Here is a 110,519-nt window from a genome sequence, read left to right on the forward strand (position 1 = left end):
TTTTTCCGCACGTGGGCGTCTTTTTTGGTGGTGTCGTGGCGGTCCCCGGGTGCCCCCCGGCCCCCCCCCCACTTGGGGGGGCCCACTCGGCCACAGCCGTGCGCGGGGTGACGACTCAGACGGTCGTGATGACCTGGTCGATCTCGAGGCGCGGGGAGCGCGGGAACCAGGCGTCGTCGCCCGGCTTGCCGATGTTGATGACCATCACCGGGGTGTGGTCGTCGTCCAGGAACTCCTTCTGGACGCCGGCGGAGTCGAAGCCGGTCATCGGGCCAGCGGCCAGGCCGGCGGCGCGCACGCCGATGATGAAGTAGGCGGCCTGCATGGCGGCGTTGAGGTGGGCGGCACCCTCACGGACCGGGCGCTCGCTGAAGAACACGTCCTTGGCCTGCGGGAAGTGCGGGAACAGGGCCGGCAGCTCCTCGTGGAACTCGTTGTCCGCGGAGAGGATCGCGACGAGCGGGGCGGTCGCGGTCTTCGGCTGGTTGCCCTCGGCCATGTGCTTGACCAGGCGCTCGCGGGCCTCGGGGGAGCGGACGAGCGTGATGCGCAGCGAGGAGAGGTTGAAGGCCGTCGGGCCGAACTTGACCAGGTCGTAGATCGCCTGGACCTGCTCCTCGGTGACCGGCTCGTCGGTGAAGGTGTTCGCGGTGCGGGCCTCGCGGAAGAGCAGGTCCTGGGCGGCGGGGTCAAGGGCGAGAGACATGGATCAACCTTCTCGGTGCGTGCGTGGATCAGCTTGCTTGATCGAAGGTACGCCGCTGCGGTTTAAGATTCAACAAAAAGCGGGGCGTGGTGATCCGCTTCACAACTTTCCGGTTACGAGTGACCGGCCGGGAGAAATCCGCCGCGAAGAGGTGGCGGAGTCCACCCGGCCCGAACCGGGGATTCAGTCCTCGTCGCTGCCGTCGCTGCCGTCGCCGCCCTGTTCTCCAGCCAAGGCCGCGTCCAACTTCGCCCGCGCCCCGTCCAGCCACCGCCGGCACACCTTGGACAGCTCCTCGCCCCGCTCCCACAGGGTGAGCGACTCCTCCAGGGTCGTGCCGCCCGCCTCCAGGCGGCGTACGACCTCGATGAGCTCGTCCCGCGCCTGCTCATAACCGAGCGCGTCCGCCGCGCCGGTGGCCTCGTCCGTCTTGCTGGTCATGTGCCCACCCTAAATGTCGACTTATACGGTTCGTACGGTGAATTCGCCCTCGGCCACGCGCGCCCGCAACTCCTCGTCGGCTGCGACCTCGTCGGCGGCGCGGACCACGGCGCCGTCGGCCTTCTGCAGCACCGCGTACCCCCGCTGGAGGGTCGCGGCGGGGGAGAGGGCCACCACGCGCGCGTGGGTGTGCGTCAGCTCCGAACCGGCGCGGTCCAGGAGATGCCCGAGCGTGCGGCGGCCGCGGTCCACGAGGGCCGAGACCTGCTCCTCGCGCTCCTCGACCATGCGGTGCGGGTTCTCCATGGAGGGCCGGGCGAGGGCATGCGCGAGCCCACGGTCCTCGCGCTGCAGCAGGGCGTCGATGCTGCGCCGCGCCCGCTCCCGCAGCCAGCGCACGCGCTCGTGCTCCTCGCCGACGTCCGGTACGACCTTCTTGGCGGCGTCGGTGGGGGTGGAGGCGCGCAGATCGGCGACGTAGTCGAGCAGGGGCTGATCCGGCTCGTGCCCGATGGCCGAGACGACGGGCGTACGACATGAGGCGACGGCCCGCACCAGCTGCTCGTCCGAGAACGGCAGCAGATCCTCGACGCTGCCGCCACCGCGCGCCACGATGATCACGTCGACGTCATCGAGCGCGTCGAGGTCCTTCACGGCCTGCACGACCTGCGGAACGGCGTGCACGCCCTGGACGGGGACGTTGCGCACCTCGAAGCGGACGGCGGGCCAGCGGTGCCGGGCGTTCTCCAGCACGTCCCGCTCGGCGGCGGAAGCGCGCCCCGTGACGAGCCCGATGAGCTGGGGCAGAAAGGGCAGAGCCTGCTTCCGCTCGGCGGCGAACAGCCCTTCCCCGGCGAGACTCTTCTTCAACTGCTCAATGCGCGCGAGCAGTTCCCCGACACCCACAGGCTTTATCTCGGCGGCCCGAAGGGACAGCTGCCCGCGCGGCGCGTACCACTCGGGCTTGGCGTGTACGACGACGCGGGCACCTTCGGAGACGACGTCCGCAACGGCATCGAACACCTGGCGATAACAGGTGACGCTCACGGAGATGTCGTGGGACGGATCCCGCAGCGTCATAAACACGACCCCGGCACCGGGCCGCCGCGACAACTGCGTGATCTGCCCCTCGACCCACACGGCACCGAGCCGATCGATCCACCCCCCGATGAGCCGCGACACCTCACCCACGGGCAACGGAGCATCAGCAGACGTATTAAGACCCATCCCCCGAGCGTATAGGCCCCCACCGACACCCCAACCCCCCAAAACCACCCCCCCACCGACCCAACGCCCCCACCCACCTCCAACGCCCACGGACCCACTGGCCGGAAGCCCCCACCCACAGGCCCGACGCCCACCCGCCTGCCGATCCCGAAGCCCGTCCGTCGGCCCCACCCCCGCCCATCGACCGGAAGCCCACCCGCCCTTGGTCTGAGCCCGCCCACCGACCCGAAGCCCACCCACCTGCCCGACACCCGAGCCCGTCCGTCGGCCCCACACTCGCCTATCGACCGGAAGCCCACCCGCCCTTGGTCTGAGCCCGCCCACCGACCCGAAGCCCACCCACCTGCCCGACGCCCCACCCACCTGCCCGACACCCGAGCCCGTCCGTCAGCCCACCCGCTCCTGCCCCGCGTCCTGACCCGCCCGACCCGAAGCCCACCCACCTGCCCGACACACTCGAGCCAGCCCGTCAGCCCAACACCCGCTCCTGGCCCGCGTCCTGACCCACCCGGCCGACGCCCCACCCACCCTGTCCGACACCCGAGCTTGTCCGCCGCGCGGAGGCCACGCGCCCGTTCGATGCCCCTGCCGCCCAGGGCCCCGCCCACCTCAAGCCCCACCCACCCAATCCCGCATCGCAGGGCAATCGGGTGGGTGGGCGGGAAAGATCCGCCGCGAAGCGGCGGCACAGACAGGAGCCGACCCGCACATCCCGCGCAGCGGCGTCGAGGCCCGACGCCACCCCGCACACTCCAAGCAGCGGCGCCAGAACACCGCCCCCGCCCCGCGCAGCGCAGGTCAGGAATCCCCCCGCCGAGCCCCCTGAAGAAACATCACCGCAAGCCCGACAGCGAACCAGATCAGCCCCACCACCTGTGCGGACCCGGCAGCCTCGACGATCACCGCCACAGTGATCGCCGCCCCCAGCACAGGGATCAGTACATGCCGCCACCAACTCACCGCACCCCCGGCCCGCCGCACCACGAACCACCCCACCACGCTCGCGTGCAACAGCACGAACGCCGACAGCGCCCCGATGTCGACCACCGACACCAGGTGGTCCATCCCGTCGTCACGCCGCGCCGCCCACACCGCGGCCACCATCGTCACCACGGCCGCGCACAGCAGCGCGACCCGCGGCGTACCGGAGTCCGTCCGCGAGAGCGCCCGCGGCAGCCGCCGCTCCCGCGCCATGGCGAAGAGCAGCCGTCCCGCCGCCGCCTGCCCCGCGAGCGCCGCGAACGCCGCGCCGATCGCCTTGCTGACGGCCACCGTGTCGTGCAGCCAGTCACCCACCGCCGAGTCGACGGCATCGTAGAAAGCGGACCCCTGTTTGCCCGGCTCCGCCGCGAGCTCCGCGGACGACAGCGGCTCGAGGAGCGCCACCAGATAGGTCTGGGCGATGAACAGCACACCCGCGAGCGCCAGACAGAACAGCACCGCCCGCGCCACCTTCGCCGAGCCACCCGTCACCTCCTCCGCGAACGAGGCGATCGCGTCGAAGCCCAGATAGGACAGGACCGCCACCGACACCGCCCCCACCACAGCGGACAGCGCGAACGCCCCCTGCGAGCCGTCCCCGGTCAGCGGCGACAGCCAGCCCCGCTGAGCCCCGTCCTGTGCCAGCACGACGATCGCCGACACGATGAAGACGAGCAGGACCACGATCTCCATGGCGAGCACGAGGAACCCCACCCGCGCCGCCGCCCGCACGCCCCACAGGTTCAGCGCGGTCGTCACCAGGACCGCGATCGCCGTCCACACCCACCGGGACACAGAAGGCACCAGCGCCTCCATCGCGATCCCGGAGAACAGATACGCGACCGCCGGAATCAGCAGATAGTCCAGCATCGCCATCCACCCGGCGATGAACCCGGGCCCGTTGCCGAGCCCCACGCGCGCGTACGCGAAGACGGAGCCCGCCTGGGGGACCACCTTCACCATCTGGGCGTAACTGAAAGCGGTGAACGCCATGGCGATCGTGGCGATGACGTAGACGAGCGCGACGGCCCCGTGCGACTTGGCGTCGAGCGTCCCGAAGACACCGACCGGCGCCATGGGGGCGATGAACAGCAGTCCGTAGACGACGAGATCCCGGAAGCCGAGACTGCGCCGCAGTCCGTCCCCTTCGACAGCGGTGCCGATGCTGATGCCGGTACCAGTACCGGCACCCGTACCGGCCGCACTGTCTGAGTTACCGGACATCTCGCCTCCGTAAGTGAACGCGGACCCCCAGTCTCCCCAAGAAGGCGATCTTTGACGCGCTGGGCTCGGCCTTACGATGGTGGGTATGACTGCTTCGACTCCTGCCCGCCGAGTCCTGCTCGCCGCCCCCCGCGGCTACTGCGCGGGTGTGGACCGTGCCGTGATCGCCGTCGAGAAGGCCCTTGAGCAGTACGGGTCCCCGATCTATGTCCGCCACGAGATCGTGCACAACAAGTACGTGGTGCAGACCCTGGAGAAGAAGGGCGCGATCTTCGTCGAGGAGACGGCGGAGGTCCCCGAGGGCTCCATCGTCATGTTCTCCGCGCACGGCGTCGCCCCGACCGTCCACGCAGAGGCCGCCGAGCGGAAGCTCGCCACCATCGACGCCACGTGCCCCCTGGTCACGAAGGTCCACAAGGAAGCGGTCCGCTTCGCCAAGGACGACTTCGACATCCTCCTGATCGGCCACGAGGGCCACGAGGAGGTCATCGGCACGTCCGGTGAGGCGCCCGACCACATCACGCTGGTCGACGGCCCCGATGACGTCGCGAACGTCGAGGTCCGCGACCCCGACAAGGTCGTCTGGCTCTCCCAGACCACGCTCTCGGTCGACGAGACGATGGAGACCGTCGACGCCCTGAAGACGAAGTTCCCGGGCCTGATCTCCCCGCCCAGCGACGACATCTGCTACGCCACGCAGAACCGCCAGATCGCGGTGAAGAAGCTCGCCGAGGACGCCGATCTCGTCATCGTCGTCGGTTCCAAGAACTCATCGAACTCGATCCGCATGGTCGAGGTCGCCCTGGACGCCGGCGCCCCCGCATCGCACCTGGTGGACAGCGCCGACGAGATCGACGAGTCCTGGCTGGAGGGCGTGACCACGGTCGGCCTGACCTCGGGCGCGTCCGTTCCCGACGTCCTGGTGGACGGCGTCATCGAGTGGCTCGCCGAGCGGGGCTACGGCGACGTGGAGACGGTGAAGACGGCCGAGGAGTCCATCACCTTCTCGCTGCCCAAGGAGCTGCGCCGCGACCTGCGCGCGGAGGCCGCGGAGCTCTCCGCCGAGAAGTGACTGTCAGTCCGGCGTCGTAACGTGGTGTCCATGCAGATCTTCGGCGTGGACATCGGCGGATCCGGGATCAAGGGCGCTCCCGTTGACCTGGACCGCGGAGACCTGGCACAAGCGCGGCACAAGGTCCTGACCCCGCATCCGGCCACGCCCGACGGCGTGGCCGACAAGGTGCGCGAGGTCGTCGAGCACTTCGCCTGGACGGGCCCGGTCGGCGCCACGTTCCCCGGAGTGATCACCGACGGCAAGGCGCGCACGGCGGCGAACGTCGACAAGAGCTGGATCGGTACGGACATCCAGGCCCTGGCCTCCGACCGGCTCGGCGGCGTCCCCGTCACCGTCCTGAACGACGCGGACGCGGCGGGCGTCGCCGAGATGCACTTCGGCGCGGGCCGCGGCCGCACGGGCACGGTCATCCTGCTGACCTTCGGCACAGGCATCGGCAGCGCGCTCTTCACCGGCGGCCGCCTGGTCCCGAACACGGAGCTCGGCCACCTCGAACTCCACGGCCACGACGCGGAGAAGAAGGCCTCGTCCAAGGCCAAGGAGGACGAGGACCTGAGCTGGGAGCACTGGGCGCGCCGCGTCCAGAAGTACCTGACACATGTCGAGATGCTCTTCTCGCCCGAGCTCTTCATCATCGGCGGCGGCGTGAGCCGCAAGGCCGAGAAGTTCCTGCCCCTGATCAAGGGCATCAGGGCGGAGCTGGTCCCGGCGCAGCTGCAGAACAACGCGGGCATCGTGGGCGCGGCGATGGCAGCCGCAGGCGAGGCCTAAGCGCTCCGCGGGAAGTGCCGTGAGGATGCCGTCGCTCGTCTGCGGCTGTGTCGTGGCTGGCCGCGCAGTTCCCCGCGCCCCTTCGGGGCGCACCCGAACCGCACCGGACTTCGCCAAAGCCGCTTAGCCCCGGTCGGGTTACGTGGCGGGCATCCGCCGTCGCGGCGTACGCGGCCCGGCAGCGGCGGCAGCGCGCGCCCGCCGCCGCTGCCCCAGGAACCGGATCCGCCGGACGATCACGATGACCCCGGCAACCAGCGTCCCCCCGTACAACCAGCCCGCGTGCAGCGCGAGCGCGGTGACCAGCCCCATGAAGTGCGCGCCGAAGCCGCCGCTGCCCCCCGAGACCGGCAGCAGCCCGACCACGAAGGCGATCGGCACCCCGATGGGCGCGGTCACCAGGTCGACCGGCCGCACCCAGAGCGCGGTCAGCGCGCTCACGGGCACGAAGAGCACCCCGTACGTGACCAGAGACCCGTTGGAACTGCCGAAGAACAGCCACAGCAGACAAGCGAGCAGGAACATCACCGCGGCGCAGAAGAGCCCGGACCCGAGCCCGGTGAGACGCGGGTTGGGCATCCGGCGCAGCGAGCGATAGAAGCGATAGACCGGAAGCCCGCGCAGGGCACGGACGAAGGGCGGGGCGGGACGGCGGGGGCGGGACGCGGCGCGGTAGACCGCCGACGAATCGACGGGCCTGCCCTGCGGGGGCAGGGGCGCGGTGCGTCGCGGCCGGGCCGGATGCTGAGGGGGACGCGTCCTGTGTTGCTCCACCGGACCAACCTAGGTCGACCCATACTGATAATCCGGCCTGGGACACGCGCTTTGGCCGACCTTGGCCAAGCGTTCGATGCGAGAGCGGTACGCCGACGAGGGCCGGGCCCGCACGCCGTAGACTGGGGGATCGCCCCACGGTCGCTCTCCGGCCCTCAGGGCCGTCCACCCACAGCCCTCACGTACGGGAAGTCGCAACGTGTCGCTCACGATCGGAATCGTCGGTCTGCCCAATGTCGGCAAGTCGACCCTGTTCAACGCCCTGACCAAGAACGACGTGCTTGCGGCCAACTACCCGTTCGCCACGATCGAGCCCAACGTAGGCGTGGTCGGCGTCCCCGACCCCCGCCTGACGAAGCTTGCCGAGGTCTTCGGCTCGCAGAAGATCCTCCCGGCGACGGTCGACTTCGTCGACATCGCGGGCATCGTGCGCGGCGCGAGCGAGGGCGAGGGCCTGGGCAACAAGTTCCTCGCGAACATTCGCGAGTCGGACGCGATCTGCCAGGTCATCCGCGCCTTCAAGGACGAGAACGTGGTCCACGTGGACGGCAAGGTGTCCCCGAAGAACGACATCGAGACGATCAACACCGAGCTGATCCTCGCCGACCTCCAGACCATCGAGAAGGTCCTCCCCCGCCTCCAGAAGGAGTCGCGGATCAAGAAGGACATCGCCCCGAAGGTGAAGGCGGTGGAGGAGGCCCAGGCGATCCTCGAGAAGGGCGACACCCTCTTCTCGGCAGGCATCGTCCAGGGCTCGGGCAACGAGGAACTCCTCCACGACCTCCACCTCCTGACCACGAAGCCCTTCCTCTACGTCTTCAACGTGGACGAGGACGAGCTGACGGACGACGCCTTCAAGGCCGAGCAGAGCGCCCTGGTCGCCCCCGCGGAGGCGATCTTCCTCAACGCCAAGCTGGAGTCGGACCTCGCCGAGCTGGACGACGACGAGGCCCTCGAACTCCTCCAGTCGGTAGGCCAGGAAGAGCCCGGCCTGGCCACCCTGGCCCACGTCGGCTTCCGCACCCTCGGCCTCCAGACGTACCTGACGGCAGGCCCCAAGGAGTCCCGCGCCTGGACGATCCCCCAGGGCGCGACGGCCCCCGAGGCGGCCGGCGTGATCCACACGGACTTCCAGAAGGGCTTCATCAAGGCCGAGGTCATCTCCTTCGCGGACCTGATCGAAACGGGCTCGGTCGCCGACGCCCGCGCGGCCGGCAAGGCACGCATGGAGGGCAAGGAGTATGTGATGCAGGACGGGGACGTGGTGGAGTTCCGCTTCAACGTCTGACGTTCGCAGAGCATCCGCCCCCGGACGCCCCGGACGCCCCGGACGCCCCGGACGCTCACCAGCCCGTACGACGACGGCCCCGCCCCCCAAGGGCGGGGCCGTCCTCGCGCGCTACCGGACCAGGACCCCGGTCGGCACCACCGCGTACCCGGTCGGCCGGGTCGTGAACGTCCCCCGGCCCTGCGTACGGCTGCGCAAGCGCGACGCATAGCCGAACAGCTCGGCCAGTGGCACCGTTGCCGTGAGGACCGCCGTGCCGGACCGTGCGGTCGAGCCCGAGACCCGGCCGCGGCGTGCCGCCAGGTCGCCGAGCACGCTGCCGACGGCGTCGTCCGGCACGGTGGCCGTCAGTTCGACGACCGGTTCGAGCAGGGCCAGCTCGGCGGCCCGCAGCGCCTCGCGGAGCGCGAAGCGGCCCGCCGTGCGGAACGCCATCTCCGAGGAGTCCTTGGAGTGTGTCGCCCCGTCGGTCAGCGTCACTCGCAGCCCCGTCACCGGATGGCCGCCGAGCGGGCCATCGGCGAGAGCGTCACGGCAACCGGCCTCCACCGCGCGGACGTACTCCTGCGGCACCCGGCCGCCGACGACCGTGGAGCCGAACTCGAAGGAATGCGCCTCCAGTGGCTCGACGTCGATCACCACGTGCGCGAACTGGCCCGCACCGCCGTCCTGTTTGACATGCCGGTACGTCAGTCCTGACACCCCGCGTACGACCGTCTCCCGGTAGGACACCTGGGGGCGGCCGACCTCGACGTCGAAGCCGTGCGTACGGCGGATCTTCTCCACCGCGACCTCCAGATGCAGTTCACCCATGCCGGAGAGCACCGTCTGGCCGGTCTCGGGGTCGACCCGCACGGCGAGCGAGGGATCCTCCTCGACCAGGCGTGCCAACGCCGACGCAAGCCGTCCGGTGTCGACGCTCTTACGGGCCTCGACCGCCGCGGAGACCACCGATGCCGCCACCGCGGGCGGTTCGAGGACCAGCGGGGCATCGGGCGCGCACAGCGTGCTGCCGGCGCGGGCGGACTTCGGGCCGATCACGGCCACGATGTCGCCGGCGACCGCCCGTTCCAACTCCGCGTGCCGGTCGGCCCGGACGCGCAGGATCCGGCCGATGCGTTCGCCGCGGCCCGTGCCCGCGTTCATCACCGTGTCTCCCTTCGTGATCGTTCCCGAGTACACGCGCAGGTACGTCATACGTCCCGTCGCCGTCGCGTTCACCTTGAAGACGAGGCCGGCGAACGGCGCCGTCGGGTCGGCGGCGCGCTCCTGCCCGCCGTCGCCCCACGTCCCGCGCACCGCAGGCACGTCCTCCGGCGACGGCAGGTAGGACACCACGGCTTCGAGCAGCGGTTCGATGCCGCGGTTGCGGTAGGCCGAGCCGCACAGCACGACCACGCCCTCGCCGCTGAGGGTGAGATCGCGCAGCGCGGCGGCCAGCGTCGGCGTGGAGAGCGCCGACGTGGCGCAGTACTCCTCCATCGCCGCCGGATGGAGTTCGGCCACCGCCTCCTCCAGCAAGTGCCGCCGCCGGTCGGCCTGTTCACGCAGAGCCGCGGGGATCGGGACCACGTCGTACGCGTCATGTGTGTCGTACGCATCGCCGCGGGCCGCGTGCCAGACCTGGGCACGCATCCGCAGCAGGTCCACGACACCCGTGAACTCGTCCTCCTGCCCGATCGGCAGCTGCACCACCAGCGGGACCGTGTGCAGCCGCTCCCGGATCGAGTCGACCGCCGTGTCGAGATCCGCGCCCGCCCGGTCCAGCTTGTTGACGAACGCGATCCGCGGCACGTCGTACCGATCGGCCTGCCGCCACACCGACTCGCTCTGCGGTTCGACGCCCGCGACGGCGTCGAACACCGCGACCGCCCCGTCGAGCACCCGCAGCGAACGCTCCACCTCGTCGGCGAAGTCGACATGGCCCGGCGTGTCGATCAGGTTGATCCGGTGGCCGTCCCAGGCGCAGCTGACCGCAGCCGCGAAGATGGTGATCCCGCGGTCGCGTTCCTGCGCGTCGAAGTCGGTGACGGTCGTGCCGTCGTGGACCTCGCCTCTCTTGTGGGTGGCGCCGGTGAGGAACAGGATCCGTTCGGTGACGGTGGTCTTGCCGGCGTCGACGTGGGCGAGGATGCCGAGATTGCGGACGTTCGCCGATGAACGGGTGGACGGGGCAGGCAAGTTGGTGCGCATGGCCCAAGGCCTTTCGATGTGCTCAGGAGCAGGGCAGCGCGATTTCCGGACGGGACTCCAAAGGGACTCCAGCCGAAGAACCGAAGAGCCGAAGAGCGGAGTCAGCTTTTTGCGTCGCGGAGATTCAGTGACGGCCGCGCAGCCGTCACCGGGCGCACCAAGACACCGGGATCACGTCGTACCGCGACCGGGGAGCGCGGGCAGCAGTGCGGTCACACATGGCCAGGCCCCCTCACTTGAATCGCTCGACGAAAGGCGCACCGCCTTGCCGTCGCGGCGCGCGCACCGAGCTTAAGTGAGCGGGCCGGCCGCAGGCACGGGAATTATTCGGCCCGTCTCCGTGCGTCCCCCATTGAGTCCTACGCGCCTCCCATCCGTACGTGGATGCATCAGCGGTCACACCGGGACCGCAAGTCCCTCGTGTCCCCGGTGTGCCCAACACTCATGGGAGGTCAGTGACTTGAGCCATCGACGAGTCAACAAGAGGACAGGCGCGCTGATAGGGGCGGGTGCCGTCGCGATCGCCGCCGCGGCGACTCTGCTCCCGCACGCCAACGCGAGCGGCGCCAAGGACCAGCAGGACCAGGAGGCGCGCGCGTACACCCAAAGCTCGGCGGCCCGGGTCGGTACGTCGCTCGCGGCGGACCTCGGGGGCGGCGGCGCGGGCTGGTTCTACGACGGCGAGAAGCGCCAACTGGTCATGAACGTCACCGACGAGAGCTCCGCCGAGCGCGTGCGGGCCGAGGGCGCGGTGGCCAGGGTGGTGGAGAACAGCACCGCCGAGCTGAAGGCCGCGACCGGGACGCTGAGCGACAAGGCCGCGGTGCCCGGCACCTCGTGGTCGATCGACCCGAAGACCAACAAGGTGTCGGTGATCGCGGACCGGACGGTCACGCGTGGCGGCCTGGCCCAGCTGAACGCGGCCGCCGAGAGCATGGACGGAATGGTGACCGTCAAGCGGTCGGCGGGGAAGTTCAAGCCGTTCGCGGAGGGCGGGGACGCGATCTTCGGCGGCGGCTCACGCTGCTCGCTCGGGTTCAACGTCACCCTGCAAGGGGAGCCCGCCTTCCTCACCGCGGGCCACTGCGGCAACGCCTCGCAGACCTGGACCGGTGATCAGGCGGGCGCCGAACCGCTCGGCACGGTCGTCGAATCGGTCTTCCCGGAGAGCGACTTCGCCCTGGTGAAGTACGACGACCCGGCCACCGAGGCGCCCAGCTCGGTCGACCTGCAGAACGGCTCGCAGCAGGAGATCACACAGGCCGCAGAGGCGAGCGTCGGCATGCAGGTGACCCGCAGCGGAAGCACCACGGGGACCTCCGAGGGCACGGTGACCGGCCTGGATGCCACGGTGAACTACGGCAACGGCGACATCGTCAACGGCCTGATCCAGACGGATGTGTGCGCCGAGCCGGGCGACAGCGGCGGCGCCATGTTCTCCGGCGACGCGGCCGTGGGCCTGACATCCGGCGGCAGCGGCGACTGCACGTCGGGAGGCGAGACCTTCTTCCAGCCGGTGACCGACGCGCTGAGCGCCACGGGGGCCGAGCTCTGACCGGCCCGGCCCCGCACGCCAGCTACTGCACCGCGGGGACGACGCCCGTGACCGGCGCGGTCTGCTCGCTCAGCCGGCCGAGCTGACCGGCGATGGTCGGGATCTTGTCCCGGCGCTCCTCGGGAATCCCGGTCTTGGCGAGCCCGTCGATCGTGCCGATGGGGGCGATGGGGGCGGTGGCGGCGTTCGCCGTGGGGGCGGCCAGGGCCGAGGCCCCGGCGGCGAGAGCGACGGCGGCAACGATGCGTCGTGTTGAAGTCATGTTCTGCGCAACGGCTCTCCCCTGTGGTGGACACGGCCTTACGGCTGATTTCACCAATTATGTACCTATCAGTACCGTTACCTGCTGTCAGTGGTGCCGTTGAGAGGAAAGTACGGGCGCGTCCATGCGCCCGTACTCGTCAATTCAAAGGAGAACGTGATGTCTCGCATCGCGAAGGCAGCTGGCGTGGCTCTCGGCACGGGCGCCGTGGTGCTCGGTGGAGCCGGTCTGGCCGCGGCGGACGCGGGGGCCCAGGGCATGGCCGTTGACTCTCGCGGCGTCCTGTCGGGGAACCTCGTCCAGGTCCCGGCCCACGTCCCGGCCAACGTCTGCGGCAACACCGTGGACGTCATCGGGGTGCTGAACCCGGCGTTCGGGAACACCTGCGTAAACAGCGACGGTGGCAACGGCAACGGCAACGGCAAGGGCTACGGCAAGGGCAAGGGCAAGGGCTACGGCCGCTGACCCTCGGCGCGAAGCCCCCGGCGGTGACCACCGCCGGGGGCTTTTCTGTGTACAGGCGCTCATGCTTACCGGTAGATGCCCTGGTGGCTGAGCAGTTCCTCCGGCTTGCCCGCTGTTCGTGAGTCCCGTTCGGAGTGGTCCAGAAGAGGGCGGCCTGCGCCGTCACTGCGGTGACGTTCCACTTCGCGGCCCGGCGCGTGAACCGCCGAGCGATCGGGCCGCCGCCCGCTTCTGTGTTGACCACTGCTGGACTCCTCCTTACGTGAGGCCGACCACGGCTGCCGGCGTCGTCTGCAACACCGGTGCGTGCAGGGCGGCTTGGGGAAGCCTCGTCCCGGGGATGGGGTTCTCGCGCCGGGGGCGGGTCAGGGGGGCGCCGATCGTGGCCCCCGGTGTCGAGGTGTTCACGTCTGATTCCGGCGCGGTGACGTCGAGTTGTTCGAGCCCGGCATCGCCGATGGCGTCGTTCAGGGGCGCCGCCACCCGGGTCGCGGGCAGTACGGTGCCGAACGGGACCTGTGGCAGCGACGGTCCGGGAAACAGCTGGTCTTCCCCGATCTCCGGGCGGTCGGGCCTGCCCGGCCTGGGGATCGGAACGCCGGTGCTGATCTCCGGGACCTGCGTATCCAGGGCCCATTCCAGGCCGTTGAGCGGGATGGCCACGGGGACGTCCTCCGCGGCCTCGGCCGGAGCCGCCGACGCGGTCGCGGCGGCCACGCAGGTGATGAGAGCCGCAAGAGTTCCTCGAGTAGTCGTCTTCATGACCGGGAAACGACCCCGCGGGCCGCATCAGCGCAGAATTCCCCCGGTCGCAGCAATTCCCCGATATTCAGCTGGTCCAGAAGTCCCACCAGCGGGTCAGGATCAGCATCCCGATCACGCCGACGTGCAGTACCGGAAGCACCCAGGTGAATTCGCCGAGGAACGTACGCAGCCCGGAAGGCGCGGGCAGCAGGCCGTTACGGATGTTGAACGACGTCACGTACCAGAACATGACGATCGTGGCGGCCCAGGCCAGAGAGCACCACAGGCACAGCGAGTTGATCGTGTAGAGCGACTCGTACTGCAGCCAGGTGCAGAACCCCACCCCGAAGAGCGTGCCCGCGTTGAGGGACAGCCAGTACCAGCGCGGGAAGCGGGCCCGGCCCAGCAGGCCCATGCCGATACACATCACGACCGCGTACGCCGCGATGCCCAGCATCGGATTGGGGAACCCGAAGGCGGACGCCTGCTCGCTCTTCATGATGTTGCCGCACGAGACGACGGGATTGAGGCCGCAGCCCGGCGTGAAGTTCGGGTCCTCGAGCAGCTTGAACTTGTCCAGCGTGATGACCCACGCGGCAAGGAGACCCGCTGCCCCCGTGATGACCAGAAGCAGCGCGAAGGCACGGCTGCCGGCGACACCGGGTGGTGCGTCCGTCTGGCGTGCGGGTGCTTCGGACGTACGGACTTCGGGGCTGCGGGCCCCCGGCGTACGTGCTCCGGGCAGAGGCGCTTCGGTGTGCATGGGCTGCGGTCCTCACTGAATTCGGGGGCGGCGGGCTCGCTCTGAGCGGGACGGCCTGGGGCCAGGGGCGCGTGGTGAACATGAAGTAGAGGTGCGGCATGTCCTCCTGGTCCTTGGGGTGTTCGCCGCTCCGGGCGGGCGAGCGACCACACGATCGGGGCACCTCGCTCGAACGGAAGCCCCGGAAAACCCAGAGGGCCGGTTCCGCGGAATCATCCGCGGAACCGGCCCTCGCCGTCGCGCGCCGTACGGCCGCGGCGGCGCTCCTCGGGGGAGCGCGTCAGCTGTTGGCGGCCTGGTTGCCGAACGCCGGGTTCGGGGCGCCGATCAGGTTGGCGGTGTTGCCGTACCCTCGGCGCTTGCGCCGTTGCCGCCGTGCGCGAAGGCGCTGCCGGGCCTTCTTTGCCTCATGGACTTGGCCGCGGGGGCTTCCGCAGGGACACGCCCAGGTATTTGGTTCCCTCATTCGGTGCAACAAGCCGAGAGGAAGGGGTGGAGCAGAGCTCCGATTCAGCTCTACTTCGCGAGGGGAAGTCCGCCGAGAAGCTGCGACGGCGCGCCGTTGCCGCCCGAGCGCACCTTTTCCGTGGCACCCTTCACGGTGTTGACGACCGAGTTGGGGTTTCCGGTGTCGAGGGAGTTGGTGGCGACCGGGGACGAGTCGAGGGTCGACTGGGTGGTGATCGTGTCCAGTGCACCGTTCAGGCTGGTGGGCGTGAGGTCGGCGGCGAAGGCGGGTGCGGCGGCACCAGCGATGACCATGGATCCGGCAACGACAGCGGCAGCCTTCAGGGGCTTCATCGTGTTCCTTTCTTGGGCGACGGGTGGTCGCCAGAGGGGATTTTCACCGTTCACTTCGCCGTGGCTAACGAGCGCTCTGTACAGCGGAAACTCTGTGCGGCGGGAAATTCCGGGAACCCACCCGAACGAAGGCGGTGTCTCATACTCGTATGAGATGGGCGACGGAAGGGCATAGGGCGCGGACATGAAAAGGCCGCCGCGCCGGCCCGGAAGGCCGACGCGGCGGGGGAAGCTGACTCGATGTCAGAGCGCGGGCGCCGCCGGTAGCGGCACCGGGACCGCGTCCGTCGGCAGCTTCGGCAGCGCGGGCAGGCCTGGCAGGTTGGGGGCGGGCAGGCCGCCGCCGAGCAGCGTGGCGGCGACGAGGTTGACGAGGCCGGTGAGCACGGTCGGAACCGCTGCGACGACCGCCGCGACGTCGCCGCCGGTGGCCGCCTTGACCAGGGCGTCGACCGCGCTCTGAAGGGCCTTCAGAGCGTCGCCCTTCAGGTCGGCCGGCGCTGCCTTGTCGTCACTCGACATGGCCTTGGGGACCGCCGGGGCCTCCGGGACCGCGGGGGTCTTGGGGACCGCGGGGGTCTTGGGGAGTGCGGGTCCCGCCCCCGTGGCCGCCGTGATGGCGGCCTTCACCGCTTCGGCGTGCTTTGTGGCCTCCGCGGCGGGCAGTTGGCCGTTGTCGGCCTTGAGGATGTCGGTGAGCAGCTTGGTGACCGCGCCGACCACACCGCCGACGTCGCCCAGGGTCTTGACCTGAGCGAGCAGCGAGGCCGCTCCGGGTACCGGTGCGCGGGCCGCCGCCTGCGCGCTGCTGTCCGGGGAGTCGTTCTCGGCGGCGATGGCGGGACCGGCCGCCCCGAGGAGGAGTGATGCGCAAAGGACGGGGGTCGCGATACGCCGTGCGGGCAGAGCGCGCATGGATGTTCCCTTCGATGATGCGTCAGATCTTGTGTTCACCGTGAAAGCGGTGAAGGCCGACCGCAACCGAGCGACTGCCATTTGGGGCATGCGGGCCGTGCGGGTCCACGCGGGGCGAAGCGGAACGCACGACGGCCGCCCTCCCAGGGGAGGACGGCCGTCGCGGAGAGTCGGCTGCTGAGGCGTCAGCTGCCGAGGTGTCAGCGGTTGATGCAGGTGTTGCCGAAGGCCGGGTTCGCCACGCCGATGACGTTGACGGTGTTGCCACAGACGTTGACCGGAACGTGAACCGGAACCTGGACGGCGTTGCCCGAGGCGACGCCGGGGGAGTGGGCGGCGAACCCCTGGGCGCCGGCGTCGGCGGCAGCGATGCCGGCGCTGCCGGCCAGGGCGGCAGCGGCAACGGAGGTGAGGGCGAAAGCCTTCGCGGTAAGCGACATGGAGAGTTGCTCCTTGGTCAGTTGATGCATCGGCAGGGCGGGTGCCCGGCCCATGGATCAACGGGCGTCGCTCGCCGGGGTTGTGGACCCAAAGGGTGATCTGCGGCCGCGGGGTTAACGCGGCGGCCTCCGGCCGGTGTTCCCGGCGGGCCGTGGACGCGCGGTGCCTCACGAATCCGACACGCTTGTCAGCCTTCCTGGATAAATTCAGAAAGCGGCTAGTGTTGCTCTCCTCCTGAAGCCATTTGGCAGAACGAGTGCGGGAAGTTTACGAGGCTAGTGTGGCCTTCGCATTTCAATTCTCCCTCCTGGTTCGGAACCTTTCCCGAAAGGGCAACGCCGGTCATGCGTAATTCCCTGGGCCCGCTTCTGCGCCGTGTGATGCTGTGCGCCCCTTCCAACTCCAGCAGCGGCGAGGTGTGTCAGGGCGATCGGCGCGGGTCTCTACACGGTGGCGCGGGTCAACGTGGCGATGTTTCCAACGCGGCGAACCCCGATGTCGACGCGAAGCGGTAGCGCACCTCCTTCCCCCTGAGCAAGGCGCCGTGCATGCAACAGTCATCAACTCCCCTCTGGCCGCGGGTCCTTCACGTCACACAGCCCGTCGACGGCGGAGTGGCCCGGGTGGTCACCGACCTGGTGGGGTCCCAGCTGTCCGCGGGGATGCGGGTCGACGTGGCCTGCCCGGACGGCGGCCGCCTCGCGAGGGCCGTGCGGGGCCTCGGCTGCGGCATCCACCGCTGGGAGGCGACGCGCTCGCCGGGGCCGTGGCTCCCTGACGAGGTGCGCCGCATCGCCCGTATCGTCGACGAGCTCTGCCCGGACGTGGTGCACGCGCACAGCGCCAAGGCGGGGCTCGCGGCACGCATCGCCGTCCGCGGCCGGCTTCCCACGGTGTTCCAGCCGCACGCGTGGTCCTTCGAGGCGGTCGGCGGTGTCACCGCCCAACTCGCCCTGAAATGGGAGCGGTTCGGGGCGCGGTGGGCCTCGCACGTGGTCTGTGTCAGCGAGGCGGAGCGGCGTACCGGGCAGCGTTCCGGGATCGCCGCCCGCTGGTCGGTCGTCCCCAACGGGGTGGACGTCGAGCGCTTCGGGCCCGGCGACGCCGATGCGAGCCGGGCCGTGCTCGGGCTCGACGAGGTCATCGCGCCCGGGGCGCCCCTGCTGGTGTGCGTGGGGCGGCTCTGCCGGCAGAAGGGACAGGACGTACTGCTGCGGGCCTGGGCGGCGGTCGCTCGGCGGTTGCCGCACGCCCGGCTCGTGCTGGTGGGGGACGGGCCCGATGGACCCGCGCTGCGCCGCCAGGCGCCCCCGTCCGTGCTGTTCGCCGGGGACATCGAGGACGCCGCGCCCTGGTACCGGGCCGCCGACCTCGTCGTCCTGCCGTCCCGGTGGGAGGGCATGGCGCTCGTACCGCTTGAGGCCATGGCCTGCGCGCGCCCGGTCGTGGTCACCGATGTGGACGGCGCGAGCGAGAGCCTGCCGCCCGGACTCGTGCCGCACGGCCTGGTCCCCGCGGAGGACCCCGGGGCCCTCGCGCGGGCCCTCACCGGTCTGCTCGGCGACCGGCAGCTGTGCGCGGCGCTCGGCCGCCAGGCGCACTGCCACGTACGGAACACCCACGACGTGCGGCACACCGCGGACGCTGTCGCGGCCGTGTACCGGGAGCTGCTGGGCGTGGGTCCCACCGAGTGCAGGGAGTCCATCAAGCCGTGAGTGCGGAACGAAGCGTCGCCACCCCTGCCGCGCAGCCACGGGCCGCGGACCGAGCGGGCGCCGCCGCATCGATCGTCCATCCCCGCGCGGCCGGGCGAAGCCTGCGGACGACCATCGGCCCCGGCTCATCCGCGCGTCGCCCCGTGGCCTTCCCGCTGCTGGCCGCCGACTGCGCCGCGGCCCTGCTCGGCGCCCTGCTCCTCGCCGCTCCGCAGCGCCACCCCCTGCTGGTGGCCGTGCTGGTCGTCGGCGTGACCAGCCTGAACACCCGCGCCGCGCTGTACCGCAGGGTGGCCGTGCCCTCCGCCCTCGACGAACTGCCCGCGCTGGCCTGGCAGATCGCGGTGACGTGGGGCGCGGCCGGGCTTCTCGCGGCGAACTTCTCCGCGTTCGAACCGGTCTCCCTCGCCACCCTGGCGTCGGCGGCCGCCCTGCAGTGCGTGCTCAGCTGTGCCGGGCGCGGCGCCGTATACCTGCGGGCGCGCCGTGCGGTGCTCCGGCAGCCGCGACCGGCGCTCGTCGTCGGCCCCGGTGCCGTCGCGCGCCGGGTGGCCGACGCGGTGCTTCGCCATCCGCAGGCCGGGGTGCGGCCCGTGGGCATCGTGGGGGATGCGCAGTGCGAGCGTCCTGAAGCGGCGGAGGGTGCCGAACTGCCGGTGCTGCGCACGCTGGAGGAGCTGCGCCGCGCGGTCATCCAGAACAGCGTGCGGACCGTGCTGGTCGTCGGGCCCGACCCAGGCCCGGAGCAGATCGGCTGGCTGCGGTCGCTGAGCGCGTCGGGCTGTGATGTCTGGGCGGTCGACGCGACACAGCCGCCGGGGTACGACGCGCCGGGCCGCCGGTACCGCTCGGGGCGCATCGCCGGGTTCCCCTGCCGCCCGCTCGCACCGGCCGGGCAGCGGCACCACAGCGTCAGCAAACGCGGCCTCGACCTGGTGACGTCCGGGATCCTGCTGTTCCTGCTCAGCCCCGTCCTGCTGACCTGCGCCGCCGTCCTGCGGTCCAGCGAAGGACCCGGAGTGATCTTCCGTCAGGAGCGCATCGGCAGGGACGGGCGGCCCTTCACCCTGCTGAAGTTCCGCACCCACCGTCCCGCCGATCCGCACGAGGCGGCCACCCGGTGGACCGTCGCGGGCGAGCAGCACATGAGCGGGTTCTGCCAGTTCCTGCGCCGTACCTCGCTCGACGAGCTGCCGCAGCTGTGGAACGTCCTGCGGGGCGACATGAGCCTGGTCGGTCCGCGCCCCGAACGCCCCTATTTTGTGGCCAAGTTCAGCCAGATGTATCCCGGCTACGCGGAACGCCACCGCATGCCGACCGGCATCACGGGCCTCGCGCAGATCCAGGGTCTTCGGGGCGACACCTCGATCGAGGACCGGTGCCGCTTCGACAACGCCTACATCGACAGCTGGTCGTTCTGGCAGGACCTGTGCATCCTGCTCCGGACCGCGGCCTCCCTCGTACGCCCGTCAGGGAGTTGACCCGGTGAACAGCGCGTCGATCAGCATCTTCCCGCCCGGCTCACCGGCCGCCGCGATCTCGGCGGCACTGCGCTGGGCGGCGCCCGTGCTGCCGGTCGTGCTGCCGGTCATGCTGCTCGCGCTGCCCGTGCCGTCGAGCGGCGCCGAATCCGGGGGCGGCGCGATCGCCGACGCCGCGTCCGGTCTCGTGGTGCTCTGGTGCGTGGCCCACGCCGTGCGCACGGCGCGGCGGCCGCTGACCCGGACCGCCGCCGTCGTGCTCGGCCTTCCCGTGCTCGGCATCGCGGCCGCCGCAGTCGGCGCGGGCACCGTGTCCGCCGGGACGACCGGCCTGGTGCGCTACCTCCAGATCTTCGTCCTGGTGCCCGCTGCCGTCCTCGTACTCGTCAGGGACCGCCGCGACTTCCGCCTGGTGGCCTGGTCCCTCATCGGCCTTGCCCTGTGGCAGGGCGCGCTGGGCGTGTACCAGTACGTCACGGGCACGGGCGCCACCTACATGGGCTCGGACATCCGGGCCGTGGGCACCTTCGGCTCTTCCGACGTCATGGGGATGGCGACCGTCGTGTCGTACGGAGTGGTGTGCGCCCTCGCCCTGGCGCTCGGCCCGGCGCCCTTGAAGCAGCGGCGGGCGGCGGCGATCTGCGCGCTGCTCCTGATCGTCCCCCTCGCGCTGTCCTTCAGCCGCGGCGCGTGGATCGCCACGGCCGTGGCGTGCGGCGCGCAGCTGGCGTTCGCGGGAGTGCGGCGGGCACTGCGGGTGCTCACCGCCGTCACTGCCGCAGCGGTCGTACTCGTCGGCGGGTTCGGGATCGGCACCGCGATGCTGCAGGAGCGGATCACCAGCATCACGCAGGTGACCGACGCCCCCGACCAGTCGGTCACCGACCGGTACACGATGTGGGCGGCGGCCGTGGACATGTGGCGCGACAAGCCGCTGACCGGCGTCGGGCTCAAGGCGTTCCCCGACCACCGCGACAGCCACGCGTCTCTGGCCCTCTCCTCGGGCAGCGACACCGGCGGCGCGGGCGGGGAGTTCCGCCGCCAGCCGCTGCTCTCCCCGCACAACATGTATCTCCTCGTCCTCAGCGAGCAGGGGCTGCTCGGCCTGTGCGCCCTTGCCGGCAGCTGGCTCGCCTGTCTCGTGCTCGGGCTGCGACGCCTGGCGCAGGTGCGCGGCGGCCCTGGCGGCGGCCTGGACTGCGCCCTGGTCGCGTGCGGGCTGCTCGTGTGGCAGCTGGTGGACTTCGCGTACGCCGACATCGGCGGCCCGTCGACGGTCCTGATGGCGGTCGTCCTCGGGCTCGTCGTCTGGTGGGCGCTGTCCCGGCGGGCGTTGGCCGGTGAGGTCCCGCGATGACGTCGACCGCCCGCTCCGTGGATGCCGCCCCGGCGGGCAAGCTGCCCGCCCCTGCCGCCGAGGCGGCGCCTCCCAAGGGCTCCGACCCCTCCAACGGCTTTCTCGCCAAGGCGGCCCTTGTCACCGCCGTGCTCACCGTGGCCGGGGCGGTGCTCGGGCTCGGGCGCGACCAGGCGCTTGCGCACTTCTTCGGCGCGGGCTCCGAGACCGACGCCTTCCTGGTCGCGTGGACCGTGCCCGAGGTGGCCACCACGCTGCTCATCGAGGACGGCCTCGCGTTCGCCCTCGTACCGGCCTTCAGCATGGCCCTGGCCCGCCGCCGCAGCGTGCGGGAGGACCCGGTGCGGGCGCTCGTGGCCGCCACGCTGCCCCGTCTCTCGCTGGCGTTCGCGGGCGTCGGTCTCGTCCTGATGGCGAAGGCGCCGCACCTGGTGGCGCTGCTCGCACCGGGCCTGCCCGACCCGCGGCTCGCCGTGGACTGCACCCGCCTCACCGCCACCTGCGCCCTTAGCTTCGGCCTCGCCGGCTACTGCAGCGCGGTGCTGCGGGCGCACCGCAGGTTCGTGGCGCCCGCCGCCATCTACGTCGCCTACAACGTGGGCATCATCGGCACCGTGCTCGTCCTCGACGGGCGCGGCGGCGTCCGGTCCGCCGCCCTTGGTGTCGCGGTCGGCGGCGTACTGATGGTCGCCGTGCAGGCGCCCTCGCTCTGGTGGCAGCTGCGGCGGCGTCCGGCGCTCACGCCGGGCGGTACGGCGAGCGGTACGGCGACGGGCGACGCGGCGGCCGCGCGGCTGATGAGCGGCGCGCTCATCGCCACCGTGCTGCTGTTCGCGCTGTGCCGGCAGTCGCAGGTCCTCATCGAGCGCTTCCTCGCGTCGTCCCTGCCCGCCGGGGCCATCTCGCACCTCAACTACGCGCAAAAAGTCGCCCAGGTGCCGATGATCCTCTCCCTGATGCTGTGCACGGTCACGCTCCCGGTCGTCGCGCAGGCCCTGGCCGAGGGCGACGTCAAGCGGGCCAGATCCCGCGTCGAACGCGATCTGGGCCTCGCCTCGTGCGTCGTGCTGCTCGGCACCGCCGTGGTGATCGCGTGCGCGCCGCAGATCATCCAACTCCTGTTCCAGCGCGGGGCGTTCACCCCGGCCGACACCACGGCCACGGCGGCCGTCATGCGCGTGTACGCCCTGGGGCTCATCGGCCACACGCTGGTGGGGGCGCTGGTCCGCTCGTACTTCTCCGGCCATCGGGTCACGTGGTACCCGCTGGGCGCGATGGCGGTGGGGGTCGCCGCGACGGCCGCCATCGGCAGCCGGGCCGTGGACCTGTGGGGCGTACGCGGCATCGCGCTCGCCAACGCGACAGGCATCAGCCTCACGGCGATCGTGCTGCTGTGCGGGATGGGGCCGAGCAATGTGCCGATCCGGGTCCGCCGGGTCCTCGCCGAACTGGTCAAGCCGGCGGCCGCGATGGCGTGCGCCACCGGATTCGGCGCGGCCGTGTCGCTGCGCGTCGCGTCCCCGCCGGTCGGTGTCGCGGCCGGGAGCCTGACTGTCGCAGGTGTCTTCGCGCTGGTGCTCTGGGTGCTGCGGGCCAAGTCCTTCAAACCCGTCGCCCGTTCCATCCGTTCCGTCATCCGTTCCGTCGTCCGTTCCGTCACACGAAAGCGCTCGCATGTCCGCTGACGCAGCACTGGGTGAGACGCCCCGGACACCCCGCCCGCGTCGCGTGCGGCTGCTGCCCGAGGCGCCGATGTGGGTGGCCATGTACCACTCCGTGGACGACTGCGTGGACGATCCCTACGAGATCACCGTCCCCACCGAGCGCCTGGCGGCCCAACTGCACTGGCTGCGGCGGCAGGGCCTGCGCGGCGTGAGCATGACGCGGCTCCTCGACGCGCGCGCCCGCGGCGAGGGAAGGGGCTTGGTCGGCCTCACCTTCGACGACGGGTACACCGACTTCGTCGACCACGCGCTGCCGCTGCTTCACCGGTACGGCTTCGACGCCACCGTCTTCGTCCTGCCGCGCAGGCTGGCCGGCGAGAACGCCTGGGACCCGCTCGGCCCGCGCAAGCCGCTGCTCGACGCCGACGGCATCCGGCTCGCGGCCGCCGAGGGGATGGAGGTCGCCTCGCACGGCCTGACCCACGTCGACCTCACGCTGGCCGACGACCGGGTGCTGCGGCAGGAGACCAGCGGCAGCCGGGAGGCCCTCGCCGAGCTCGTGGGCCGCGAGGTGGAGGGCTTCTGCTATCCGTACGGAACGGTCGACGCGAGGGTCGTCAACGCCGTGCGCGAGGCGGGCTACCGCTACGCGTGCGCGATCTCCCCCGGCCCGCTGACCGGGATCCACGCCCTGCCGCGTGTCCACGTCGGCCGGCGGGACACCGCGCTGCGGCTGCACCTGAAGCTGCGCCTCAACCGGTTCCGCCGCCGCGCGGTCCGAGAACCGGCGGTGACCGAGTGAAGGCCCTGCACATCATCACCGGCCTCGGCGTGGGCGGCGCGGAGCAGCAACTGAGGCTGCTGCTACGGCACTTGCCCGCCTCCTGTGACGTCGTGACCCTCACCAACCCCGGCCCGGTCGCCGACGGCTTGACGGCCGACGGAGTGCGCGTCATCCACCTGGGCATGTCCGGCAACCGTGATGTGGGCGCGCTGCCCCGCCTCGTGCAGCTGATCCGGGGCGGCGGCTACGACCTGGTGCACACCCACCTCTACCGCGCCTGTCTGTACGGGCGGATCGCCGCGCGCCTGGCGGGGACCCGGGCGGTCGTGGCCACCGAGCACTCCCTGGGCAACTCCCAGATGGAGGGCCGCCCCCTGACCGCCGGTGTCCGCGCCCTGTACCTGACCGGTGAGCGCCTCGGGCGGGCCACCGTGGCGGTCTCGCCGTCCGTCGCCGAGCGGCTCAGCCGGTGGGGCGTGCCCCGGCGGCGCATCCATGTCGTACCGAACGGCATCGACGTCGAGCGCTTCCGCTTCGACCCGCGGGCCCGGATCGCCGTCCGCCGCCAACTGGGCCTGCCGGACGACGTGTTCGTGGTCGGCGGGGTGGGGCGGCTCGCGGCGGGCAAACGCTTCGACGTCCTGCTGCACGCCCTGGCCGCGCTGCCCGGTGACGTACGCCTGCTGCTCGTCGGCGGCGGCACTGACGAGGCCAGGCTGCGCGCGACGGCGCATGAACTGGGCGTCGCAGAAAGGGTGTTGTTCGCCGGGGAGCGCCCGCACCTGGCCACGGGCACGGCCACGGGCACGGGCGCTGACGTGGAGGGCGCCGACCTGCCCGCGCTCCTCGCCGCGATGGACGTTCTCGCATCGCCCTCGCCGGAGGAGGCCTTCGGCCTCGCCGTGGTGGAGGGCCTCGCCGCCGGTCTACCGGTGCTCTACGTCAGGTGCCCGGCCGTCGAGGACCTGCCGCCGGGCGCGTCCTGCGGGGCGCTGCGTGTCCAGGGGGACCCGGATACGTTCGCCCGGGCGCTCATGCGGGCCCGGGACGCGGGGCCGCGGACGCGGCTGCCGCTGGACGCCGCGCACCACTACAGCATCACGCGCAGCGCCGATCAGCTGATGCGTGTGTACGAGACAGCTGCCTCTGGCCCGACCCCGAGACGCCCGACCTCGAGACGCCCGACCCGTGACGCCCGACCCCGAGAGTGAGTTCCCGATGACCGAAACCCTCAAGAGAAGGCACCGCCCGGCAGGACCGCCCGCCACGGTGCTCGGCCGCGTCAAGCGCCTTCCCGCGTGGTGGTTGCTGCCGGTGGGCGCGCTGGCCGGCGTCATCGCCGGTGGCGCGTACGGTGTGGTGAAGACACCGACGTACACGGCCACGAGTTACGTGATCGCCGTGCCGCAGGAGAAGTCCGACCCCACCGCGGCACTCGGCTTCGCCCAGGCGTACGGCCGCGTCGCCACCCAGCTCGCGGTGCTCGGCGACGCCCAGGTCGAGTCGGGGGTCTCGCCGCAGACGCTGCGCGACAGCGTGCAGGCGGCCACCTCGCCCGACGCGCCGATGATCTCCATCTCGGCGACCGCCGCCAAGCCAGGCAAGGCGCGCGACATCGCCAACGCGGTGTCCCGGTCCCTGACCAACAACGCCAACCACACCAAGGACAGCACGCAGGTACGGCTGCTCCAGCTCTCCCGGGCGATCAAGCCGGCGGCCCCCGCGTCGGCGGCACCGCCCATGACGGCCCTGGTGGGCGCAAGCGCGGGCGGCCTGCTCGGCGGCCTCGCCCTACTCGTACGGCCCCGGCGCACCGAGGACCCGGTGGCGGCGCCCGTGCCAGGACCCGCGCAGGCCGGCGATCTCGACCGGGAGCGGTGATGGCCCCGCACGGCCCCGCCCTGACCGTCGAAGTCTGCGCGGACCAGGAGGAGTTCGGTGGGCTCGCGGCGGCCTGGGCGCGGCTGCACCGCCGGTGCCGGACGGCGACGCCCTTCCAGAGCCATGCGTGGCTGCACTCGTGGTGGCTCTCCTACGGCAGGCGCGGACGGCTGCGGGTGGTGCTCGTGCGCAGGGACGGCGAGCTCGTCGCCGCCGCGCCGCTGATGCGGACGTATCTGCCGCTCCCGGCGCTCGTGCCGCTGGGCGGTGCCATCTCCGACTTCACCGATGTGCTCCTCGACGACGAGTTCGTGGACGAGGCCTCGGAGGCGCTCGCCGGCGGTCTGTCGAGGCTGGCCCGCGGCGCGCTGATCGACTTCCGCGAGGTCAGGTCGGGGGCAGCCGTGGAGCGGATCTACGAACGGTGGCGAGGGCCCCGGCTGCGCCTGACGGACTCGCTCTGCCTGGAGCTGCCCGCGGCTTCCATGGATGAACTGCTCGGCCGGCTGCCCACCCCACGGGCCCAGCGGGCGCGCGCCAAGATCCGCAAGATGGACGCACTGGGCGTCGAGTGGCGGATCGTACACCATGACGAGGTGGACGCCTCGGTGCGGACGCTCCTTCATCTGCACCAACTCCAGTGGCAGGGACGGAAGGTGACGTCCGAGCACCTCCAGTCGCGGTTCTCCGAGCACCTGATCAGGTCGGTGGGCCTCATGGTCAGGGCGGGCGACGCGGTCGTCACCGAGTTCCGGCTCGACGACGCCGTGGTCGCGGCCGATCTGACCCTGCTCTCGCCCGGCCTGGTCGGCGGCTATCTCTACGGCGCGCATCCGCAGCTGCGGGAGCGGAAGGTCGACGTGGCGACGATGCTCCTGAACGCCTGCACGGAGCACGCGGAAGGCGACCGCGCCCGGGTGCTCAGCCTGCTGCGCGGCAACGAGCCGTACAAGCACCACTGGCGGCCCGAGACGGTCACCAACCACCGTTTCCTGCTGGCCCGCCGCCGCACCGTCCCCGTGCTGCGGGCGGCCGCCTGCGACGCGGCCGCCCGCAGCCGCTGCAAGGAGTACCTGCGCCGGCGGGAGGAGCGCGGTGGTGGCGGTTCCTGAGCCGCGCCGCCACCGCGCGATGCCCGATCAGCGGCGGCTCCACCAGTCGAGGCGCATGCACAGCTTGCCGCCGAGCCAGTACTCGACCCAGTCGCCCAGCTCCAGCGGGGAACAGTTGGGCGGATGCGTCGGCGCGACCGGCTGCGTCGGCTGCGGGGCCGGCCCGGTGTCCTTGCGGCCGAAGAGCAGGGACCGGTAGGCCTTGGACGCCTTGGGGTTGTCCTCGCACTGCCACACGCCGTGCGGGCAGTAGTCGGTGACGGTGTTGTAGAGCGGTTTGTGCTTGTCCATCCAGACGAGCATTTTCCGCATGTACTCCTCGTTGTCGCCGTTGCGGAAGAGACCCCACTCGGGATACGAGATCGGCTTGTTGCGGGCAGCGGCGAATTCCACGTGCTCCTGCAGCCCGTACGGCTCACTCACCTGCTCGGCGAAGGACTGGCCCGCCGGCTGGTCGTAGGAGTCCATGCCGATGATGTCCACGACATCGTCGCCGGGATAGCACTGCGTCCACGGAATGGCGTCGCGGCCCCGGCTCGGGGTGAAGTCGAACTTGAACTTCTGGCCCGGCACCGAACGCATCGTGGTGATGATGCGTTTCCAGTACTGCTTCCAGGACTCCGGGTCGGGACCGCATCGGTGGGTGTACGTGGTGCCGTTCATCTCCCAGCCCAGCACGATGACCGTGTCGGGAACCTTCAGCTTCACGAGGCGTTCGGCCAGGGTGCGGAAATGCTCGTCGAAATCGCCCGCGGCGCCCTTGCGGAGCTGCGAGCGTACTTCCCAGTCACCGACATTTTCCTCGTTGCGCTCCAGCATGGGGACATTGAGCACGAAGAGCCGGTCGTCCTTCTCCAGGCGCCACTGCGCCCAGTTCTCCAGGAAGTTCGGAGCACCCTCGATATTGCTCCACACGTCACCCGGCAGATAGGTGTGGCCGACGCGCAACTCCGCGCCGCCCAGCCAGGTGCTGAGCTCCGCGATCCGCTCTACGCCCTCGGGGCCGTAGTCGAGATAGGCGCCGAACGCCGGGCTCCGCTCCGCCGGGTCGGGTGCGGTGGGGCTCGGCGGGACGGGCGGCGTGGGGGCGGCGGGCGTCGAGGTGGGCAGCACGGCCGGGGACGGCGACGCGGGCGGTGCGGGCAGTGCGGGCGGGGACGGTGCGGGCATCGTCGTCGGCAGCACGGGGCGGAGGACCGGCGGATCGGGCTCCTGCCCGGCTCCCCACGCGTATCCCGGGCCGATCGCGAGCGCCGCCGACATGACGATTCCGGTGGCGATGAATACCGGCCGTTTCCTACTGGGCCGGTGTCTTTGCGGGTTCATGGCGGCTCCTCATGACGCTCCTCCATCCACTGACACTCAGTCATATGTATTTCTATTACGCCAATCGGGCCGTTAATCCTCCGGGCGTGCCCATCGCCCGCATGGGGGATCGAATTGAGAGGATTTGGCGGTGCTGACTCTCGACACCCGGGTCCCCGCGGTTCTGCTGCGGATCGACCGGAATCCCTTTCATCACGGCACGCTCGGCGCTGTTCGGTCACTGGGCCGTGCGGGAGTGGAGGTGCACGTGGCCGCCGCCGATTCCGGGCGGAGCCCCGTCAGCAGATCCCGCTATCTGCATCAGACCCACCCTGCGCCGCCGCCGGACGCATCGCTCAGGGAGATCTCCGCGGAATTGCGCCGCGTTTCCCGTCGCGTCGCGCGCCCCGCCGTGCTCATTCCGATGGACGACGCGGGCGCCCTCGCCATCGGGCATCTGCAGCAGGAACTCGCCGATTTCTATCTCCTGCCCGACCAGGCGAGCGGACTCGCGGAGCGGGTCGCCGACAAGGCGACGCTGGCCGAGATGTGCGAGACCGTCGGCATCCCGCACCCGGTGACGCTCCTGCCGCAATCCGCCGCACAAACGGCCGCCGCCGTACGGCAATTGGGTCTCCCCGTGGTGGCCAAGTGGAGCCGACCGTGGCGTGTCCCCAGCGGGGCGGGGCTGCGCAGCACCGTCCTGGTGCGCTCGGTGGGGGAGGCGCAGGAGCTGTACCGGCGCAGCGAGGAGGCGGGCAGCCGGCTGCTGCTCCAGGCCTTCCTGCCGAACGGGCCGGGACGCGACTGGTTCGTACACGGATACGTCGACCGGACGGGCGTCGTGCGCGGCGGCGGCTCGGGCCGCAAGCATCGCTCCTGGCCGCGGAGCGCGGGCCTGACGGCGGTGGGGCAGTGGACGCCGGACCCGGACCTCAAGGCCGACACGGAGCGGCTGATCGGCACGCTGGGCTACCGGGGCATCTTCGACCTCGACTTCCGGGTGGACGCCGCGACGGGCGAGCACTGCCTGCTCGACTTCAACCCGCGGCCCGGCGCCCAGTTCCGGCTCTTCGCCGACGGCGCCGACCTGGACGTCGTACGCGCCCTGCACCTGGACATGACGCACCGCCCGCTGCCGTCCGCCGCCGTCCTTCCGGGGCGCTCGTTCGTGGTGGAGAACTACGCGCCGCTGTCCGCGCTGCGGGCCCTGCTGCGGGCGGGCCCCGCGGCCACCGCGACGTACCGCCGCGAGCTTGCCTGGCTCGCCCGCGACGACCTGGCGCCCGCGTTCGCCATGGGGGTGCTGTGGTGCCGCCATGTCACGCGGCGCGTGCTCGGCCGGCTGCGGCGGGCGGTAGGCCCCGAGGCCCCGCCCAGGCAGCCGGAAGGCACCTGCGCCGAGGAGGCCCGGAGCGAGGACGCCCGGACCGACCATGCCCGGACCGACGACGAGAGAGCGAGCAGTTGCTGATGTATGACCTGTTGGTTGTCGGGGCGGGGCCCTACGGCCTGTCCATGGCCACGCCACCGGATTCAGGGCGACGAGCGGCCGCCTCGGGCTCTTCCTCGCAGGGCTGGTGACGGCTGCGAGTTTCGGCCCTGCCATGAGGTTCGTGCACGGCGCCTCGTGTACCGCGGACCGACTTGTCCGGGGCGTACGGCGTCGGCTGCGGGGCGGTCTTGCAGGTGGCGGCGTCGCTGAGCGGCCCCGTCGTCCTCGTGTACGGGAAGAACCCGTACAGGTGATGCGGTCGGCGAACGGGTGAATCGGTTCTTCGGCGGCGGTGGTCAGGTGGTGGACTGTGCCTTCATGGGACGGGCCAGGTTGTCCTCCGCCAGCCGTCGGCGTTTCCGCCGTGGGTGGGCAACACCCCTGACCGGGCGGGCCCTTTCCCCTTCTGGCAGGGAAGAGAACTCAGGGCGTCTCTTCCCTGCCAGTCGGCATGCCCGGCCGCACTAGCGGCGGGACGCCGCGCCTACCCGGCGGTACAGGATTCCGCCGCCGATCAGGAGCGCCGCGCTCCCCGCGGCAGCCGCTGCCAGCAGGTTCTCGTCGCTGCCGGTCGCCGCGAGCACGCCACGCACCTGCGGACCCGGCGCACTGGCGGGCGACAGCTCCGGGGCGTCCGGGGACGACGACGTGTGCCGCATCGCCCTGTCCTGGCCGTCCGTCTGTCCGGGCACGCGCGCGTTCGGAGGCAGGTGTGGCGTCTCCTGTTTCGTGACGGCCGGGGACGACGACGTGTGCCGCATCGCCCTGTCCTGGCCGTCCGTCTGTCCGGGCACGCGCGCGTTCGGAGGCAGGTGCCGCTTCTCCTGCTCCGGGATGGCCGTCGGAGAGGGCGCGAGCGCCGCGTCGGCGCAGCTGTCGCCGGTGGTCGGGGTGAGGGCGCCGACCGTGTCCCCGGTGGTGCCGCAGACCAGAACCTCCAGGAGGTCCTGCACGCTGTTGCCGGCCAGGACGCCGGGCGACTTCTTGGCCTCGCCCGGGGCGGCTGTGGGCCTGGCATCGGCCGTCGGCTCGGTCTTGTCGGGCCGCTCGCGCGGCGCCGTCGAATCCCCGTAGTTCGCACAGGAGTTGTCGGTGGCCGGGTTTTCGGCACCGACCGCGTCCACGCTGTTGCCACACGCGTTCGCCGGTACTTCCACGGGAGCCTGCACGCTGTTGCCCGACAAGATTCCGGGCGAATCCGACGCCGCGCCGTCCGCGTCCGCGGCGAACGCGTTCGCACCGGACAGGGAGAGGATGCTGGTCGCGGCCGCGGCCGTGAGCATTCCCTTATTAATGGCCTGTCGCACTCTGGTTGTCTTCCTCTGAGCAGTGGAAAGCCAGCCTTGGAGTCGAGGTGACGGTCCAAGGCCGGCCATGAACAGCCTGGTGGCTGCGTTACATCACTTGTTGACGCAGGTGTTGCCGAACGCCGGGTTCAGCACGCCGATCACGTTGACGGTGTTGCCGCACACGTTGACCGGGACATGGGCCGGAACCTGGACGAGGTTGCCGGAGAGGACGCCCGGGGAGTGGGCGGCGACGCCCTTGGCGCCGGCGTCGGCGAACGCCGGAGCCGCCATGCCCATCGCCATCACGGCACCGGCGATGATCGTCGCGCTCTTCTTGTGCTTCACGGATCTTCCCTTCACCGCGGTCATGCCCATATGGCAGTCGAAACCGAGCGGGCACATCATTTACGACCCGCGCCATGACCGGCAGTCTGCAAACGAGTTAAACGTGTGAAAGAAACCGTCGGATTTTCTCTGCCCGAAAAATTCACCCGAATTACCGCAAGGGGGGAAACCGCAGGTCAGCCGTTGAAGTCGCCGGTCCTCTCCGGGAACGGCGAGGCCAACCACTGATCTGCCCCTCAGTGTCGGCCCCGTGGTTTCCTTCCGCGTCAGCCCCGTGGCCAGTGGTCGCGCGCCATGAGGGCGAGCCACTCCTGGTCGGGGCGCCCCGGCACGGTCTTGCCCTGCCGCTCCCAGGAGTCCTGAAGGGCGGTGTAGATGGGCTCCGGAACTCGGCGTTCCGGGGAATTCCTGCTCGCTGGAATCAGGCCTTGACGATTCCATCGCATCGTGAAGTCAGCCATATCCCCTCGCCATCGACGGGCGTGTGTCGAGCAATCTGTTCCAACTGTTCCAGTTTCGGAAACCGGCGAAACCGCGGTGCTTAGGGCGAACGAGTTGTTCTTCGCACCCTGTCCAACGCGTCGATGTTTTCGGCGACATGAGGAATCGTCCGAATGAGGGACGGGGTACGAATATCCTGCTGATGGGGACGGACGGCCGCGAGACGCCATCACGCGGCGGGAGAAGCGCGAATTCCGCGCGGGCGGCGTCGCCGCGCGCCGCTCACCCGGCGGCAGATCGACTGCACGCAGCGGCGACTCAAGGACCGGACAAGGCCGCCGACTTCGGGCGGGTGCAGCGCCAACAACGCTTTCTCGTCGCCGCGTTGAGCAGTCTGGGAGTTGCTGTCCCTCGCCTCGGAGAAGGCCCTGCATCGGCCTGCCGCCGTGAGCCCCGGCCTCCGTGTGGGGGCGACACGCCGGGGGTAGGTGCTCGGCGTGATTGAACTCGCCGAGATGATCGCGCAGTTACGTGGGGAACTCGCCACGGCCATGGCGGCGGCCGAGCACGAGGAACTGCGCTTCGAACTGGGGGCCGTGGAGCTGGAGGCGGAGTTCGCCGTCCAGCGGACCGGTACGGCGGACGGCAGGATCCGCTTCTGGGTCGTCGAGGCAGGCGCCTCCGGCCAGCAGACGGCAAGCAATACCCACCGGGTCCATCTCACCCTGCGGCCGCGCGTCCGCGCCACGGGAGAACAGCCGTACGTCGCGGGTGACCAGACCCCGCGCGAGCGCTGAGCCGGGCAGCCATGCCGCCACCAGAGGGTCTGGAACCGGAGCGCGTCGCCGAAGTGCTGGTGAGCAGGCCGGGCGGGCAGCCCGGAAGGCGCGGGTCCGGATACCGCGTGGGGAACGGATGCGTACTGACCGCCGCGCATGTGGTCGCCGGTCCCGTGACGTCGGTGCGGGTGCGCTTCGACGCCGATCTGCCGGGGGAGTGGAGCGCCGACGTACGCGTCGTGCTCATCGCCGAAGCCGTGGACATCGCGCTCCTCGAGATCATGGGCGCACCGGAGGGGGCCACGGTCGAACACCCGCGATACGAAGGTGTTCCCAAGGCCGATGTGGTGCTGAGCTTCAGCGCGCTCGGCTTCCCCCGCTTCAAGTTGCGCAACGACAGCATGCGGCTCCTCGACGACGGCTCGCCGAGCCAGTACCGCGACTCCTGCCACCTCACGGGGAACATCTCCGTCCTCTCCAACCGCCGCGAGGGCACACTCGAACTGGCCGTCGTCGCGCCGGGCACCGACCCCGAACCTGACCACTCCCCCTGGGAGGGGATGTCCGGCGCGGTGGTGTGGTGCGAAGGCGCGATCATCGGTGTGGTCAGCGCCCATCACCGCCGGGAGGCGCAGGGCCGCCTCGCGGCGAGCCGGGTCGAGCGTTGGTACGACATGCTGTCGTCCGGCGATCTCGCGCAGCTCCACCGCTACGCGGGGCTGCCCCTCCGCGAGACGGCCGGGTCCACCGCGGTGCAGGGGCCACCGGCGCCCATGAGCCTCGTCGGGCTTCCCGCCGATCTGCCCCTACAGGAACTCATGGGCCTAGTCGACGCGTTGGTGGAAATTCCGGCACTGCGTGACACCAATGGTCTGAATCTGGTGCTCGCCGGCATCAGCCCGGTGATCGCCGCCAACCGGCCACGTGACACGCGGCTCAGAATGGACATCTACGGCATCGTGCACACCTGTCTGCGTTACCGGGGCACGCTCGATCAGCTCCTGGAGGCCGTGCGTCTGGTGGAAGGGCCGTCGTCGGAAGTGGACCGGATGGACCGTGTGGCGGCTCAACTGGCCGAGCAATACTGCTGACTTGATGTCGGGGGCGGCTCGGATGCGGGGTTTCGCGGCGTGCCGTGCTGGGTCATCATGAGGGTGAAAGGGACAGCGCATGCACGGAATCGCGGGAGGGGACTTGGCAGCCGTGGAGCAATCGATGCCTGCCGTCGAGTCCGATCTCGTAGATCTCTCGGGGGTTTCTCTTGAAGCGCTGCGTTCCATGGACGGCAGTGCCATCGCGGAGTCGCTCGACTCCTTGCTGCATCACATCGATGAGGCACGGGCCATCACGATGTCGTACGGAGGGCCTTCCCGTTTCGACTGACGGGCCCTTCGCCGTGCCATGGCGGACGGCTCATGCCGGTTAGGCCTGCGGGATCGGCGCGGCTGCCGGTCCACCGGCTTTCGGCCGCCGGGTTCCACGCCCTCGCGCGGGGTGGCGGCGGCAAGGCGGTGGTCGAGGAGCTCCTCGCCGCCGAGCGCAGCCGCCGCATGCTGCTGCTGCGGGCGCTCCACGACGGTCTTTCCGGGGGCGGCGCTTCGCCCGCCGCGGGTGGCGACGCGATCTCGTACGGCGAGGCATGGTCCCTGCTTGAGCGTGCGCAGGGGCGTGCGCCGGACGTCTTCGAGGACATCCTGATGTCTCCGCATACGGGGATGTGGCTGTCCCTGGCGTTGCGCAGGCTCAGGGGTGTGCCCTCCGAGGACGCGCCGCTGTGGGCGGTGGTGGGGCATCTGTCGGCGCTGGCCGCCGCCGCGGGAGCGCGGGCCGGACTCGACTTCTCGATCACCGTGCCGGTCCGCCGTGGCGTCGCGTTTCTGCCGACGCTGGGGTGTGCGGAACTTGAGGGCGCGGAGCCGTGGGGCACGGCTCAAGTCGTCGTGCGGGACGGGCAGGTGCGGATCTCCGGGGCGCCGGGGGGTGCCGTGGTGGTCTCGACGGGCGCTGCTCGGGGCGGGCCGGGGTGGCACTCAGTGCGCCGGCTGGAGCTCGGGGTGACGGGACCTCAGAAGTGTGTGGCTCTTGAGGAGTTGGATCCCTATCGGACGTTTCCCCGCCCCAGCGACCCTGTGCTGCTGTCCCCTGCCGACGCGCGGACGTGGGAGGGCGTGCTCGCCGACGCCTGGGAGGTGCTGCTTCAAGACGAGCCGGAGACAGCGGAGGCCATGCGTGTCGGGCTGAAGTCGGTGACACCGACACCGGCGAGAGAAAGGTTCCGGCCGCACAGCGTGACCGCCGGGGACGCCTTCGGGGGCGTGATGGCGTCACTTCCGGACGATGCCGCGCAGCTCGCAGCGACGCTGGTGCACGAGTTCCAGCACATCAAGCTGGGCGGCCTCATGCGGCTGCGGCCGCTGAACCTGAACGGGCCCGAGTCGGCCGAGGAGCTCTTCTACGCTCCATGGCGTGACGATCCGCGCCCGCTGGGCGGACTGCTGCAGGGGATCTACGCCTTCGCGGGAGTCACGCGCTTCTGGCGGGCCCATCGGCACTCCGCCGATGCCGGACGAGCCCCGCTCGCCCACTTCGAGTTCGCGCTGTGGCGCACCCAAGTGACGTCCACAGTAAGCCTCGTGGCTCCGCATGAAGGGCTGACCCCGCTGGGGCGCCGCGTGCTGGAAGTCCTCGGTGAGCGCTGCGCGCAGTGGATGGGCGATGGCGTGCCCGCCGCCGAATTGGAGCTCGCCCAGGAGGTGGCCGCTGACCACCGGGCCCGCTGGCGGGCGCACCATCTGCGGCCGCCCGCATCGGCCGTGGAGGAAGCGGTACTTGCCTGGCAGCGCGGGGACGAGGGGCCTCCGGCGGGTCTCGCGGGCGAGCCCGTCCTCGTACCGGACACGGAGAGCCGTTTCCTGGACACCGCGGCCGTCCTGGCCAGGCACCGGCTCAGCGGCGCCGACCGGGACATGTACGGAGTCGAGGGGGCCGACGAAGCCGACGTACTCCTGTGCCGCGGCGAACGGGCAGCGGCGCGGGACGCCTTCGCCGCCCGCCTGACGGGCAAGGGAGCCCCGCCGGGCGCCTGGGCCGGTCTGGGGCGGGCCCTTGCCGGTGCGGAGGCCCACAAGGACGCTTCGCGGCTGCTGCGGCACTTCCCGGAGCGGGCCTGCGCCGTGCAGAGCGCGCTGGAGAACGCCACCGGGCAGGGTGCCGATCCGGTGCGGCTCGCGGGGTGGTTGGGGCGTGCGGGTCTCTAGCCCCTGAAGGGACTGCGGGGCGGGTGGTGCCCGCCCCGCTCATGGCCTCCGGCGTCGCTACAGCGGTACCGGGTCGATGTCGCAATTGGCGCGCTGACCCGCCTTGGCCTGCAAGGTGGCCGGGTGCGGAGTGGCCGGCTCCGAGAGCAGCCGGGGCGCGTCGAGCACGCGCTCCATCCGCGCCAGGGTGTCGGCCCGCAGCGGGGTGCCTTCGGCCTCCTCGCCCAGCTCGATGAGGTCCATCGCGAGGTTCCCCGCACACGCCAGCGTGGTCGGGTGGTCGTCGCCCAGGACGGTCCGGCAGAGGTCCAGCGTCTGTCGGCCGATCGCGAGGGCCTCGCGGTGGTTGCCCAGCGCCGCCAGGTCGCTCGCCAGGTTGATGGCGGTGGCCAGGACGATCGGGTGGGACTGGCCGAGCCGCTCGGTGAGCGAGGACAGCGCCGCCTCGTCGAGCCGGCGGGCCTCCTCGGGCTGGCCGAGAAGCCGCAGCGTGACGGCGAGGTCGACGTCCGCGGCCAGTACGTGCGGATGCTGCGGGGCGAAGACGTTGCGGTACTCCTGGCAGGCCTTCACGCCGCGCTCGCGTGCCGCGTTCAGGTCGCCGTTCTGACGCAGTGCCACCGACAGGGTCAGGGCGGCGATCAGCGACGAGGGGTGGGTGTCGCCGTAGCGCCGGGTGAACTTCGAGTACGCCTCGGTGGCGAGCTCGAGCGCCTGGGTGTGATCGCCCGCCTTGCGGCACGCCTCGCTGAGCTGGCGCACCGTACCGATGGTCGCGGGATTGCCGCGGCCGAATACGTCGCGGTAGGCGTCGAGCACGGCCTGCTGGCGTGCGCGTGCTCCTACGTAGTCGCCTGTTTCGCGTACGTCGATGGCGACATTGCTCTCCGTCATCAGTGTCCGCTGGTGGTCCTGGCCCAGGACACGCAGGCGCAGCGCCAGGGTGTGCTCGTCCAGTTCGAGAGCCTTACGGAACTCGCCGGCCTGGCGCAGGCTCGTGCCGAGGTTGTGGGCGGCTTCGAGCGTGGTGGGGTCCTCCTCGCCGAAGGCGACCCGGGCCCGCTCGTACACCGTGGCGTCCAGTTGGGCTCCGGCGGCGAACTCGCCCTCTACGCGGCGCACGGCCGCTTCCAGGTTGATCGCGGCGAGGGCGTCCTCGCGGGTGTCCTCGCGGCCTTCGGGGGCGGTGCGCTCGTAGATCTCCTTGAGCTTGGCCACCAGGTCGACGGCTTCGCGGTGGCGGCCGAGGACCCAGTAGATGTAGCAGAGCCACTGCCCCATGAGGAGCGTCTGCTGGTCCTCCTCGCCGAAGACGGTCTGCCAGGTCTCCCAGGCCTGCTCGGAGAAGTCGAGCGACACCTCGTGATCGCCCCAGTAGTAGAGATACCGGGCGATGTTCATGACGAGCTGACGCACCCAGGGCTGATCGGACTTGATGGCGTCAGAGGCGATGACGTGACCGTAGAGCTCCGCGTAACGCGGCCAGTTGGCGGCCGCGTTGGGCGCCTTCGGGTCAGCGGCGGCCAGCAGAGTGTGGGCGCCATGGCGCATGCGGGACTGCTCCTCGGGGGTCATGCGGTTGTTAAGGACCAGCTGAACGAGGCGGTGCATTTCGATCGAGTTCGTACGGTGGTCGATGCGGGCGAGGGAGTAGCGGTTCACCTCCCTTATGGCTCGCGCAAGGCGCATCGGGTCGTTCAGTGTCGCGTCGAGCTCGGGGAAAATGCTGCTGTTTCCGAGCCCGGAGAAAATGGAACGTGAAATCGGGTCCGGCGCGAAGTAGGAGCACAGCTGCAGCAGTCGCAGGGCGGACGGGCTGCGGGTCTCCAAGTGGTCCAGGGAAACGTTCCAGGCGGCGGCGACCGGCAGTTGGTAGTCCGGCGGCGGGGCGACCTCGAGAAGTTCCGTGCGCTTGTTCTCGAAGAGCCGCAGATACTCGGACGCGGGCATTCCCGTCTCGGCGCGCCAGGCCGCCGCCTGTTCCAGGGCGAGCGGCAGGTCTCCAAGCGCTTCGGCCAGCTGATCGGCCTCTTCGTCCTGGAGCGGCGGTCCCGAATGGCGCAGGAGTTCCTTGCTCTCCTCGCGGGTGAAGACATCCACTTCGAGAGAACCGCCGACAAGCCCCCACCGCCTGTTGCGGGAGGTGACCAGGATCGTGCCATTGCCTCCAGTGGGGAAGTAATGGCGTACCTGCTCGGGGTTGTCGGCATTGTCGAAGATGAGCAGCCAGCGCGAGAAGGGACGGCCCTCGCGCAGTGCCTCACGCACCGCCGGACCGGCGATGTTCGCCTCCGTGCTGGTCTCGAGGCCGAGCCGTCCGGCCAGTTCCACCAGCGCCTGGCCGATCTGTCCGGGCCGTTCGGAGGGAATCCACCAAACGATGTCGTACTCACCCTGATGGCGATATGCGTACTCGATGGCCAGCTGGGTCTTGCCCACTCCGCCCATGCCGTGAATCGCCTCGGGAAGCACGGTCGTCGTGCCTTCCCGCAAACGCTCGCCGAGCAGTTCGAGCAGCTCTGTGCGGCCGGTGAAATTGGGGTTGCGTGGCGGTAGATTTCCCCAGACGCGCGGCTGTGATGTGCGGTCCCCCTCCACCGTTTGCTGGGGCGTAGTCGACATCACCGATGCTCCTTCGGAATCGGGCCGAGAGACAGGGGTTCCACCGCTTTTCTCCAGGCTGACTGCGTAGCGACGATCGTGCCAGCCAAGTACCCCTGCGAGCAGGGCGGCGCGCTGCATGAAACGTCCGGAGAGTGCCCTCAGCGCGGCTAATTCGACGCGGAGGAAACCAATATTGCGGCTGTTCACCCGAGGCATGGCCAAGGTGTCCAGGGGTTCTGCGGGTGAGGGGAGGAGGGAGGCCGCTGCTGTGCCGTCCCCTGCCAATAACGCGCGTACGTCGTGCAGAATCCGTGCCGTGTCACTGCGGCGGCCCAGTGCGAGCAGCTCTTCGCGAATGTTGGGGGCGAAGGAGAACGTCACATCCGTCACTTCGTCGCCCCGTGCCCCGCTGGGCCGGACGAGTCCGCTCATCAGCAGTTCCGACGCGTGCACGGGGCCCGCTCCCGGTGTGGTCTCCAGGACTTTGCGGATGAGCGGAAGGCTGAGAGGCACTGCGGATAAGCGGGTGGCGAGGGTGAAGGCCGTGGGAGACGCTCCGGCCCGGAAGTCCGATACGCGCTCCGACGCCGGCACCGTGCTGTGCGGATCGGGAACGTCGTACGTCCACGGCAGAGCGCGCGCGGCGTCGGGCCTGCGCTTCCACTCCCGCGCACGGACGGCGGTCATTTCCAGCCATTGCGGCTCGGGGCCCATGACGAGGTGCGTCCAGGCCTCCGCCCAGCGGTTGGTCAGTGCCAGGACCGGTACGAGGACCGCGTCCGACTCGACGTCCGGCTCGTCCGGGTCGTGTGACTCCACCGGGGCCTCGCGCAGTTCCCATTCCAGCTCGCTGTTGGCGGCCCAGGGGCGGGCGGCGCGCAGCCGGACCCGGCAGACGTCGAGCCCTGTGCGGTACCAGAGCTGCTGGGGGAGCACATGGACCACGGCGGCCGGGCACATGCGCCCCCAGGCGCGCAGCAGGGGCATGACGGCGCCCGACCGCCATGCGGCGCCGAGCCCGTCGGTCACCACGAGGATCACTCGGCGCGGGTCGTCCGTGGCGCCCCCGAGCGGTTCCTCGGGGCGCAGCCGGGCCGGTGCGGTCTCGTCGGTGCCGAGCAGTCGCAGTACGCGTACGCGCGAGAAGTCCCCCGCGCGGTTCAGCTCACCGATCAGTTCGTCGACCGCCTGGTCCCACACGCGCATCGTCACATGGGTGTCGATCACGAGGATCGCTTCCGCGCGCTCCTGTCTGCCCGACCGGCCGGGGTCCGACTGCCCGAGCCTGCCGAGGACGGACGCGGCTTCACGACGTGCCCGCGTAGCCGGTCCTTGCCGCTGCCCATCGTCATCGTGCCGCATATGCGCCCTCAAGGCGTCGTGGTGACGCTGACAGTTGTGCGGAGTCCCGCAGAGCGCGGGCGTGCGTGACATCCACACGCGAAGCGTGGCAGTGCGCCCGCACTGCAAGCAAGGGGGTACGGCGGCATGGGCCGGGGCGCACGCAAAACATGCTAGGAGACGTGCTTCCGGGGCTTCCGGTGCTTCCGGCGTGAAACAGCCGCACGGCAGCGGAGGCTGGCTGGTTCACGGCGCGACACCCCCTCTCGCCGGGTGCGGGAGGTTCATGGACATGTGGCCGGTGATCCCGTTCAAGTCGTCACCGGCGCACGGTCGGGGCCGGGCGGCCCGGGTCTGCGTTCCGGATCGTCGAGCAGGATCGCCAGGTGGCGTCCCACGTGGTTGTCCCAGCCCTCGGGGCCGAGCGCCAGAGCCTCCTTGCGCCAATTTCCCGCGCGGTTGAGGAGCCCGGAGAGCCCTCGGTCCTGGACCAGGTCGGCGACCGCTTCCTTGAAGGCCGGATCGCCGCAGTCGCCCCGGTGCCAGATCATCGCGGGGACTCCCGCCCGCAGGCCTGCCATGAACTCCTGGTGACTGGAACGGGAGTCGGTGCCCGGTGGCTGGCTCAGGACCAGACAGACCGCGTGGTCGTCCTCCTTCAGTTCGCGCTCCAGGTGGAAGTGCGACTGCTCGGGCTGCTTCCAGTAGGGGTGGCTCTCGGCGGGCCGCTCCTTGAGCTGCCGCCATTTGTTGTGCCAGGGGCGGTGCCAGGCCGCCTTGCGCAGGCGCTCGAAACTGCGCACGAGTACGGCGTAGTCCATCACCAGCGGGGTCGGGGACAGGGTGGAGGACTCCTTGTGCCACCACTCCACCGGCTCCCCGAGCAATTCCCACGGGAGGATGAATTCCAGGACGACGGGCTGTCTCAGGTCCGCCCAGCGCTCCTCGGTCTGCTCGATGAGCGTCTCCACTTCGGCGGGCAGGTCGTCGCGGTGCAGATGCAGGGTCTCGCCGGGAACCGGATGCCAGCCTTCCGCGTCGGACTGCCGCCAGTGGGAGAGGAAATAGCGGTCCGGGTCCACTCCGTCGGGCTCGAACTGGATCATCAGATACGCGGGCACCATAGGAGGCTGTGGCGCGTGCTGGTCGACGACACCGAGCTGCCAGTCGGCCATCTTCTCCTCGAGGCCCCAGGCGCGGGCCTGCTGGCGGTTCCAGCGACGCAGGTCCTCGGCTGCCTCCATGTTCCCTTCCTCCACGAGCCGGTCGGCGGCCAGGGCCAGGAACGCCATGCTCACGGGGAGTTCCTTCGCGGCGGAGTTGCCGCCGGCCAGTCGTAGGAAGACTGCCCATCCCGTGTCGCACCACGCGGGCAGCTCCTGGGTGCGTGAGCGGCTCGCGCGCCGGGCCAGGGTGGCCAGAGCGGACGAGGAGCGGATCTCCCGCAGGGTCGGCTGCAGCGGGTGCAGGTCGGCACCGTCGAAGAAGTCCACGGCCTCCCATTCGTCCACCAGGCGCAGCAGCGACGAAATGGCGGAAGAACGCTGCTCCAGATATCTCAGGCAGCGGACGAGGCACGGCAGCCCGTCGGGGATCTCCGCGCAGTGCTCCACCAGGCGCAGCAGCCAGGGCCGCAGCGCTTCACTGCGCAGGGGTTCAACCGGTGAGCTCAGTTCCTTGTTGAGCATGCTCACCCAGAGATCCGCGCTGTTCCCCTGCCGTACCGTGCTCGATTCCTGCAGTACGTCGACGATGTCGGCGACCAATTCATTGCGAACCCTCGCAGGGCTGCGTTTCACCCCCGTGACCTCCCGATCGCCACCAGCAGCCAGCGCTGTCGTATCGATGGTGCCGACAAGCGTACGACCACAGTTACGCGCATGGCAGGTCTCCGGCCATCACCGGGGCGAACCGTTGGTCATTTGTTGTCCGCCGCCGGCTTCATTCGTCAGATGCCGTCAACTGCCGCCACAGTGAACGGAGTTGTCGGAGTGCCGGGACCCATCGGGCCGCCCTTGTCGAACTGTGAGCGGACCACCAGCGTGCGTCCGTGCGACCGGGCCAGGGTGGTCGGGATCTGGAGTGCCTCGTCCGTGACGCGGCGTTCCAGGCGGGCCGTTGCCCCGTCGTCCGTCAGGCGCCAGCGGGTGATGGAGTTGGTCGTGTTGTGCACGGCCCACAGGGTGCTGCCGCGCAGTTCCAGGCCGTCGCCGTTGGTCAAGTCCCCGCCGTGCAGGGCGACTTTGCGGATGCTGCCGGACGCCGTGTCGATGCGGTAGAGGTCGCCGCCGGTCATGTCGACGGTGAACAGGCGTCGGCCCGAGGGGTCGGTGGGGTCGGCCACGAGGCCGTTGAGGGTGAAGGTGCCGGCCGGTTGCGGCTCCAGGGCGTCGCTCAGGTCGAAGCGCGCGGTGAGCTCGCCGCGTCGTCCGTCGTGTCGGGCGGCTTTCTCCAACTGGGCAGGTGTCACGCGGTAGATGACGGCGCGGAAGCTGTCGGTCAGATAGGCCGTGCCGTCCGTCGCGATGGTCACGTCATTGACCATCCGGGGCTGGTCGCCAGGCGTGCCGGGGACGTCGAAGCGGGCGATGAGGGCGCGGCTGCGCAGGTCGTACACCGCGACTCCGGTCGTCGAGTCGGTCACCCACAGCCGCCCGGAGCGGTCCACCTTCAGGCCGTTGGCGGTCTTGCGGCCGTCGGTTCCTGCGGGCAGGAACACGTCGGCCGCTCGCTTGCCCGGGCTTGCCTTGTAGACGGCTCCCGTCGCGTACGAGCCGACGTAGACGTCGCCGGTGCGGGGGTCGGCGGCGATGCCCTCGGGATAGGCGCGGTCGCCGGGCAGCTCGTAGGCCGTGGAGATACGCGCTTGGTGCTGGTGCTGGTGCTGGTGCTGGGAGTTGGGTGTGCGCGGTGGCGGTCCTGGCTGTGCGGTGGCCGTGGGCAGGAGTGGGGCGGCGGCCAGGGCGGTCAGTGTCGCGGCGATGGTCAGGGAGCTGCGGTACCTCTTCGCGTTAGGCATGAACACGAAGGTAAGTTAGAGCTCTAATGCTCGTCAAGGTTCGAATTTCTATGGGGGGTATTGCTTTTCGTATGGCCGTTACGATGCGGGGATGACCACCTTGCCCGCGTCCGAGCGCCTCGGCTCCCACATCAAGCGGGCCGAGCAGGCCCTCAACGCGGCCAAGCACGCGGCGCTGAAACCGGCGGGGCTGACCGTCCCGCAGTACGCGGCGCTGCTCTACCTCAGTGAGAAGCCCGGCATCTCCGCGGCCGCCCTTGCCCGGCTGTGCGGGGTGACGCCGCCGACCATGAACACGGTCCTGAAGAACCTCCAGGAGCGCGGCCTCATCGAGCGAACCCCCCACGAGTGGCACCGCAACATCCTGGAGACCCGCATCACCGAGGAGGGCGAGGCCGTCATGGCGCAGGCGGACGGCGCGGCGGTGCGTGTCGAGCGGGCGCTGGCCGCCGAGTTCACCGAGGAGGAGCGGGCTGCGCTTGTCGGCCTGCTCGGCCGGTGCGCCGCCCTGCTCGACTCGGTGCGGGCTGCCGGTCAGTGAACCGGCCGGGGCTTTGTTCGGCCCGATCGGTGGGCTCGACCGGGTCTCTCAGTCGGTGACGGTCAGTTCGCTCAGCTCCGGCGCCTTCTTGGCCGCCTGGACCGTGAGGCGTACGTAGCGGACCGGTTCTGCGGATGGGGAGCGCCACGTGTTGCCGTTCGCCGATGTCTCGACCCGGTGGCGGGCCGGTTTGACCGCCCACTTCGGAGTGACGGTGCCGACCTCGGTCCTTCGCTCCAGGTCCACCGTCAGGGATGACTTGTCCGCGGTGGGCGACCAGGCGGTGACGGGGCTGCCGTCCACGGCGGCGGCCGCGTACAACCCGGGGTCTTCGGAGGTGGCCTTCGCGGGGCGGCAGCGGGCCAGATCGGCCGTCGGCGTCAGGTCGGGGCGGCGGGTCTCCAGGACGGCGGGGGTGTTCTCGGCGACCGTGACGCGGCCCTTCGGGGTGTCGATGGTGAAGGGGCGCCCCGAAGTGAGCCGGACCGTCGTCTTCTCGGGGCCGATCGCGATGTCGTACGTGCGTCTGCGCCAGTGCGCGCCGCGCACTGTCACACCGCTCTTGAGCTGCGGGGGAAGCATCGGATCGAGCTCTACGGAGTCCTCGCGCAGACGCAGCCCCGTCAGGCCGTGCGTGAAGACCTGCAGGAAGCCGCCCTTCCCGGTGAGGAAGTCCTGTGCGGGGGAGCCCGCGAGCGCGTCGCCCGCGCCCGCCTTCTCGCCGCGCGACTCCGAGAACAGGGCGAACGGGCCGCGCATGAAGGGGCGTACGGACCGCTGGAGGAAGGTGTACGCCGAGCAGCCCGGCGCACCGATGGAGGCCGCGTCGATCGCGTGCACGGAGTCCGTCATGGCGGGACCGTCGGGATCGGTGCGCGCGCTGTAGTAGTCGAGGGTCGCGGCCGCGGCGCCCTTGGGCATCGGCCAGTCCAGCGGGTACGTCAGGAGCACGGTGTCGGCCTGCTTGATGGTCGACCCCTTGTAGCCCGCGTACTGGAGATAGATCTTGCGCTTCGGGTCGTACGGGATCCGGATGCGGTCGGCGGTCCTGGTCCAGGCGGACGGGGCGGTCTCGCCGAGCACGCGGGCCGCGCGGGCGGCGGAGCGCAGGGCGGTGGCGGCGACCGCGTTCGTGTAGACGCCGTCCGTCACGCCGTTGCTGTACTCGTCCGGACCCGCGACGTTCTGGATTGAATAACTGCCGTCTTCATTGGAAGTGGTGCGCGACGTCCAGTACGCCGCGATGCCCTTCAGGAGCGGCCAGCCGCGCGAGCGGAGCCAGGCGCGGTCGCCGGTCGCGAGGTAGTACTGCCAGGCGGCCAGCGCGATGTCGCCCTGGAGGTGGTTCTGCTGGACGCAGTGCGGCGGGTACCAGCTCTGGCACTCCGACCACAGGGCGCCGCGGCTCGCGCTCGTCCACGGGTAGAAGAGGCCCTTCACGGCGGTCTTCGCCGCGTTGTCGCGGGCGGCCTCCATGGTGGCGTTGCGGTACTCCAGGACGGGGCGGGCGAGTTCGGGGCGGAACGCGAGCAGCGCCGGGTACATCCAGGTCTCGGCGTCCCAGAAGAGCATGCCCGCGTAGTTGTCGCTGGTCAGACCGGCGGGCGCGATGCTGTCGCGGGCGCCGGGGCGGGTGGAGGACAGGAGGCCGTACTGGGCGGAGCGGACCCAGAGTTGGAGTCCGCGCCGCCCGGCGACGTCGATGCCGGACGACCACAGCTGCCGCCAGGCCGCGCTGTGTGCGGCGAACAACGCGGGCCAGCCCTGCTCGGCCGCGCGCAGGGACGCGGCGCGGGCGTCGCTGTGCGGGGCGCGTGAGGTGAGGACGGTGTCGATGCCGACGTACTTGGTGACGTCGTAGGTGGCGCCGTCGTGGACGGGGAAGGCGGCGGACTGGCTGACGCTCAACTTCCTTGCCGGGCGCCCCTGGCGGGCCTGGTGGGCCTCTCCAGGGGCCACGAGGGTGGACGCCACCGCGCCGTCCGTGCGGGTGCCGTCCGTGCGGAAGGTGACGTCCATGGTGCGCTCACCGCTCGCGCCGCCGCCCGTCTGCGTCATGCGGCGGGCACCACGTCCGTCGATGCGGTCGGTGACCTGCGCGTCCCCGGTCCAGTGCGGGGTGAGGCGCAGGCGTACGGCGCCGGTGTGGGCGTGCCCGCGGTCGGCCAGGACGTCGTACGTCAGGTCGGTGCGGCGGCCGTCGGCGGTGGTCCAGGTGAGCGAGGTCCGGACGAAACCGCAGCGCAGGTGCAGGGTCTGCCGGTAGTCCGATACGCGGCTGCGCGGGCCGTACGTCTCGCCGCCCACGGTGACGTCGAGCGCCGTCCAGGCAGGCAGGGCGGCGATGGCCTCGCGTCCCGCGGTGTTGCGTGGCCCGCGCGCGTAGAGGCCCGCCGCGAAGGCGCCGTCGTACCGGGGCGTGTAGAGGGGCCAGCCGGTCTTCTGGTCCTTGACAGGTGCGGAGTAGCCGGCTCCGGCGGGCGGGACGCGGGTGCCGAGGTAGCCGTTGCCCACGTAGGGGGCGTACGTGTCCTTCGGAGAGGTGCGTTTCGTGGTGGAGGGCGCCCAGCCGGGTGCGGGCGCGCAGTCACGCGGAGGGCGTGGCTGGTCGGCCTGCGCGGCCGGTGCGGGAGCGGACGCGGCGACGAGGGCGGCGGCCAGGAGCGTGGCGGTGCGGAGGGTCACGGGGCGACGATGCGCGGGCGCGCCGCCGGAAGTGGGGCGGCGCGCCTCTGGGTCCCACGGGTGGGCGCCTGGCGGGGCGGGGTTTGTGGGTCCGGATTTCCAACTTGGGTGAGTTGGGTTCTCCGACTCGGGTCGGTCGCGCCCTTCGAATTGCCGGGGGGAGTCCAGTCTTCAAACCTGGGCGAGTCCCGATTTCAAACCCGCCCCGCACAGCGGAACCACGGCCGTCCGCTCACCGAGTGCCCCGGACCGTACGGCGGCCCAGCACGCCACCCCGGTCGATTCGACGTACAACCCCCTCCCCGACAAGTCGAGTTGGGCATGCCTGATCTGGTCCTCCGTCACCGTCAGGAACGCGCCGCCGGATCCGCGGACCGTCCGCAGGATCTGCCGTGCGCGGGGCGGCCGCGGAATCGCGATGCCCTCGGCGAACGTGGGCACCATCGGAGTGTTGCCCAGAGGCTCGTCGGCGCCCGCGCGCCACGCCTCGGCCAGCGGGGCGACCGCCGCGGCCTGCACGGCGTACAGCGTGGGCGCCTTCGCGATCAGCCCCGCGGAGTGCAGCTCCCGCACCGCGAGCGCGGCCCCCAGGAGCAGCGTGCCGTTGCCCACGGGCACGACCAGGGCGTCCGGCAGCCGGCCGCCCAGGTCCTCCCACAGCTCGAGGACGTACGTCTTGGTGCCGTGCAGGAAGTACGGGTTGTGCACGTGGGAGGCGTAGAACGTGCCGGGCTCATCGGCCGCCTCGCGGGCCGCCAGGGCCGTCTGCTCGCGGCCCCCGTGGACGATTTCGAGCCGCGCCCCGTGCGCGCCGATCTGCTCCAGCTTCTTCGGTGACGTGTCGGCCGGGACGTACACCGTGCAGGGCAGTCCGGCCCGCGCGCAGTAGGCGGCGATCGCCGTGCCCGCGTTGCCGCTGCTGTCGGCGATGACCCGGTCCGGGCCGAGCCGCGCCGCGAGCGCGGCGAGCATGACCGCGCCGCGGTCCTTGAAGGAGAGCGTCGGCATCAGGAAGTCGAGCTTGGCCGAAATCCCGCCATCCAGCGGTACGAGCGGTGTGCGGCCCTCGCCGAGCGAGAAGTCGGGGGCGGGCAGCGGCAGCGATTCCGCGTACCGCCACAGTGAATTGACCCTTCCGGCAAGGGACTTCAGCGAGCCGGGATTGGGGGAGAAGTCCAGGTCCAGGGGGCCGCGGCAGACGGGGCAGCACCAGGCGAGGGTGCCCGGGGGGACGCGTGTGCCGTCGGTGGGACAGAAGTAGTCCGGCAATGCTGTCATGTGGGCAGGCTAGTTGTGGCAGTTGGGGCCGTTGTGTCATGGCGGGTGCGTGGCGGTCGTGTTACGTCCGGTCCTGACCCTTGTGGGATTCCTATGGATCCGCCAATCTTTCGTCCCGACGAAGGCGAGAGCGGGCGCGTCGATCCATTGACTTGACATGTTCCTGCCGTACGCCTCCGTGTGTGTGGGCACCACCAGCACCAATCCCCCACCAGCGCACCACCTATTGAGGAGGACCCCTCAGATGGCAGTGATGCGTCATACCCGCCGAAGACTGGCCGGGATCAGCGCGACAGCGGTCGCGGCCCTCGCCCTCGGCGTCGTCTCCGCCCTCCCCGCGACCGCTCAGCCGGGCCAGGCGGAAGGCAAGATCGAGAACGCCGGCGCGCCCGGCACGATATCGGGCAGCTACATCGTCAGCCTCGACGAGGACGCCGCGAAGGCGGACTCCAAGGCGGGCAAGGCACTGGCCAAGGAGTACGGCGCCGACATCAAGCGCACGTACAAGGAGGCCCTCAACGGCTACGCGGTCGAGCTCTCCGCCGCCCAGGCCAAGAAGTTCGCCGCGGACCCGGCGGTCGAATCCGTCGTGCAGAACCGGACGTTCACGGTCGACGGCACCCAGCCCAACCCGCCGTCCTGGGGCCTGGACCGCATCGACCAGAAGACGCTCCCGCTGAACAACTCCTACACCTACCCGGACACCGCGGGCGAGGGCGTCACCGCGTACGTCATCGACACCGGAGTCCGCATCAGTCACAGCGACTTCGGCGGCCGTGCCTCGTACGGCTACGACGCGATCGACAACGACAACACCGCACAGGACGGCCACGGCCACGGCACGCATGTCGCGGGCACGGTCGCGGGCGGCGCCTACGGAGTCGCCAAGAAGGCGAAGGTCGTCGGCGTCCGCGTCCTGAACAACCAGGGCTCCGGCACCACCGCGCAGGTCGTCGCGGGCATCGACTGGGTCACGCGGAACGCGGTCAAGCCGGCCGTCGCGAACATGTCTCTCGGTGGCGGTGCCGACAGCGCCCTGGACACGGCCGTACGCAACGCCGTCGCGTCCGGCATCACCTTCGCCGTCGCGGCGGGCAACGAGAGTGTCGACGCCTCGACCCGCTCTCCCGCGCGCGTGGCCGAGGCCATCACGGTCGGCGCCACCACGAGCACGGACGCCAAGGCGAGCTACTCCAACTACGGCAGCATCCTCGACCTGTTCGCGCCCGGCTCGTCCATCACCTCGGCGTGGAACACCAGCGACACGGCGACGAACACCATCTCCGGTACGTCGATGGCGTCTCCGCACACCGCGGGTGCCGCGGCGCTCTACCTCGCGGACAACCGCACGGCGACCCCGGCGCAGGTGTCCGCGGCACTGGTCGCCGCGTCCTCCACGGGCGTCGTCACCAGCCCCGGATCGGGCTCGCCGAACCGCCTCCTGAATGTGGGCGCCGGCTCGACGAACCCTCCGGGACCCAAGTTTGAAAACACGACCGACTTCGCGATCAGTGACAACACCACCGTCGAGTCGCCGGTCACCGTGAGCGGCGTCGCGGGCAGGGCTCCCGCAGCCCTGAGCGTGCCGGTCGCCATCAAGCACACCTACGTGGGCGACCTCCAGGTACAGCTGATCGCACCCGACGGCACCGCGTACACCCTGAAGGGCTACGGCACCGGCGGCAGCTCGGACGACATCAACACCACCTACACGGTGGACGCGTCGTCCGAGACGGCCAACGGCACCTGGAAGCTGCGCGTGAGCGACAACGCGGCGCTGGACGTCGGGAAGATCGACTCCTGGGCACTGCAGTTCTAGGCCTGAGGCCCTGAACTGACCTGCTCCTGCTGATCCTTGCCCTCTTGATCCTCGTCCTCGCGGTACGGCTCCGGGTCGGTGACCCAGCCGGCCGCGAGGACGAGGCGAGCAACTGCCGTGCCGCGCCCGCTGCCTGATCGGCGGGGAGGCCGACCGCGTGGGCCAGTTCGGACCGCGCCGCGCCGTCAGCCCGTTGACCGCCCGCACTATTGCGCCGGATGTTCCCATTTCATCCCCCGTCCGTGTCCCGCATACGATGCGAAGCTCCCGCACCGACCGACCCGCCCGAACCAGGAGCACGGTACTCGTGGACATACCCCCGCCGCCCGACCTCGGCGGTCGCCCTCCGCAGCAGCATGGGCAGGGGCCCTACGGGCCGCCTCCGCAGGTCCCGTACCCGGGCGGGCCCCAGGTCCCGTATCAGCGGTGGCCGGGCGCGTACTCGCCGTACTCGCGGCCGCCGGTCAATGGCTTCGCGATCGCCTCGCTCGTGCTCGGCATCCTCTGCTTCCTGCCCGCCGTCGGCCTGATCCTCGGTCTGATCGCGCTCGCGCAGATCTCGAAGAAGGGCGAGCGCGGCAAGGGGATGGCGATCGCGGGCAGTGTCCTTTCCGTAATCGGCGTCGTGCTTCTGGTGCTCGCCGTCGTCACCGGGGGCGCGCGGGACTTCGTGGACGGCTTCAAGGAGGCCGCGCGCGAGTCCCGGAACTCCTCCGCGTTCCCCATCGACAAGGGCGAGTGCTTCAACGTTCCCGACAGCGATCTCGAAGGAGCGCAGTACGTCTACGAGATCGACGAGGTGCCCTGTTCCGCGCGGCACGACGGCGAGGTCCTCGCCTCGGTCCGGGTGAACCACGAGACCTTCCCGGGCGACGCGGCGCTCACCTCGCTCGCCGAGCGGAAGTGCGTCGACCTGGACGCCTCCTACGTACTCGACTCCTGGGTCGACATCGGGGACGCCGAACTCACGTACTACATGCCCGACCGGGAGACCTGGGGCCAGGGGGACCGCCACATCACCTGCCTCTACGGCGACGCGGAGGAGAAGCGCGGCCTGAAGGGCTCGTTCCGGCGGGACGCGACGAACCTCGACGCCGACCAGCTCGCCTACCTGAAGGCGGACAAGGCCCTCTACGAGGCGTACGAGTCGGAGCCTGTCGAGGAGAACGTCGAGGACGACCTGAAGGGCCACAAGGAGTGGGCGGGCCGCGTCGACAAGGGCCTCGCCGAGCAGGCCAGGCTGCTGCGCGGGCACGACTGGCCCGCGAAGGCGGACGCCGATGTCACCGCCCTGGTCGGCGCGATCGAGCGCAACCGCGAGCAGTGGGCGAAGGCGTCCACCGCCAAGGACGCGGACGCCTTCTACGAGTACTACGTACCGGCTCAGAAGCACATCAGCGGCAAGGCGGAGGCCGCGGCCCGCAAGCGTCTTGGCCTGGCCACCACCTCACCCAGGGACGCGAATCCCGGGGGTGATGGCGGGGATCACGAGGGCGGTGAGGGTGCGGCTGTCTGAGGTCAGGGGGGCCTCGGCCACGGGGCCGTCTGAGGTCGGGCGGGGTGCCTCCGCCGCCCGTATCCCGCTCACCTTAAGGGCCTTTTGTCCGCTTCTGTGATAGTTCTTCGGCGTGACGTGCGCCAAGACGCCAACCACCCCGCCCCGCCCCCGGGTTCCCGCCCCCCTCTCCCGCGTCCTCCTCGTCACCGCCGCCCTCCTGAACGCCGCGCTCGCGGTCCTCGTGGCCGCCCCGATGCCCCGCATCTCCCTCCTGGTGCTCGTCGCGGCGGCGGTCACCTCCTGGGGACTCGTCCTCGCGCTGCCCGCGGCGCTCGGCCTCGCGGCCGCCATGGCCGGAGGGCGGCGGCACCCCTGGTGCGCCGGTTTCGCCGCACTCGGCGCGTTCGCGGCACTCGTCTACGGAGTGATGCCCTACGCCGCCGCGCACGGCACCGCCGATGACTACGGGCAACCCCTGGACCCCACCGCCTACTTCGAAGGCGTCAACTACGCCAAGGCCCCCGACGGGGACCGCACCCGCTCTTACGCCCGCACCGGCAAGCGGCGCGGAAAGCTGGACCTCTGGACCCTGCCGAAGCGGGACGGCGTGCGGCATCCGGCCGTGGTCTGGGTGCACGGCGGCGGCTGGAACAAGGGCCACCGCGGCCAGACCCCCGAGTGGAACCGCTGGTTCAACGAGCGCGGCTGGTCGGTCTTCGACATCGACTACCGGCTCGCGCCGCGCGTGACCCAGCTCGACCAGATCGGCGACGTGAAGTGCGCGGTGGGCTGGGTGCGGCGCCGCGCGCGCGTGTACGGCATCGATCCCGACCGCCTTGTCCTGGCGGGCAGTTCGGCGGGCGGCAACCTCGCGCTCGCGGCCGCCTACACGGAGGGTGACGACCGCGTCCCTGCGTCCTGTGCGGTGCGTGACAGCTCGGTCTCCGGGGTGATCTCCCTCTACGGGCCGACCGACATGCGCCGCCTCATCGCCGGCACCGCGCTGCGCCGCGACCCCATGATCCCCCGCCTGATGGGCGGTTCGGCGAAGAAGCACGGCGGCGTGACCGTCCCCGCCCGCTACCGCCTGGGCTCGCCAGCGAAGCTCGTACGCACCGATGTGCCGCCCACCCTGCTCCTGCACGGCAGCGCGGACCGTGCGGTGCCGGTGGCGCAGGCGCGGGAGCTCGCGCGGCGCCTGAAGGCGGCGGGCGCTCCTGCGACGTATGTCGAACTGCCGTGGGCGGACCACTGTTTCGACGTGAACTGGGGCGGCTGGGGAAGCCAGATCGCCAGAGCGGCGATCTCCCGCTTCCTGTCCGTCCGGGGCGTGGGTTCCGTCCGGGGTGAGGGTGCGGAAAACGATCGCCATAGCCCCGGAAAGGCCCCTGCGTAAAGACCTGCAGGCCCAGAAATCATCACTTCGGGTGATTCCTTGGCCTTGGGTTGCGGTCAACAACCCACGGTTGCCAGGCTGTTGCTGTCTGTCAACCTGATGGGAGTGGCCAGTGACTTTCGGTGAGCAGCCGGCGTATCTGCGCGTCGCGGGTGATCTCCGCAAGAAGATCGTCGACGGTTCGCTGCCGCCGCACACCCGGCTCCCCTCGCAGGCCAGAATCCGCGAGGAGTACGGCGTTTCGGACACGGTCGCCCTGGAGGCCCGCAAGGTCCTGATGGCCGAAGGCCTGGTCGAGGGACGCTCCGGCTCCGGCACGTATGTGCGCGAGCGACCGGTGCCCCGCCGTGTCGCCCGCACCGGCTATCGGGCCTCCGGCGGCTCGACGCCCTTCCGCCAGGAGCAGGCGGAGGACAGCGCGCGCGGCACCTGGGAGTCCCGCAGCGACCAGGTGGAGGCGAGCAGCGCGATCGCCGAGCGGCTCGGCATCCGCGCGGGCGACCGCGTGATGTGCACCAAGTACGTCTACCGGGACGCCGGCGAGGCGATGATGCTCTCCACGTCCTGGGAGCCCCTCGCCGTCACCGGGCGCACGCCCGTGATGCTCCCCGAAGAAGGTCCGCTCGGCGGCTGCGGAGTCGTCGAACGCATGGCGGCCATCGACGTGATCGTGGACAACGTGGCGGAGGAGGTCGGCGCGCGCCCGGGGCTTGCGGAGGAGCTCATGGCACTCGGCGGCGTCCCCGGACATGTGGTGATCGTCGTGGAGCGGACGTACTACGCGTCGGGGCGCCCGGTCGAGACGGCCGACGTCGTCGTGCCCGCCGACCGCTATCGGATCGCATACCGCCTGCCGGTGAGATGACCGAGTGCTCCGGCGCACGCCCGGAATCCGGACGGGCCCGTCCGCCCGCCGTGATCGCGAGTTAACGCACGCTCAACTTCCGTAACGCCGGAGCAATCGCGCCTTGCAACAAATTGTCATGCACGGCTCCTAACTTCCTCGTCCGTACCCGCAATCCGGTCGGACGACAGGAACCCACATGACGGATACGGCCACCCGCGACACCAGCGCCGCCGCAGGCCCGCCGCCCAAGCGCAGTTACGCCAAGATGGCTGCCGACGAGAGCCGCGAGGACTACTCGCTGCGCTACGCACCGCACTCCTTCAGGCGCTGGTCCCCGACGATGGTGGCCTCCACGGCACTGGGCGGCATCGCCTATCTCGCGGACTTCGCCATCGGCGCGTCCATCGTCTTCACCTACGGCTTCACCAGCGGGCTCGCCTCGATCCTCTGTGCCGCGACGATCATCTTCGTCACCGGCATCCCGATCGCGCGGGCATGTGCCAAGTACGGCCTGGACATGGACCTGGTGACCCGCGGCGCCGGCTTCGGCTACTTCGGGTCGACCCTGACGTCCCTCATCTACGCCTCGTTCACGTTCATCTTCTTCGCGCTCGAAGGCTCGATCATGGCGCAGGCCATGCATCAGGCCGTCGGACTCCCGGTGGAGATCGGCTACTTGATCACGACGCTCATCGTGATCCCGATCGTCTTCCGCGGCATGGGCGCGCTGGCCAAGGTGCAGGCCTGGACGCAGCCGATCTGGCTCATCGGCATGGTGCTGCCCTTCGTGGTGCTCGCCTTCGAGGCTCCCGACGCCTGGGGCGCGTTCGGCTCCTTCGGGGGCACCGAGGGGGCGGGCAGCGGCTTCTCCTGGCTCTCCTTCGGGCTCGGCACGGGCGTCGCGCTCTCCCTCATCGCCCAGATCGGCGAGCAGGCCGACTATCTGCGCTTCATGCCCGCCAAGACCGAGCAGAACAAGAAGCGTTGGAATCTGGCCGTTCTCGCGGCAGGGCCCGGCTGGGTCATCATCGGCGCGGCCAAGCAGCTGGGCGGCGCCTTCCTGGCGTTCGTGGCCCTGGAGGCTGTCGGCAAGACGCACGCCCTGGAGCCGATCGCCCCGCAGATCGAGGCCCTGAAGCCGTGGCTCGGCTCCTTCGCGCTGCCCGCGGCCGCCCTCTTCGTGATCGTCTCCCAGGTCAAGATCAACGTGACCAACGCCTACAGCGGTTCGCTGTCCTGGTCGAACTTCTTCTCCCGTGTGACGCACAAGCACCCGGGCCGGGTCTGGTACATCTTCCTCAACCTCGCCATCGCGCTGACGCTGATGGAGATGAACATGTTCGCGGCCCTCAACAAGCTGCTCGGCTTCTACTCGAACGTGGGCATCGCCTGGATCGCGGCCGTCGCCGCCGACCTCGTCATCAACAAGCGGATGGGCTGGAGCCCGCCCTACATCGAGTTCAAGAGGGCGTACCTGTACGCGGTGAACCCCGCGGGCTTCGGCTCGATGGTGATCGCGTCGGTGGTGTCGATCCTGGCCTTCTTCGGCCTCTTCGGAGAGTACGCGGAAGCCTTCTCGACCTTCATCGCGGCCGGACTGGCCATTGTCCTCTGCCCGTTGATCGCCTGGGCGACGAAGGGCAAGTACTACCTGGCGCGGCCCAACCCGGTGAACGGTCCGCACGTCGACGTCCCCGACGTGACGGCCACGCACGCGTGCAGCGTCTGTGAGACGGCGTACGAACTCCCGGACATCGCGGACTGCCCCGTCCAGGCGGGACCGATCTGCTCGCTGTGCTGCTCCCTTGACGCCGAGTGCGGCGATGTCTGCCGTACGTCGCCGTCGAGCGAGCCGGTGCTCATGCCGATGCCGACGATGCCCGCGATGCCCGTGGCGCACGACGGCTGACACGGGCTCGCACCGGTCGAGCCGGTGCCGTCAAGGGGCGCATCCGGTGGGATGCGCCCCTCGGTCATGGCCAATTGCGTACCTCTTTGTGCAAAGTCGTATCCGCTGAGTGAAGGTCGGGCGTAGGCTCGGGCATATGCGGAATGGGGTTTCCTTACTGATCGAGGCGTGGCGCGCGCCGGGGGCGGCGAGCGGAGGGGCGCGATGAATGACGGGACGGTCGTACTTCCCTGGCAGGTGATCCGGCAGGACGACAACGGCAACCGCTATCGCGTGGGCAGGTACGCGACGAAGGCGGAGGCCGAGAAGATCGCCGACAGCCTCGACGACCGCGGGCACAAGCAGCTCTACTGGGTGGAGAAGCTGAGCCAGAACGGCAGTGCGCACTGACCGCATAGGCTCCGGCGCATGACGGATCGGATCGTGGTGGGCGCCGCCCTGTACGACGACGGACGCCTCCTCGCCGCGCGGCGCAGCGCGCCGCCGGAGCTCGCGGGCCGCTGGGAGCTGCCGGGCGGCAAGGTCGAGCCCGGGGAGCACCCCGAAGAAGCCCTGGTGCGCGAGGTGCGCGAGGAGCTCGGCGTCGCCGCCGAGCCGGTGGCCCGGGTGCCCGGCCAGTGGCCGCTCAAGCCCGGCTACGTCCTGTGGGTGTGGACCGCGAAGCTCCTGTCGGGGGACCCGGAGCCGCTGGAGGACCACGATGAGCTGCGATGGCTCGCGCCGGACGAGATCTGGTCGGTGGACTGGCTGGACGCGGATGTGCCCGCCGTCACCGCCCTTGTCGCCCTCGTTGACGGAGTTCGATGACGGGCGTGCACGCTCACATCGCAAGGACCTTGAGACTCACGTACGCCGTTCGTGCCACAGTGCGCCCCAGTAAGCGGTAATTCCTCCGGGATATCGGGTATGTGCCCATTAACCCCATGAAACCGGACAGGGGCCCGCTGCTGCTGGTCTGGAAGTGATCGGCGTGATCGACACCGAAGGCGACTGCGCCGAGTGGGATTTTCCCGCGGACCCCGGCGCCGTGCGCAAGGCCCGTGCCGTCGTCCGCGAACAGCTCCGCGACTGGGGCCTCGCCTCCCTCGGGGACATCACCGTCCTGCTCGTGAGCGAACTGGTCACCAATTCCCTGCGCCATGCCTCGGGCCCCATCGGCGTACGCCTCGTACGCCCCGCCGACCCCGTGGGCGCCCTCCTCGTAGAGGTCTCCGATCCGCTCCCCGACCCGCCTCGGGAACGTGCCGCCGCCCTTGATGACGAGGGTGGCCGGGGTATCCAATTGGTGGCCCTCTCGTCGCGCCGCTGGGGGACACGGCCGGGCAGGACGGGGAAGACGGGGAAGACGGTGTGGTTCGAGCTGGTGCTGCCGGGTTAGAAGACTGGCAGCGTGGCACGGACACAAGACGGTCGTGGGACGGACACAAGACGGTGACGGGCCAAAAAGAGTTGAGTCCGTGCTGTGATCGTGAACGCCATGTGGCATGGCGCCGTAGTGCTGGATACTGCGGGCAGCCGCATCCGGTGACCGGTGCCGGACGTGGTGAGCTGGAGGGGACGGTTCGCGTGAGCGAGATACCAGCGAAGGCGACGGAGCAGGACGGGCCGTCGGATGACGCTAGGGGCGAAGCTGCGGATGACGTGATGTGGCAGAGCAGTCCACCCGGTTCGATCTACGACTACATCAAGGTGGCCGCCTTCTCGATCGGCCCCGACGGACTGGTCGACCAGTGGAGCCGGCGCGCTGAGCAGCTGTTCGGTGTGCGTGCCGATGACGCCGTCGGCAAGGACCCGATCGAGGCGTTCGTCCCGCCCGAGCTGCGCAGCAGCGGACACCGGAAGATGGCGGAGATCCTGGACGGCAGAGAGTGGACGGGATCCGTCCGCTTCCGGGTGCCGGAGGAGGGCGGTGATTCCGGTACGCGGGCCGCTGTCTCCGAAGGGATCGCCGAGGTCTATGTGATGCCGACCGCCACGGAGGACGGCGAACGGGCCGCCGTCTGCATCGTCGTCGACGTTCGGGCGCTGCGGCAGATCGAGACCGACCTCGCCGCTTCGCAGGCCATTTTCGGCCAATCTCCCTTCGGCTTCCTGCTGTTCGGCACGGACCTGAAGGTGCAGCGCGCCAACCGCCGCTTCGCCGCGGTCTTCGGAGGCGGCGTCGACGACCACCGCGGCCGCACCGTCCACGACTATCTGCCACGCCACGAGGCCGACCGCATGGCCGCCGCGCTCCGGCGCGTCCTGGAGACCGGCGACGCCGTGACCGACATGCAGATCGTCGGCCCCGCCCCCGGCAGCAACGACCGCCGCCACTGGTCGATCAACCTCTACCGCGTGCACAGCGGTTCGGGCCGCCCCATCGGCATCGCGGGCCTCGGCACCGACGTCACCCGGCGGCACGCCGCCGCCCGCGAGGCCGCCCACGCCCGCCGCAACCTCGCTCTTCTTAATGAAGCGGGCGCCCGCATCGGCAACTCCCTGGACCTGGAGACCACCGCCCGGGAACTGCTCGACGTCACCGTCCCCGGCTTCTGCGACCTCGCCTCCGTAGACCTCTATCAGGGGCTGCTCGACGGCGACGAAACCCCGCCCGGCCTCGCCGACGGAAGCGCCGAACTGCGCCGCGTGGCCTTCGCCAGTGCCGTCGCCGACGCGCCCTTCCCGGACGGCGGGCACCCCGTGGACGTGGGCGCCGTCCACCGCTTCGCCTTCACATCGCCCTGCGCCGACGCCCTGCGCACCGCACGGCCGCGCCTCGTGTCCGCCGCCGACGACGGCTCCGCGAGCAGGCTCACCGGCGGGCTCGTCCAGTGGACGCTCGCCGTGCCGATGGTCGCCCACGACACCGTCGTCGGCCTCGCCCAGTTCTCCCGTACGAAGGGCAGCGAGCCCTTCGGGGAACGCGACCGCTCCCTGGCCGTCGAACTCGCCGCACGCGCCGCCGTCTGCATCGACAACGCCCGCCTCTACCGGCGCGAACACGAGCGCGCGCTGATACTGCAGCGCTCCTTGCTGCCGCCCGGCGACCCGGAGGCGTCAGGCCTGGACATCGCCTGCCGCTATCTGCCCGGCAACGCGGCGACCGAGGTCGGTGGCGACTGGTTCGACGTCATCGAACTGCCGGGGCACCGCACCGCCCTGGTCGTCGGCGACGTCATGGGCCGTGGGCTGCGCGCCGCCGTCGCCATGGGCGAACTGCGCACCGCCGTGCGCACCTTGGCGCTGCTGGACCTGGAGCCCGCCGAGGTGCTCTCCGCGCTCGACGAGATCGCCCGCGGCCTCGGCGACCCCTCGGGCACCCAGCAGGCCACCCGAGCGGCCCGTCAGACGCGTTCAGCGGCCGAGACGGACCTTTCCGAGGTCTACCTCGCCACGTGCGTGTACGCGGTCTACGACTCCGTCACACGCCGCTGTACGTTCGCCAACGCGGGCCACCTGCCGCCCGTCCTCGTCGAGCCCGACGAGTCGCCGCTCATGCTCGACGTGCCGCCCGGCATGCCGCTGGGCGTCGGCGGCGAGCCCTTCGAAGAGGTCGAGGTCGAACTCCCCGAGGGCTCCCTGCTGGCGCTCTACACGGACGGCCTCGTCGAATCCCGCGACCACCCGCTCGACGAGGGCCTCAACGCCTTCGTACGCGCCCTGGACACTCCTCTTTCGGCTCTCGAGGACGTCTGCGACCACGTCCTGAACACCCTCGACACCCACCACGGAGAGGACGACATCGCGCTCCTGATGGCGCGCGTCCAGGGTCTGCCCGCCGAAGCCGTCGGCGACTGGACGCTGCCGCGCGACCCCAAGTCGGTGGGCAGGGCCCGCGAACTGGCCTGCGCACAGCTGCGCACCTGGGACCTCGAACCGCTCTGCGACACCACGGAACTCCTGGTCAGCGAGCTGGTCACGAACGCTCTGCGGTACGGCGAAGGCGACATCAGGCTGCGTCTGCTTCTCGACCGCACCCTGGTGTGCGAGGTGTGGGACGCGGGCCTCGTCCAGCCGCGCCGCCGGCGCGCGCGGGACACGGACGAGGGCGGCCGCGGGCTGCAGCTGGTCGGGCTGCTGAGCGCCGCATGGGGCTCGCGCAGGACGCCGCGCGGCAAGACCGTGTGGTTCGAGCTGCCGCTGCCGGACGGCGGGGTGGAGCCGATGGACGCGGCGGAGGCGCTGCTCAGTCTGTTCTGAGGGCTGCCTCTTCTGGGGAGCCTCCTGTGCCGTCGCCCTACTACGTAGTGGCCTTCAACGCGGCGAGCCGCGCCTCGACCTCCGCCTCGTCGCTCAGGCTGTCCAACTGCTCGAACTGCGCGTCCAGGGACGACGCGGCGAGCTCCTGCTTGCCCAGCGCCCTCGCCTCCTCGCGGCGCACCTTGTCCTCGAAGCGGGCCAACTCGCTGGTCGGGTCGAGAACGTCGATGTTCTGGGCGGCGTCCAGCATCTGGTTCTGCGCCTGCGCCGTCTTGGCGCGGGCGACCAGCTGATCGCGCTTCGACTGGAGCTGGGTCAGCTTGATCTTCATCTCGTCGAGGCCGGACTTCAGCTTGTCGACGACTTCGGTCTGCGAGGCGATCACCGGCTCGGCGTCCTTGGTCTCCCGCTCCGACTGCAGCTGCCGTTCCAGCGCGACCTTGGCCAGCGTGTCGAACCTGTCGGCCTCCACGGCGCTCCCGCCGGACCGCAGGTCGTCCGCCTTTTTGCTCGCGGCGATGGCCTTGGCGCCCCACTCGTCGGCCGCGTCCTGGTCCTCCTTGCAGTCGAGTTCCAGCATCCGCAGATTGCCGATGGTGGTCGCCACCGCCTCCTCGGCCTCCCTGATGTTGTTCGTGTAGTCACGGATCAGCTGGTCGAGCATCTTCTGCGGATCCTCCGCCTGATCGAGGAGGGAGTTGATGTTGGCCTTCGCGAGCTGGGCGACGCGGCCGAGGATCGTCTGCTTGGTCATTTCACAGGTCCTTCTATGCGGGTGGGTAGGACTGATGGGCGCTAGGAGACGTACGAAAAGGCTTTCGCGACGGGGCTTTGTCCGACGGCTCAGAACCGGCCGCCCCTGCCCATCCGCCCCCGTGTCCCCCCGCCGCCGAAGCTCCCGGGGTGGCCGCCGCCGAAACCGCCCTCTCCGAAGCCACCGCCCGCGCTGCCCGCCCCGCGGCCCATGCCTCCGAAGAGCTCGCCGAGGATGATGCCGCCGAGCACAGCGCCGCCCATGCCGCCACCCCTCCCGCCGCCGCCTCCGTAGGGGTTGCCGAAGCCGCGTACGTCGCCCTCGGCGAGCTGCTGTGACTGCCTGGCCAGGGCGTCGGCCTCCTGTGCCTCGGCGAGCGCGGCCGCGGCGTCGGAGTCACGGGCGGCCTCCGCGCCCGCCAGATGCCGCTGAGCCTCCGCCAGGCGGGTCCTGGCCTCGCTTCCCACCGCGCCCCGGTGCGTGCCGATGAAGTCGGCCGCCGCTCCCACGGCGCTGCGCGCGGTGAGCATCGCCTGGCCGAGGAGTGCGACGGTTCGCCGGTCGGTGACCTCGCGTTCGCGGGCGTCCGCCAGGGACGCGTCGAGGGCGGCGTCGGCCTCCTCGACGCGGCGCAGGGCGTCGATCGGGTCGAGGGGGCCCGCCGCCACCTGTTTGCGGACCCCGGCGACGACCGCTTCCGCGCGGGCGATGCGACCGTGCAGGTCAGCCGTCGGGACGCCCTCCAGGGTGCCCTCGAGGAGGCCGCGCGCGTCGGCGAGGTCGGTCTCCGCCTCGGTGAGCGCCGCGGGGAGCTTCTCCGCGGCCAGCGTGAGTTCGTCCGCTAGACGGTCGACCGCGTCCACGAAGGTGCCCGCCTGGTCGACGGCTCCCTCGGCGGCCCGCAGATGGACGGCGGCTCTGCCGTTGTCGCCCGCGTCGATCGCCTGCCGTGCCTGGTTCAGATGCGTCGTGGTGAAGACCAGACGGTCCTTGGCCTGCTCCACATGCCCGACGACCTGCGCGGACGCGGACGGCGCGTACTTCTCGCGCAAGGCGGCGAGGGTGCTTTCGGCGGCGGTCGTACGCCCGCTGACCTGCCGGAACACCGTCTCGGCGTGCTCCAGGGCCTGCGCCGCGTCGCGTTCGAGCGCGCGCAGCTGGTCGAAGCCCGCGGCCTCCGCGTCGAGACGGCGGCCCGCCTCCGTGCAGCGCGTGACGATCTCTTCGAGCATGGCCCGCCTGGTCGCGTCGTCCTCGGGATACGCGTCGTCAAGGCGCTGGCGCACCCGGAAGGCCGTCGTCAGCTCGTCACGGGCGTACGCGAGCGCGTCGGTGAAGGGCCGCACCGCCTCGTCACCGAACTGGGCGGTGGCGAAGCCGAGTTCCTCGGCGCTGGTGCGGATCGCGTCATCGGTCTCCACCAGGAGCCGCTTGGACTGCTTGTCGAGCTCGGGGAGCGAGGCGAGCTGCTCTCCCTTGCCTCCGCCGCCCCCGGGCGTCGTACGCGTGGTGGCGCGCCGTTTGCGGCGGGTGTAGGCGACCGCGGCGACGGCGACCGCGCCGACGGCCGCCACGATGGGCAGGGCCAGGTCGCCGGTCGACGTGTCGTTGTCGCCGCCGGCTCCGCCGCCCGGATCGGGGTCCCCCGGAGTGATCGTCGGGGTGGGCACGCGGCTGCCCGCAAGGACCGCGCTGTAGCCGTTCGCGGCGCCGATGGCCGCGCCCGCCCAGTCGTTCTCGCGCAGCGCGGGCCTGATCGCGGTGGTGGCGACGTCCCGCAGCTGATCCTCGGTGAGTCGCGAACCGCGCTCTACGGAGTAGGCGTACTGGCGGTCGTGCGTGGCCACGGCGAGCAGCACGTCGTCCAGGCCGAGGCCGTTGCGCTCGGCCGTGGTGTCCGCCCAGTCCTGTGCCGAACGGCCGGAGAAGTCGCGTACGTAGACGACGAAGAGCTGCATGCCACGGTCGTCGTAGAGCCGGTCGAGTGCCTGCTCGGCGGCGTCCTCACGGTCGCCGAGTGCGCCTGCCTTGTCGGTGGTCTGGCCGTCGCGGGAGAGCGTGACCGGGTCTTCGGCCGGTACGGCGAGTGCCGTGGGGGCGGGCAGGAGCAGCAGGCACCATGTGAGCAGTGCGGCGGCTGCCGCTGTCGCCCGCACGGCTATGTGCGAGGGCGGCGTCACATTTGGGAGCGTATGGCCGTCTTCGGGGGTGCGCGACCGGGGGCCGGGGTGATGGCCGGGCCCCCGGGTCGCCGCGTTCAGATGCTGAACCGCTCCTTGGCCATGAGCGGCCGGACACGCGAGGTGAAGCCGCCGGACCGCTCGGTGGCGTCGTCCACCGTGGGGTTGGCCACTGCTTGGGGTTAAGGGCGGTTGAGTGCGCGCGGGAGCCTCTGAGTGAGTGTCGTGGTGTTCCTTCCGGAGGGGGCGGGGGGATGTCTTCGGGGTCGGAGTCGGGGTGGGGCTCAAGGGCCTGTCCGGCCGGGACGTGGGGGTCCTCGAGGCGGTCGGCGCGCATCTGGGTGGTCTGGCCGCCAGGAATCTCAAGCCACGCTGTGCGCAGGGCCTGGGGCATGATGCCGCATCATGGGCGGGGCGGAAGAAGGCGCTGAGCGCGTTGTCGTCGTCGCGGTGGGCCGGGAGTATCACCAAGGCCACCCACGAGCAGTGGGCAAGGCCGGGTCTGCTTCGGGCGTCGGGCGTAAGAGGGAGGAGCGCGGGTGGGCGGGATCTGGACCGGGGTACGGGAACGCGTGCTCGCCCTCCGCGAGGCGCCGAACCGGCGGTTGGTGTTCGGCGCGGACGCCGGGAGACACGGCCATGGGTTCGAGCTGAGCCCGGTCCTGACCGAGGAGCAGGTGCGGGCGGTGGAGCGGCGGCTCGGCTTCGGCTTCCCGCCGGAGTACCGGAGCTTTCTCTTCGAGGTCGGCGCGGGTGGGGCGGGACCGGACTACGGGCTGTTCCCCGTGAGGCCGATTGGACCAGCCGCGGCCGAGCCAGCCGCGCCACAGGGCACCGCTCCCGAGGGCACGGTGCCGGAAGGTGCCCCTGCCGAGGACACCGCGCCGGAGGCCCGGCGCCACGAGCCGCCCTTCCGCCCTGAGCTCACCCAGGAACTGGACGCGCACGAATCCACTGAACCTCAGCGAGCGGCCTATGCCGACACGACGGAGGGCGAGGCGAGGTTCGTGCGCGACTACCGCGCCTGGGACGCGCGCCACGACGAGCTCCACGACGAGCTGACCGAGGGCACCCTCTGCGTGAGCGAGCAGGGCTGCGCCTACTACACGCTGCTCGCCGTCACCGGCCCCGAGCGCGGCACGATGTGGGACGACGTGCGGGCGGTCGGCGAGGGAGTGGTTCCGATCCGGCACAAGGGCAAGGACAAGGAGCGGGTGACGTTCGCGGAGTGGTACCTGCACTGGCTGGCCTACGCGGAACGCCGGGCCCTGGGGGAACAGCCCGACTAGCCCAGCTCCACCACAGCGTCCACCGCCTCGCCGAGGCGCCGCACCTCGGCGGCGCTCAGCGTGGGATTGGTGGCCCGTCTGGCGCGGGCCGCCGCGAGGTGGCCGTCGGCCGTCAGCCGCAGGCCGGCCGGGATGTCCGAGAGGAGCCCGGCCAGGGCGGCACGGACCATGCCCGACTCGGCCCTGTCGCCCACCGCCACCTCCGCGAGGATCAGAGCCGACATGGCCCAGTCCAGGCCGGGCGGCCCCTCCTCCGTGTTGGACCAATCGATCACCATCGGGCCGCTGGGTGCCAGGATCACGTTCTCCGGGTGGAGGTCGAGGTGCAGCACACGGTGGTCGGCGGCGACGGCCGACGCGCGCGCGGGAATCGCGTGGAGGTCGCGCAGCAGCCGGGCGAGCAACAGCCCCGCGTCCTCCGGCGTGATCGAGCCCCGCATCCCCGCCTCCGCCAAGGTCGGCCCGGAGAGGCGCTGCATCACCAGATCGCTGCGAGTGGCCCCCTCCTCCCGCACCTGCGGCACGGGATACCCCTTCTCATGGAGGTACGCCATGACGACGGCCTCGCGCGCGGCGTCACCCCAGCCTCGGTACCGCCGCAGCACCCAGGCGTCGTCCAGTGCGAAGACATCGGCGGTGCGGCCGGAACCGATCAACGGACCAGTTATCCCCATCCCGGGAGCGTAAGCCGAACCAGCGGCCCGAACCGCGTCAACCGGCGAACTCCACCTCCGGATACCTCCCCGAAGGCCCGTCCAGCAGATGATCGTCATCGCCCCGCAGCCAGCGGTCGAAGAACGAGCTCACATAGGCCCGTTGGGCCGCTACCGCGCGGGCCGGGGCGACCCTGCCTATGTTCTTCTCGATCACCTTCTGGCTCACCCCGGCCTGCGGCAGGAGCGAGGCCAGGTCCGTGTACGTCTGGTGCTGGGAGCCGCGCAGGGTCAGGTTTCGTTTCCAGGCGTTGGTGTGGGACCAGAACTCCCGCCAGGACGGCTCCGTCGTGCGGTCGCTGCCCTGCCTGCCCATCAGGAGGAACGGGCGGTCGAGGCCGTGCCGGGCCACCGGCATGAGGTTCGTGCCGTTCGGTTCGGGGTTGTACTCCAAGGTGCCGTCCAGGTCTATGCCTGCCTTCACACGACGGTCCTCGTACATCGTCTCGGCGGCCGCTATGCCGCCCGCCGACTGGCCGAACATGCCCACACGCCGGGTGTCGACGACCTTGGAGAGGCCGTGCGGCAGGGCGTCGATCCGGTCCACGACGAACTTGGAGTCGGCCACGCGGATGTCGAGGACCTTCTTCAGCAGGGCCGGCATCGCGTTGTTCTGCTGTGCCTCCTTCAGCGCCTTGCGCAGCGGGGCGTCGTCCTTGACCGAGCCGTCGGGGAACTGCACCGCCGGGGCCTCGTAGGTGTGGTCGATCGTGAGCACCACATAGCCGCGACTCGCCAGCTCCTCGACAGCCGAAGTGCCCCACGTACGCGGGTCGTTGGCGCCCGAGGCGTAGATCACCACCGGGCGGCGGCCGTCGCTCATGTCCACCGGGGCTCCTTCGCGGGCGTGTGTGCGCATCGCCGCGAAGTCGATCGCGCCCTTGGGGATGCCGTGCGGTGCCATCGCGTCCCAGCGCTCGGCCGCTCCCGGAGCCATGTACGGCGCCAGGCGGTGGTCGCCGTCCGACGTCCGCGCCGCCGGGTACCAGACGCTGACCATCAGCTCGCGGTACCGCTGCGAGGTCACCCACGGGTCGTGCCGCGAGCGGTCGACGAGCCGCGTCGAGAACGTGCCGATCGGGTGTGGGCCCGTGGGCGCGGGCAGTTGCGCATCGACCCCCGAGGAGGTGGCCGCGGGCGTGGTCCGTGCCTGCGCGGGGGCCGGGGCGACCACCACGGCCGCCGCCAGGCCGACCGCCGCGAGCCCCATCATCGAGCGTCGAGTTGAAGCCGATTGCGTCGCGCCAGTCGCCGAAAAGTTCATGACTCCATGCTGATCTCGGACCGCGCCCCTGACCATGTGGGAAATCCCGAGACTTCGCCGTGGGGGATTACCCCCACGGCGCACCCCAGCCACCCCCAGCCACGCCCGGTCAACCGCCCGGTCAACCGCCCGCGGGACGCTACTCCCCCCGCCGCCGAATCTTGCTCCCCAGCCACACCAGCGGATCGTACTTGCGGTCAACCGCCCGTTCCTTCAAGGGAATCAGCGCATTGTCCGTGATCTTGATGCCCTCGGGGCAGACCTCCGTACAGCACTTGGTGATGTTGCAGTAGCCGAGCCCGTGCTCGTCCTGGGCGGTCTGCTTGCGGTCGAGGCCGGTGTCCGCCGCCGCGTCCAGCGGGTGCATGTCCAGTTCGGCGACCCGCATCAGGAAGCGCGGCCCCGCGAACGCCGCCTTGTTCTCCTCGTGGTCGCGCACCACATGGCAGGTGTCCTGGCACAGGAAGCACTCGATGCACTTGCGGAACTCCTGGGAGCGGTCCACGTCCTCCTGCATCATGCGGTACTCGCCGGGACCGAGGTCGGCGGGGGGCACGAAGGCCGGGACCTCGCGCGCCTTCGTGTAGTTGAAGCCCACGTCCGTCACCAGGTCCCGCACCACGGGGAACGCCCGCAGCGGGGTCACCGTGATGACGTCTTCGGGGTCGAACACCGACATCCGCGTCATGCACATCAGCCGCGGCCGCCCGTTGATCTCCGCCGAGCACGAACCGCACTTGCCCGCCTTGCAGTTCCAGCGCACCGCCAGGTCGGGTGCCTGGGTGGCCTGGAGGCGGTGGATGATGTCGAGGACGACCTCGCCCTCGTTGACCTCGACCTTGAAGTCCTCCAGGCCGCCGCCGCCGACGTCCCCCCGCCAGACCCTGAATTGAGCTTCGTACGCGGTGCCCGAAGCGTTCGCCGTACTCGTACTCACTCGAAGAGCTCCTCTTCAGCCAGGTACTTGACCAGCTCCTCCTTCTCGAAGAGAGCGAGCAAGTCGGGACGGATGGGCTCGGTCGTGACCCGCACCAGGTCGATCTGGCCGCGCACGGGATCCGTCGCCGCCAACCCGCCCGTCGGATCGGCCAGTTGGCAGAGCAGATTCGCGCGGCGCCACTCGCGGTTCATCGCCGGATGGTCCTCGCGGGTGTGCCCGCCCCGGCTCTCCGTACGCTCCAGAGCGGCCCGCGCCACGCACTCGCTGACCAGGAGCATGTTGCGCAGGTCGAGCGCGAGGTGCCAGCCGGGGTTGAACTGGCGGTGACCTTCGACGCCTGCCCGGCGCGCCCGCACCCGCAGTTCGGCGAGCTTCTCCAGGGCCTGCTCCATCTCGGACTCCCGGCGGATGATGCCGACCAGGTCGTTCATCGTCTGCTGGAGCTCCTGGTGGAGGGTGTACGGATTCTCCGGCGTCGCCCCGTCCTCGGGGCCCTCGGCGCTGAACGGCCGCAGCGCCTCGGCCGCCGCCGCGTCCACCTGCGCCTCGTCCACCAGGGGCCTGGCCCCGGAGAGTTCGGACGCGTGCCGAGCCGCGTACAGTCCCGCGCGCCGCCCGAATACCAGCAGGTCGGAGAGGGAGTTGCCGCCGAGCCGGTTGGAGCCGTGCATGCCGCCGGCCACCTCACCGGCCGCGTACAGGCCCGGCACGCGCCGCGCCGACGCCGTGTCCGAGTCGACCGCGATGCCGCCCATCACGTAGTGACAGGTCGGCCCGACCTCCATCGCCTCGGCCGTGATGTCGACGTCCGCGAGCTCTTTGAACTGGTGGTACATGGACGGGAGTCGGCGCCGGATGACCTCGGCGGGCATCCGCGTCGACACGTCGAGGAAGACCCCGCCGTGCGGTGATCCGCGGCCCGCCTTCACCTCGGAGTTGATGGCGCGCGCCACTTCGTCGCGCGGCAGCAGCTCAGGGGGACGGCGGTTGTTGTCCGGATCCTCGTACCAGCGGTCGCCCTCCTCCTCCGACTGCGCGTACTTCTCCTTGAAGACGTCGGGTACGTAGTCGAACATGAACCGCTTGCCTTCGGAGTTGCGCAGTACGCCTCCGTCGCCCCGCACCGACTCGGTGACGAGGATGCCCTTCACCGAGGGCGGCCAGACCATCCCCGTGGGGTGGAACTGCACGAACTCCATGTTCAGGAGAGGCGCCCCGGCGAGCAGGGCGAGCGCGTGCCCGTCGCCCGTGTACTCCCAGGAATTCGACGTCACCTTGAAGGACTTGCCGATGCCGCCGGTCGCCAGGACCACGCTCGGAGCCTCGAGCACGAAGAAGCGGCCGGACTCACGGTCGTAGCAGAAGGTGCCGCTGACCCGTCCTTCCTCGCCGAAGACGCCGCTCTCCTCCTTCAGGACGCGGGTGACGGTGCACTCCTGGAAGACCTTCAACCGCGCTTCGTAGTCGCCGAATTCGCGCTCGTCCTCCTGTTGAAGGGAGACGATTTTCTGCTGGAGCGTACGGATCAGCTCAAGACCCGTACGGTCGCCGACGTGCGCGAGGCGCGGATACTCATGACCGCCGAAGTTGCGCTGGGAGATCCGCCCGTCCGCCGTGCGGTCGAACAGGGCGCCCCAGGTCTCCAACTCCCAGACCCGGTCCGGTGCTTCACGCGCGTGCAGCTCCGCCATCCGCCACTGGTTGAGGAACTTGCCGCCGCGCAGGGTGTCGCGGAAGTGGACCTGCCAGTTGTCTCCGGAGTTCACATTGCCCATGGAGGCCGCGATGCCGCCCTCGGCCATCACCGTATGGGCCTTGCCGAACAGCGACTTGCAGATCACTGCGGTACGGGCGCCCTGCTCACGTGCCTCGATCGCGGCCCGCAGGCCCGCTCCTCCGGCCCCCACGACGACAACGTCCCACTGCTGCCGCTCCACTTGAGACATCAGAACAACCTCGGATCGTCGAAGGCGCCGGACGCGACCAGGTACACGTAGAAGTCGGCGAGCGCCACGCTCACCAGGGAGGCCCAGGCGAGCAGCATGTGGCGTGCGTTCAGTTTTCCAACCCACTGCCACATGCGGTACCGCACGGGATGCTTGGAGAAGTGCTTGAGCTTGCCGCCGACGATGTGCCGGCAGGAGTGGCAGGAGAGCGTGTACGCCCAGATCAGCGTGATGTTGACCAGGAACACGAGGGTGCCGAGGCCCATGTGGCCCCACTCGTAGTGCTCGTCGCGGAACGCGAGCACGGTGTCGTACGTGAGGATGCCCGCCACCGGAACCGCCGCGTAGAAGAAGTAGCGGTGGATGTTCTGCAGGATCAGCGGGAAGCGGGTCTCTCCGGAGTACTTCTTGTGCGGCTCGGCGACCGCGCAGGCGGGCGGTGAGGCCCAGAAGCCGCGGTAGTAGGCCTTGCGGTAGTAGTAGCAGGTCAGCCGGAAGCCGAGTGGGAAGATCAGGATCAGCAGGGCGGGGGACAGGCCCCACCAGCTGCCGAAGATCTCCCAGTTGGGCCCGCCCCGCATCGGCTCGCAGTTCTCGGCGAGGCACGGGGAGTAGAACGGGGAGACGTAGGGCGCCGCGTAGTAGTCGGCGTTCGCGAAGGCCCGCCACGTCGAGTAGACGACGAAGGCGAAGAGCCCGGCGGCCGTCGCTGCGGGCGCGAGCCACCAGCGGTCGGTCCGCAGATGGGCAGCGCTGATCGCGGCGCGCGTCTTCCCTCGTACGCCGCCGGGCTCCTGTTCGCTTTTCAGGTGGGGTTCTGTGCCAGTGGCCAACGAGGCTCGACTCCTTCGTCCGTCCTCCGGAGGTGGTGGGCAGGGAACTCAGGGGGCAGGGGACTCAGGGGGCGTGGCGGTCCTTGGCCCCCAGGCCCTCGTCGTCCGAGTCCGTCCACAGCGAGTTGTCGTAGGGCTTATCGGGGATGCGGACGAGGTCGGGCCGCTCCTGCGGCTGCCCGGGCGGCGCGCCCGGCGTCGTGGCGCGGAGCAGGGCGAAGCTCTCGCGCAGATGGTCGGTGTCGGTGCGGACCCGGCGTACGTCGATGCCTTGCATCTCGGCACCGGCATGCTGCGTCAGCTTGTCGACGGTGCGGACCAGCTCGTCGACGCATCGCTGTACGGCCGTCAGGTCATCCTGCAGAGCCATAACTTGCCCTCACTTCAGGTGTGCGGTGGCAACGCTCATGCGCCTGCGAGTGTTGCGCGTCACATCCGGCTTGGGAAGAGATCTGCATCGATTCGCGGCGCATACGCAACGAATGCGCCGGGTCACGCGCTGATACGGGCCGACGCGCCGGACCAGGTGTCCGGATTGGGCCGCATGGGTGGCGTCCGGGTGTCGCCGCGCCGTGTCGCCGCTACCCGTCGTGCCGCGTCGCCTTGAGTGGAGCGATAGATGTGATCAACTCCATATCCCAACATACAGGAACAAACCCGGCGCGGTCCTGGTAGTGGGCGGCCGGGCGAGCCTCGGAGGTAGCCGTCATGTCCCCAGACCGCGTCAGGCTGAGATCTGCCGTGTTCCTCGCCACGGGCGTGCTGGCGCTGCCCGCCCTCGCCGCCTGCAGCTCCGAGGACGAGGCCGGCGCCCCGACCGCGGCCCAGGACGTCGCACCCGCCGCACGGGATCTCGTCGCCGACGGGGGGACCATGAACTGGGCCGTCGACGCGGTGCCGGAAACCCTCAACTCCTTCCAGTCGGACGCCGATGCGGGCACCACCCGGGTCGCGGCGGCGGTCCTGCCGTCGATGTACCGCATGGACGCGCAGGGCAGGGCGCAGCGCAACGAGGACTTCCTGGAGTCCGCGGAGGTCGTCGAGCGCGAGCCGAAGCAGGTCGTGCTCTACAAGCTGAACCAGCAGGCGGTGTGGAGCGACGGCCGGGAGATCGGCGCCGACGACTTCGCGGCGCAGCAGCGGGCGCTCTCCGGCAAGGACAGCGCGTACTGGACGGCTCGTAACGCGGGCTACGACCGCATCGAGAGGATCGAGCGCGGCGCGAACAACCTGGAGGTGCGCGTCACCTTCAACAAGCCCTACGCGGACTGGCGTTCGCTCTTCTCGCCGCTGTACCCGAAGGAGGTCATGGGCACCCCTGACACCTTCAACGACGGGGCGCGCCGCAAGCTCAAGGTGAGCGCGGGTCCCTTCGCCGTCCAGGACATCGACCGCAAGGCGGGCGATGTCACGCTGACCCGCAATCCGCGCTGGTGGGGCAGGCCCGCCAAGCTCTCGAAGGTGGTCCTGCGCGAGGTGCCGCGCGGCAAGCGGGCCGCCGCGCTCGCCACCGGGCAGGTCGACCTCGCCGAGATCGACGCTCCGGAGGCGGCGCGCATCGCGAACGCCGCCCGTGACAAGGGCGTCCAGGGCCCGCTCGGCCACGGCCCCCAGGCGCAGCTCACCCCCGGCAAGGCGCTGCGCTCCTGGGCGATCGCCAACGGCTCCGACGAGAAGGCGGCCGAGACCGAGCAGCTGGCCCGCGAGAAGACCGGCAAGGCGATCGAGAAGTACGCCGACGACCAGTCGGGCCTGCGGGGCTACACCGTCCGCAAGTCCCTCGAACCGGCCTACACGCAGCTCGCCCTCAACGGCACCGAGGGCCCGCTCGCCGACGACCGGGTACGGCGGGCGGTGGCCCGCGCCCTCGACCGCGACGCGATCGCCAAGGCGGTCCTGACCCCGCTCGGCCTGCCCGCCGAGCCGGTCGGCAGCCACCTGGCCCTCGCAGGACAGCAGGCGTACGCCGACAACAGTGGCGCCCTGGGGGACCAGGACACCACCGAGGCGCGGGCGCTGCTTGCCGACGCGGGGTGGGTGCCGGGCGGTCCCGTGGAGAAGAAGGAGAAGGACAAGGGGAAGGGGAAGACGGCGGGCGGCGAGGCGGCCGCCAAGAAGGCAGGGTCCGGTTCCTCCGGTTCCTCCGACTCCTCCGAGTCCGGCGACGGCACCTACATCGTCGGCCAGGACGACCAGAAGCCCGGCGACGGCGGCACCTCCGTGCTCGCGCCCGCCCCGGCCGCGGCGTACCAAGAGGCGGCGCTGACCCGCCAGGCGGCGTCCCTCACCTCCCGGCGCGAGGCGGACAAGGAGAAGAAGAAGGACCCCGGCGAGCACGCCAGGCAGCACGCCGACAAGAAGGCGAAGAAGGGCGGCGCTCCCGGTGCGTACGCCCCGAAGGGCACCGCGGCGCCGGCCGCGCCCGCGGCTGCGCCGGGCGGCCTCATGGCCAAGGACGGCAAGCCGCTCACCCTCCGGTTCGTCCTGCCTTCGGGCGAGGGCTCGGAGTCGCTGCGCACGGTGGCGGAACGTATCTCCAGGATGCTGGAGAAGATCGGCGTCCGTACGGAGACGGCGAAGGTCGCCGACGACAGCTACTTCAAGGACCACATCGCGTCAGGACAGTACGACCTCGCCCTCTACTCCTGGCCCGCGTCGGCCTTCCCGGCCACGGACGCGCGCCCGATCTTCGCCAAGCCGGTACCGGCAGCGGACGGCTCGCTCAACGTCGAGCAGAACTACACGCGGGTCGGCACGGACCACATCGACCAGCTCTTCGACCAGGCGCTGGGTGAGCTGGACGAGGACGAGAACCGCGCCCTGGTCAGGAAGGCCGACGCCCGCATCTGGGCCGAGGCGGGCTCCATTCCCCTCTACCAGCGCCCCCAACTGGTGGCGGCCCGCCCAAACCTGGCGAACGCCGGAGCCTTCGGCTTCCAGTCCCCGAACTACGAGGACATCGGCTTCCTGAAGCCGGGCGCGACGCCGTCGGCCAAGCCGTCCCCGAAGTAGCTCGCTCAGATTCCCCTCAACTCCCTTGCCCGCCGGCCACCCCGGCGGGCAAGGTCGTTTTCATCCACTGACCCGGGACACCTGCCCCTTCCCCACGATCGGGTGACGGTTCGACGACCCCATCCCGCGCGTGCGTCGCGATCCATAGCGTTGATGCTATGAACAGCGCGGAGTCCTCCTCGACGAGCCGTACACGCGCCAGCTCGACGGCAAGCTCAGAGAGCTGCGCTTCTACTGCGGAGGCGAGCGGATCCGTGTCACCTACTGGATCGCCCCGGGCCGCCGCATGATCATGCTCACGGTGTTCCCCAAGACGCGCATGCGTGAGTTCGCCGAGGTCGAGCGGGCGCGTCAGGCGATGAAGCGCTGTCAGGCAGAGGGGCACACCGTGGACGAGGAGGAGTCGTGACTCAGACCAGGCGCACCAGCCTCGCCGACGCGCGTGCGGCGCGGGCCCTCACACCCGAGATCGAGGAGGAGTACGCCGCCGCGCGACTCCGCTTCGCGCTCGCGGAAGCCGTCCGTAAGCAGCGGCAGGACCTGGGGCTCTCGCAGAGCGAGCTCGGGCGCAGGGCGGGCATGACGCAGTCGGCAGTGGCGCGCTTCGAGGGCGGAGGCACGGTGCCGACGATCCCGGTGCTCGACCGGCTGGCCCGCGCGCTCGACCTCCAGCTGCGCGTGGAGCTGGCGCCGCACGCCGAGAGCGCCTAGTCCGGCCGTAAAACCCCTGGTCAAGCCCCCTGCAAGGGTCCCGCGCAGGCCATCCCCGCGTGGGCCACGTAGACTGGGGTGAGGCCGTGGCGTGTTCTGCCCGGCAGGGCACGCGTACCGGACCGTACGCGCCGCCGTCCACTCTTCCCGGGAGAAGCGCAGCTCGTATGCCCACGCGCCATGACATTCGTAATGTTGCCATCGTCGCCCACGTCGACCACGGCAAGACCACGCTGGTCGACGCCATGCTCAAGCAGGCCGGCTCCTTCGCCGCGCACGCAGCCGAGTCGCTCGACGACCGCATGATGGACTCGAACGACCTGGAGCGTGAGAAGGGCATCACGATCCTGGCCAAGAACACGGCCGTCAAGTACCACCCCAAGGATGGCGGCGACGTCATCACCATCAACATCATCGACACCCCCGGCCACGCCGACTTCGGTGGTGAGGTCGAGCGCGGCCTGTCGATGGTCGACGCGGTCGTCCTCCTGGTCGACGCCTCCGAGGGTCCGCTTCCGCAGACCCGCTTCGTGCTGCGCAAGGCCCTCGCCGCGCGCATGCCGGTGATCCTCTGCATCAACAAGACGGACCGCCCGGACTCGCGCATCGCCGAGGTCGTCGACGAGACGTACGACCTGTTCCTCGACCTGGACGCCGACGAGGACCAGATCGAGTTCCCGATCGTCTACGCCTGTGCCCGTGACGGCGTCGCCTCGCTGACCAAGCCGGAGGACGGCACCGTCCCGGCCGACAGCGAGAACCTGGAGCCGTTCTTCTCGACGATCCTGGAGCACGTCCCCGCTCCGGAGTACGACGAGGACGCCCCCCTCCAGGCCCACGTCACCAACCTCGACGCCGACAACTTCCTCGGCCGTATCGCGCTGTGCCGCGTCGAGCAGGGCGAGCTGAAGAAGGGCCAGACCGTCACGTGGATCAAGCGTGACGGCACGATGTCCAACGTCCGCATCACCGAGCTGATGATGACGGAGGCGCTGACCCGCAAGCCGGCCGAGAAGGCGGGCCCCGGCGACATCTGCGCCATCGCCGGTATCCCGGAGATCATGATCGGTGAGACCCTCGCCGACCCCGAGAACCCGATCGCGCTCCCGCTGATCACGGTCGACGAGCCCGCGATCTCCATGACCATCGGTACGAACACCTCGCCGCTCGTCGGCAAGGGCGGCAAGGGCCACAAGGTCACCGCCCGTCAGGTGAAGGACCGTCTGGACAAGGAGCTCATCGGTAACGTCTCGCTCCGTGTCCTGGACACCGAGCGCCCGGACGCCTGGGAGGTCCAGGGTCGTGGTGAGCTCGCGCTCGCCATCCTGGTCGAGCAGATGCGCCGCGAGGGCTTCGAGCTCACCGTCGGCAAGCCCGAGGTCGTCACCAAGCAGATCGACGGCAAGACGTACGAGCCGATCGAGCGCATGACGATCGACTCGCCCGAGGAGCACCTCGGCGCCATCACGCAGCTGATGGCGACCCGCAAGGGCCGCATGGAGACGATGACCAACCACGGCTCCGGCTGGATCCGCATGGAGTGGATCGTTCCGTCGCGTGGCCTCATCGGCTTCCGTACGGAGTTCCTGACCCAGACCCGCGGCACCGGCATCGCGCACTCGATCTTCGAGGGCCACGAGCCGTGGTTCGGCGAGCTGCGCACCCGTCACAACGGCTCGCTGGTCGCGGACCGTTCGGGTTCGGTCACGCCGTTCGCGATGGTCAACCTCCAGGAGCGCGGTGTCATCTTCACCGAGGCCGGCACCGAGGTGTACGAGGGCATGATCGTCGGTGAGAACTCGCGCGCCGACGACATGGACGTGAACATCACCAAGGAGAAGAAGCTCACCAACATGCGTGCGGCTTCCGCGGACACGACCGAGAACGTCGTGCCCGCCCGCAAGCTCTCGCTCGAGCAGTCCCTGGAGTTCTGCCGCGACGACGAGTGCATCGAGGTGACCCCGGAGACCGTGCGTATCCGCAAGGTCGTCCTGGACCAGAAGCAGCGCGGGCGCACGGCTTCGCGCGCCAAGCACGGCTAAGGCCGTGACAAAGTCTGGCTAAAGCTTTGAGCCGCGCCAGGCTCATGCACAACTGCCGCTGACGCTCGGCGAATTCGGCAACCGAGGCCGGTTTCCGCCCCTCTGGAAGGAGGGACGGGAGCCGGCCTCTCGCGTATCTGCCGCAGTTCCCCCCTTGCGCGGTCCGTCAGGCCGCTACGCTGGCGCACACCTCCGTGGGTCTACGCGTGTCCACCGGACTGCCTCCGAAGGGACCCGCCGGGCGTCTCCAACTTGCCCGGCCGCAACCGGTTTTCCTGGACGCTCCGTCCGGAATGCGGACTCCGTTGACCGTTAGATGTGTAACACGTCCGTTTCGCAACCATCTATCTCGGATCGGTTTGTCCGGATTTTGGAAGTTGTACGCACCAGGTGTGATTGAACCGAGACCAAAAGACTGTGGTCGACCGGTACCTCATGGCTAATAGTTGACCGCGTATAGCTCGGGTCAATGGGTCACGCGCTGTGGGGAGCGCCGACTCACGAGCACACTGGGGTACGTCGATCTTCGCGCCGTCAGGGGTGTCGGCGCGGTTTCTTGTACCCCCTCTTGTAGTGAACAAGTGGACTCATGAGGAGGAACCCCATGCGTGGTGCCAAGAGCGCCAAGTGGGTCGCGATAGCGGGTGTCGTGGCGCTGACGGCAACGGCCTGTGGTGGCGGCGACAGCGACAGCGGCAAGAGTGGCAAGGTCGACCCCAAGGGGATCGTCAGCTATGCCAACGGCGAGCCGCAGAACGCCCTGCAGCCTTCCAACACCATGGAGGCATACGGAAGCGTCGTCATCGACTCGCTCTTCACGGGCCTGGTCCACTACGACAAGCAGGGCAACATCACCTACGAGAACGCCGAGTCGGTCACCCCCGACAAGGACTCCAAGGTGTGGACCGTCAAGCTGAAGCCGGGCTGGAAGTTCCACAACGGCGAGGCCGTCACCGCCAAGTCGTACGTGGACGCCTGGAACTGGGCCGCGAACCCGGCCAACGGCCAGCAGAACAGCGCCTGGTACCGCGACATCGTCGGCTACGACAAGGTCCACCCCGAGAAGGGTGACGCCAAGGCCAAGGCGATGGAGGGTCTGAAGGTCGTCGACGACAACACCTTCACCATCACGCTGAACAACGGCATCCCGTACTACGCGTACAAGCTCGTCTACGCGCCCTTCTACCCGCTGCCTTCGGAGGCCCTCAAGGACCCGAAGAAGTACGGCGAGGCGCCGGTCGGCAACGGCCCGTACAAGTTCTCGAAGTGGGACCACAAGAAGCTCATCTCGGTCCGCGCCTGGGACGGCTACAAGGGTGACAAGCCGAAGAACGGCGGCGTCGACTTCAAGGCCTACACCAAGGACACGGCGGCCTACGCGGACCTGAAGTCGGACAACGTCGACTCGATGCCGATCGTGCCGAACAGCGAGACCGCCAACTTCAAGCAGGACTTCGGCGACCGCGCCATCGAGCAGGACTTCTCGGCGATCAACACGATCAACCCGGCCTTCTACACGAAGCAGTGGAAGGACATCGACGTCAAGGTCCTTCAGGGCCTGTCCATGGCGATCGACCGCGAGACCATCGCCAAGACCGTCTTCTACGGCACGCGTGAGTCCGCCACCGGCTGGGTCGCCAAGGGTGTCAAGGGGTACCAGAAGGACGCCTGCGGCGAGTACTGCAAGTTCGACGCCAAGAAGGCCAAGTCCCTCATCAAGGAGGGCGGCGGTGTTCCCGGCAACAAGATCTCCATCCAGTACAACGCCGACCAGCCGCACAAGGACTGGGTCGTCGCGGTCTGCAACAGCATCACCAAGTCGACCGGCGTCAAGTGCGTCGGCGACGCGGTGACCGACTTCGCGGCCGACACGGAGATCCGTGACCAGAAGAAGGTCAAGTCGATCTACCGCTCCGGATGGGTGCTCGACTACCCGTTCAACGGCAACTTCCTCGCCGACCTCTACGGCACCGGCGTCGACGGCAACAAGGGCGGCTTCTCGGACAAGAAGTTCGACGAGCTGACCAAGAAGGCCGACGCGGCGAAGACCATCGAAGAGTCCGCCAAGCTGTACGGAGAGGCCGAGAAGTCTCTGCAGAACAGCTTCCCGGGCATTCCGCTCTGGTACAACAAGACGCTCTCCGCGTACTCGAACAACGTGAAGGGCATGGAGTTCGACCAGGCCGGCGACCCTGTCCTCACCGAGGTCGAGGTCTTCGAGAAGTAGTAGTCGTCGGAGTCCGTTCCCGGAAGCGACGCCCGGCGATCCCGGGCGTCGCTTCCGGGTGGCTCCGCAATGGACGGAGGCACCACCATGGGGCGCTACGTCGCGAGGCGACTGCTCCAGATGATCCCGGTCTTCATCGGGACAACCCTGCTGATCTTCCTGATGGTCAATGTGCTCCCCGGCGACCCCGTACGGGCGCTGTGGGGCGACAAGCCGCCGGACCCGGCGCAGGTCGCGCAGATCAGGCACGACCGCGGGCTCGACCTGCCGCTCTGGCAGCAATACCTGCATTACATGGGCGGATTGCTGCAGGGTGACTTCGGCAAGACCATTGCCGGCAACAGGCCCATTCTTGACGAGATCAAGCAGGCTTTCCCGATTTCGATGAGACTCGCCGCCATGGCGTGGTCGTTCGAACTCGTCGTTGGTATCGCTCTGGGCGTACTGGCCGGCGTGCGGCGCAGCCGGTTCGTGGACAACACCGTGACGCTCTTCACGCTCCTCGTGATCTCCGTCCCGATCTTCGTGTTCGGCCTGTTCCTCCAGCTGATCTTCGGCAACGAGCTCGGCTGGGTGAAACCGACGGTCCAGGACTCGACGGACTTCCAGCAGTTGCTGATGCCGGCACTCGTGCTCGGCCTCGTCGGTCTCGCCTATGTGGCACGCCTGAGCCGTACCTCCATCGCGGAGAACCGGCAGGCGGACTACATACGCACCGCGGTCGCCAAGGGCCTGCCGCGCCGCCGGATCATCACCCGGCACCTGCTGCGCAACTCCCTTATCCCGGTGGTCACTTACCTGGGCACCGACATCGGCACCCTGATGGGCGGCGCCGTCATCACCGAGGGCATCTTCAACGTCACCGGTGTCGGCAACCTGCTGTTCGATGCGCTGGGCAACCGAGAGGGCGCCGTCATCGTCGGCATCGTGACGGTTCTGGTGCTCGTGTATCTCCTCGCGAGTCTGATCGTCGACCTTCTCTACGCCGTTCTGGACCCGAGGATCCGTTATGCCTGACCTCACCAAGTCCCAGGCCACGGACGAGGCACACGCCGTGGCCATCGTCGAGGCCGACGCGAAATCCGTCGACGCCGCGGACACGACGGGCAAGCCGCGCAGCCTTTGGGGCGACGCCTGGCGGGACCTGCGCCGCAGGCCGCTCTTCGTCGTCTCCGCACTGCTGATCGTCGTGGTGCTCCTTGTCGCTGCCTTCCCTGGCATGTTCACCAGCGCCGACCCCCGGTCCGGCGACCTGACCAATCACTTCCTGGAGAAGCCGAGCCTCGGCCACTTCTTCCAACCCGACTGGTTCGGCTACGACCGCCAGGGCCGCAGCGTCTACGCCCGCGTGGTCTACGGTGCCCGCAACTCGATCATGGTCGGCTTCGGTGTGACCATCCTGGTCACCCTGTTCGGCGGCCTGATCGGCATGCTGGCCGGCTACTTCGGCGGCATCTGGGACAGCATCCTTTCGCGGCTCACCGACGTGTTCTTCGGTGTCCCGTTCCTGCTCGGCGCGATGGTCGTCCTGAACGCCTTCACCGAGCGCAACGTCTGGGTCATCACCGGCGCCCTCGCCTTCCTCGGCTGGACGCAGATCGCCCGCGTGATGCGCGGCGCGGTGATCACCACCCGGCACGCGGACTACGTCGTGGCGGCAAAGGCACTCGGCGCGGGCACTAAGCGGATCCTGTTCCGGCACATTCTGCCGAACGCCGTCGCCCCGGTGATTGTGATCGCGACCATCGCGCTCGGCACGTACATCGTCGCCGAGTCGACGCTGTCCTTCCTGGGCCTGGGCTTCGGTGGTGACGCGCTCTCCTGGGGCGGTGACATCTCCGACGCCCTGAACGACATCCGCAACAACCCGCACACACTGATCTTCCCGGCAGGAATGCTGAGTCTCACGGTGCTTGCGTTCATCATGATGGGCGACGCCGTACGCGAAGCCCTCGACCCGAAGCTGCGCTGAGGGAGGCGTAAATGACCAGCATCGACATCAAGGAAGACTCGGTTCCTGCCCCCCGCTCGGGCGAGGAAAAGAGCGGCAGACTGCTGGACGTCAAGGACCTGCACGTCGAGTTCCACACCCGCGACGGTGTGGTCAAGGCAGTGAACGGCGTCAACTACAGCGTGGACGCGGGCGAGACGCTCGCCGTCCTCGGTGAGTCGGGCTCCGGCAAGTCCGTGACGGCGCAAGCCATCATGGGCATCCTCGACATGCCGCCCGGCAAGATCCCGCACGGCGAGATCCTCTTCCGCGGCCAGGACATGCTCAAGATGTCCAACGAGGAGCGCAGGAAGATCCGCGGCCGCAAGATCGCGATGATCTTCCAGGACGCTCTGTCGTCGCTCAACCCAGTGCTCTCCGTGGGCTATCAGCTCGGCGAGATGTTCAGGGTGCACGACGGTGTCAGCCGCAAGCAGGCCAAGGCCAAGGCCATCGAGCTGATGGAGCGGGTGAAGATCCCGGCCGCCAAGGAGCGGGTGAACGACTACCCGCACCAGTTCTCCGGCGGTATGCGCCAGCGCATCATGATCGCGATGGCGCTCGCCCTGGAGCCGGACCTGATCATCGCGGACGAGCCGACGACGGCGCTCGACGTCACCGTCCAGGCTCAGGTCATGGATCTGCTCGCCGAGTTGCAGCGCGAGTACAACATGGGCCTGATCCTCATCACCCACGACCTGGGTGTGGTCGCGGACGTCGCCGACAAGATCGCGGTGATGTACGCGGGCCGGATCGTCGAGACGGCCCCGGTCCACGAGCTCTACAAGCGCCCCGCGCACCCGTACACGCGCGGTCTGCTCGATTCGATTCCCCGTCTCGACCAGAAGGGCCAGGAGCTTTTCGCGATCAAGGGCCTGCCGCCCAACCTGCTCCACATCCCCTCCGGTTGCGCCTTCAACCCGCGTTGCCTCAAGGCGCAGGACATCTGCCGTACGGACATCCCGGCCCTCGTGCCGGTGACCGAGCAGGACGGCTTGGAACTGCCGGGCCGCGGCAGCGCGTGCCACTTCTGGAAGGAGACGATCCATGGCTGAGCTCAAGAAGACTGACGAGCCTCAGGACACGACCCCGAACGTCTCCGAGGTGGAAACGGTCGACGCGTCCACCGCTGAAGAGGCCGTGGCGGCGATCGAGGCGCCGGTCGAGCGAGGCGAGCCGATCCTCCAGGTCCGCAACCTGGTCAAGCACTTCCCTCTGACCCAGGGAATCCTGATCAAGAAGCAGATCGGTGCGGTCAAGGCCGTCGACGGCATCTCCTTCGACCTCTACCAGGGCGAGACGCTGGGCATCGTGGGCGAGTCGGGCTGTGGCAAGTCCACGGTCGCCAAGCTCCTGATGACGCTCGAACGCGCCACGGCCGGCGAGGTCTTCTACAAGGGCCAGGACATCACCAAGCTTTCGGGGCGTGCCCTGAAGGCGGTGCGCCGCAACATCCAGATGGTGTTCCAGGACCCGTACACGTCGCTCAACCCCCGTATGACGGTGGGCGACATCATCGGGGAGCCCTTCGAGATCCACCCCGAGGTGGCTCCCAAGGGCTCGCGCCGCCAGAAGGTCCAGGACCTCCTGGACGTGGTGGGCCTGAACCCGGAGTACATCAACCGCTACCCGCACCAGTTCTCGGGCGGCCAGCGCCAGCGCATCGGCATCGCGCGCGGTCTGGCCCTGAACCCCGAGATCATCATCTGCGACGAGCCGGTCTCGGCCCTGGACGTCTCCGTCCAGGCCCAGGTCATCAACCTGATGGGGAAGCTGCAGGACGAGTTCAACCTCTCCTACCTCTTCATCGCGCACGACCTGTCGATCGTCCGGCACATCTCGGACCGCGTGGGCGTGATGTACCTCGGCAAGATGGCGGAGATCGGCTCGGACGAGCAGATCTACGAGCACCCGACGCACCCGTACACGCAGGCGCTGCTCTCCGCGGTGCCGGTGCCGGACCCGGAGGCGCGCGAGGGCCGCGAGCGGATCATCCTCACCGGAGACGTCCCGTCCCCGGCCAATCCTCCCTCCGGCTGCCGCTTCCGCACCCGCTGCTGGAAGGCGGAGGCGAAGTGCGCGGAGGAGATCCCGCTGCTCGCGATCCCGCAGCGGTTCGCGGGCCAGGACACTCCGGCGGCACATGAGTCGGCGTGCCACTTCGCGGAGGAGAAGGACGTCGTGCACGCGGCGTGAATCTCCACGGACGTACCTGATGTGTACGTGAACGGGGGCGCCCCGAGCCTGAGTTGGCTTGGGGCGCCCCCGCATGTTTGTGCGGGGGCGGGTCAGATTCCGGCCTCCACCACGCCTTCGCGCAGCAGTGCGTGGTGGCGGTTCTCGCCGAAGATTTCGGCGATCGTCATGCCGGGGAACTCCAGCGGTTCTTGCCTGCCTTCGAGTTGTACGCGGACCCGCCATGTCGTGTCCTTGTGTTCCACCAGGACGTCGGCGTACTGCCGTGTCGGCGATTCGACGCCCAGAACGGTGGGGCCGACGTGGGGTCCGTACTCGCGGAACGAGGCGATGAACGGCAGTTCCTCCAGGAGGTGGGCCAGGTGCGCCCAGGCCGGTGAGCCGGGTTGCGGGGTCCACATGATTGCGGCTCGCTCCTGGTCGTCCACGGGTACCTTGCCGGACTCGCCTGTCAGTGGCCGCGGGTCGGGTTCAGCCAGGTGACGGAAGGTGAACGTACGTTCTACCAGGTCGAGTTGGGACAGTTCCGCTCCCAACGGGCCGCCTTTGAAGGCCATGTCGGCCACGTCTTGGAGGAGCGCGGCGGTTGCCGTGTCCTGCTCGGTGTCCTGCGGTGGATTCCCGCCCGGGGGTTCGTACGAGCCCACCGTGTACGTCTGGTGCGGTCGTCGCTTGCCGCGTCCCATCGGCGGAGCCTCCCGTCATGTGCGGATGCCGCCACGGGCTGCTTGCCCGCGGCGGCATCCACGCTACTCAATGGGGTGCGCTTGTGATCAGGAGGCGAGGGCCAGGCGGCCCTTCTTCTCGACCAGCGGCTTGTAGGTGAAGACGGTCAGCTCGCCGCTTGCCGTCGCGTTCAGCGCCGCCGTGTTCAGCGGCGCGGTGGACGTCCTGGGCTTGAACTTGGTGTTGACCCAGGTCGGGCACTTGACGCTGCCCTTGCAGAAGGCCGTCACCGCGCCGAAGTACGCGAATCGGGGGCCTCCGCCGCCGTCATCGTCTCGTCCGTGGCCATAGCGGTAGTACTGCCCCAGACGCAACGGCAGTTGATGCTGCTTCGAGCGGGAGTAGTCGAACTGCTTGAGGACCTTGTACTTCGACGAAGCCTGCGCCGCGACGTCCTGCGCCGACTGCGCCGAAGCGGCCGTGACGCGGTCGTCCTTCGTGCTGCTCTGCGCGGCTTGCGCCGGGGCAACTCCCGCCAGCAGCGCCGCCGTTCCCTCATTGTCTTTTGGGGCACTGCCCGTTCGGGCAACCAGCGGTGAGTGCTGGAAGACCGCGGTGCGCCTGGACGTTGCCTCCAGGTATGAACTGACCCCTCGAGCCGCTCGACCTCAGATGTTCCTCAAATCGGTCACAACTTCCACACAGTTGTCGCTGCGTAGCCATATGATCACCGAGCAGCATCTTGATCATCGCGTGAGGGCCACTTGGTGTGACCAACCACAGGTCCAAGAATCTCGGAGGGGAACATGAACAGGAAGCGCAAGATAGCCTCGATCGCCGCAGGGGCTGTAGCCATCGCAGGGCTTGGGATCGGACCGGCCTTTGCTGAGGGGGGCTTTGGCAGCGAAATTAAGGCGTGGGCGACTGGTAAGGACTCGCGCCACTGGAATGACAACAATCGCGACGGCGTCTCCACGACCGTCAAGTTCTCCCGCTGCAAGGCCCACAACGGGGGTTCGGGCGAGAACCGCTTCAAGTACGCATCCCTACAGCTGAAGAAGGAGCGCTCGGCCCTTCCGGACCCGGTGGTTGCTCGGGACAAGAACTACTGCGACACATCCAGCTTCGGTGACCGTTCCAAGGGTGGCTACTACTTCAACTACTCCAACCTGAATGGGTATGACCAGACCGGCTACAAGCTCTGGGTCAAGAAGGTCGCTGTCAAGTACTGATCCATTCGACAGGGTGCCCGGTTCAGGATCAGGCAGACCGGGCGCTCTGCCTCCGCTCGTCACGTTCCACCCACGCTGACCTCTGGAAGCACCGTGCCGCTTCGCTTCACCGATTGTTCCTTCGCCTACCGTGCGGGAGTCACCGTCCTTGACGGCTTGACCTTGGAGTTCCCCACGGGGTGCACCGTCCTCTTGGGGCCCAACGGCGCTGGAAAGTCCACCCTGTTGTCTCTGGGGGCCTCTGTTCTCGCTCCCGCATCCGGGCGTGTGCAACTGGGCAGATTGACCAGTACGGAAAGACGTCACCGCAGTGAATACCGGTGCAGAGTTGGGTGGTTGCCGCAGCACGTGAAGCCCGTGCCGTCGCTGACCGTACGGGAACAGGCTGCCTACGCTGGTTGGTTGAAGGGTTTGTCGAAGTCCGAGGCGTGGGAACGCTCCGCGAAGGCCCTGGACCGGGTCCGCCTCACCGAGCTGGCGAAGCGCCGCAGTCACGAACTGTCCGGCGGCCAGATGCGACGGCTCGGTATCGCGCAGTCGCTGATCCACGATGCGCAGGTCGTGTTGCTCGACGAGCCGACGGCAGGCCTCGACCCCATACAGCGCGGCGTCTTCCGCGACCTGGTGGCCGAACTGTCAGAATCCGTCAGCTTCGTGGTGTCCACCCACCAGACGGAAGATCTGGCCGACATATACGAGAGCGTCATCGTCTTCGACCAAGGACAGGTGGCCTTTCAGGGGACGGTCCCGGACTTCTTCGCTCTGGCTCCTGGAGATCTGCCGGTCGAGCGGCGCGCGGAGAGCGCGTATCGCGGTCTGGTCCGTGGGGAGGTCTGAGGTATGCGTCTGGGAACTCTGCTCCGGTCGGGGCCGGCTGCCTGGGTCGCTCTCGTCATGCTCCCGGTCCTGTTCTGGTTCGGTGCGCAGAACACCGACTCGGTGATCGAGTACTGGGAGTCCGCGACCGCGCAGTCGCTGATCGTGCTTGGCTTTGTGAGTGCGGGGTGCGGCGCCTGCGCTGCTTGGGAATCCGCGAGGGTTCACCGCGCGGAGGTCTACGGCTGGGCTCCCGCCCGCAGCCGCCTTCGTATCGCTTGGCTGCATCTCGCCCCTGTCACGGTGCTGGGGCTGCTCGGCGTGCTCACGAGTCTCGTGGCCTATTCTTCCATCGCTCTCGGGGCGCCCGGCTTCCCGAGCCTGGGAATACTGTTCACCGCTTACGCGGTGGTGGTGTCCCATATCGCACTCGGCTGGCTCGTCGGACCCTGGATGCCGCGTGTCCTGGGCGCCGCAGTGATGCTCATCTTCGGCTATCTGTGGGGGTTCTGGCCCGCCGCGCTCGGCGAGCTGCCCTGGCTGCGGCACCTCAACGGGCAGGGTCTTGTGGAGTGCTGTGGCATCGACCAAACCGCCTCGGTTCGCAGCATGGCCGCCACTATTGTCTTCTCTGCAGGGCTCGTGGCCGCGGCTCTGATTGCCGCCGCCCTGGGCGCGAAGCCGAGGAACCGACAGCATCAGGCGTACGCCGTGTCTGCGGCTGCTCTTGGCACCGTCGGTGCCCTCATCCTGGCTGTGCCGCTCGAGTTCGAGGGAGTGCAGGCCCGGGATCCCGCGCTTCGCAAGTGCGCAGGCGGGCGTGTCCAGGTATGCGTATGGCCGGAGCAGTACGACAGGCAGGACGACATGGTCCGCTGGGCACAGGACGCTGGGCAGCGGCTGAGCAAAGTGGGAGTCACCCCGGCGTCGCACGTCGAGTTCGGCGAGCCGCGCCCCAGCGAGAGCGCTGTCCGCGCGGCTACAGCCACGAGCGTGCTGCCGGGCGCCCCACCGGACTGTGCGACAAAGCCGGGGGCCGAGTACCCGGGGGATGCCGCGCATAGCGCGATCTATGCCTGGCTGTCGCTGACTTCAGGGGAACCCAAGGATGAGCTGGTGAGGCACTGGCAGCCCGAAGTGGTTGATCTTGCCGACCAGGTACGCAAGCTGCCTCCTGCCCAGCAACGCGACTGGTACAAGCGCAACATGCGATCTGTTCTGGACTGCTCAGTGAAGCCGGAACTCCGTCCTGCTTCCTTCAGGCAGGCAGGGGACAAGCAGTCATGACCTGGTGGCTTCGCGTGCACATGGTGCATGCCTCCTGGGCCTCTGTGTTGGCTTGCTTCATCCTCGCACCGCTACTCGCCGGGTCAGCACTCCCCATTCCCTCACTGATGGGCGGATTCGGGACAGGAATCCCACTGCCTCTGGTCCTCCCGGTGGCCCCCGCCTGCGTCCTCCTGCACGCCATGAGCAGAGCGCCCCAGGAGACCGATGTCACCGCCGTCCGCCCCGTCCGCACCTACCGGACCTTCCTGTTCGGATGTGCCGCTATCGGAGCAGTGGTTCTGGGAGCGTGCGAAGCGCAGTGGCTCGACTTCGGTCTGGGCCTCGGCGTCGCGCGGAATCTCGTGGGGTACCTCGGGGTGGGCTTGACCGTCCAGTACTTCGTCGGCTCGATGTACGGCCCGCTGGCAGTCGCCGCCGTCCCTGTGGGCTGCGCACTCATCGGCCTGGGGCCCGGCCAGAGGCCGTACTCCTGGGCCTGGCCACTGCATGAGAGCGCTTCTCTCCTGGCCGCGGCTGCGGCGCTCGGCCTCTTCGCTGCGGGAGTGACCATGGGGTTGAGACGAGCCGTGGAGTCCCGTCCATAACAACTTTCTACTGGAGAGCGCGCTTCACAGACAACCAGCCCGAGAGCTCGAGATCGTCTGCCGTTCCGGCGAACGCGGATCTGCGGGGTCCCCGCGCCATTCCTCGACGTCACTCACGCGGGCACTTCACCTCGCTCGATCCCGGCCTCGGCGCACGCGACGTCGAGGATGCCCCCGATCTCGGCCGCGATGGCGCGGGCCTCGTCGAGGCTCTCGGTGGTGGCGGCGCGCGGTTCCAGGGCGCGCAGGCGCGCGGCCCGCTCGGGATGACGCTCCACCGCCACGTAGACAGCCCACTGGCCGACGAAGCGGCGCATTGGCGCCGCGCTGACCTGCTCGCGGGACTGTCGCAGTGCGGCGGCGCGCTCGGCCTCGAACGTGGGCAGCGCGTCGGGAGTGAGCTGGGCGAGGGCGGCTCTCAGGTCTTCCGGGGCACTGGCGGGCTGCGGCTCGGCCTGAGCCTGTGGATAACTCACGCGTCCCCTTTCGGGGCGAGGTGGAACCACACCGCCTTGCCGTGCGGATAGTCGCGGACACCCCACTCGTCCGCGCAGGCGTCGACGAGGGGCAGCCCGCGCCCGGACTCGGCGTACGCGTCGGGCGGGGCTTCGGCCCGAGCGAGTCCGGGGACGGTGGGGCCGTGGTCCCAGACTGTGACCCGGAAGTCGTCCGGAGTGCGCTCCATGGTGACGTAGGTGTCGGTGGGGGAGTTGCGATACGCGTTCGTCACGATCTCCGAGGCGAGCAACTCCACCGTGTCGACGATGCAGTTGAGTCGGGCGGCACGGAGGATGCTGCGGATCGTGGCGCGGACTACGCCTACGGCGCGGGGGTCGTGGGGGATGAGGAGCCCGTAGGACCAGGTGCGGCTCGGGGCTTCCGGGGGTTTGGGCATGCTCATGTGGCAGCCTCCAGTTGTGTGCCTATTGTGACTGGCCTCATACACACCGTAGCGATAAGAGTTGCCACCTCTCAACCTCCTTGCGGAAGATGGGAGTTGATGGATACTTCCCGGGGCGAGGAGGATGCATGGGACTCAGGGCGAATCCGACGTATCGGCAGCGGCGGTACGGTGCCGAGATTCGCGGCATCCGCGAGAGTGCCGGATTCACGGCTGCGAGCGCGGCCGAGGTGATGGGGATGAACGCCTCGCATATCACCACGGTTGAGTCGGGGCGAACGGGGCTGTCTGAGGAGCGACTTCGGCGACTCGCAGGAGCTGCTGCTGTGGGCAGTGGCGAGGGGGCAACTTACCTGGATGCTCTCGTCGAGCTGGGGCAGGAGTCGGGCAAGGGGTGGTGGACCGAGTACCGCCGCTCCCTGCGTCCGTCGCTGCTGGATCTGGCCGAGCTGGAGGCGGGTTCGCAGCGGATCGTCTGCTACGAGCCGATGTTCGTGCCCGGGCTGCTCCAGACCTTGGATTACGCGACAGTTATCCACCGGGACGGTTACGTGGACGCGTCCACGGCCGAGCACGACCGGGCTGTCGAGTTCCGGATGCGGCGACGCGGGGCCCTGACGAGGGAGCGCCCTCCGCGTCTCCATGCTGTGGTGCACGAAGCAGCGCTCCACACCTCGTTCGGCAGGCCTGACGTCATGCGAGATCAGCTGCGGCATCTGATCGAGATGTCGCGGCTGCCGAACGTGACGGTGCAGGTTGTCCCGTTCGACGGTCCGGTCCCCTACGGCACGTCCTTCACGCTGATCGAGCCGCACCAGCCTCGACTGGGAACGGTCATCGTGGCCCATGTGGTGCAGTCGCTGTACCTCGGGGATGCCAACTCCCTTGATACGTACAACAACCGGTTCGATAGGCTGAGCGAACAGGCACTGCCTCCGGTTGACGCCGAGGTGACACCGGAAGGGCATGCGCGCAAGGACTCGCTGGGACTCATTCAGCGGCTCCTGTATCCCCTGCTCTAGGAAGGCGTGAATGTCGGAGCTCCGGTGGCGGAAGTCCAGCTTCAGCGAAGGTGGGGCGGACACGTGCGTCGAACTCGCCCTTGACGGTGCAGGCTCCGCCCACCTCCGCGAGAGCGAAACCCCTGCGACGGTCATCGCCACCACCCCCGCCGCCCTGCGCGTACTGCTCGACAGCATCAAGTCAGCCGGCGGCCCCGCACCCCGTGCGTGACACGGCCGACGCTGGCGCCAGGCTGTTCCTCCGGCCCTGGACGGAGCCGGATGCCACCGCCGTACTGGCTGCCTTCTCTGCCCCGGAAATGGCACGGCAGGCCGACGAGCCGGTCAACTCGACTCAAGCGGCGACCCGTTGGATCGCGCGCCGCGAGCAGGAGGGGAGGGTCGGCTCCGCGTACGCCTTCGACGTATGACGGTGACGACACCCCACTCGGGAACGTCGCCGTCGGGGCGGTGAACCGAATCCACGCCACCGGATGGGTGTCGTACTGGACGGCCCCCGCCGCGCGGGTGCGAGGTGTGGCGACGTACGGGTGCGAGGCGTTGAGTCGGTGGGCCTTCGGCGAACTGGGGCTGTTCCGGCTTGAGTTGGGGCATCGAGTCAACAACCCGGCGTCCTGCCGGGTGGCCCACGCCGCAGGCTTCGCGGCAGAGGGCGTGCAGCGCCAGAAGCTCGCGTACGACGGGGCCCGCTACGACGTGGAGCTGCACGCGCGGCTGGCTTCCGATCTGGTGTGACGCCACGGTTTGCAAGGAAGTCCCGCAATCCACGCTCTCGAGGAGACCAGCACCTACCTTCGTCACGGCGCGTTACGCATCGCGTGCGCCCCTCTTCTGCCGGAACGCAACTTTGCCGAAGTAGGTGCCGGACCCCAGCCCGCAATCACATCCCGCCAGGCTCCTTCTCCCGTGACGGTCACGCCGGGAGATCCGGTTGGCAGACGCTTGACGAAGCCGGAACCCATCCCCGAACCGGCCGCGCGCCCCTCCACCTCGGGGCGCTGAAACGAACTGGTCCGCACCCGGCAGGAAAGCCGAACACCCCACCCGGCAGTCCCCGTGAGCCCCGTTTCGTGGCCGCCCGGTCATCTCGCTTCTCGCGGTGGAGGGCTGGGTGTCAAGGGTGGAGCGAAGCGCAATCGGCGCAGCCGACGCGCAGCGCAGCGGAGCGCCCTTGACTCCTAGCCCGGAACCGCCACACTCCGGACAACCGGGCGGCCCCGGCAACATGACCGTCGCCGGGTCACCGAATCCCCGCCACAGCACAGCACAGCACAGCACCGCCCCCCCCGCCATCCGGACGTATCCCCGTCGTACTAGCCCCGGAAAGCCGCCTCAAAGATGCGGTGCATCACCGTTTGGGGTGTATTTGGGCCTAAGTATCTAAATGGGCATCTAGGGACTCAGGCCCGAAAGGGAGGCACTCCATGCGTGGAGCCACGCACGCCAAGTGGGCCGCATGTGCGGTGACCGTCGCTCTCGCGGCGACTGCCTGCGGTGGAGGCGGCGACAGCGGCGGCGGCGGTGGCGACGGCTCCGGGATCGTGGGGTCCTCATGGGGCGATCCGCAGAATCCGCTGGAGCCCGCGAACACCAATGAGGTGCAGGGCGGCAAGGTCCTCGACATGATCTTCCGGGGTCTGGTGCGGTACGACCCGAAGACCGGCGAGGCCAAGAACATGGTCGCCGAGAGCATCGACACCTCGGACTCGCAGAATTTCACCGTGAAGATCAAGACAGGGTGGAAGTTCAGCAATGGAGAGGCCGTCACCGCGAAGTCGTTCGTCGATGCCTGGAACTACGGCGCGCATCTGAAGAACAACCAGAAGAACGCCTACTTCTTCGGCTATATCGAGGGGTACGACAAGGTCCATCCGGAGAAGGGCGACGCCAGCGCCGACACGCTCTCCGGGCTGAAGGTCGTCGACGACACCTCCTTCACCGTCAAGCTCACGCAGAAGTTCTCCACCTGGCCCAAGACCCTCGGATATCCGGCGTTCGCGCCACTGCCCAAGGCGTTCTACGACGACCACGACGCCTGGCTCTCCAAGCCCGTCGGCAATGGTCCGTACACCGTGGACTCGTACGCCAAGGGCTCGAAGATGGCCCTGCGGAAGTGGGACGGGTACACCGGTCCCGACAAGGCGGAGAACGGCGGCGTCGATCTCAAGGTCTACACCGACAACAACACCGCCTATACGGACTTGATGGCGGGCAATCTCGATCTCGTCGATGATGTTCCTGCTTCGCAGCTCAAGAACGCCAAGAGTGACCTCGGTGATCGGTACATCAACACACCCGCGGGCATCATCCAGACCCTCGCCTTCCCCTTCTACGACGAGAAGTGGGCGACGCCGGAGGCGGCGAAGGTCCGCCAGGGGCTCTCCATGGCGATCAACCGCGAGCAGATCACCGACACCATTTTCCAGAAGACTCGTACGCCCGCCACCGACTGGACATCGCCCGTGCTCGGCGAAGCCGGCGGCTACAAGTCCGGGCTCTGCGGCGACCCCTGCAAGTACGACGCCGACGAGGCGAAGAAGCTGATCAGCGAGGGCGGCGGCATCCCCGGCGGCCAGCTGAAGATCACGTACAACGCGGACACCGGCTCACACAAGGAATGGGTCGATGCGGTCTGCAACTCCATCAACAAGGCTCTCGGCAATGACAAGTCCTGTGTCGGGAATCCCGTCGGAACGTTTGCCGACTTCCGTAGTCAGGCCTCTCAGCAGAAGCTCGACGGTGCCTGGCGCGCGGGGTGGCAGATGGACTACCCGCTGATCCAGAACTTCCTGCAGCCGCTGTACTACACGGACGCCCCGTCCAACGACGGAAAGTACTCGAACGAGGAATTCGACAAACTCGTCGACGAGGCCAACGCCGAGACCGACACCGCGAAGGCCGTCTCCACGTTCCAGGACGCCGAGAAGGTCCTGGCCAAGGACATGGGCGTCATTCCGCTCTGGTACCAGAACGGCAGCGCCGGCTACTCGGACAGGGTCTCCGATGTCGCGCTGAACCAGTTCAGCGTCCCGGTCTACAACGAGATCAAGGTCAGCTGAGGCATCGGAAGCGGCCGTCCGGCGAGAGCGAGAACCGCGCCGGACGGTCGCTTCCACTACTTCCGGAGCCCTCATGGGACGTTATGTGATCCGGCGTCTGCTGCAGATGATCCCGGTCTTCTTCGGCGCCACGCTGCTGATCTTCCTGATGGTGAACGTGATGGGCGACCCCATCGCGGGCCTGTGCGGGGATCGTAAATGCGATCCCGCGACCGCCGCTCAGCTGAAGAAGGAATTCGGCCTCGATAAGCCCGTGTGGCAGCAGTACGTGACGTACATGGGCAATGTCTTCACCGGCGACTTCGGTACCGCCTTCAACGGGCAGAAGGTCACCGAGCTGATGGGGACCGCCTTCCCGCTGACGATTCGGCTGACCGTCGTCGCCATTCTCTTCGAGATCATCATCGGGATCACGCTCGGTGTCATCACCGGGCTGCGGCGCGGGCGTCCCATCGACACGGTCGTCCTGCTGCTCACGCTCGTCGTCATCGCGATCCCCACCTTCGTCACCGGCCTGCTGCTCCAACTGCTGCTCGGTGTCGAGTGGGGGATCATCAAACCCTCCGTCTCGTCGGAGGCGCCCTTCGACGAGCTGATCGTGCCGGGATTCGTCCTTGCCTCGGTGTCCCTGGCGTACGTCACCCGCCTCACCCGGACGAGCATCGCCGAGAACCGCCGGGCGGATTACGTGCGGACCGCCATCGCCAAGGGACTGCCAAGGCGCCGCGTCATCACCCGGCACCTGCTGCGCAATTCACTCATCCCGGTGGTCACCTTCATCGGCACCGACATCGGCGCGCTGATGGGCGGCGCGATCGTCACCGAGCGGATCTTCAATATCCATGGCGTCGGATTCCAGCTTTATCAAGGGATTCTGCGGCAGAGCACGCAGACCGTCGTCGGATTCGTGACCGTACTCGTCCTTGTCTTCCTGGTGGCCAACCTGGTCGTCGACCTCCTGTACGCCGTACTCGACCCGAGGATCCGTTATGCCTGAACCCAAGGAGCCAGACGGAGCCATCGCCTCGACCGGTGCCGGGGGCGCGATGGACCTCGCGGCGACCGAGGGCTCGACGCTCGAGAAGACACCGGGAGGGCCCGAAGGCACCGGCCCATCGGCGCCCGCCCGCAGTCTGTGGTCCGACGCCTGGCGCGAGCTGCGGCGCAACCCGGTCTTCATCATCTCGGGCCTCATCATCATCTTCCTCGTCTTCATCTCGCTCTGGCCGTCCCTGATCGCCTCCGGCAATCCGCTCGACTGCGATCTCGCCAACGCCCAGAAGAGCTCCACGTCCGGGCACCCCTTCGGCTTCGACGGGCAGGGCTGCGACGTCTACACGCGGACCGTGTACGGGGCCCGTGCCTCGGTCACCGTCGGTGTGTGCGCCACGCTCGGCGTCGCGATTCTCGGCAGCGTGCTCGGTGGGCTCGCGGGTTTCTTCGGCGGATTCTGGGACGCGGTCCTCTCCCGGATCACCGACGTCTTCTTCGCCATCCCGGTCGTGCTCGGCGGCCTGGTGCTCCTGTCGGTGGTCACCAGCAACACCGTCTGGCCGGTGATCGGCTTCATGGTGCTGCTCGGCTGGCCGCAGCTCTCGCGCATCGCCCGCGGCTCGGTGATCACCGCCAAGCAGAACGACTACGTGCAGGCGGCGCGGGCCCTCGGCGCCTCCAACTCGCGGCTGCTGCTTCGGCACATCGCGCCGAACGCGGTCGCCCCGGTGATCGTCGTCGCCACCATCGCGCTCGGTACGTACATCGCCCTGGAGGCGACCCTCTCGTACCTGGGTGTCGGTCTGAAGCCGCCGACCGTCTCCTGGGGCATCGACATCTCGGCCGCCTCCCAGTACATCCGCAACGCCCCGCACATGCTGCTCTGGCCCGCGGGAGCCCTGGCGATCACCGTGCTCGCGTTCATCATGCTCGGCGACGCGGTGCGCGACGCCCTCGACCCCAAGCTGAGGTAGCCGCCCATGTCACCCACATCGCCCACGCTGCTCGAAGTGCGCGATCTGCACGTGGAGTTCAGGACCAGGGACGGCGTCGCGAAGGCCGTCAACGGCGTCGACTACAGCGTCAGGGAGGGCGAGACGCTCGCCGTGCTCGGCGAGTCGGGATCCGGCAAGTCGGTGACCGCCCAGGCCATCATGGGCATCCTCGACATTCCGCCGGGGAAGATCACCGGCGGCGAGATCATCTTCCAGGGCAAGGACCTCCTCAAGCTCAAGGAGGAGGAGCGGCGCAAGACGCGCGGCGCCGGGATGGCGATGATCTTCCAGGACGCGCTGTCGTCGCTCAACCCGGTGCTCAGCGTCGGCCAGCAGCTCGGCGAGATGTACATCGTCCACCAGGGGATGTCGAAGAAGGACGCCAAGGCCAAGGCCATCGAACTGATGGACCGCGTCCGCATCCCGGCCGCGAAGGAACGGGTCGGGCAGTATCCGCACCAGTTCAGCGGCGGCATGCGCCAACGCATCATGATCGCCATGGCGTTGGCGCTCGAACCCTCCCTCATCATCGCCGACGAGCCGACGACCGCCCTCGACGTGACCGTCCAGGCCCAGGTGATGGATCTCCTCGCCGAGCTCCAGCGCGAGCTGCACATGGGCCTGATCCTCATCACCCACGACCTCGGCGTCGTGGCGGACGTCGCCGACAACATCGCCGTCATGTACGCGGGCCGCATCGTCGAGAAGGCCCCGGTCCACGAGATCTACAAGGCGCCTGCCCACCCCTACACGCGCGGCCTGCTGGAATCCATCCCCCGCCTCGACCAGAAGGGCCAGGAGCTCTACGCGATCAAGGGTCTGCCGCCCAACCTCATGAACATCCCGCCCGGCTGCGCCTTCAACCCCCGCTGCCCGATGGCCCAGGACATCTGCAGGACCGACGTACCGCCGCTCTTCGAAGTGACGTACGAGGGCCTGACCGCCGACCGCCGGAGCGCCTGCTACTTCTGGAAGGAGACGCTCGATGCCGACGCCGATGCCGAACGGTGAGCACGTCAGCGAGAAGCAGTCGGAGGGCGAGCCGATCCTCCAGGTGCGCGGCCTGGTCAAGCACTACCCGCTCACCCAGGGCATCGTCATCCGCAAGCAGGTGGGCGCGGTCAAGGCCGTCGATGGCGTCGACTTCGACCTCCGCCAGGGCGAAACGCTCGGCATCGTCGGGGAGTCGGGCTGCGGCAAGTCGACGGTCGCGAAGATGCTGGTGAACCTGGAGCGGCCGACCGCAGGGGAGATCCGCTACAAGGGCGAGGACGTCAGCAAGCTGTCCGGGCGCGCGCTGAAGGCGGTGCGCCGCAACATCCAGATGGTCTTCCAGGACCCCTACACGTCGCTGAACCCGCGCATGACGGTCGGCGACATCATCGGGGAGCCGTACGAGATCCATCCCGAGGTCGCGCCGAAGGGGTCGCGGCGTGGGAAGGTCCAGGATCTCCTCGACGTCGTCGGTCTCAACCCGGAGTACATCAACCGCTATCCGCACCAGTTCTCCGGCGGGCAGCGCCAACGCATCGGGATCGCGCGGGGGTTGGCGCTGCGGCCCGAGATCATCGTGGCCGACGAGCCGGTCTCCGCCCTTGACGTCTCGGTGCAGGCGCAGGTCGTGAACCTCCTGGACCAGCTGCAGAACGAGTTCAACCTGTCGTACGTGTTCATCGCGCACGACCTGTCGATCGTGCGGCACATCTCCGACCGGGTGGGGGTGATGTACCTGGGCCGGATCGTCGAGATCGGCTCCGACGAGGAAATCTACGAGCACCCGACGCACCCGTACACGCAGGCGCTGCTCTCGGCGGTGCCGGTCCCGGATCCCGAGGCCCGGGAGCATCGGGAGCGGATCATTCTCTACGGGGATGTGCCGTCGCCGGCGAACATCCCGTCGGGCTGCCGCTTCCGCACCCGCTGCTGGAAGGCGCAGGAGCGGTGCGCCCTCGAGGTCCCGGCGCTGGCCGTCCCGGCGGAGTTCCGCGGTGTCGAGGGGCCTGAGGCGCACGACTCGGCGTGCCATTTCGCGGAGGAGAAGCAAGTGGTGCCGTAGGGCAGCTCGTGGCTTAACACGTGGGCAATCGTGGCGTCGCGTACGCGATATACGTGCGCGGCAGGCTGACGGATGTACGGCCGTGCGGGTGCCGTAGACCGGCCGGGGCAAGCCATGTCGCCCCGGCCGGTCGCCGTTTGCCGGGGGCTAGGGCAGGGCCAACGCGCGCTTCAGGAAGTCGACCTGGAGCAGGAGCAAGTTCTCCGCGACCTGTTCCTGGGGAGTCATGTGCGTCACCCCGGAGAGGGGGAGCACCTCGTGGGGGCGGCCCGCTGCCAGCAGGGCGGAGGAGAGGCGCAGGGCGTGTGCCACCACCACGTTGTCGTCCGCGAGGCCGTGCACGATCATCAGCGGGCGGTGCGGGTCCTCCGGGGACACCAGGCCCTCCTCGGTGACGAGGGAGCTGAGGGTGTACGGGGCCGGGTCCACTCCGGGGTTGCCCAGGTACCGCTCCGTGTAGTGGGTGTCGTACAGGCGCCAGTCCGTCACCGGGGCGCCCGCCACCCCCGCGTGGAAGACGTCGGGGCGGCGAAGCACCGCGAGCCCCGCGAGGTAACCGCCGTAGGACCAGCCCCGGATGGCGACCCGGTCCAGGTCCAGGGGGAAGGAAGAAGCCAGGGCCTGGAGCGCGTCCACCTGGTCGTCCAGAGTGAGCGTGAAGTCCTTGCGGACCGCCTTCTCCCACGCGGGGGAGCGCCCCGGAGTGCCACGCCCGTCCGCGACGATCACGGCGAAGCCCTGGTCGGCGAACCACTGCGACGTGAGGTACGGATTGTGCGCCGCGACCACCCGCTGGCCGTGCGGGCCGCCGTACGGGTCGAGGAGCACCGGCAGCGGACCCGAGCCCTCCTGGTAATCCGTGGGGAGCAGGACGGCGCACGGGATCTTGCGTGCGCCCCCTTCGGTGAGAGTCACGCGCGGCGTGAGCCCCGGACGCTGGGCGTATGAGGCGACGGTCGCCACCTGCTTGCCGTCGCGCAGTACCTGGACGCGAGTGCCCGGCTGGTCCAGGGTGGCCGACACGAGGACCGTGAGGCCCCCCGAGCGCACCGCAGAGTGGACCCCGGCTTCCTGTGAGACGCGCTCGACGCCGAGTTCGTTGACGCGGTAGACGTGCACCTCGCCGGTCTCGGGGGATGCGGCCGCGCTGCCCGCCGACGCCGAGATCAGTACGTCGTCGTCCGCCACGTCGAGCACCGCGCGGACGTGCAACTGCGGCCCCGTAAGCGGGCGTTCACCCACCGCGAGGACCCGCGCGCCGCCCTCGTCGACGATCCGCACCAGCTTGCCGCTCGGCGACCAGGACGGGGCGCCGGGGAAGAGTTCGAGCCATGCTGTCTCGTCGGCATCCTCTTCCGCGTGCACCATCCGCGTCGAGCCGTCGTCCGGGTTCACCGCCAGGTAGAGCTGGCTGAGCTGGTCCCTGGACTGGACGAGGAGCAGCGGTGCGCCCGCCGACGACCAGTGCACCCGCGCCAGGTACGGGTAGCGGGCGCGGTCCCACGTCACCTCGGTGCGCGCGCCGTCCAGCGTCAGGACGAAGAGGCGCACGTCCGCGTTGGCCGTGCCCGCCGCCGGGTAAGCGACCTTCGTCGGCTCGCTCTCCGGGTGCGCGGGATCGGCGATCCACCAGCGCCGTACGGGGGCGTCGTCGGCGCGCGCGACGAGCAGCCGGTCCGAGCCCGGCGACCACCAGAAACCACGCGAGCGGCTCATCTCCTCGGCCGCGATGAACTCCGCGAGGCCGTACGTGACGGTCCCTTCGCCCTCGCCCTCGGGCTCCGCCAGCGCCCGGTCGTCCTCGCCGTCGGCGCCCATCACCCGCAGGGCGCCCCCTGCGACGTACGCGATGTGGCGGCCGTCGGGGGAGGGGCGGGGGTCGATCACCGGGGCCGGGCTGCGCAGTTCGCGTGCCGTGCCCGCGCGCAGCTCCGCGGCGAAGAGCCGGCCGGAGAGCGCGAAGGCGGCGAGCTCCACCGCCGTGTCCGTCGCATAGCCCACGATGCCCGCGCCGCCCTCGCGGCTGCGCTCGCGCCGGGCCCGCTCCTCGGCGGAGAGCCGCTCGGCGGCGCCGTTCAACAGCGCCTGGGGATCGGCCGCGACGCGTTCGACGGCACCGTCCGCCAGGTCCAGGACCCAGAGTTGATTCGCGCGGTCGGTGCCGGACGAGGAGCGCAGGAAGGCGACACGGGACCCGTCGGGCGCCACCGTGAACGCGCGGGGCGCACCGAGCGTGAAGCGCTGCGTGCGGGCGTGCTGACGCGGGAAGGAGAGCCGCTGCGCGGGAGTCTCGGAGGGCCCGGTGGATCCATGGGTCTCGATGGTCATTCTCCGAGCCTATGGGGCATGCGCCCCCTTGTGCTGCCGTGCTCCGAGTCATGCGGACCCACGGATAGTTATGATCCGTAGCGCTTAGTGGGTATGAACCTGCTGGCGTCCGCACTGGTGCAGGGTCTTGGACTTGGAGGTGAGCCGCCGTGGCACTCTCGATTTCGGCGGTGGTGCTGCTGGCGATCATCGTCTTCTTGCTGGTCAAGAAGTCAGGACTGAAGGCGGGGCACGCAGTCGTCTGTACGCTGCTCGGCTTCTACCTGGCGAGCTCGTCCGTCGCCCCGACCATCAACGAGCTGACGACGAACGTGGCGGGGATGATCGGCGACATCAAGTTCTGACCTGCCGTCGGGGTGCTCGTAGGGTGGTCCCATGACGGAACTGCCCGCCCGGCGTCTGCTGCTCGTGCACGCGCACCCCGACGACGAGTCGATCAACAATGGCGCGACCATGGCCAAGTACGCGGCCGAAGGCGCCCATGTCACGTTGGTGACCTGCACGCTCGGCGAGGAGGGCGAGGTCATCCCGCCCGAGCTCGCCCACCTGGCGCCCGACCGCGAGGACGCGCTCGGCGCGCAGCGCATCGGGGAGCTGGCCGCCGCGATGAAGGAAGTGGGGGTCACCGACCACCGTTTCCTCGGCGGCACCGGGCGCTACCGCGACTCCGGGATGATGGGCGTCGAGCAGAACCACCGTCCCGGCGCCTTCTGGTCCGCCGATCTCGACGCCGCCGCCGCGCATCTGGTCGAGGTGATCCGCGAGGTGCGTCCCCAGGTGCTCGTGACGTACGACCCGGACGGGGGGTACGGCCACCCCGACCACATCCAGGCCCACCGCGTCGCGATGCGCGCCGCGGACCTCGCGGCCGAGGGAGCCTTCCGCTCGGATCTCGGCGAACCGCACACCATCGGCAAGATCTACTGGAACCGTGCGCCCCGCTCGGTCGTCGAAGAGCGGTTCCGGTGGATGACGGGCGCCCTGCGGCACTCGCCGTTCACGACCGCCGCCGTGGTCGCCGACGTGCCGGGTGTGACGGACGACGAGCGGATCACGACGGAGATCGACGGGACCGCGTTCCGGCAGGAGAAGGCGGCGGCGATGAGCGCGCACGCCACCCAGATCGAGGTGCAGGGGCCGCTGTTCGTCCTCTCGAACGGGCTCGCGCAGCCGATCTTCGACGTGGAGTACTACGAGTTGGTGCGAGGAGAGGCCGGTGCTGTGGACGGTGAGCGCGAGAACGATCTGTTCGCGGGGCTCGAAGCCGCGGGGCACGAAGGGGTGAAGGCGCAGTGAGTACCCGTTCGCGCGCTTCGTCCGCCGGCCGCCCGAAGGGTTCCGGTTCGGCCTCCGCTTCGGCCGTCGCCCCGCCGGGCGGCAGCGGCATCGCCCGGCCGGTCAACGCCGGGCGGATCGCGGCGTATGTCCTGTTCTTCGCGCTCGGCGCGGTGATCGGCGCCGCCGGTGCGCTCGTCCAAGGGGGCTGGTTCCCGGGCGGGTTGCTGCTCGCGCTGCTCGGAGCCGCGGGGCTGTTCTACGGAGGGTCGCGCGCGACCGGCACCAGAGCCGGGGCCGTGGCGCCCGCGGCGGGCTGGCTCGTCGCCGTCATGCTGCTCACGGCCACCCGCCCCGAAGGCGACTTCCTCTTGGGCGCGGGAGTCGGCTCGTACGCCTTCCTGCTCGGCGGAATGGTGGTCGCTGTGATGTGCGCCACCCTCGGCCAGCGGCCGCAACCAGGCGGGCCCACCGCCCGACTTGGCAAGTGACGTACCACTTCAGCCCGTGCCCCGTACGGGATTGACGGCGGTCACAGGATGACTGCCGACGGCGGCCAGTATGGTGGTGCGCGCCGCCGAGCCGCCCGCGTTAGGACGAGACGGGCGGCGGAGCCAACCGGGAGAACCTGCCTTGAGTCGTGAAACTGACAGTTCGTCCTCCGGGCCCCAGGGGCGCGGTGGAGCCGCTTACCCCTCGGGGACGCCGCCGTACGGCTCCCCCGCGCAGGGCACCGCGTCGGACGGCGCCGTGGACGGCGCGCAGCGGCAGACCGCCGAAGAGCGGCCCGACGATCGCAAGACCGAGACCACGCTGACCACGCGCGTCCGGATCAACATCCCTGGCTCGCGCCCCATCCCGCCGGTCGTCATGCGTACGCCCGTCGGCGACGGCGACGCGGCCCCCGGGCGCCCGGAGGACGCGGGCAACGCGAGGGACGGCTCCGCCGCCGGAAACGGCGCGGGTGCCTCCGCTTCTGCTTCCGCGTCCGCTCCGGGCGGCTCCGCGGGCGGCCAGGCCACCGGGGGCTCCGCGCCCGCCGCGGGTGCTTCCGCCGCCGCGCAGCCGGAGGAGAAGACGAGCGACTGGTTTGCGCCGCGCAAGAGCAGCAGCGCGACGAGCGGTGGCGCGGGCGGTGGCGCGAGCGGCCCGGTTGCCGGTTCCCCCGGCAGCGGCTCCGGAGGCAACAACGGCTCCGCGCCCGCCGGTTCGGGCGGCAGTGGCTCCGGTACGGGAGCCTTCGACGTGTCCGGCGCCGTGGCGTCGGGCCCCCTCGGCGCGGGCGCCCCGCAGAACGGCGACCGGCAGCGCGGGGATCTGCCGTACTTCACCTCAGGCGCCGCGGGCGACGGCGGGCGCGGGCCCGCAGGCCCGACGAGCGGCCCGGTGACCGGCGAAGGGCCGCTGACGCCCCCCGCACGCCCGACGCCCCCGTCGAACCCGGCAGCCCGCCCCAACCCGGCGGCCCCCGGCGCCCGTCCGGGCGCGGGCACGGGCACCGGCATGAGCGATGACACCGCCATCCTCACGCCCCAGAAGGCGGGCCCCGTCACGGGCCCCGGCGGCGCCCCGCGGCCCCCCGCAGGCGGCCAGGGCGGCCCCGTCTCCATCCCGGGCGGCCCCACCGCGCCCGCCCCCGGAGCCAATGTCTCCGGCGACACGCTCACCAGCGGCATCCCCGTCGTCCCCCCGGCCCAGAACTCGCCGTTCGCCACGGGCCCGCACCCCGAAGCACCCGTGCCGCACACGCCGCCGAAGCTCCCCGAGCCGGTGCAGCCGAACGTGCCCGCTGCGGCGCCCGCGCCCAAGAAGAAGGGGCGCAACAAGCTCGTCCTGGTCGGCGGTGCCGTGTTCGTCGTGGCCTGCGGGGCGTACGGCGCCGGACTGCTGATGAACCACGCCGACGTGCCGAAGGGCACCACCGTGCTCGGCGTCGACATCGGCGGTGGCACCCGTGACGAGGCCGTCAAGAAGCTCGACGCGGCGATCGGCGAGCGCGTCACCAAGCCCCTGAAGCTGTCGGTCGACGGCGAAGAGGTCACCCTCGAGCCGGAGCAGTCGGGCCTGACGGTGGACAGTCAGGCCACGGTCCGCAACGCCGCGGGCAGCGACTACAACCCCGTGTCGGTGATCGGCTCGCTCTTCGGCGGCGAGCGCGTCGCCGAGGCCGAGATTCCCGTCGACGAGGAGAAGCTGGCCGCTGCCCTGGAGCGCGCCGCGGGCGCGTCCGGCTCGGCCAAGGAGGGCTCGGTCAAGTTCGTGCCCGGCAAGGCCGTCCCCGTGTACGGCAAGGAGGGCAAGGGCATCGACGTCGACGCCGCGACCACGGCGGTGTCCGAGGCGTACAAGAAGCAGGTCGAGACCGGCAGCGCGGGCACCGTCGAGCTGCCCGTCACCACGCGCAAGCCGACGGTCTCGAACGCCGAGGTCGACAAGTTCATGACCCGGTTCGCCGAGCCCGCGATGTCCGCCAACGTCACGATCAAGGCGGGCACGAAGTCGATCCCGTTCGGTCCGGCGAAGTCGCTCCCGAAGGTCCTTCAGACACAGGTCCTCAAGAACGGCACGCTGCAGCCGCACTACGACCTCGTCGAGCTCAAGAAGCTCTACGGCAACGTCTTCGACGGTGTACTGATCCAGCGCGGCAACGGCGACAAGACGCCGGTCCAGCCGACGGACGTGGCCAACGCGATGAACAAGGCGCTGATCGGCAAGACGCCCGCCGAGCGGATCGGTGTGATCGAGACCAACGCGAGCTGAGCGCTTCGCTGTCATTGTGCGTGGGGAACTGCGGGCCGGTTGTGGCTGGTCGCGCAGTTCCCCGCGCCCCTTCGGGGCGCTTTCCGCATGACATCTGTCATCCCGGACCCGCAACACACGACACTGCCGCCGTCCATCGCCCCTGGCGACGATGGAACGCATGACAGCAGTGAGCTTTGACCGCGTGACCAAGAACTACGGGGACGTCCGTGCCGTGGACGGTCTCACGCTCGACCTTCTCCCCGGTGAGACCGTCGCGCTCCTCGGGCCCAACGGGGCCGGCAAGTCGTCCACCCTCGACCTGCTGCTCGGCCTGCGGCAGCCCGACAGCGGCACCGTGCGGGTCTTCGGCACGAGTCCGCGCGATGCGATCACCGCGGGCCGGGTCGGCGCGATGCTGCAGAGCGGCGGCCTGATGGGCGAGGTCACGGTCCGCGAACTGGTGCGGCTCGCCTGCGAGCTGCATCCGAGGCCGCACCGCGTGAACGACGTGCTCGCCCAGGCGGGTGTCACCCAGCTCGCCGACCGCAAGGTCGACAAGCTCTCCGGAGGCCAGGAACAGCGCGTCCGCTTCGCGCTCGCGACCGCCGGGGCGAACGACCTGATCGTTCTGGACGAGCCGACCACCGGCATGGACGTCACCGTCCGCCAGGCCTTCTGGTCCACCATGCGCGAGCAGGCGGACCAGGGCCGCGCCGTCCTGTTCGCCACGCACTACCTGGAGGAGGCCGACGCGATCGCGGACCGCGTCCTCGTGCTGCACGGGGGCCGGCTCGTCGCGGACGGCACGGCAGCGGAGATCAAGGCGAGGGCCGGGGCCCGCAAGGTCTCCTTCGACCTGGAGACCATCGACGGGACCGGCGCCCGCGAGCTGCGTGCGCTGCCCTTCGTCAGCACCGTCGACGTGTCGGGTCGCACCGTCCGGCTCCGGACCAGGGACGCCGACGCGACCGTGCACGCGCTCTACGGACTCGGTCTGTACCCCCGGAACCTGGAGGTCACGGGCCTCGGCCTGGAGCAGGCCTTCGTGGCGATCACCGAGGCCGAGGAGGCCAAGACATGCTGATCAAGCTGGAGATCACCCGCGCCCTGCGCAACAAGAAGTTCCTGTTCTTCTCGGTGCTCTATCCCGCGATGCTCTTCCTGCTCATCGCGGGCGGCCAGGACGCCACTGTCATGGTCGGTGACACGGGCCTGGGCGTGCCCGCCTTCATGATGGTCTCGATGGCGTCCTTCGGCGCCCTGACCGCCGTACTGATGGGCAACAGCGAGCGCATCGCCAAGGAGCGCCAGAGCGGCTGGGTGCGGCAGTTGCGCCTGACCAGCCTGCCGGGGCGCGGCTATGTGCTGGCGAAGACGGCGAGCGCGGCGGTGGTCAGCCTGCCGTCGATCCTCGTGGTGTTCGCGGTCGCCGCCGCTGTCAAGGACGTCCGCCTGGAGGCCTGGCAGTGGCTGGCGCTGACCGCGTCGATCTGGGCGGGCAGCCTCTGCTTCGCGGCGCTCGGCGTGGCCATCGGGTATCTCGCGACCGGCGACGCCGTCCGTCCGATCACGATGATCGTCTACTTCGGTCTGTCCGTGCTCGGCGGCCTGTGGATGCCCACGACCACCTTCCCCGCGTGGCTGCGCGACATCGCGTCCTGGCTGCCGACCCACGCATACGCTGCCCTCGGACAGGCCATCGAACTGGGCGACGCCCCGCACGCGAAGGACATCGCGCTCCTCGCCGGGTACTTCGTCCTCTTCGCGGGCGGCGCGGCGTGGCTGTACCGGAAGGACACCTTGAAGGCGTGAGCGACACCGACCGCACGGAGCGGAACCACCCGCTGCACACCTTCGGGCGTCCGGCCGGGGACCGCAGGCAGGCGCTGACGAAGGCGCTGTGGATCGGCATCTGGCTGGTCTTCCTGGCCAGTCCGGTGCGGGACCTGGTGGAGAGCGACCGGAGCGGTGCGGCCACCGCACTCGGCTGTCTCGGCCTCGCCGCCTTCGTCGCCTGCTATCTGACCGTGGTGTTCCGGTACACCTCCAAGGTCTTCGACTGGAGTGTGGTGCGCTGGTCGCTCGCGGCGCTCCTCGCGCTCGCCGTGGTCCTCTCGTTCGCCTTCGGCACGGCCTGGCTCGGGCTCTTCGTGTACGTCGCCGTGTCCGCGGGCGCTGTGCTGCCGATGCGGCAGGCGATGTGGGCCATCCCGGCCGTCACCGGCGTGATGGTGGCGATCGGCCTGCGCACCGACAGCCTCGGGGACCTGCTCGGCAGCCTCGCCGTGCTGACCGTCCTGGTCGGCTTCGCGATGACCGGGGTGCGGCAGTTGGTCCGTACGACGATCCAGTTGCGGCAGGCGAGGGCGACCGTCGCCCAACTGGCCGCCAACGAGGAGCGGTTGCGGCTCGCGAGGGATCTGCACGACCTTCTCGGGCACTCGCTGTCTCTGATCACTTTGAAGAGCGAGCTGGCCGGGCGGATGCTCCCGGACCACCCCGACAAGGCGGCGCAGCAGGTGGCCGACATCGAGCAGGTCAGCCGCCAGGCCCTGGTGGACGTCCGCGAGGCGGTCTCCGGCTACCGCAGGCGCACCCTCGCCGGGGAACTGGCGGGCGCCCGCACGGCGCTCGCCGCCGCCGGTGTCGAGGCCGACGTCCCGCTGGAGGCGCCCGCCGAACTGCCGGGCGAGGAGGGGGAGGCGGCGCTTGCCTGGGCCCTGCGCGAGGCCGTGACGAACGTCGTGCGGCACAGCGGGGCGCGGCGCTGCACGGTGGAGTTCACCTCGCGGCACACCCTCGAAGGGCCGGTCGTCGATCTTTCGGTCGAGGACGACGGCGCGGGCGGCTCGGGTGCCGCGCCGGGCAACGGTCTGACGGGCCTCGCGGAACGTCTGGAGGCGGTCGGCGGCGTACTCGAAACGGGTCCCGCCGCGCGCCGTGGCTTCCGGCTCACGGCCCGGGTGCCGCGGGGGCAGGAAGCGGCCGGGACCCGCGACGCCTCGGCCATAGGATCTCCCACATGAGCGGCGCGAACAGCGAGAAGGCCCAGGGCGGCGGCACGGACATCAGAGTGCTGCTCGCCGAGGACCAGTCGATGGTCCGCGAGGCACTCGCCGCGCTGCTCGGCCTGGAACCGGACATCGACGTCGTAGCCCAGGTGGCCCGCGGCGACGAGGTACTCGCGGCGGCCCGCGCCCACGCGGTGGACGTGGCGCTGCTCGACATCGAGATGCCGGGCCGCACCGGCATCGAGGCGGCCGCCGAACTGCGCGCTGAACTCCCGGAGTTGAAGATCGTGGTCCTCACGACCTTCGGCCGCCCCGGCTATCTGCGCAGCGCCATGGAGGCCGGCGCCGACGCCTTCCTGGTCAAGGACGCGCCCGCGGCGCAGCTCGCCGCAGCGGTCCGCAAGGTCCTCGCGGGGGAGCGGGTCATCGACCCCACGCTCGCCGCGGCCGCGCTCGCCGAGGGCGCGAACCCGCTGACGGACCGCGAGCGCGAGGTCCTTCGCGCGGCGGCCGACGGCTCGACCAACGCCGAACTGGCCACGGCCCTGCACCTCTCCCCGGGCACGGTCCGCAACTACCTCTCCACGGCAATCCAGAAACTGGCGGCCCGCAACCGCGCCGATGCGGTGCGCATCGCGCGGGACAAGGGGTGGCTCTGAGGGGCCCCGGCGGCGGCCTCAGTTCAGCATCGCTAGTGCCGCCGTGGCCTCCTGGCGCAGTGTGTTGGCGGTGGTTTGGTCGGTGGCGGCCGCGACCGGTGATCCAGGATCTGGCGGCCCGTAACCGCGCCGGTGCGGTGCGCGTCGCGCGGGACAAGGGGTGGCTCTGAGAGGCCCCGGCGGCGGCCTCAGTTCAGCATCGCCCGTGCGGCCTTGGCCTCCCGGCGTAGTGCGTCGGCGGTGGCCTCGTCGGTGACGGCCACGACATCGGCGTACGTCTCGATCTCCGCGGCACCGGTGCGGAACTCGCCGCGCTGTACGAGGAGTCGGGCCCGTTCGTAGTGCAGCCGGTGCTGCGGCGACGGCAGCAGGAGGGAGAGTTCGACCGCCCACAGTGCGACGTCGGTGCGCTCGGGGCGGGCCGCGGCCCAGGCGCGGATGTTGTTGAGGATGCGCAGCACGATCTCGACCGGCTCCGCGGGGCTCAGCATCGCCGGCTGGGGTGGCGCGCCCGTGGCCCCCACCACGAGCAGCTCCACATCCGCCCGCGTAAGGACCCGGCCCCCGTCGAACGGGTTGGCGAGCACCCGCTGGTCGCCGGTGCCGAAGCCGACAACGAAGTGGCCGGGCAGCGCGACCCCGTGGACGGGCGCGCCCGCGCGGCGCGCGACCTCGATCCACACCACCGAGAGCAGGATCGGCAGGCCGCGGCCGCGCCGCAGGACCTCGTGCAGGAGCGCGGACTCGAGGCGCTGGTAGTCGCCGGGCCTGCCGGTGAACCCGCAGCGCCCGCCGAGGAGTTCAGCGAGCTCCGTGGCCCACAGCAGGGGGTCGCAGGGCGGCGCGGGCAGCAGCTCCGCGAGCCGGTCCAGCTTCCGGCACGCCGCGTCCATGCCCGCGTCGTCGAGCTCCGCGTCCGCCTCCGCGCCGATCAGCAGGCAAAGACGCGCGAGATCGGGCCGCGCGGACCGTGCCTGATCGGCGAAGAGGCGTCGCCGCTCCGGGGATCGGGGGTGCATACGTGCCTCGTGCCCGGCCGGGCCGATCGCTAGCGCTCCGATCTCCGCTCAGGGGTGCTCAGGGGTGCATCTTCGCCCCCTTCAGGACCTTGTCCACGCCATTGCGCGGCCCGTACACCAGGAGCCCGACCAGATCGAGCTGGTCCGTCGGCACCGCCCGCACCGCCGCCCGGTTGTCCCGGTCGTTGCCGGTGCCGAACAGGTCCGACGTGAAGACGGCCCTGGGCAGCGAGCGGGACAGCGCACGGCCGTGCGCGGCGGTCAGCGTCTCCTTCGTCCCCTCGAAGACCAGGACGGGCTGGCGGAACATCGGCAGGTAGGGGGTGCCGTCGGCGTCCTCGTACGGCTCTCCGATCACCTCGGGAGCCGCCGTACCGAGCCCGCTGACCAGGAACGCGGTCACGTTCAGACGCTGCCAGGGCTCCAGGTCCTCGCGGAGCAGGACGGCGATCTTGGTGTCGAAGCGGATGGGAGCCGTGTCAGCGGTGTCTGTCCCAGCGGCGTCTGTCTCAGGGGTGTTTCTCATGCTTCGAGACTGCCGAGTGGCCCGCGCGCACGTCTTGTACGTTCCTTGCATGGTGGCCCGGCAGGAGATCTCCGCATGGCGCCCGCCGGTCGCGGGCATCGTGGAGGTCTTCCACGCCCACTTCACCGAGCACACGTACCCGATGCACGTCCACGACGCGTGGACCCTGCTGATCGTGGACGACGGAGCGGTCCGCTACGACCTGGAACGCCATGAGCACGGCACGCCGGGCGACACCGTCTCGCTGCTCCCTCCGCAGGTCCCGCACAACGGCTCGCCCGCCACCCCCGACGGCTTCCGCAAGCGCGTGCTCTACCTGGACATGACGCAGCTCGACGCGAGCTTCATCGGCCCGGCGGTGGACGGCCCCGACCTGGTGGACCCCGTCCTGCGCCGACGCGTGGGGCAGCTGCACGCGGCCCTCGCGCGCCGGGGCGACGAACTGGAGGCCGAGAGCCGTCTCGCCCTGATCGCCGAGCGGCTGCGCGGCCATCTGCGCCCCAGACTCACCACGGGCACCACGGGCACCACGGGCACCACGGGCACCACGGGCACCACCGGCCCCACGCGTCGCGGCGTCGCCCACACCCTGCGTGAACTCCTCGACGAGCGGCTCCTGGACGGCGTGACCCTGGCGGAGGCAGCACACCTGGTGCACGCCCACCCCACCCATCTCGTACGCGCCTTCAGCGGGGCCTTCGGCATCGCACCGCACCAGTACGTGATGTCCCGCCGCGTCGACCGCGCCCGGAATCTCCTCCTGGCAGGACAGCCGCCGGGCGAGGTGGCGACCGCCGCCGGTTTCTACGACCAGTCGCATCTCACCCGGCACTTCAAGCGGGTGGTGGGCATCGCGCCGGGACGGTACGCCCGCACCGCGACAACCGCCGAACAGCCATCCGCAGACGTCAGTTGAGCATCGCGCGGGCCGCCCGCGCCTGGTCACGCACCCGGTCCGCCGTGGTCGGCTCCACCGCCGTCACCACATCGGCGTACGCCTCCAACTCCGCCGCGCCGCCGAGGAAGTCACCCCGCTGGACGAGGAGCTGGGCCCGTTCGTAGCGCAGCCGCGCCGGGTGCGCGGGCAGCAGCAGGGAGAGCTCGACCGCCCACAGCGCCACGTCCGAGCGCTCGGGGCGGGCCGCGGCCCAGGCGCGGATGTTGTTGAGGATGCGCAGGACGATGTTGAGCGGGTCGGCGGGCCTGAGCATCGAGGGGTTCATCGTGCCGCCCGAAGAACCGGCGACGAGCAGTTCCGCGTCCGAGCCGCTCAGCAGCCGCCCGCCCGCGAACGGGTCGGTGAGCACCTGCTCCTCGCGCGGCCCGAAGCCGACGACGAAGTGGCCGGGCAGCGCGACGCCGTAGACGGGCGCGCCCGCGCGGCGCGCGACCTCGATCCACACCACCGAGAGCAGGATCGGCAGGCCGCGGCGCCGCCGAAGCACCTCGTGCAGGAGGGAGGACTCCAGGCGCTGGTAGTCGGCGGGCGTCCCCAGGAAACCGCAGCGCGCGCCGAGGAGTTCGGCAAGCGCGGCCGCCCACTCCCGGGCGCCGCCGGGCCGGAAGGGCAGCTGCCCGGCGAGGTCGTCCAGCTCGATCTGTGCGGCGTCGATGCCGTCGTCGTCGAGTTCCGGATCGGCCTCCGCACTCACCAGGAGGCACAGCAGGGACAGGTCGGGCCGCTCGGACCTGGCCTCCTCGGCGAACCTCCGCCGCGTCGCGGACGTCCTTGACTCCTCGTGCATGCGTGCCTCGTGCCTTACTTACCGAGCCGGCCCCGGCGGGAACCTACCGAGCCGACGGGTATCGATAGTGGTGGTACGTGTGGTGCGCGGCGAAGCCAAGACCGCCGTACAGCGCCCGCGCACCCTCGTTGTCGTCCTCGACCTGCAACCAGGCCGCCGAAGCGCCCTCGGTGAGCGCCTGCCGGGACAGCGCGGCCATCACCGCGGTCGCGAGTCCCTGGCGCCGGTGCGCCGGATCGACCTCGACCGCCATGAAACCCGCCCAGCGCCCGTCCACCACGCACCGGCCGATCGCCGCGGGACCCGCGTCGGGAGAGGCCCCGGGCACGGAAGCGAACCACACCGAGGGGCCGCTCGCCAGCACCTTGAGCACATGAGGTCCCGGCACCCCGAATCGCTTGTAGCGGCGCAGCCACGCGTCGTCGTAGGAGCGCGAGAGCCGCACCCGTTCCGCTTCCGCTTCCAGATCGCCGAGCGGCGCGAGGGCGCCGATGTGCAGCTGCGCGCTCGCCTCGCGCTCCCAGCCCCGCTCTTCGAGCTCGGCGCAGAGCATCTCCTGGGTGCCATCGGCCCCGGTCGCGGTCTGGATGTACGCGGGCAGCTCCCGCTCCGCGTACCACCGGCGCACGTGATCGAGTGCCTCGTCAAGGGGCAGGCCGGGATCGCCGAGCGGCAGCACGGAGTTGGCCCGCCGGGTGAAGCCGCCCGCCGCCCGCAGCTCCCACTCGCCGAGCAGCTCGCTCTCGACCGGCTGCCAGGCGCGCGCGGACACTCGGGCCAGCTCCGGGTAGGACGCCGCGGGGCCACGCCTGCGGGCCGGGGCGGGGGGTACGACCTTGCCCGCGACCAGGGAGCTTTCCACGATGCGGACACGCTGGCCGTCGCGGCGTGTGATCAGCACCACACCCTCGTTCCACGATGTGAGAACACCCACCGTGTCGGTGAACTTACCGCCCGTCCCGGACCCCGTGTTCAACTGCCGCACGGAGACCCTCCGGCCCACGTCAGCAGGGGTAATCCGCACCTCAAGCCGTCCGCCCGCAGTGAATTCCACAGCTCTGTACGCCCCTCCTGTTCGGATCATGCTCGGGAACGGAGATACTAGAGGTGGGCATCGACGACGCCGCGCTCCCGCGCGCCAGGCGAGCGGAGCCTGAGGACGGCCCGCCAACGCCCGTATCGAGGAGGAACGACAGCGTGACCTACGTCATCGCGCAGCCTTGTGTCGACGTCAAGGACAAGGCGTGCATCGAGGAGTGCCCGGTCGACTGCATTTACGAGGGCTCCCGGTCCTTGTACATCCACCCGGACGAATGCGTCGACTGTGGAGCCTGCGAACCGGTCTGCCCGGTCGAGGCGATCTTCTACGAGGACGACACTCCGGAAGAGTGGAAGGACTACTACAAGGCGAACGTCGAGTTCTTCGACGAGCTCGGCTCGCCCGGTGGTGCCAGCAAGCTCGGCCTGATCGAGCGCGACCACGCCTTCATCGCCGCATTGCCGCCGCAGAACCAGTAACGGCTGCTTGAAGCGCCGCCCCGGTCCCGTACGGCACGTCCTGCCGCACGGGACCGAGGCATATGTCCACCCACGTACTTACGGGAGTCAGCACGTGTCCGTAGTCTCCGGTCCCTCTGGTCGCCTTCCCGCCTTCCCCTGGGACAAGCTCGAGCCCTACAAGGCCACGGCCGCCGCGCACGCCGGCGGAATCGTCGACCTGTCGGTGGGCACGCCGGTCGACCCGGTGCCCGAGGTGATCCAGAAAGCGCTGATCGCGGCTGCGGACTCGCCGGGCTATCCGACGGTGTGGGGCACGCCCGAGCTGCGCGACGCGATCACGGGCTGGTGCGAGCGGCGCCTCGGGGCGCGCGGCATCACGCACCGGAACGTGCTGCCGGTCGTCGGCTCCAAGGAACTGGTGGCCTGGCTGCCGACGCAGCTGGGCCTCGGCCCGGGGGACGTCGTCGCCTACCCGCGGCTCGCCTACCCGACGTACGAAGTGGGCGCCCGTCTCGCGCGTGCCGACTACGTCGCGTACGACACTGAGACATTTGCGGCTGCCGCCGCGGGTATGGAGCTCGACCCCACGAACCTGAAGCTCCTGTGGCTCAACTCGCCCTCGAACCCCACCGGTCGCGTCCTGTCCAAGGACGAGCTGACCCGCACGGTCGCCTGGGCGCGCGAGCACGGCGTGCTGCTCTTCAGCGACGAGTGCTACCTGGAACTGGGCTGGGAGGCGGAGCCGGTCTCGGTGCTTCACCCGGACGTGTGCGGCGGTTCGTACGAGGGGATCGTCGCCGTCCACTCGCTCTCCAAGAGGTCGAACCTGGCGGGCTACCGCGCGGCGTTCATCGCCGGTGACGAGAGCGTCCTGGGCGACCTGCTCCAGATCCGCAAGCACGGCGGCATGATGACGTCCGCGCCGACGCAGGCCGCCGTCGTCGCAGCGCTCGGCGACGACCAGCACGTGCGCGAGCAGCGCGAGCGGTACGCCGCCCGCCGCACCGCCCTGCGCGACGCCCTCCTGAAGCACGGCTTCCGCATCGAGCACAGCGAGGCGAGCCTCTACCTCTGGGCGACCCGCGACGAGTCCTGCTGGGACACGGTCGGGCACCTCGCGCAGCTCGGCATCCTCGTCGCGCCCGGCGACTTCTACGGCCCCGCGGGTGACCGCTTCGTCCGTGTGGCGCTGACCGCGAGCGACGAGCGGGTGGCCGCGGCGGTCGAGCGACTGGCCTGAGGCATGGGGGTGGGGGGGGGGGGCCCCGCGGCCCGCCCCCCCACCCCCCGCCGCCCGGGCGAGCCCCCGCCGGGCCGCGATTGTTCTCACACCCACACCCAGCCCAGCAACGC

The 110,519-nt window shown here is 70.0% G+C and carries 97 protein-coding genes and 4 pseudogenes; 63 read left to right on the top strand and 38 right to left on the bottom strand.

All coding sequences use genetic code 11. The features are described 5' to 3' along the window. Positions 1 to 115 precede the first annotated feature (115 nt). The 4 genes from AB0O76_RS07235 to AB0O76_RS07250 all read right to left on the bottom strand — a co-directional run bounded on the left by AB0O76_RS07235 (position 116) and on the right by AB0O76_RS07250 (position 4,579). Entirely contained in the window at positions 116 to 706 is a 591-nt protein-coding gene (locus AB0O76_RS07235; RefSeq protein ID WP_365486365.1) for a malonic semialdehyde reductase, read from the bottom strand. 183 nt (positions 707 to 889) lie between these two features. After that, the gene (locus AB0O76_RS07240) at positions 890 to 1,147 is read right to left on the bottom strand and encodes an exodeoxyribonuclease VII small subunit (RefSeq protein ID WP_365486367.1); all 258 of its coding nucleotides are present in this window, start codon (positions 1,145 to 1,147) and stop codon (positions 890 to 892) included. A 21-nt stretch (positions 1,148 to 1,168) separates the two neighbouring features. Next, a complete protein-coding gene (gene xseA / locus AB0O76_RS07245) occupies positions 1,169 to 2,374 on the bottom strand; it encodes an exodeoxyribonuclease VII large subunit (RefSeq protein WP_365486369.1) in 1,206 nt (401 codons plus the stop codon). Positions 2,375 to 3,172: 798 nt separating this feature from the next. After that, positions 3,173 to 4,579 (bottom strand): APC family permease, encoded by a 1,407-nt coding sequence (locus tag AB0O76_RS07250; protein WP_365486371.1) that lies wholly within the window; start codon positions 4,577 to 4,579, stop codon positions 3,173 to 3,175. A gap of 85 nt (positions 4,580 to 4,664) precedes the next feature. On the opposite strand from AB0O76_RS07250, the gene AB0O76_RS07255 reads away from it, so the two are divergent. Together AB0O76_RS07255 and ppgK are read left to right on the top strand one after the other, a co-directional pair. Next, the gene (locus AB0O76_RS07255) at positions 4,665 to 5,651 is read left to right on the top strand and encodes a 4-hydroxy-3-methylbut-2-enyl diphosphate reductase (RefSeq protein WP_365486373.1); all 987 of its coding nucleotides are present in this window, start codon (positions 4,665 to 4,667) and stop codon (positions 5,649 to 5,651) included. Between the two features lie 30 nt (positions 5,652 to 5,681). Continuing rightward, complete coding sequence (gene ppgK, locus AB0O76_RS07260; protein WP_365486375.1) at positions 5,682 to 6,425, top strand: polyphosphate--glucose phosphotransferase; 744 nt, start codon at positions 5,682 to 5,684, stop codon at positions 6,423 to 6,425. A gap of 138 nt (positions 6,426 to 6,563) precedes the next feature. On the opposite strand, the gene AB0O76_RS07265 is transcribed toward ppgK, so the two are convergent. Beyond that, a complete protein-coding gene (locus AB0O76_RS07265) occupies positions 6,564 to 7,199 on the bottom strand; it encodes a DUF6542 domain-containing protein (RefSeq protein ID WP_365486377.1) in 636 nt (211 codons plus the stop codon). A 199-nt stretch (positions 7,200 to 7,398) separates the two neighbouring features. Between AB0O76_RS07265 and ychF the strand changes: the two genes are divergently transcribed. Next, positions 7,399 to 8,487: a redox-regulated ATPase YchF gene (gene ychF, locus AB0O76_RS07270; protein WP_365486379.1), complete on the top strand. Its 1,089-nt coding sequence runs from the start codon at positions 7,399 to 7,401 to the stop codon at positions 8,485 to 8,487. 111 nt (positions 8,488 to 8,598) lie between these two features. On the opposite strand, the gene fusA is transcribed toward ychF, so the two are convergent. Next, positions 8,599 to 10,680 (bottom strand): elongation factor G, encoded by a 2,082-nt coding sequence (fusA, locus tag AB0O76_RS07275; RefSeq protein ID WP_365486381.1) that lies wholly within the window; start codon positions 10,678 to 10,680, stop codon positions 8,599 to 8,601. Positions 10,681 to 11,140: 460 nt separating this feature from the next. Between fusA and AB0O76_RS07280 the strand changes: the two genes are divergently transcribed. After that, a complete protein-coding gene (locus AB0O76_RS07280; protein WP_365486383.1) occupies positions 11,141 to 12,235 on the top strand; it encodes a S1 family peptidase in 1,095 nt (364 codons plus the stop codon). Between the two features lie 22 nt (positions 12,236 to 12,257). On the opposite strand, the gene AB0O76_RS07285 is transcribed toward AB0O76_RS07280, so the two are convergent. After that, entirely contained in the window at positions 12,258 to 12,497 is a 240-nt protein-coding gene (locus AB0O76_RS07285) for a hypothetical protein (protein ID WP_365486385.1), read from the bottom strand. A gap of 159 nt (positions 12,498 to 12,656) precedes the next feature. Between AB0O76_RS07285 and AB0O76_RS07290 the strand changes: the two genes are divergently transcribed. Next, complete coding sequence (locus tag AB0O76_RS07290; protein ID WP_365486387.1) at positions 12,657 to 12,962, top strand: chaplin; 306 nt, start codon at positions 12,657 to 12,659, stop codon at positions 12,960 to 12,962. Between the two features lie 258 nt (positions 12,963 to 13,220). Here the strand turns inward: AB0O76_RS07290 and AB0O76_RS07295 are convergent, their stop codons facing one another. From AB0O76_RS07295 to AB0O76_RS07315, 5 genes are all read right to left on the bottom strand, one after another. Beyond that, positions 13,221 to 13,679: a hypothetical protein gene (locus AB0O76_RS07295; protein ID WP_365486389.1), complete on the bottom strand. Its 459-nt coding sequence runs from the start codon at positions 13,677 to 13,679 to the stop codon at positions 13,221 to 13,223. A 112-nt stretch (positions 13,680 to 13,791) separates the two neighbouring features. Further along, positions 13,792 to 14,469, bottom strand: a complete 678-nt coding sequence (locus AB0O76_RS07300) for a vitamin K epoxide reductase family protein (protein ID WP_365486391.1) — start codon at positions 14,467 to 14,469, stop codon at positions 13,792 to 13,794. 516 nt (positions 14,470 to 14,985) lie between these two features. After that, entirely contained in the window at positions 14,986 to 15,270 is a 285-nt protein-coding gene (locus AB0O76_RS07305; RefSeq protein ID WP_365486392.1) for a hypothetical protein, read from the bottom strand. A gap of 243 nt (positions 15,271 to 15,513) precedes the next feature. Further along, positions 15,514 to 16,185 (bottom strand): hypothetical protein, encoded by a 672-nt coding sequence (locus AB0O76_RS07310; RefSeq protein ID WP_365486393.1) that lies wholly within the window; start codon positions 16,183 to 16,185, stop codon positions 15,514 to 15,516. Positions 16,186 to 16,385: 200 nt separating this feature from the next. Further along, positions 16,386 to 16,625, bottom strand: coding sequence for a chaplin (locus tag AB0O76_RS07315; RefSeq protein ID WP_365486395.1), 240 nt, complete (start codon positions 16,623 to 16,625; stop codon positions 16,386 to 16,388). A gap of 549 nt (positions 16,626 to 17,174) precedes the next feature. Here AB0O76_RS07315 and AB0O76_RS07320 point away from each other — a divergent pair. From AB0O76_RS07320 to AB0O76_RS07355, 8 genes are all read left to right on the top strand, one after another. After that, positions 17,175 to 18,341, top strand: a complete 1,167-nt coding sequence (locus AB0O76_RS07320; protein ID WP_365486397.1) for a glycosyltransferase — start codon at positions 17,175 to 17,177, stop codon at positions 18,339 to 18,341. Beyond that, complete coding sequence (locus tag AB0O76_RS07325) at positions 18,338 to 19,822, top strand: sugar transferase (RefSeq protein ID WP_365486399.1); 1,485 nt, start codon at positions 18,338 to 18,340, stop codon at positions 19,820 to 19,822. Before AB0O76_RS07320 ends, AB0O76_RS07325 begins: the two co-directional genes overlap by 4 nt. A gap of 25 nt (positions 19,823 to 19,847) precedes the next feature. Continuing rightward, positions 19,848 to 21,179 carry an O-antigen ligase family protein gene (locus tag AB0O76_RS07330; protein ID WP_365487073.1) on the top strand — a complete coding sequence of 444 codons (1,332 nt, stop codon included), beginning with the start codon at positions 19,848 to 19,850 and terminating at the stop codon, positions 21,177 to 21,179. Continuing rightward, positions 21,176 to 22,864, top strand: coding sequence for a lipid II flippase MurJ (locus AB0O76_RS07335; protein WP_365486401.1), 1,689 nt, complete (start codon positions 21,176 to 21,178; stop codon positions 22,862 to 22,864). The genes AB0O76_RS07330 and AB0O76_RS07335 overlap by 4 nt, the downstream gene beginning before the upstream one ends. Before the next feature lie 67 nt (positions 22,865 to 22,931). Further along, positions 22,932 to 23,645 (top strand): polysaccharide deacetylase family protein, encoded by a 714-nt coding sequence (locus tag AB0O76_RS07340; protein ID WP_365487075.1) that lies wholly within the window; start codon positions 22,932 to 22,934, stop codon positions 23,643 to 23,645. Further along, on the top strand, positions 23,642 to 24,838 hold the full coding sequence (locus tag AB0O76_RS07345) for a glycosyltransferase (RefSeq protein ID WP_365486403.1): 1,197 nt from the start codon (positions 23,642 to 23,644) through the stop codon (positions 24,836 to 24,838). The genes AB0O76_RS07340 and AB0O76_RS07345 overlap by 4 nt, the downstream gene beginning before the upstream one ends. A gap of 7 nt (positions 24,839 to 24,845) precedes the next feature. Next, entirely contained in the window at positions 24,846 to 25,508 is a 663-nt protein-coding gene (locus tag AB0O76_RS07350) for a lipopolysaccharide biosynthesis protein (protein ID WP_365486405.1), read from the top strand. Beyond that, entirely contained in the window at positions 25,508 to 26,620 is a 1,113-nt protein-coding gene (locus AB0O76_RS07355) for a GNAT family N-acetyltransferase (protein ID WP_365486407.1), read from the top strand. The genes AB0O76_RS07350 and AB0O76_RS07355 overlap by 1 nt, the downstream gene beginning before the upstream one ends. A 27-nt stretch (positions 26,621 to 26,647) precedes the next feature. Here AB0O76_RS07355 and AB0O76_RS07360 read toward each other — a convergent pair whose 3' ends face one another. After that, positions 26,648 to 27,946 (bottom strand): glycosyl hydrolase, encoded by a 1,299-nt coding sequence (locus AB0O76_RS07360; RefSeq protein WP_365486409.1) that lies wholly within the window; start codon positions 27,944 to 27,946, stop codon positions 26,648 to 26,650. Between the two features lie 130 nt (positions 27,947 to 28,076). Between AB0O76_RS07360 and AB0O76_RS07365 the strand changes: the two genes are divergently transcribed. Further along, positions 28,077 to 29,399, top strand: coding sequence for an ATP-grasp domain-containing protein (locus tag AB0O76_RS07365; protein ID WP_365486411.1), 1,323 nt, complete (start codon positions 28,077 to 28,079; stop codon positions 29,397 to 29,399). A gap of 85 nt (positions 29,400 to 29,484) precedes the next feature. Then, positions 29,485 to 29,694, top strand: a pseudogene (locus tag AB0O76_RS07370) (dimethylaniline monooxygenase); the annotation flags it as partial. Positions 29,695 to 29,884: 190 nt separating this feature from the next. Here the strand turns inward: AB0O76_RS07370 and AB0O76_RS07375 are convergent. The 3 genes from AB0O76_RS07375 to AB0O76_RS07385 form a co-directional block, all read right to left on the bottom strand. Continuing rightward, positions 29,885 to 30,703, bottom strand: a complete 819-nt coding sequence (locus AB0O76_RS07375) for a chaplin family protein (RefSeq protein ID WP_365486413.1) — start codon at positions 30,701 to 30,703, stop codon at positions 29,885 to 29,887. 117 nt (positions 30,704 to 30,820) lie between these two features. Continuing rightward, positions 30,821 to 31,078, bottom strand: a complete 258-nt coding sequence (locus tag AB0O76_RS07380; protein WP_365486415.1) for a chaplin — start codon at positions 31,076 to 31,078, stop codon at positions 30,821 to 30,823. Positions 31,079 to 31,320: 242 nt separating this feature from the next. Next, on the bottom strand, positions 31,321 to 31,515 hold the full coding sequence (locus AB0O76_RS07385) for a hypothetical protein (protein ID WP_365486417.1): 195 nt from the start codon (positions 31,513 to 31,515) through the stop codon (positions 31,321 to 31,323). A gap of 477 nt (positions 31,516 to 31,992) precedes the next feature. Here AB0O76_RS07385 and AB0O76_RS07390 point away from each other — a divergent pair, with 477 nt between their 5' ends. The 4 genes from AB0O76_RS07390 to AB0O76_RS07405 all read left to right on the top strand — a co-directional run bounded on the left by AB0O76_RS07390 (position 31,993) and on the right by AB0O76_RS07405 (position 35,531). Beyond that, positions 31,993 to 32,292, top strand: a complete 300-nt coding sequence (locus tag AB0O76_RS07390; protein ID WP_365486419.1) for a trypco2 family protein — start codon at positions 31,993 to 31,995, stop codon at positions 32,290 to 32,292. Positions 32,293 to 32,303: 11 nt separating this feature from the next. Then, complete coding sequence (locus tag AB0O76_RS07395; RefSeq protein WP_365486421.1) at positions 32,304 to 33,365, top strand: trypsin-like peptidase domain-containing protein; 1,062 nt, start codon at positions 32,304 to 32,306, stop codon at positions 33,363 to 33,365. A gap of 124 nt (positions 33,366 to 33,489) precedes the next feature. Then, positions 33,490 to 33,657, top strand: a complete 168-nt coding sequence (locus tag AB0O76_RS07400; protein ID WP_266870481.1) for a hypothetical protein — start codon at positions 33,490 to 33,492, stop codon at positions 33,655 to 33,657. A 32-nt stretch (positions 33,658 to 33,689) separates the two neighbouring features. After that, the gene (locus AB0O76_RS07405) at positions 33,690 to 35,531 is read left to right on the top strand and encodes an HEXXH motif domain-containing protein (RefSeq protein ID WP_365486423.1); all 1,842 of its coding nucleotides are present in this window, start codon (positions 33,690 to 33,692) and stop codon (positions 35,529 to 35,531) included. A 57-nt stretch (positions 35,532 to 35,588) separates the two neighbouring features. Here the strand turns inward: AB0O76_RS07405 and fxsT are convergent, their stop codons facing one another. The 3 genes from fxsT to AB0O76_RS07420 all read right to left on the bottom strand — a co-directional run bounded on the left by fxsT (position 35,589) and on the right by AB0O76_RS07420 (position 42,495). Then, positions 35,589 to 39,569 carry an FxSxx-COOH system tetratricopeptide repeat protein gene (fxsT, locus tag AB0O76_RS07410; protein ID WP_365486425.1) on the bottom strand — a complete coding sequence of 1,327 codons (3,981 nt, stop codon included), beginning with the start codon at positions 39,567 to 39,569 and terminating at the stop codon, positions 35,589 to 35,591. Between the two features lie 218 nt (positions 39,570 to 39,787). Next, positions 39,788 to 41,275, bottom strand: coding sequence for a hypothetical protein (locus tag AB0O76_RS07415; protein ID WP_365486427.1), 1,488 nt, complete (start codon positions 41,273 to 41,275; stop codon positions 39,788 to 39,790). Positions 41,276 to 41,424: 149 nt separating this feature from the next. Beyond that, positions 41,425 to 42,495 carry a superoxide dismutase gene (locus AB0O76_RS07420; protein WP_365486429.1) on the bottom strand — a complete coding sequence of 357 codons (1,071 nt, stop codon included), beginning with the start codon at positions 42,493 to 42,495 and terminating at the stop codon, positions 41,425 to 41,427. A 91-nt stretch (positions 42,496 to 42,586) separates the two neighbouring features. Between AB0O76_RS07420 and AB0O76_RS07425 the strand changes: the two genes are divergently transcribed. Continuing rightward, on the top strand, positions 42,587 to 43,036 hold the full coding sequence (locus AB0O76_RS07425; protein ID WP_365486431.1) for a MarR family transcriptional regulator: 450 nt from the start codon (positions 42,587 to 42,589) through the stop codon (positions 43,034 to 43,036). 48 nt (positions 43,037 to 43,084) lie between these two features. Here the strand turns inward: AB0O76_RS07425 and AB0O76_RS07430 are convergent, their stop codons facing one another. Beyond that, complete coding sequence (locus tag AB0O76_RS07430) at positions 43,085 to 45,721, bottom strand: glycosyl hydrolase family 65 protein (protein ID WP_365486433.1); 2,637 nt, start codon at positions 45,719 to 45,721, stop codon at positions 43,085 to 43,087. 171 nt (positions 45,722 to 45,892) lie between these two features. Continuing rightward, a complete protein-coding gene (locus AB0O76_RS07435) occupies positions 45,893 to 46,999 on the bottom strand; it encodes a threonine synthase (RefSeq protein WP_365486435.1) in 1,107 nt (368 codons plus the stop codon). A 244-nt stretch (positions 47,000 to 47,243) separates the two neighbouring features. Here AB0O76_RS07435 and AB0O76_RS07440 point away from each other — a divergent pair, with 244 nt between their 5' ends. The 9 genes from AB0O76_RS07440 (at position 47,244) to AB0O76_RS07480 (ending at position 58,650) form a co-directional block, all read left to right on the top strand. Next, positions 47,244 to 48,818: a S8 family serine peptidase gene (locus AB0O76_RS07440; protein ID WP_365486437.1), complete on the top strand. Its 1,575-nt coding sequence runs from the start codon at positions 47,244 to 47,246 to the stop codon at positions 48,816 to 48,818. Between the two features lie 307 nt (positions 48,819 to 49,125). After that, positions 49,126 to 50,334: a DUF4190 domain-containing protein gene (locus AB0O76_RS07445; protein ID WP_365486439.1), complete on the top strand. Its 1,209-nt coding sequence runs from the start codon at positions 49,126 to 49,128 to the stop codon at positions 50,332 to 50,334. A gap of 112 nt (positions 50,335 to 50,446) precedes the next feature. Then, the gene (locus AB0O76_RS07450) at positions 50,447 to 51,712 is read left to right on the top strand and encodes an alpha/beta hydrolase (RefSeq protein WP_365486441.1); all 1,266 of its coding nucleotides are present in this window, start codon (positions 50,447 to 50,449) and stop codon (positions 51,710 to 51,712) included. A 112-nt stretch (positions 51,713 to 51,824) separates the two neighbouring features. Next, entirely contained in the window at positions 51,825 to 52,577 is a 753-nt protein-coding gene (locus tag AB0O76_RS07455; RefSeq protein WP_365486443.1) for a GntR family transcriptional regulator, read from the top strand. Positions 52,578 to 52,755: 178 nt separating this feature from the next. After that, positions 52,756 to 54,468: a hypothetical protein gene (locus tag AB0O76_RS07460; protein ID WP_365486445.1), complete on the top strand. Its 1,713-nt coding sequence runs from the start codon at positions 52,756 to 52,758 to the stop codon at positions 54,466 to 54,468. Positions 54,469 to 54,672: 204 nt separating this feature from the next. Continuing rightward, positions 54,673 to 54,858, top strand: a complete 186-nt coding sequence (locus AB0O76_RS07465) for an SPOR domain-containing protein (protein ID WP_361811489.1) — start codon at positions 54,673 to 54,675, stop codon at positions 54,856 to 54,858. 18 nt (positions 54,859 to 54,876) lie between these two features. Continuing rightward, positions 54,877 to 55,275 carry a (deoxy)nucleoside triphosphate pyrophosphohydrolase gene (locus tag AB0O76_RS07470; RefSeq protein ID WP_365486448.1) on the top strand — a complete coding sequence of 133 codons (399 nt, stop codon included), beginning with the start codon at positions 54,877 to 54,879 and terminating at the stop codon, positions 55,273 to 55,275. Between the two features lie 154 nt (positions 55,276 to 55,429). Next, entirely contained in the window at positions 55,430 to 55,846 is a 417-nt protein-coding gene (locus AB0O76_RS07475; RefSeq protein ID WP_365486450.1) for an ATP-binding protein, read from the top strand. Between the two features lie 188 nt (positions 55,847 to 56,034). After that, positions 56,035 to 58,650 carry a SpoIIE family protein phosphatase gene (locus tag AB0O76_RS07480; protein WP_365486452.1) on the top strand — a complete coding sequence of 872 codons (2,616 nt, stop codon included), beginning with the start codon at positions 56,035 to 56,037 and terminating at the stop codon, positions 58,648 to 58,650. Between the two features lie 40 nt (positions 58,651 to 58,690). Here the strand turns inward: AB0O76_RS07480 and AB0O76_RS07485 are convergent, their stop codons facing one another. Together AB0O76_RS07485 and AB0O76_RS07490 are read right to left on the bottom strand one after the other, a co-directional pair. Next, positions 58,691 to 59,404: a PspA/IM30 family protein gene (locus AB0O76_RS07485; RefSeq protein ID WP_365486454.1), complete on the bottom strand. Its 714-nt coding sequence runs from the start codon at positions 59,402 to 59,404 to the stop codon at positions 58,691 to 58,693. 89 nt (positions 59,405 to 59,493) lie between these two features. Continuing rightward, positions 59,494 to 61,584 carry a TPM domain-containing protein gene (locus AB0O76_RS07490; RefSeq protein ID WP_365486456.1) on the bottom strand — a complete coding sequence of 697 codons (2,091 nt, stop codon included), beginning with the start codon at positions 61,582 to 61,584 and terminating at the stop codon, positions 59,494 to 59,496. Between the two features lie 283 nt (positions 61,585 to 61,867). Between AB0O76_RS07490 and AB0O76_RS07495 the strand changes: the two are divergent. Both AB0O76_RS07495 and AB0O76_RS07500 read left to right on the top strand, forming a co-directional pair. After that, positions 61,868 to 62,077: pseudogene (locus tag AB0O76_RS07495) on the top strand (IS200/IS605 family accessory protein TnpB-related protein); the annotation flags it as partial. Positions 62,078 to 62,123: 46 nt separating this feature from the next. Beyond that, entirely contained in the window at positions 62,124 to 62,873 is a 750-nt protein-coding gene (locus AB0O76_RS07500) for an SMI1/KNR4 family protein (RefSeq protein WP_365487115.1), read from the top strand. On the opposite strand, the gene AB0O76_RS07505 is transcribed toward AB0O76_RS07500, so the two are convergent. From AB0O76_RS07505 to AB0O76_RS07530, 6 genes are all read right to left on the bottom strand, one after another. Beyond that, positions 62,870 to 63,547: a phosphotransferase gene (locus AB0O76_RS07505; RefSeq protein ID WP_365486458.1), complete on the bottom strand. Its 678-nt coding sequence runs from the start codon at positions 63,545 to 63,547 to the stop codon at positions 62,870 to 62,872. The two genes, AB0O76_RS07500 and AB0O76_RS07505, sit on opposite strands and share 4 nt — an antisense overlap. Before the next feature lie 37 nt (positions 63,548 to 63,584). Further along, positions 63,585 to 64,850, bottom strand: coding sequence for a hydrolase (locus AB0O76_RS07510; protein WP_365486460.1), 1,266 nt, complete (start codon positions 64,848 to 64,850; stop codon positions 63,585 to 63,587). Between the two features lie 139 nt (positions 64,851 to 64,989). Beyond that, the gene (locus AB0O76_RS07515; RefSeq protein ID WP_365486462.1) at positions 64,990 to 65,787 is read right to left on the bottom strand and encodes a succinate dehydrogenase/fumarate reductase iron-sulfur subunit; all 798 of its coding nucleotides are present in this window, start codon (positions 65,785 to 65,787) and stop codon (positions 64,990 to 64,992) included. Further along, positions 65,784 to 67,736, bottom strand: coding sequence for a fumarate reductase/succinate dehydrogenase flavoprotein subunit (locus AB0O76_RS07520; RefSeq protein WP_365486464.1), 1,953 nt, complete (start codon positions 67,734 to 67,736; stop codon positions 65,784 to 65,786). The genes AB0O76_RS07515 and AB0O76_RS07520 overlap by 4 nt, the downstream gene beginning before the upstream one ends. Beyond that, positions 67,736 to 68,569 (bottom strand): hypothetical protein, encoded by an 834-nt coding sequence (locus tag AB0O76_RS07525; protein ID WP_266870507.1) that lies wholly within the window; start codon positions 68,567 to 68,569, stop codon positions 67,736 to 67,738. The genes AB0O76_RS07520 and AB0O76_RS07525 overlap by 1 nt, the downstream gene beginning before the upstream one ends. Before the next feature lie 64 nt (positions 68,570 to 68,633). Next, the gene (locus AB0O76_RS07530) at positions 68,634 to 68,939 is read right to left on the bottom strand and encodes a hypothetical protein (protein WP_365486466.1); all 306 of its coding nucleotides are present in this window, start codon (positions 68,937 to 68,939) and stop codon (positions 68,634 to 68,636) included. Positions 68,940 to 69,277: 338 nt separating this feature from the next. Here AB0O76_RS07530 and AB0O76_RS07535 point away from each other — a divergent pair, with 338 nt between their 5' ends. The 9 genes and pseudogenes from AB0O76_RS07535 (at position 69,278) to AB0O76_RS07575 (ending at position 80,747) form a co-directional block, all read left to right on the top strand. After that, the gene (locus tag AB0O76_RS07535) at positions 69,278 to 71,581 is read left to right on the top strand and encodes an ABC transporter family substrate-binding protein (protein ID WP_365486468.1); all 2,304 of its coding nucleotides are present in this window, start codon (positions 69,278 to 69,280) and stop codon (positions 71,579 to 71,581) included. 172 nt (positions 71,582 to 71,753) lie between these two features. Continuing rightward, a pseudogene (locus AB0O76_RS07540) lies at positions 71,754 to 71,990 on the top strand (type II toxin-antitoxin system RelE/ParE family toxin); the annotation flags it as partial. Further along, positions 71,987 to 72,292: a helix-turn-helix transcriptional regulator gene (locus AB0O76_RS07545; RefSeq protein ID WP_365486470.1), complete on the top strand. Its 306-nt coding sequence runs from the start codon at positions 71,987 to 71,989 to the stop codon at positions 72,290 to 72,292. The pseudogene AB0O76_RS07540 and the gene AB0O76_RS07545, both read left to right, overlap by 4 nt. A gap of 167 nt (positions 72,293 to 72,459) precedes the next feature. Then, a complete protein-coding gene (gene typA, locus AB0O76_RS07550; protein ID WP_365486471.1) occupies positions 72,460 to 74,334 on the top strand; it encodes a translational GTPase TypA in 1,875 nt (624 codons plus the stop codon). 604 nt (positions 74,335 to 74,938) lie between these two features. Then, positions 74,939 to 76,561: an ABC transporter substrate-binding protein gene (locus AB0O76_RS07555; RefSeq protein WP_365486473.1), complete on the top strand. Its 1,623-nt coding sequence runs from the start codon at positions 74,939 to 74,941 to the stop codon at positions 76,559 to 76,561. A gap of 87 nt (positions 76,562 to 76,648) precedes the next feature. After that, positions 76,649 to 77,578 carry an ABC transporter permease gene (locus AB0O76_RS07560; RefSeq protein ID WP_365487077.1) on the top strand — a complete coding sequence of 310 codons (930 nt, stop codon included), beginning with the start codon at positions 76,649 to 76,651 and terminating at the stop codon, positions 77,576 to 77,578. Next, complete coding sequence (locus AB0O76_RS07565) at positions 77,571 to 78,533, top strand: ABC transporter permease (RefSeq protein ID WP_365486475.1); 963 nt, start codon at positions 77,571 to 77,573, stop codon at positions 78,531 to 78,533. Before AB0O76_RS07560 ends, AB0O76_RS07565 begins: the two co-directional genes overlap by 8 nt. Before the next feature lie 11 nt (positions 78,534 to 78,544). After that, on the top strand, positions 78,545 to 79,606 hold the full coding sequence (locus tag AB0O76_RS07570; RefSeq protein WP_365486477.1) for an ABC transporter ATP-binding protein: 1,062 nt from the start codon (positions 78,545 to 78,547) through the stop codon (positions 79,604 to 79,606). Further along, positions 79,599 to 80,747 (top strand): dipeptide ABC transporter ATP-binding protein, encoded by a 1,149-nt coding sequence (locus AB0O76_RS07575; RefSeq protein ID WP_365486479.1) that lies wholly within the window; start codon positions 79,599 to 79,601, stop codon positions 80,745 to 80,747. Before AB0O76_RS07570 ends, AB0O76_RS07575 begins: the two co-directional genes overlap by 8 nt. A 92-nt stretch (positions 80,748 to 80,839) precedes the next feature. Here AB0O76_RS07575 and AB0O76_RS07580 read toward each other — a convergent pair whose 3' ends face one another. Both AB0O76_RS07580 and AB0O76_RS07585 read right to left on the bottom strand, forming a co-directional pair. After that, entirely contained in the window at positions 80,840 to 81,433 is a 594-nt protein-coding gene (locus AB0O76_RS07580) for a hypothetical protein (RefSeq protein ID WP_365486481.1), read from the bottom strand. Positions 81,434 to 81,520: 87 nt separating this feature from the next. Then, on the bottom strand, positions 81,521 to 81,787 hold the full coding sequence (locus AB0O76_RS07585) for a hypothetical protein (RefSeq protein ID WP_365486483.1): 267 nt from the start codon (positions 81,785 to 81,787) through the stop codon (positions 81,521 to 81,523). A 432-nt stretch (positions 81,788 to 82,219) separates the two neighbouring features. Here AB0O76_RS07585 and AB0O76_RS07590 point away from each other — a divergent pair, with 432 nt between their 5' ends. The 4 genes from AB0O76_RS07590 (at position 82,220) to AB0O76_RS07605 (ending at position 85,335) form a co-directional block, all read left to right on the top strand. Next, the gene (locus AB0O76_RS07590; protein ID WP_365486485.1) at positions 82,220 to 82,645 is read left to right on the top strand and encodes a hypothetical protein; all 426 of its coding nucleotides are present in this window, start codon (positions 82,220 to 82,222) and stop codon (positions 82,643 to 82,645) included. Between the two features lie 93 nt (positions 82,646 to 82,738). Then, positions 82,739 to 83,482 carry an ATP-binding cassette domain-containing protein gene (locus tag AB0O76_RS07595; RefSeq protein WP_365486487.1) on the top strand — a complete coding sequence of 248 codons (744 nt, stop codon included), beginning with the start codon at positions 82,739 to 82,741 and terminating at the stop codon, positions 83,480 to 83,482. 57 nt (positions 83,483 to 83,539) lie between these two features. Beyond that, positions 83,540 to 84,748 (top strand): hypothetical protein, encoded by a 1,209-nt coding sequence (locus AB0O76_RS07600; protein WP_365486489.1) that lies wholly within the window; start codon positions 83,540 to 83,542, stop codon positions 84,746 to 84,748. 182 nt (positions 84,749 to 84,930) lie between these two features. Next, positions 84,931 to 85,335: a hypothetical protein gene (locus AB0O76_RS07605; RefSeq protein WP_365486491.1), complete on the top strand. Its 405-nt coding sequence runs from the start codon at positions 84,931 to 84,933 to the stop codon at positions 85,333 to 85,335. A 113-nt stretch (positions 85,336 to 85,448) separates the two neighbouring features. On the opposite strand, the gene AB0O76_RS07610 is transcribed toward AB0O76_RS07605, so the two are convergent. Beyond that, positions 85,449 to 85,811 carry a DUF6247 family protein gene (locus AB0O76_RS07610; RefSeq protein WP_365486493.1) on the bottom strand — a complete coding sequence of 121 codons (363 nt, stop codon included), beginning with the start codon at positions 85,809 to 85,811 and terminating at the stop codon, positions 85,449 to 85,451. Further along, complete coding sequence (locus AB0O76_RS07615) at positions 85,808 to 86,236, bottom strand: ATP-binding protein (RefSeq protein ID WP_365486495.1); 429 nt, start codon at positions 86,234 to 86,236, stop codon at positions 85,808 to 85,810. The genes AB0O76_RS07610 and AB0O76_RS07615 overlap by 4 nt, the downstream gene beginning before the upstream one ends. A gap of 128 nt (positions 86,237 to 86,364) precedes the next feature. Between AB0O76_RS07615 and AB0O76_RS07620 the strand changes: the two genes are divergently transcribed. The 8 genes and pseudogenes from AB0O76_RS07620 to AB0O76_RS07655 all read left to right on the top strand — a co-directional run bounded on the left by AB0O76_RS07620 (position 86,365) and on the right by AB0O76_RS07655 (position 94,361). After that, positions 86,365 to 87,258 (top strand): helix-turn-helix transcriptional regulator, encoded by an 894-nt coding sequence (locus tag AB0O76_RS07620; RefSeq protein WP_365486497.1) that lies wholly within the window; start codon positions 86,365 to 86,367, stop codon positions 87,256 to 87,258. A 10-nt stretch (positions 87,259 to 87,268) separates the two neighbouring features. Continuing rightward, on the top strand, positions 87,269 to 87,469 hold the full coding sequence (locus tag AB0O76_RS07625) for a DUF397 domain-containing protein (protein ID WP_365486499.1): 201 nt from the start codon (positions 87,269 to 87,271) through the stop codon (positions 87,467 to 87,469). Between the two features lie 88 nt (positions 87,470 to 87,557). Further along, positions 87,558 to 87,993 (top strand): annotated as a pseudogene (locus tag AB0O76_RS07630) (GNAT family protein). Positions 87,994 to 88,682: 689 nt separating this feature from the next. Next, positions 88,683 to 90,317, top strand: coding sequence for an ABC transporter substrate-binding protein (locus AB0O76_RS07635; protein ID WP_365486500.1), 1,635 nt, complete (start codon positions 88,683 to 88,685; stop codon positions 90,315 to 90,317). Positions 90,318 to 90,390: 73 nt separating this feature from the next. Then, complete coding sequence (locus AB0O76_RS07640; protein WP_365486502.1) at positions 90,391 to 91,314, top strand: ABC transporter permease; 924 nt, start codon at positions 90,391 to 90,393, stop codon at positions 91,312 to 91,314. Next, entirely contained in the window at positions 91,307 to 92,284 is a 978-nt protein-coding gene (locus tag AB0O76_RS07645) for an ABC transporter permease (protein WP_365486504.1), read from the top strand. The genes AB0O76_RS07640 and AB0O76_RS07645 overlap by 8 nt, the downstream gene beginning before the upstream one ends. A 6-nt stretch (positions 92,285 to 92,290) precedes the next feature. Further along, positions 92,291 to 93,316 carry an ABC transporter ATP-binding protein gene (locus tag AB0O76_RS07650; protein WP_365486506.1) on the top strand — a complete coding sequence of 342 codons (1,026 nt, stop codon included), beginning with the start codon at positions 92,291 to 92,293 and terminating at the stop codon, positions 93,314 to 93,316. Then, positions 93,291 to 94,361, top strand: coding sequence for a dipeptide ABC transporter ATP-binding protein (locus AB0O76_RS07655; RefSeq protein WP_365486508.1), 1,071 nt, complete (start codon positions 93,291 to 93,293; stop codon positions 94,359 to 94,361). Before AB0O76_RS07650 ends, AB0O76_RS07655 begins: the two co-directional genes overlap by 26 nt. 147 nt (positions 94,362 to 94,508) lie before the next feature. On the opposite strand, the gene AB0O76_RS07660 is transcribed toward AB0O76_RS07655, so the two are convergent. Further along, positions 94,509 to 96,689: a prolyl oligopeptidase family serine peptidase gene (locus AB0O76_RS07660; protein WP_365486510.1), complete on the bottom strand. Its 2,181-nt coding sequence runs from the start codon at positions 96,687 to 96,689 to the stop codon at positions 94,509 to 94,511. A 149-nt stretch (positions 96,690 to 96,838) separates the two neighbouring features. Here AB0O76_RS07660 and AB0O76_RS07665 point away from each other — a divergent pair, with 149 nt between their 5' ends. The 8 genes from AB0O76_RS07665 to AB0O76_RS07700 all read left to right on the top strand — a co-directional run bounded on the left by AB0O76_RS07665 (position 96,839) and on the right by AB0O76_RS07700 (position 104,376). Next, on the top strand, positions 96,839 to 97,033 hold the full coding sequence (locus AB0O76_RS07665) for a hypothetical protein (protein WP_055569071.1): 195 nt from the start codon (positions 96,839 to 96,841) through the stop codon (positions 97,031 to 97,033). A 31-nt stretch (positions 97,034 to 97,064) separates the two neighbouring features. After that, the gene (mshB, locus tag AB0O76_RS07670) at positions 97,065 to 97,985 is read left to right on the top strand and encodes an N-acetyl-1-D-myo-inositol-2-amino-2-deoxy-alpha-D-glucopyranoside deacetylase (RefSeq protein ID WP_365486512.1); all 921 of its coding nucleotides are present in this window, start codon (positions 97,065 to 97,067) and stop codon (positions 97,983 to 97,985) included. Between the two features lie 89 nt (positions 97,986 to 98,074). Continuing rightward, the gene (locus AB0O76_RS07675; RefSeq protein ID WP_365487079.1) at positions 98,075 to 98,455 is read left to right on the top strand and encodes a DUF6113 family protein; all 381 of its coding nucleotides are present in this window, start codon (positions 98,075 to 98,077) and stop codon (positions 98,453 to 98,455) included. Between the two features lie 142 nt (positions 98,456 to 98,597). Then, positions 98,598 to 100,724, top strand: a complete 2,127-nt coding sequence (locus tag AB0O76_RS07680) for a hypothetical protein (protein ID WP_365486514.1) — start codon at positions 98,598 to 98,600, stop codon at positions 100,722 to 100,724. Positions 100,725 to 100,875: 151 nt separating this feature from the next. Next, on the top strand, positions 100,876 to 101,790 hold the full coding sequence (locus tag AB0O76_RS07685; RefSeq protein WP_365486516.1) for an ABC transporter ATP-binding protein: 915 nt from the start codon (positions 100,876 to 100,878) through the stop codon (positions 101,788 to 101,790). Next, positions 101,784 to 102,518 (top strand): ABC transporter permease, encoded by a 735-nt coding sequence (locus AB0O76_RS07690; protein ID WP_365486518.1) that lies wholly within the window; start codon positions 101,784 to 101,786, stop codon positions 102,516 to 102,518. The genes AB0O76_RS07685 and AB0O76_RS07690 overlap by 7 nt, the downstream gene beginning before the upstream one ends. Before the next feature lie 32 nt (positions 102,519 to 102,550). Beyond that, complete coding sequence (locus tag AB0O76_RS07695; RefSeq protein ID WP_365487081.1) at positions 102,551 to 103,732, top strand: histidine kinase; 1,182 nt, start codon at positions 102,551 to 102,553, stop codon at positions 103,730 to 103,732. Continuing rightward, on the top strand, positions 103,729 to 104,376 hold the full coding sequence (locus AB0O76_RS07700; protein WP_365486520.1) for a response regulator transcription factor: 648 nt from the start codon (positions 103,729 to 103,731) through the stop codon (positions 104,374 to 104,376). The genes AB0O76_RS07695 and AB0O76_RS07700 overlap by 4 nt, the downstream gene beginning before the upstream one ends. A gap of 188 nt (positions 104,377 to 104,564) precedes the next feature. On the opposite strand, the gene AB0O76_RS07705 is transcribed toward AB0O76_RS07700, so the two are convergent. Further along, on the bottom strand, positions 104,565 to 105,395 hold the full coding sequence (locus AB0O76_RS07705; protein ID WP_365486522.1) for a transglutaminase-like domain-containing protein: 831 nt from the start codon (positions 105,393 to 105,395) through the stop codon (positions 104,565 to 104,567). 58 nt (positions 105,396 to 105,453) lie between these two features. After that, entirely contained in the window at positions 105,454 to 105,921 is a 468-nt protein-coding gene (locus AB0O76_RS07710; RefSeq protein ID WP_365486524.1) for a DUF2000 domain-containing protein, read from the bottom strand. Positions 105,922 to 105,970: 49 nt separating this feature from the next. Here AB0O76_RS07710 and AB0O76_RS07715 point away from each other — a divergent pair, with 49 nt between their 5' ends. Continuing rightward, complete coding sequence (locus tag AB0O76_RS07715; protein WP_365486526.1) at positions 105,971 to 106,837, top strand: AraC family transcriptional regulator; 867 nt, start codon at positions 105,971 to 105,973, stop codon at positions 106,835 to 106,837. Here the strand turns inward: AB0O76_RS07715 and AB0O76_RS07720 are convergent. Together AB0O76_RS07720 and AB0O76_RS07725 are read right to left on the bottom strand one after the other, a co-directional pair. Continuing rightward, a complete protein-coding gene (locus tag AB0O76_RS07720; RefSeq protein ID WP_365486528.1) occupies positions 106,830 to 107,666 on the bottom strand; it encodes a transglutaminase-like domain-containing protein in 837 nt (278 codons plus the stop codon). The genes AB0O76_RS07715 and AB0O76_RS07720 overlap by 8 nt on opposite strands. Positions 107,667 to 107,709: 43 nt before the next feature. Further along, the gene (locus AB0O76_RS07725) at positions 107,710 to 108,720 is read right to left on the bottom strand and encodes a GNAT family N-acetyltransferase (RefSeq protein ID WP_365486530.1); all 1,011 of its coding nucleotides are present in this window, start codon (positions 108,718 to 108,720) and stop codon (positions 107,710 to 107,712) included. A 143-nt stretch (positions 108,721 to 108,863) separates the two neighbouring features. On the opposite strand from AB0O76_RS07725, the gene fdxA reads away from it, so the two are divergent. Then, positions 108,864 to 109,184: a ferredoxin gene (gene fdxA, locus AB0O76_RS07730; RefSeq protein ID WP_030573070.1), complete on the top strand. Its 321-nt coding sequence runs from the start codon at positions 108,864 to 108,866 to the stop codon at positions 109,182 to 109,184. A gap of 94 nt (positions 109,185 to 109,278) precedes the next feature. Then, positions 109,279 to 110,406 carry a bifunctional succinyldiaminopimelate transaminase/glutamate-prephenate aminotransferase gene (locus tag AB0O76_RS07735; RefSeq protein ID WP_365486533.1) on the top strand — a complete coding sequence of 376 codons (1,128 nt, stop codon included), beginning with the start codon at positions 109,279 to 109,281 and terminating at the stop codon, positions 110,404 to 110,406. Positions 110,407 to 110,519 lie beyond the last annotated feature (113 nt).

Origin of the sequence: Streptomyces sp. NPDC086554, assembly GCF_040686095.1 — a bacterium.
Classification (GTDB): Bacteria; Actinomycetota; Actinomycetes; order Streptomycetales; family Streptomycetaceae; genus Streptomyces.

Bases quoted from the DNA above. Each gene is read 5' to 3' on its own strand.
- AB0O76_RS07235 (WP_365486365.1), bottom strand. From the start codon at position 706: ATGTCTCTCGCCCTTGACCCCGCCGCCCAGGACCTGCTCTTCCGCGAG.
- AB0O76_RS07240 (WP_365486367.1), bottom strand. From the start codon at position 1,147: ATGACCAGCAAGACGGACGAGGCCACCGGCGCGGCGGACGCGCTCGGT.
- xseA (WP_365486369.1), bottom strand. From the start codon at position 2,374: ATGGGTCTTAATACGTCTGCTGATGCTCCGTTGCCCGTGGGTGAGGTG.
- AB0O76_RS07250 (WP_365486371.1), bottom strand. From the start codon at position 4,579: ATGTCCGGTAACTCAGACAGTGCGGCCGGTACGGGTGCCGGTACTGGT.
- AB0O76_RS07255 (WP_365486373.1), top strand. From the start codon at position 4,665: ATGACTGCTTCGACTCCTGCCCGCCGAGTCCTGCTCGCCGCCCCCCGC.
- ppgK (WP_365486375.1), top strand. From the start codon at position 5,682: ATGCAGATCTTCGGCGTGGACATCGGCGGATCCGGGATCAAGGGCGCT.
- fusA (WP_365486381.1), bottom strand. From the start codon at position 10,680: ATGCGCACCAACTTGCCTGCCCCGTCCACCCGTTCATCGGCGAACGTC.
- AB0O76_RS07285 (WP_365486385.1), bottom strand. From the start codon at position 12,497: ATGACTTCAACACGACGCATCGTTGCCGCCGTCGCTCTCGCCGCCGGG.
- AB0O76_RS07290 (WP_365486387.1), top strand. From the start codon at position 12,657: ATGTCTCGCATCGCGAAGGCAGCTGGCGTGGCTCTCGGCACGGGCGCC.
- AB0O76_RS07300 (WP_365486391.1), bottom strand. From the start codon at position 14,469: ATGCACACCGAAGCGCCTCTGCCCGGAGCACGTACGCCGGGGGCCCGC.
- AB0O76_RS07305 (WP_365486392.1), bottom strand. From the start codon at position 15,270: ATGAAGCCCCTGAAGGCTGCCGCTGTCGTTGCCGGATCCATGGTCATC.
- AB0O76_RS07310 (WP_365486393.1), bottom strand. From the start codon at position 16,185: ATGCGCGCTCTGCCCGCACGGCGTATCGCGACCCCCGTCCTTTGCGCA.
- AB0O76_RS07315 (WP_365486395.1), bottom strand. From the start codon at position 16,625: ATGTCGCTTACCGCGAAGGCTTTCGCCCTCACCTCCGTTGCCGCTGCC.
- AB0O76_RS07320 (WP_365486397.1), top strand. From the start codon at position 17,175: ATGCAACAGTCATCAACTCCCCTCTGGCCGCGGGTCCTTCACGTCACA.
- AB0O76_RS07335 (WP_365486401.1), top strand. From the start codon at position 21,176: ATGACGTCGACCGCCCGCTCCGTGGATGCCGCCCCGGCGGGCAAGCTG.
- AB0O76_RS07340 (WP_365487075.1), top strand. From the start codon at position 22,932: ATGTGGGTGGCCATGTACCACTCCGTGGACGACTGCGTGGACGATCCC.
- AB0O76_RS07350 (WP_365486405.1), top strand. From the start codon at position 24,846: ATGACCGAAACCCTCAAGAGAAGGCACCGCCCGGCAGGACCGCCCGCC.
- AB0O76_RS07355 (WP_365486407.1), top strand. From the start codon at position 25,508: ATGGCCCCGCACGGCCCCGCCCTGACCGTCGAAGTCTGCGCGGACCAG.
- AB0O76_RS07360 (WP_365486409.1), bottom strand. From the start codon at position 27,946: ATGAACCCGCAAAGACACCGGCCCAGTAGGAAACGGCCGGTATTCATC.
- AB0O76_RS07375 (WP_365486413.1), bottom strand. From the start codon at position 30,703: ATGCTCACGGCCGCGGCCGCGACCAGCATCCTCTCCCTGTCCGGTGCG.
- AB0O76_RS07380 (WP_365486415.1), bottom strand. From the start codon at position 31,078: ATGACCGCGGTGAAGGGAAGATCCGTGAAGCACAAGAAGAGCGCGACG.
- AB0O76_RS07385 (WP_365486417.1), bottom strand. From the start codon at position 31,515: ATGGCTGACTTCACGATGCGATGGAATCGTCAAGGCCTGATTCCAGCG.
- AB0O76_RS07395 (WP_365486421.1), top strand. From the start codon at position 32,304: ATGCCGCCACCAGAGGGTCTGGAACCGGAGCGCGTCGCCGAAGTGCTG.
- AB0O76_RS07400 (WP_266870481.1), top strand. From the start codon at position 33,490: ATGCCTGCCGTCGAGTCCGATCTCGTAGATCTCTCGGGGGTTTCTCTT.
- AB0O76_RS07405 (WP_365486423.1), top strand. From the start codon at position 33,690: ATGCCGGTTAGGCCTGCGGGATCGGCGCGGCTGCCGGTCCACCGGCTT.
- fxsT (WP_365486425.1), bottom strand. From the start codon at position 39,569: ATGTCACGCACGCCCGCGCTCTGCGGGACTCCGCACAACTGTCAGCGT.
- AB0O76_RS07420 (WP_365486429.1), bottom strand. From the start codon at position 42,495: ATGCCTAACGCGAAGAGGTACCGCAGCTCCCTGACCATCGCCGCGACA.
- AB0O76_RS07425 (WP_365486431.1), top strand. From the start codon at position 42,587: ATGACCACCTTGCCCGCGTCCGAGCGCCTCGGCTCCCACATCAAGCGG.
- AB0O76_RS07435 (WP_365486435.1), bottom strand. From the start codon at position 46,999: ATGACAGCATTGCCGGACTACTTCTGTCCCACCGACGGCACACGCGTC.
- AB0O76_RS07440 (WP_365486437.1), top strand. From the start codon at position 47,244: ATGGCAGTGATGCGTCATACCCGCCGAAGACTGGCCGGGATCAGCGCG.
- AB0O76_RS07460 (WP_365486445.1), top strand. From the start codon at position 52,756: ATGACGGATACGGCCACCCGCGACACCAGCGCCGCCGCAGGCCCGCCG.
- AB0O76_RS07465 (WP_361811489.1), top strand. From the start codon at position 54,673: ATGAATGACGGGACGGTCGTACTTCCCTGGCAGGTGATCCGGCAGGAC.
- AB0O76_RS07470 (WP_365486448.1), top strand. From the start codon at position 54,877: ATGACGGATCGGATCGTGGTGGGCGCCGCCCTGTACGACGACGGACGC.
- AB0O76_RS07485 (WP_365486454.1), bottom strand. From the start codon at position 59,404: ATGACCAAGCAGACGATCCTCGGCCGCGTCGCCCAGCTCGCGAAGGCC.
- AB0O76_RS07505 (WP_365486458.1), bottom strand. From the start codon at position 63,547: ATGGGGATAACTGGTCCGTTGATCGGTTCCGGCCGCACCGCCGATGTC.
- AB0O76_RS07510 (WP_365486460.1), bottom strand. From the start codon at position 64,850: ATGAACTTTTCGGCGACTGGCGCGACGCAATCGGCTTCAACTCGACGC.
- AB0O76_RS07520 (WP_365486464.1), bottom strand. From the start codon at position 67,736: ATGTCTCAAGTGGAGCGGCAGCAGTGGGACGTTGTCGTCGTGGGGGCC.
- AB0O76_RS07530 (WP_365486466.1), bottom strand. From the start codon at position 68,939: ATGGCTCTGCAGGATGACCTGACGGCCGTACAGCGATGCGTCGACGAG.
- AB0O76_RS07535 (WP_365486468.1), top strand. From the start codon at position 69,278: ATGTCCCCAGACCGCGTCAGGCTGAGATCTGCCGTGTTCCTCGCCACG.
- typA (WP_365486471.1), top strand. From the start codon at position 72,460: ATGCCCACGCGCCATGACATTCGTAATGTTGCCATCGTCGCCCACGTC.
- AB0O76_RS07555 (WP_365486473.1), top strand. From the start codon at position 74,939: ATGCGTGGTGCCAAGAGCGCCAAGTGGGTCGCGATAGCGGGTGTCGTG.
- AB0O76_RS07560 (WP_365487077.1), top strand. From the start codon at position 76,649: ATGGGGCGCTACGTCGCGAGGCGACTGCTCCAGATGATCCCGGTCTTC.
- AB0O76_RS07565 (WP_365486475.1), top strand. From the start codon at position 77,571: ATGCCTGACCTCACCAAGTCCCAGGCCACGGACGAGGCACACGCCGTG.
- AB0O76_RS07570 (WP_365486477.1), top strand. From the start codon at position 78,545: ATGACCAGCATCGACATCAAGGAAGACTCGGTTCCTGCCCCCCGCTCG.
- AB0O76_RS07575 (WP_365486479.1), top strand. From the start codon at position 79,599: ATGGCTGAGCTCAAGAAGACTGACGAGCCTCAGGACACGACCCCGAAC.
- AB0O76_RS07580 (WP_365486481.1), bottom strand. From the start codon at position 81,433: ATGGGACGCGGCAAGCGACGACCGCACCAGACGTACACGGTGGGCTCG.
- AB0O76_RS07590 (WP_365486485.1), top strand. From the start codon at position 82,220: ATGAACAGGAAGCGCAAGATAGCCTCGATCGCCGCAGGGGCTGTAGCC.
- AB0O76_RS07600 (WP_365486489.1), top strand. From the start codon at position 83,540: ATGCTCCCGGTCCTGTTCTGGTTCGGTGCGCAGAACACCGACTCGGTG.
- AB0O76_RS07605 (WP_365486491.1), top strand. From the start codon at position 84,931: ATGAGCAGAGCGCCCCAGGAGACCGATGTCACCGCCGTCCGCCCCGTC.
- AB0O76_RS07615 (WP_365486495.1), bottom strand. From the start codon at position 86,236: ATGAGCATGCCCAAACCCCCGGAAGCCCCGAGCCGCACCTGGTCCTAC.
- AB0O76_RS07620 (WP_365486497.1), top strand. From the start codon at position 86,365: ATGGGACTCAGGGCGAATCCGACGTATCGGCAGCGGCGGTACGGTGCC.
- AB0O76_RS07625 (WP_365486499.1), top strand. From the start codon at position 87,269: ATGTCGGAGCTCCGGTGGCGGAAGTCCAGCTTCAGCGAAGGTGGGGCG.
- AB0O76_RS07635 (WP_365486500.1), top strand. From the start codon at position 88,683: ATGCGTGGAGCCACGCACGCCAAGTGGGCCGCATGTGCGGTGACCGTC.
- AB0O76_RS07640 (WP_365486502.1), top strand. From the start codon at position 90,391: ATGGGACGTTATGTGATCCGGCGTCTGCTGCAGATGATCCCGGTCTTC.
- AB0O76_RS07645 (WP_365486504.1), top strand. From the start codon at position 91,307: ATGCCTGAACCCAAGGAGCCAGACGGAGCCATCGCCTCGACCGGTGCC.
- AB0O76_RS07650 (WP_365486506.1), top strand. From the start codon at position 92,291: ATGTCACCCACATCGCCCACGCTGCTCGAAGTGCGCGATCTGCACGTG.
- AB0O76_RS07655 (WP_365486508.1), top strand. From the start codon at position 93,291: ATGCCGACGCCGATGCCGAACGGTGAGCACGTCAGCGAGAAGCAGTCG.
- AB0O76_RS07660 (WP_365486510.1), bottom strand. From the start codon at position 96,689: ATGACCATCGAGACCCATGGATCCACCGGGCCCTCCGAGACTCCCGCG.
- mshB (WP_365486512.1), top strand. From the start codon at position 97,065: ATGACGGAACTGCCCGCCCGGCGTCTGCTGCTCGTGCACGCGCACCCC.
- AB0O76_RS07685 (WP_365486516.1), top strand. From the start codon at position 100,876: ATGGAACGCATGACAGCAGTGAGCTTTGACCGCGTGACCAAGAACTAC.
- AB0O76_RS07690 (WP_365486518.1), top strand. From the start codon at position 101,784: ATGCTGATCAAGCTGGAGATCACCCGCGCCCTGCGCAACAAGAAGTTC.
- AB0O76_RS07700 (WP_365486520.1), top strand. From the start codon at position 103,729: ATGAGCGGCGCGAACAGCGAGAAGGCCCAGGGCGGCGGCACGGACATC.
- AB0O76_RS07705 (WP_365486522.1), bottom strand. From the start codon at position 105,395: ATGCACCCCCGATCCCCGGAGCGGCGACGCCTCTTCGCCGATCAGGCA.
- AB0O76_RS07710 (WP_365486524.1), bottom strand. From the start codon at position 105,921: ATGAGAAACACCCCTGAGACAGACGCCGCTGGGACAGACACCGCTGAC.
- AB0O76_RS07715 (WP_365486526.1), top strand. From the start codon at position 105,971: ATGGTGGCCCGGCAGGAGATCTCCGCATGGCGCCCGCCGGTCGCGGGC.
- AB0O76_RS07720 (WP_365486528.1), bottom strand. From the start codon at position 107,666: ATGCACGAGGAGTCAAGGACGTCCGCGACGCGGCGGAGGTTCGCCGAG.